The organism is Succinivibrio faecicola (assembly GCF_019448115.1).
GTDB lineage: Bacteria > Pseudomonadota > Gammaproteobacteria > Enterobacterales > Succinivibrionaceae > Succinivibrio > Succinivibrio faecicola.
Genome location: NZ_JAGFNY010000001.1, coordinates 115,344 through 230,686 on the forward strand (window position 1 = coordinate 115,344; position 115,343 = coordinate 230,686).

General features: G+C 35.6%; 101 protein-coding genes, 4 tRNA genes and 1 pseudogene (2 of these 106 cut by a window edge). 28 read left to right on the forward strand and 78 right to left on the reverse strand.

Annotated elements, in window-relative coordinates:
• On the reverse strand, positions 1 to 1,006 hold the 5' portion of the coding sequence (locus J5V48_RS00600) for a 4-phosphoerythronate dehydrogenase (RefSeq protein ID WP_219935884.1). It extends 122 nt beyond the left edge of the window; 1,006 of the gene's 1,128 nt are visible here — the first part of the coding sequence; the start codon lies at positions 1,004 to 1,006; its stop codon lies off the left edge, out of view.
• A 106-nt stretch (positions 1,007 to 1,112) separates the two neighbouring features.
• Here J5V48_RS00600 and purT point away from each other — a divergent pair, with 106 nt between their 5' ends.
• From purT to J5V48_RS00615, 3 genes are read left to right on the forward strand one after another with little or no spacing between them, the layout of a single operon-like run.
• A complete protein-coding gene (purT, locus tag J5V48_RS00605) occupies positions 1,113 to 2,306 on the forward strand; it encodes a formate-dependent phosphoribosylglycinamide formyltransferase (RefSeq protein ID WP_219935886.1) in 1,194 nt (397 codons plus the stop codon).
• A gap of 3 nt (positions 2,307 to 2,309) precedes the next feature.
• Entirely contained in the window at positions 2,310 to 2,498 is a 189-nt protein-coding gene (locus J5V48_RS00610) for a DUF4250 domain-containing protein (RefSeq protein ID WP_219935888.1), read from the forward strand.
• A complete protein-coding gene (locus J5V48_RS00615; protein ID WP_219935890.1) occupies positions 2,498 to 3,730 on the forward strand; it encodes a 3'-5' exonuclease family protein in 1,233 nt (410 codons plus the stop codon). Before J5V48_RS00610 ends, J5V48_RS00615 begins: the two co-directional genes overlap by 1 nt.
• Positions 3,731 to 3,773: 43 nt before the next feature.
• On the opposite strand, the gene topA is transcribed toward J5V48_RS00615, so the two are convergent.
• The 4 genes from topA to rplY form a co-directional block, all read right to left on the reverse strand.
• Positions 3,774 to 6,455, reverse strand: a complete 2,682-nt coding sequence (topA, locus tag J5V48_RS00620) for a type I DNA topoisomerase (RefSeq protein ID WP_219935892.1) — start codon at positions 6,453 to 6,455, stop codon at positions 3,774 to 3,776.
• A gap of 23 nt (positions 6,456 to 6,478) precedes the next feature.
• Positions 6,479 to 7,612 (reverse strand): protease SohB, encoded by a 1,134-nt coding sequence (gene sohB / locus J5V48_RS00625; protein ID WP_219935894.1) that lies wholly within the window; start codon positions 7,610 to 7,612, stop codon positions 6,479 to 6,481.
• Between the two features lie 2 nt (positions 7,613 to 7,614).
• Positions 7,615 to 8,496 carry a CvfB family protein gene (locus J5V48_RS00630; RefSeq protein WP_219935896.1) on the reverse strand — a complete coding sequence of 294 codons (882 nt, stop codon included), beginning with the start codon at positions 8,494 to 8,496 and terminating at the stop codon, positions 7,615 to 7,617.
• Between the two features lie 94 nt (positions 8,497 to 8,590).
• Positions 8,591 to 8,875 (reverse strand): 50S ribosomal protein L25, encoded by a 285-nt coding sequence (gene rplY, locus J5V48_RS00635; RefSeq protein WP_219935898.1) that lies wholly within the window; start codon positions 8,873 to 8,875, stop codon positions 8,591 to 8,593.
• Between the two features lie 242 nt (positions 8,876 to 9,117).
• Here rplY and J5V48_RS00640 point away from each other — a divergent pair, with 242 nt between their 5' ends.
• Complete coding sequence (locus J5V48_RS00640) at positions 9,118 to 9,630, forward strand: deoxycytidylate deaminase (RefSeq protein ID WP_219935899.1); 513 nt, start codon at positions 9,118 to 9,120, stop codon at positions 9,628 to 9,630.
• Positions 9,631 to 9,688: 58 nt separating this feature from the next.
• Here the strand turns inward: J5V48_RS00640 and J5V48_RS00645 are convergent, their stop codons facing one another.
• From J5V48_RS00645 to J5V48_RS00660, 4 genes are read right to left on the reverse strand one after another with little or no spacing between them, the layout of a single operon-like run.
• Entirely contained in the window at positions 9,689 to 10,558 is an 870-nt protein-coding gene (locus tag J5V48_RS00645) for an aldo/keto reductase (protein ID WP_219935900.1), read from the reverse strand.
• On the reverse strand, positions 10,558 to 11,541 hold the full coding sequence (gene dusA, locus J5V48_RS00650; RefSeq protein WP_219935901.1) for a tRNA dihydrouridine(20/20a) synthase DusA: 984 nt from the start codon (positions 11,539 to 11,541) through the stop codon (positions 10,558 to 10,560). The genes J5V48_RS00645 and dusA overlap by 1 nt, the downstream gene beginning before the upstream one ends.
• Positions 11,542 to 11,593: 52 nt before the next feature.
• Entirely contained in the window at positions 11,594 to 12,844 is a 1,251-nt protein-coding gene (locus J5V48_RS00655) for a hypothetical protein (RefSeq protein WP_219935903.1), read from the reverse strand.
• A gap of 40 nt (positions 12,845 to 12,884) precedes the next feature.
• Complete coding sequence (locus tag J5V48_RS00660) at positions 12,885 to 14,150, reverse strand: SLC13 family permease (RefSeq protein WP_219935905.1); 1,266 nt, start codon at positions 14,148 to 14,150, stop codon at positions 12,885 to 12,887.
• A 282-nt stretch (positions 14,151 to 14,432) separates the two neighbouring features.
• On the opposite strand from J5V48_RS00660, the gene J5V48_RS00665 reads away from it, so the two are divergent.
• Together J5V48_RS00665 and J5V48_RS00670 are read left to right on the forward strand one after the other, a co-directional pair.
• On the forward strand, positions 14,433 to 16,313 hold the full coding sequence (locus J5V48_RS00665) for a peptidoglycan DD-metalloendopeptidase family protein (RefSeq protein ID WP_219935907.1): 1,881 nt from the start codon (positions 14,433 to 14,435) through the stop codon (positions 16,311 to 16,313).
• Positions 16,314 to 16,330: 17 nt separating this feature from the next.
• A complete protein-coding gene (locus tag J5V48_RS00670) occupies positions 16,331 to 18,184 on the forward strand; it encodes a hypothetical protein (RefSeq protein WP_219935909.1) in 1,854 nt (617 codons plus the stop codon).
• A 41-nt stretch (positions 18,185 to 18,225) separates the two neighbouring features.
• Here the strand turns inward: J5V48_RS00670 and J5V48_RS10050 are convergent, their stop codons facing one another.
• Both J5V48_RS10050 and J5V48_RS10055 read right to left on the reverse strand, forming a co-directional pair.
• Complete coding sequence (locus tag J5V48_RS10050) at positions 18,226 to 18,795, reverse strand: dehydroquinate synthase/iron-containing alcohol dehydrogenase family protein (protein ID WP_219935910.1); 570 nt, start codon at positions 18,793 to 18,795, stop codon at positions 18,226 to 18,228.
• Positions 18,796 to 18,861: 66 nt separating this feature from the next.
• Positions 18,862 to 19,395: an iron-containing alcohol dehydrogenase gene (locus tag J5V48_RS10055; RefSeq protein WP_219935912.1), complete on the reverse strand. Its 534-nt coding sequence runs from the start codon at positions 19,393 to 19,395 to the stop codon at positions 18,862 to 18,864.
• 417 nt (positions 19,396 to 19,812) lie between these two features.
• Here J5V48_RS10055 and potA point away from each other — a divergent pair, with 417 nt between their 5' ends.
• The 5 genes from potA to J5V48_RS00705 all read left to right on the forward strand — a co-directional run bounded on the left by potA (position 19,813) and on the right by J5V48_RS00705 (position 25,056).
• On the forward strand, positions 19,813 to 20,949 hold the full coding sequence (potA, locus tag J5V48_RS00685) for a polyamine ABC transporter ATP-binding protein (RefSeq protein ID WP_219936098.1): 1,137 nt from the start codon (positions 19,813 to 19,815) through the stop codon (positions 20,947 to 20,949).
• 93 nt (positions 20,950 to 21,042) lie between these two features.
• Positions 21,043 to 21,924: an ABC transporter permease subunit gene (locus J5V48_RS00690; protein WP_219936100.1), complete on the forward strand. Its 882-nt coding sequence runs from the start codon at positions 21,043 to 21,045 to the stop codon at positions 21,922 to 21,924.
• The gene (locus tag J5V48_RS00695) at positions 21,924 to 22,805 is read left to right on the forward strand and encodes an ABC transporter permease subunit (RefSeq protein ID WP_219935914.1); all 882 of its coding nucleotides are present in this window, start codon (positions 21,924 to 21,926) and stop codon (positions 22,803 to 22,805) included. Before J5V48_RS00690 ends, J5V48_RS00695 begins: the two co-directional genes overlap by 1 nt.
• 203 nt (positions 22,806 to 23,008) lie before the next feature.
• Complete coding sequence (locus tag J5V48_RS00700) at positions 23,009 to 23,962, forward strand: ribose-phosphate pyrophosphokinase (RefSeq protein WP_219935916.1); 954 nt, start codon at positions 23,009 to 23,011, stop codon at positions 23,960 to 23,962.
• A gap of 110 nt (positions 23,963 to 24,072) precedes the next feature.
• A complete protein-coding gene (locus J5V48_RS00705) occupies positions 24,073 to 25,056 on the forward strand; it encodes a hypothetical protein (RefSeq protein WP_219935918.1) in 984 nt (327 codons plus the stop codon).
• 52 nt (positions 25,057 to 25,108) lie between these two features.
• Here the strand turns inward: J5V48_RS00705 and J5V48_RS00710 are convergent, their stop codons facing one another.
• The 3 genes from J5V48_RS00710 to J5V48_RS00720 form a co-directional block, all read right to left on the reverse strand.
• Positions 25,109 to 25,690: a hypothetical protein gene (locus tag J5V48_RS00710; RefSeq protein ID WP_219935920.1), complete on the reverse strand. Its 582-nt coding sequence runs from the start codon at positions 25,688 to 25,690 to the stop codon at positions 25,109 to 25,111.
• Between the two features lie 183 nt (positions 25,691 to 25,873).
• Positions 25,874 to 26,785, reverse strand: coding sequence for a hypothetical protein (locus tag J5V48_RS00715; protein ID WP_219935921.1), 912 nt, complete (start codon positions 26,783 to 26,785; stop codon positions 25,874 to 25,876).
• Between the two features lie 244 nt (positions 26,786 to 27,029).
• Positions 27,030 to 27,875, reverse strand: coding sequence for a protein-ADP-ribose hydrolase (locus J5V48_RS00720; RefSeq protein ID WP_219935923.1), 846 nt, complete (start codon positions 27,873 to 27,875; stop codon positions 27,030 to 27,032).
• 231 nt (positions 27,876 to 28,106) lie between these two features.
• Between J5V48_RS00720 and lon the strand changes: the two genes are divergently transcribed.
• Positions 28,107 to 30,635 (forward strand): endopeptidase La, encoded by a 2,529-nt coding sequence (lon, locus tag J5V48_RS00725; protein ID WP_219935925.1) that lies wholly within the window; start codon positions 28,107 to 28,109, stop codon positions 30,633 to 30,635.
• A gap of 59 nt (positions 30,636 to 30,694) precedes the next feature.
• On the opposite strand, the gene J5V48_RS00730 is transcribed toward lon, so the two are convergent.
• The 4 genes from J5V48_RS00730 to J5V48_RS00745 all read right to left on the reverse strand — a co-directional run bounded on the left by J5V48_RS00730 (position 30,695) and on the right by J5V48_RS00745 (position 35,691).
• Complete coding sequence (locus tag J5V48_RS00730) at positions 30,695 to 31,942, reverse strand: extracellular solute-binding protein (protein WP_219935927.1); 1,248 nt, start codon at positions 31,940 to 31,942, stop codon at positions 30,695 to 30,697.
• 127 nt (positions 31,943 to 32,069) lie between these two features.
• On the reverse strand, positions 32,070 to 33,314 hold the full coding sequence (locus J5V48_RS00735) for an extracellular solute-binding protein (protein WP_219935929.1): 1,245 nt from the start codon (positions 33,312 to 33,314) through the stop codon (positions 32,070 to 32,072).
• 164 nt (positions 33,315 to 33,478) lie between these two features.
• Positions 33,479 to 35,011 carry a fumarate hydratase gene (locus J5V48_RS00740; protein WP_219935931.1) on the reverse strand — a complete coding sequence of 511 codons (1,533 nt, stop codon included), beginning with the start codon at positions 35,009 to 35,011 and terminating at the stop codon, positions 33,479 to 33,481.
• 182 nt (positions 35,012 to 35,193) lie between these two features.
• Positions 35,194 to 35,691, reverse strand: coding sequence for a hypothetical protein (locus J5V48_RS00745; protein ID WP_219935933.1), 498 nt, complete (start codon positions 35,689 to 35,691; stop codon positions 35,194 to 35,196).
• A 257-nt stretch (positions 35,692 to 35,948) separates the two neighbouring features.
• Here J5V48_RS00745 and J5V48_RS00750 point away from each other — a divergent pair, with 257 nt between their 5' ends.
• Positions 35,949 to 36,734 (forward strand): hypothetical protein, encoded by a 786-nt coding sequence (locus J5V48_RS00750; protein ID WP_219935935.1) that lies wholly within the window; start codon positions 35,949 to 35,951, stop codon positions 36,732 to 36,734.
• Between the two features lie 78 nt (positions 36,735 to 36,812).
• Here J5V48_RS00750 and J5V48_RS00755 read toward each other — a convergent pair whose 3' ends face one another.
• Entirely contained in the window at positions 36,813 to 37,034 is a 222-nt protein-coding gene (locus tag J5V48_RS00755) for a DUF1107 family protein (protein WP_219935937.1), read from the reverse strand.
• 694 nt (positions 37,035 to 37,728) lie between these two features.
• On the opposite strand from J5V48_RS00755, the gene J5V48_RS00760 reads away from it, so the two are divergent.
• Positions 37,729 to 39,189 (forward strand): AGE family epimerase/isomerase, encoded by a 1,461-nt coding sequence (locus tag J5V48_RS00760; RefSeq protein WP_219935939.1) that lies wholly within the window; start codon positions 37,729 to 37,731, stop codon positions 39,187 to 39,189.
• A gap of 221 nt (positions 39,190 to 39,410) precedes the next feature.
• Here J5V48_RS00760 and sixA read toward each other — a convergent pair whose 3' ends face one another.
• Positions 39,411 to 39,881: a phosphohistidine phosphatase SixA gene (gene sixA / locus J5V48_RS00765; protein ID WP_219935941.1), complete on the reverse strand. Its 471-nt coding sequence runs from the start codon at positions 39,879 to 39,881 to the stop codon at positions 39,411 to 39,413.
• A gap of 201 nt (positions 39,882 to 40,082) precedes the next feature.
• Between sixA and J5V48_RS00770 the strand changes: the two genes are divergently transcribed.
• Positions 40,083 to 40,481 carry an H-NS family histone-like protein gene (locus tag J5V48_RS00770; protein WP_219935943.1) on the forward strand — a complete coding sequence of 133 codons (399 nt, stop codon included), beginning with the start codon at positions 40,083 to 40,085 and terminating at the stop codon, positions 40,479 to 40,481.
• Between the two features lie 22 nt (positions 40,482 to 40,503).
• Here the strand turns inward: J5V48_RS00770 and pyrF are convergent, their stop codons facing one another.
• The 4 genes from pyrF to J5V48_RS00790 form a co-directional block, all read right to left on the reverse strand.
• The gene (gene pyrF, locus J5V48_RS00775) at positions 40,504 to 41,196 is read right to left on the reverse strand and encodes an orotidine-5'-phosphate decarboxylase (protein WP_219935945.1); all 693 of its coding nucleotides are present in this window, start codon (positions 41,194 to 41,196) and stop codon (positions 40,504 to 40,506) included.
• A 1-nt stretch (position 41,197) separates the two neighbouring features.
• Complete coding sequence (locus J5V48_RS00780) at positions 41,198 to 42,307, reverse strand: tetratricopeptide repeat protein (protein WP_219935947.1); 1,110 nt, start codon at positions 42,305 to 42,307, stop codon at positions 41,198 to 41,200.
• Between the two features lie 53 nt (positions 42,308 to 42,360).
• A complete protein-coding gene (locus J5V48_RS00785; RefSeq protein WP_219935949.1) occupies positions 42,361 to 42,648 on the reverse strand; it encodes a lipopolysaccharide assembly protein LapA domain-containing protein in 288 nt (95 codons plus the stop codon).
• Between the two features lie 110 nt (positions 42,649 to 42,758).
• The gene (locus J5V48_RS00790) at positions 42,759 to 43,049 is read right to left on the reverse strand and encodes an HU family DNA-binding protein (RefSeq protein ID WP_219935951.1); all 291 of its coding nucleotides are present in this window, start codon (positions 43,047 to 43,049) and stop codon (positions 42,759 to 42,761) included.
• A 276-nt stretch (positions 43,050 to 43,325) separates the two neighbouring features.
• Between J5V48_RS00790 and J5V48_RS00795 the strand changes: the two genes are divergently transcribed.
• Positions 43,326 to 44,627: a 6-hydroxymethylpterin diphosphokinase MptE-like protein gene (locus J5V48_RS00795; RefSeq protein ID WP_219935954.1), complete on the forward strand. Its 1,302-nt coding sequence runs from the start codon at positions 43,326 to 43,328 to the stop codon at positions 44,625 to 44,627.
• Between the two features lie 77 nt (positions 44,628 to 44,704).
• Here the strand turns inward: J5V48_RS00795 and rpsA are convergent, their stop codons facing one another.
• Together rpsA and cmk are read right to left on the reverse strand one after the other, a co-directional pair.
• Entirely contained in the window at positions 44,705 to 46,372 is a 1,668-nt protein-coding gene (gene rpsA / locus J5V48_RS00800) for a 30S ribosomal protein S1 (protein ID WP_219935956.1), read from the reverse strand.
• Positions 46,373 to 46,460: 88 nt separating this feature from the next.
• On the reverse strand, positions 46,461 to 47,144 hold the full coding sequence (gene cmk / locus J5V48_RS00805; protein WP_219935958.1) for a (d)CMP kinase: 684 nt from the start codon (positions 47,142 to 47,144) through the stop codon (positions 46,461 to 46,463).
• 192 nt (positions 47,145 to 47,336) lie between these two features.
• Here cmk and ribA point away from each other — a divergent pair, with 192 nt between their 5' ends.
• Positions 47,337 to 47,936, forward strand: a complete 600-nt coding sequence (gene ribA, locus J5V48_RS00810) for a GTP cyclohydrolase II (protein WP_219935960.1) — start codon at positions 47,337 to 47,339, stop codon at positions 47,934 to 47,936.
• Positions 47,937 to 48,338: 402 nt separating this feature from the next.
• On the opposite strand, the gene J5V48_RS00815 is transcribed toward ribA, so the two are convergent.
• Positions 48,339 to 48,950, reverse strand: a complete 612-nt coding sequence (locus J5V48_RS00815; protein ID WP_219935962.1) for a hypothetical protein — start codon at positions 48,948 to 48,950, stop codon at positions 48,339 to 48,341.
• A gap of 271 nt (positions 48,951 to 49,221) precedes the next feature.
• Here J5V48_RS00815 and J5V48_RS00820 point away from each other — a divergent pair, with 271 nt between their 5' ends.
• Complete coding sequence (locus J5V48_RS00820) at positions 49,222 to 49,554, forward strand: TusE/DsrC/DsvC family sulfur relay protein (protein ID WP_219935964.1); 333 nt, start codon at positions 49,222 to 49,224, stop codon at positions 49,552 to 49,554.
• A gap of 47 nt (positions 49,555 to 49,601) precedes the next feature.
• Here J5V48_RS00820 and J5V48_RS00825 read toward each other — a convergent pair whose 3' ends face one another.
• Together J5V48_RS00825 and J5V48_RS10060 are read right to left on the reverse strand one after the other, a co-directional pair.
• A complete protein-coding gene (locus J5V48_RS00825) occupies positions 49,602 to 51,452 on the reverse strand; it encodes an alpha-amylase family glycosyl hydrolase (RefSeq protein ID WP_219935966.1) in 1,851 nt (616 codons plus the stop codon).
• 182 nt (positions 51,453 to 51,634) lie between these two features.
• A pseudogene (locus J5V48_RS10060) lies at positions 51,635 to 51,763 on the reverse strand (hypothetical protein); the annotation flags it as partial.
• Between the two features lie 364 nt (positions 51,764 to 52,127).
• Here J5V48_RS10060 and J5V48_RS09885 point away from each other — a divergent pair.
• Entirely contained in the window at positions 52,128 to 52,256 is a 129-nt protein-coding gene (locus J5V48_RS09885) for a hypothetical protein (protein WP_255557526.1), read from the forward strand.
• Between the two features lie 9 nt (positions 52,257 to 52,265).
• Here J5V48_RS09885 and J5V48_RS00835 read toward each other — a convergent pair whose 3' ends face one another.
• Positions 52,266 to 52,817, reverse strand: a complete 552-nt coding sequence (locus J5V48_RS00835; RefSeq protein WP_219935968.1) for a hypothetical protein — start codon at positions 52,815 to 52,817, stop codon at positions 52,266 to 52,268.
• Positions 52,818 to 52,833: 16 nt separating this feature from the next.
• Positions 52,834 to 53,658: a hypothetical protein gene (locus J5V48_RS00840; RefSeq protein WP_219935970.1), complete on the reverse strand. Its 825-nt coding sequence runs from the start codon at positions 53,656 to 53,658 to the stop codon at positions 52,834 to 52,836.
• Positions 53,659 to 53,917: 259 nt separating this feature from the next.
• On the opposite strand from J5V48_RS00840, the gene J5V48_RS00845 reads away from it, so the two are divergent.
• A complete protein-coding gene (locus J5V48_RS00845; RefSeq protein ID WP_219935972.1) occupies positions 53,918 to 54,100 on the forward strand; it encodes a hypothetical protein in 183 nt (60 codons plus the stop codon).
• Between the two features lie 215 nt (positions 54,101 to 54,315).
• Here J5V48_RS00845 and J5V48_RS00850 read toward each other — a convergent pair whose 3' ends face one another.
• Positions 54,316 to 54,630 carry a hypothetical protein gene (locus J5V48_RS00850; protein WP_219935974.1) on the reverse strand — a complete coding sequence of 105 codons (315 nt, stop codon included), beginning with the start codon at positions 54,628 to 54,630 and terminating at the stop codon, positions 54,316 to 54,318.
• A gap of 649 nt (positions 54,631 to 55,279) precedes the next feature.
• Here J5V48_RS00850 and J5V48_RS00855 point away from each other — a divergent pair.
• Positions 55,280 to 56,170, forward strand: coding sequence for a metallophosphoesterase (locus J5V48_RS00855; protein ID WP_219935976.1), 891 nt, complete (start codon positions 55,280 to 55,282; stop codon positions 56,168 to 56,170).
• Positions 56,171 to 56,869: 699 nt separating this feature from the next.
• On the opposite strand, the gene J5V48_RS00860 is transcribed toward J5V48_RS00855, so the two are convergent.
• The 6 genes from J5V48_RS00860 to J5V48_RS00885 form a co-directional block, all read right to left on the reverse strand.
• On the reverse strand, positions 56,870 to 57,091 hold the full coding sequence (locus J5V48_RS00860; protein WP_219935978.1) for a hypothetical protein: 222 nt from the start codon (positions 57,089 to 57,091) through the stop codon (positions 56,870 to 56,872).
• A gap of 121 nt (positions 57,092 to 57,212) precedes the next feature.
• Positions 57,213 to 57,416, reverse strand: a complete 204-nt coding sequence (locus J5V48_RS00865) for a hypothetical protein (protein WP_219935980.1) — start codon at positions 57,414 to 57,416, stop codon at positions 57,213 to 57,215.
• Positions 57,417 to 57,763: 347 nt separating this feature from the next.
• Positions 57,764 to 57,853: transfer RNA gene (locus tag J5V48_RS00870), tRNA-Ser, on the reverse strand.
• A gap of 65 nt (positions 57,854 to 57,918) precedes the next feature.
• Positions 57,919 to 58,008: transfer RNA gene (locus J5V48_RS00875), tRNA-Ser, on the reverse strand.
• Between the two features lie 188 nt (positions 58,009 to 58,196).
• A complete protein-coding gene (locus J5V48_RS00880; RefSeq protein WP_219935982.1) occupies positions 58,197 to 58,595 on the reverse strand; it encodes a DUF1036 domain-containing protein in 399 nt (132 codons plus the stop codon).
• A 9-nt stretch (positions 58,596 to 58,604) separates the two neighbouring features.
• A complete protein-coding gene (locus J5V48_RS00885) occupies positions 58,605 to 59,579 on the reverse strand; it encodes a DUF1189 family protein (RefSeq protein ID WP_219935984.1) in 975 nt (324 codons plus the stop codon).
• Between the two features lie 197 nt (positions 59,580 to 59,776).
• Between J5V48_RS00885 and J5V48_RS00890 the strand changes: the two genes are divergently transcribed.
• A complete protein-coding gene (locus tag J5V48_RS00890) occupies positions 59,777 to 60,763 on the forward strand; it encodes a bile acid:sodium symporter family protein (protein ID WP_219935986.1) in 987 nt (328 codons plus the stop codon).
• Positions 60,764 to 60,776: 13 nt separating this feature from the next.
• Positions 60,777 to 61,925 (forward strand): succinyl-diaminopimelate desuccinylase, encoded by a 1,149-nt coding sequence (gene dapE / locus J5V48_RS00895; RefSeq protein ID WP_219935988.1) that lies wholly within the window; start codon positions 60,777 to 60,779, stop codon positions 61,923 to 61,925.
• A gap of 98 nt (positions 61,926 to 62,023) precedes the next feature.
• On the opposite strand, the gene J5V48_RS00900 is transcribed toward dapE (J5V48_RS00895), so the two are convergent.
• The 4 genes from J5V48_RS00900 to argC form a co-directional block, all read right to left on the reverse strand.
• Positions 62,024 to 63,235 carry an acetylornithine/succinyldiaminopimelate transaminase gene (locus tag J5V48_RS00900; RefSeq protein WP_219935989.1) on the reverse strand — a complete coding sequence of 404 codons (1,212 nt, stop codon included), beginning with the start codon at positions 63,233 to 63,235 and terminating at the stop codon, positions 62,024 to 62,026.
• Positions 63,235 to 63,888: an N-acetyltransferase gene (locus J5V48_RS00905; RefSeq protein ID WP_288136355.1), complete on the reverse strand. Its 654-nt coding sequence runs from the start codon at positions 63,886 to 63,888 to the stop codon at positions 63,235 to 63,237. Before J5V48_RS00905 ends, J5V48_RS00900 begins: the two co-directional genes overlap by 1 nt.
• Before the next feature lie 38 nt (positions 63,889 to 63,926).
• A complete protein-coding gene (gene argB / locus J5V48_RS00910) occupies positions 63,927 to 64,688 on the reverse strand; it encodes an acetylglutamate kinase (RefSeq protein ID WP_219935991.1) in 762 nt (253 codons plus the stop codon).
• Between the two features lie 95 nt (positions 64,689 to 64,783).
• Positions 64,784 to 65,785, reverse strand: coding sequence for an N-acetyl-gamma-glutamyl-phosphate reductase (gene argC, locus J5V48_RS00915; protein WP_219935993.1), 1,002 nt, complete (start codon positions 65,783 to 65,785; stop codon positions 64,784 to 64,786).
• 496 nt (positions 65,786 to 66,281) lie between these two features.
• Here argC and J5V48_RS00920 point away from each other — a divergent pair, with 496 nt between their 5' ends.
• Both J5V48_RS00920 and J5V48_RS00925 read left to right on the forward strand, forming a co-directional pair.
• Positions 66,282 to 66,611, forward strand: a complete 330-nt coding sequence (locus J5V48_RS00920) for a hypothetical protein (RefSeq protein ID WP_219935995.1) — start codon at positions 66,282 to 66,284, stop codon at positions 66,609 to 66,611.
• 8 nt (positions 66,612 to 66,619) lie between these two features.
• The gene (locus tag J5V48_RS00925) at positions 66,620 to 68,062 is read left to right on the forward strand and encodes an SUMF1/EgtB/PvdO family nonheme iron enzyme (protein WP_219935997.1); all 1,443 of its coding nucleotides are present in this window, start codon (positions 66,620 to 66,622) and stop codon (positions 68,060 to 68,062) included.
• Positions 68,063 to 68,248: 186 nt separating this feature from the next.
• Here J5V48_RS00925 and J5V48_RS00930 read toward each other — a convergent pair whose 3' ends face one another.
• The 15 genes from J5V48_RS00930 to J5V48_RS01000 all read right to left on the reverse strand — a co-directional run bounded on the left by J5V48_RS00930 (position 68,249) and on the right by J5V48_RS01000 (position 84,070).
• Positions 68,249 to 69,646, reverse strand: a complete 1,398-nt coding sequence (locus J5V48_RS00930; protein ID WP_219935999.1) for an RNA-guided endonuclease InsQ/TnpB family protein — start codon at positions 69,644 to 69,646, stop codon at positions 68,249 to 68,251.
• Positions 69,647 to 69,654: 8 nt separating this feature from the next.
• A complete protein-coding gene (locus J5V48_RS00935; protein WP_219936001.1) occupies positions 69,655 to 70,290 on the reverse strand; it encodes an IS607 family transposase in 636 nt (211 codons plus the stop codon).
• 31 nt (positions 70,291 to 70,321) lie between these two features.
• A complete protein-coding gene (locus tag J5V48_RS00940) occupies positions 70,322 to 70,777 on the reverse strand; it encodes an NUDIX hydrolase (protein ID WP_219936003.1) in 456 nt (151 codons plus the stop codon).
• The gene (mepA, locus tag J5V48_RS00945; protein WP_219936005.1) at positions 70,755 to 71,549 is read right to left on the reverse strand and encodes a penicillin-insensitive murein endopeptidase; all 795 of its coding nucleotides are present in this window, start codon (positions 71,547 to 71,549) and stop codon (positions 70,755 to 70,757) included. The genes J5V48_RS00940 and mepA overlap by 23 nt, the downstream gene beginning before the upstream one ends.
• A 2-nt stretch (positions 71,550 to 71,551) precedes the next feature.
• Complete coding sequence (locus J5V48_RS00950) at positions 71,552 to 73,210, reverse strand: hypothetical protein (protein ID WP_219936006.1); 1,659 nt, start codon at positions 73,208 to 73,210, stop codon at positions 71,552 to 71,554.
• Positions 73,211 to 73,229: 19 nt separating this feature from the next.
• Positions 73,230 to 74,024, reverse strand: coding sequence for a BON domain-containing protein (locus J5V48_RS00955; protein ID WP_219936008.1), 795 nt, complete (start codon positions 74,022 to 74,024; stop codon positions 73,230 to 73,232).
• A gap of 552 nt (positions 74,025 to 74,576) precedes the next feature.
• Entirely contained in the window at positions 74,577 to 76,382 is a 1,806-nt protein-coding gene (locus J5V48_RS00960; protein WP_219936010.1) for an AAA family ATPase, read from the reverse strand.
• 229 nt (positions 76,383 to 76,611) lie between these two features.
• Positions 76,612 to 76,688 (reverse strand) — tRNA-Pro (locus J5V48_RS00965).
• 23 nt (positions 76,689 to 76,711) lie between these two features.
• Positions 76,712 to 76,788 (reverse strand) — tRNA-Pro (locus J5V48_RS00970).
• Positions 76,789 to 77,014: 226 nt separating this feature from the next.
• A complete protein-coding gene (locus J5V48_RS00975) occupies positions 77,015 to 78,181 on the reverse strand; it encodes a pyridoxal phosphate-dependent aminotransferase (RefSeq protein ID WP_219936012.1) in 1,167 nt (388 codons plus the stop codon).
• A gap of 14 nt (positions 78,182 to 78,195) precedes the next feature.
• A complete protein-coding gene (locus tag J5V48_RS00980; protein WP_219936014.1) occupies positions 78,196 to 79,566 on the reverse strand; it encodes an FAD-binding oxidoreductase in 1,371 nt (456 codons plus the stop codon).
• A gap of 52 nt (positions 79,567 to 79,618) precedes the next feature.
• The gene (locus tag J5V48_RS00985; protein ID WP_219936015.1) at positions 79,619 to 80,293 is read right to left on the reverse strand and encodes a methionine ABC transporter permease; all 675 of its coding nucleotides are present in this window, start codon (positions 80,291 to 80,293) and stop codon (positions 79,619 to 79,621) included.
• A complete protein-coding gene (locus tag J5V48_RS00990) occupies positions 80,286 to 81,308 on the reverse strand; it encodes a methionine ABC transporter ATP-binding protein (RefSeq protein ID WP_219936017.1) in 1,023 nt (340 codons plus the stop codon). The genes J5V48_RS00985 and J5V48_RS00990 overlap by 8 nt, the downstream gene beginning before the upstream one ends.
• 48 nt (positions 81,309 to 81,356) lie before the next feature.
• A complete protein-coding gene (locus J5V48_RS00995; protein WP_219936019.1) occupies positions 81,357 to 82,208 on the reverse strand; it encodes a MetQ/NlpA family ABC transporter substrate-binding protein in 852 nt (283 codons plus the stop codon).
• 1,316 nt (positions 82,209 to 83,524) lie between these two features.
• The gene (locus J5V48_RS01000) at positions 83,525 to 84,070 is read right to left on the reverse strand and encodes a cell division protein ZapC domain-containing protein (RefSeq protein ID WP_219936021.1); all 546 of its coding nucleotides are present in this window, start codon (positions 84,068 to 84,070) and stop codon (positions 83,525 to 83,527) included.
• A 338-nt stretch (positions 84,071 to 84,408) separates the two neighbouring features.
• On the opposite strand from J5V48_RS01000, the gene J5V48_RS01005 reads away from it, so the two are divergent.
• Both J5V48_RS01005 and J5V48_RS01010 read left to right on the forward strand, forming a co-directional pair.
• The gene (locus tag J5V48_RS01005) at positions 84,409 to 84,843 is read left to right on the forward strand and encodes a DUF4878 domain-containing protein (protein ID WP_219936023.1); all 435 of its coding nucleotides are present in this window, start codon (positions 84,409 to 84,411) and stop codon (positions 84,841 to 84,843) included.
• Between the two features lie 241 nt (positions 84,844 to 85,084).
• Positions 85,085 to 85,681: a YiiX/YebB-like N1pC/P60 family cysteine hydrolase gene (locus J5V48_RS01010; protein ID WP_219936025.1), complete on the forward strand. Its 597-nt coding sequence runs from the start codon at positions 85,085 to 85,087 to the stop codon at positions 85,679 to 85,681.
• A 54-nt stretch (positions 85,682 to 85,735) separates the two neighbouring features.
• Here the strand turns inward: J5V48_RS01010 and J5V48_RS01015 are convergent, their stop codons facing one another.
• From J5V48_RS01015 to J5V48_RS01100, 18 genes are all read right to left on the reverse strand, one after another.
• Positions 85,736 to 86,845 (reverse strand): porin, encoded by a 1,110-nt coding sequence (locus tag J5V48_RS01015; RefSeq protein WP_219936027.1) that lies wholly within the window; start codon positions 86,843 to 86,845, stop codon positions 85,736 to 85,738.
• A gap of 173 nt (positions 86,846 to 87,018) precedes the next feature.
• On the reverse strand, positions 87,019 to 88,113 hold the full coding sequence (locus J5V48_RS01020) for a porin (RefSeq protein ID WP_219936029.1): 1,095 nt from the start codon (positions 88,111 to 88,113) through the stop codon (positions 87,019 to 87,021).
• Positions 88,114 to 88,333: 220 nt separating this feature from the next.
• The gene (gene pyrD, locus J5V48_RS01025; protein ID WP_219936031.1) at positions 88,334 to 89,365 is read right to left on the reverse strand and encodes a quinone-dependent dihydroorotate dehydrogenase; all 1,032 of its coding nucleotides are present in this window, start codon (positions 89,363 to 89,365) and stop codon (positions 88,334 to 88,336) included.
• A 6-nt stretch (positions 89,366 to 89,371) separates the two neighbouring features.
• Positions 89,372 to 89,602: a DUF2835 family protein gene (locus J5V48_RS01030; RefSeq protein ID WP_219936032.1), complete on the reverse strand. Its 231-nt coding sequence runs from the start codon at positions 89,600 to 89,602 to the stop codon at positions 89,372 to 89,374.
• Positions 89,602 to 92,232 (reverse strand): aminopeptidase N, encoded by a 2,631-nt coding sequence (gene pepN / locus J5V48_RS01035; protein WP_219936034.1) that lies wholly within the window; start codon positions 92,230 to 92,232, stop codon positions 89,602 to 89,604. Before pepN ends, J5V48_RS01030 begins: the two co-directional genes overlap by 1 nt.
• Before the next feature lie 47 nt (positions 92,233 to 92,279).
• Entirely contained in the window at positions 92,280 to 94,361 is a 2,082-nt protein-coding gene (locus tag J5V48_RS01040; RefSeq protein WP_219936036.1) for a carboxy terminal-processing peptidase, read from the reverse strand.
• An 8-nt stretch (positions 94,362 to 94,369) separates the two neighbouring features.
• The gene (locus tag J5V48_RS01045; protein ID WP_219936038.1) at positions 94,370 to 95,065 is read right to left on the reverse strand and encodes a ProQ/FINO family protein; all 696 of its coding nucleotides are present in this window, start codon (positions 95,063 to 95,065) and stop codon (positions 94,370 to 94,372) included.
• Positions 95,066 to 95,338: 273 nt separating this feature from the next.
• Complete coding sequence (gene dapE, locus J5V48_RS01050; protein WP_219936041.1) at positions 95,339 to 96,484, reverse strand: succinyl-diaminopimelate desuccinylase; 1,146 nt, start codon at positions 96,482 to 96,484, stop codon at positions 95,339 to 95,341.
• The gene (locus J5V48_RS01055; RefSeq protein ID WP_219936043.1) at positions 96,477 to 97,112 is read right to left on the reverse strand and encodes a hypothetical protein; all 636 of its coding nucleotides are present in this window, start codon (positions 97,110 to 97,112) and stop codon (positions 96,477 to 96,479) included. The genes dapE (J5V48_RS01050) and J5V48_RS01055 overlap by 8 nt, the downstream gene beginning before the upstream one ends.
• 82 nt (positions 97,113 to 97,194) lie before the next feature.
• Positions 97,195 to 99,006: an AAA family ATPase gene (locus J5V48_RS01060; protein ID WP_219936045.1), complete on the reverse strand. Its 1,812-nt coding sequence runs from the start codon at positions 99,004 to 99,006 to the stop codon at positions 97,195 to 97,197.
• Between the two features lie 236 nt (positions 99,007 to 99,242).
• A complete protein-coding gene (locus J5V48_RS01065; protein WP_219936047.1) occupies positions 99,243 to 100,775 on the reverse strand; it encodes a Na+/H+ antiporter NhaC family protein in 1,533 nt (510 codons plus the stop codon).
• 90 nt (positions 100,776 to 100,865) lie between these two features.
• A complete protein-coding gene (nudC, locus tag J5V48_RS01070; protein WP_219936050.1) occupies positions 100,866 to 101,696 on the reverse strand; it encodes an NAD(+) diphosphatase in 831 nt (276 codons plus the stop codon).
• Positions 101,697 to 101,710: 14 nt separating this feature from the next.
• On the reverse strand, positions 101,711 to 102,643 hold the full coding sequence (trxB, locus tag J5V48_RS01075) for a thioredoxin-disulfide reductase (RefSeq protein WP_219936052.1): 933 nt from the start codon (positions 102,641 to 102,643) through the stop codon (positions 101,711 to 101,713).
• Positions 102,633 to 103,319: a M15 family metallopeptidase gene (locus tag J5V48_RS01080; RefSeq protein WP_219936054.1), complete on the reverse strand. Its 687-nt coding sequence runs from the start codon at positions 103,317 to 103,319 to the stop codon at positions 102,633 to 102,635. Before J5V48_RS01080 ends, trxB begins: the two co-directional genes overlap by 11 nt.
• Positions 103,309 to 107,319: a hypothetical protein gene (locus J5V48_RS01085; RefSeq protein WP_219936056.1), complete on the reverse strand. Its 4,011-nt coding sequence runs from the start codon at positions 107,317 to 107,319 to the stop codon at positions 103,309 to 103,311. Before J5V48_RS01085 ends, J5V48_RS01080 begins: the two co-directional genes overlap by 11 nt.
• 104 nt (positions 107,320 to 107,423) lie before the next feature.
• The gene (locus tag J5V48_RS01090; protein ID WP_219936059.1) at positions 107,424 to 108,428 is read right to left on the reverse strand and encodes an Asd/ArgC dimerization domain-containing protein; all 1,005 of its coding nucleotides are present in this window, start codon (positions 108,426 to 108,428) and stop codon (positions 107,424 to 107,426) included.
• A 46-nt stretch (positions 108,429 to 108,474) separates the two neighbouring features.
• Positions 108,475 to 110,280: an AAA family ATPase gene (locus J5V48_RS01095; RefSeq protein ID WP_219936061.1), complete on the reverse strand. Its 1,806-nt coding sequence runs from the start codon at positions 110,278 to 110,280 to the stop codon at positions 108,475 to 108,477.
• 70 nt (positions 110,281 to 110,350) lie between these two features.
• On the reverse strand, positions 110,351 to 110,746 hold the full coding sequence (locus J5V48_RS01100) for a LexA family protein (RefSeq protein ID WP_219936063.1): 396 nt from the start codon (positions 110,744 to 110,746) through the stop codon (positions 110,351 to 110,353).
• A 265-nt stretch (positions 110,747 to 111,011) separates the two neighbouring features.
• On the opposite strand from J5V48_RS01100, the gene J5V48_RS01105 reads away from it, so the two are divergent.
• Entirely contained in the window at positions 111,012 to 111,308 is a 297-nt protein-coding gene (locus tag J5V48_RS01105; RefSeq protein ID WP_219936067.1) for an integration host factor subunit alpha, read from the forward strand.
• Between the two features lie 203 nt (positions 111,309 to 111,511).
• On the opposite strand, the gene J5V48_RS01110 is transcribed toward J5V48_RS01105, so the two are convergent.
• The 3 genes in view from J5V48_RS01110 to J5V48_RS01120 are tightly spaced (at most 27 nt apart) and all read right to left on the reverse strand, a layout consistent with a single transcriptional unit that may run on beyond the window.
• A complete protein-coding gene (locus tag J5V48_RS01110) occupies positions 111,512 to 113,059 on the reverse strand; it encodes a DnaJ-like cysteine-rich domain-containing protein (RefSeq protein WP_219936069.1) in 1,548 nt (515 codons plus the stop codon).
• A 23-nt stretch (positions 113,060 to 113,082) separates the two neighbouring features.
• A complete protein-coding gene (locus J5V48_RS01115) occupies positions 113,083 to 114,753 on the reverse strand; it encodes a DnaJ-like cysteine-rich domain-containing protein (protein WP_219936071.1) in 1,671 nt (556 codons plus the stop codon).
• A gap of 27 nt (positions 114,754 to 114,780) precedes the next feature.
• Positions 114,781 to 115,343, reverse strand: the 3' portion of a protein-coding gene (locus tag J5V48_RS01120) for a hypothetical protein (protein ID WP_219936073.1). It continues 517 nt past the right edge of the window; only the last 563 of its 1,080 coding nucleotides appear in the window; its start codon lies off the right edge, out of view; the stop codon is at positions 114,781 to 114,783.

Consider the following 115,343-nt stretch of genomic DNA (forward strand, 5'->3'; position numbering starts at 1 on the left):
CAGCATCAGTAAAACTTGCCTTAAAAAGATCAGCATCATAAGTAACATTGTAAATACTGTTTACAAGTCTGTATAAAAGATTTGTATCATATGACTTTATACTGTCTGAAAGAACTATTCTTGTGATCTCAGCAGATGGCATCTGATAATTTATGTTTATATCTGAGTTAAGAACCTTTTTAAGTTCATTTGCAAGCATCACATTTGCTCTTCTTTTTGATTCATATGAATATCCTGCAATGTGAGCTGTTGCTCCCTGAACATAGTTTAAAAGCTCTTTTTCCTTGATTTCAGGCTCACCTTCAAATACATCTAGAAATACTTTTAAATCACTGCGCTGTTTTAGCACATTAAGCAGATCACTGTTATTGATGACCTCACCTCTAGCAGCATTAATCAATATTGCGTTTGGTTTTAATTTCATCAACTGCTCTTTGCAAAGCATATAATGAGTTTTATACTCACCATCCTTAATTAAAGGCACATGCAGTGTCACAACGTCACAGTTTAAGACCTCATCTAAACTTGCACCACATGACAAGTCGCCCCCCTTAAATCTTGGGGGATCGCAAACAACAGGTTTCATATCAAGACCTAAAGCCTTATTTAAAACCTGTGAGCCAACACAGCCACAGCCAACAATACCAATGCTTTTACCTGCAAGGGGAATTGAAAATCTTACTGACAGATTTAAAAGAACTGACAGAACATAGTCTCCAACTGACTCACAGTTGTTTCCTTTTGCGTTGGTATAAGGGATCTTCATAGAATCTAAAAGTACAGTATCAAAGTGATCCATACCTGCTGTTGCAGTGCCAACAAACTTGAGTTTTTTTGCCTTTGATAAAAGCTCTTCATTAACTTTGGTAATTGATCTTGTAATAAGTACATCTGTATCTTCAAGATCGTCACAGTTAATATTACGACCGTTTTTTAAAACTACCTGACCGAATGGGGAAAACACCTCAACAGAATTTGGCAGAGCCTCGTCGCATAAAATTTTCATATAATTCTCCTTTGCAGACATATTATACAAAATTCTGTGTCGAATAATTATTCATCAAAGCTGTATAAATATTGTATAATTAAGCAAATTTTTTCTGGGGGTTAATATGTCATCTGAAATTACAGTAGATTACAAAAATTCAAGTACAAAAGCATTATTACTAGGTTCAGGCGAGCTTGGTAAAGAGGTTGCACTTGAACTTCTTCGTTATGGTGTTGATGTTACTGCCTGTGACAGATATGACAATGCTCCTGCTATGTCTGTAGCACAGCACAAAGCTGTTATCGATATGCGTGATGGTGCTGCTTTAAGAAATCTTATAGAAACTTTAAAGCCTGACTATATTATTCCAGAAATCGAAGCTATCGCTACAGAAACCTTAATTGAACTTGAAGAAGAAGGCTATAACGTAGTACCTTCAGCTCATGCTGCTAACATCACAATGAACCGTGAATCAATCAGAAATCTTGCAGCAAATGAGCTTGCTTTACCAACATCACCATTCTTCTTTGCGTCAAGTATTGAAGAAATACATGAGCATATAAGATCAATTGGTTTTCCATGTATCATGAAGCCAATTATGAGTTCATCTGGTAAAGGTCAGTCAGTTTTAAAATCAGAAGCTGACATTGAAAAAGCTTTTAAGGATGCATGCGAAAACGGCCGTGGTGGTATCAACCGCGTAATTGTTGAAGGTTTTGTAAAATTCGATAAGGAAATTACTCTACTGACAATCAATGCTGTAGATGGAATCCATTTTTGTAATGCAATCGGTCATCACCAGGTAAACGGTGATTACCATGAGTCATGGCAGCCAGAAGAACTTTCAGAAGAAGTTATAATGGAGTCAAAGCGTATTGCCTCTACTATCGTTAGTGCTTTAGGCGGATACGGTATTTTCGGTGTTGAACTGTTTATCTGTGGCAACAAGGTTATATTCTCTGAGTTATCTCCAAGACCACATGATACAGGCATGGTAACCATGATTTCTCAGGATCAGAGCGAATTTGCACTTCATGTAAGAGCTTTATTAGGTCTTCCTATTGGTAAAATCACCTTCTTTGGTCCTTCAGCATCAGCTGCTGTTCTAGGAAATGGAAAAGGCACTCACTTCAAGTTCTCAAAGCTTGCAGATGCTTTAGGTGTAACACCAAGCTCTCAGCTTAGAATCTTTGCAAAGCCTGATATTGATGGTGAAAGACGTTTGGGTGTATGCCTTGCACGTGGAAAAAATGTAAATGACGCTGTAGACAACGTTAAGAAGATGCGTTCTTTACTTGAGATTGAGATTACACAGTAAGCTATGGATTTATCAAATTACCAGAAGATGGATGTTTTTATCCTATTTTCTTGTGTGAATATGAAATTAAGAGATGAATACTCATCTTTAACTGATTTGTGCAAAAGTCTGGATCTTGATATGGATACTCTAAAAGATAGACTTAAGCAAGCTGGCTTTGAATACGATGAGGCACAAAATCAGTTTAAATAATGCTACCTTTTGTTAATTCTCATTATCTGTTTATTATTTCTCATCCTATCTGTGCCCCTGGCACAGATAAATCAGCTCTTGCAGCTGTAAGCTACTTTATTACTGATGCAGCATACAATACAGTTGCAAAAATGCAGCAGTTAAGATGTAAAAGACCTGATTACATTCTCCCATCACCAAATTATCTGTACTCTCAACAAATTGATCCTTACACAACTGATAAGGGTGATAGCGAGCTTGATTTCTATACAAAACTAGAAAAACTTTTACTAACACCTAATCTTAAGATTTTTACATGGTCCGTTAGAAATCTTTCTATTATAGAAAGCATTGCCTATAGAACACTTCAAGATCAGAATCTGCTAGACAGTATCAGTAATATTACTGATATTAACAAGGTTTTAAAGGTACACGAAATATTTGATACAGGAGAGTGCTCTAAATCAGATAATCTTATTGTATGTGCACAAAAATACGGTTTTGTTTCAAATAAAGATGAAAGTGACTATATAAACCGTCTTAATGCGCTAATGCATCTTGTAAAGCATCTAGAACAGGTTAATCCTCAATTATTAAGATATACCTTATCTGATAGAGCAAACAAAATATCTGAAGTAAAAGATGCAATAAGCAAAGGAAACTGTCTTGTTAATTATTCAACAAAACATCATGAACTTGAGATTTTAAAACCAATCATATGTAATGATGTTTACATAAAGGCAAATTATTTTGATGGTGGCAGCGTTACTGAAAAATACTACTCTTTTAATAATGCCAATCTTTTTGCACCTGTAAAAGTACTAACAGAAAAAAGACAGAAGCTTATTAACATAGATGTAGCATCAATCTTAAGTTTGCTTAACAATGCTACTGCAGATAATAACTTTGCTCCTTTTAGTTTACTAATCAATAGAAATAAAGCTTATACACCATCTGACATTCAGTTTTTCAATCAATGCCAGACAATGAACAAGTTTGTTATTGATGAGGCACCTCTTAATTGTTCACATGATTTTAGACAGTACATTTTAAAATTCAGAGGAAACAATTTTAAGAAGACTCTTATAGATACAGAGCTTAATCAGTACTATAAAATCTGTATTAATGAAATTAGAAAGCAGTCCAGGATCTACAGCAGTGAACTTAACTCTCTTATTTCTATCGATGATGGAAAGAATGAAAAGACTGTAAAGATAATCAATTCTCTTGTCAGCTACATAAATGATCTATAAAAAAAATCTGAGATTTTTAATCTCAGATTTTTTATCCTACTATCTATTTTGCAGCTTTTTTACCTGCAGTTTTCTTTGTTGTACTCTTTTTTGCAGTTGAGCTTTTAGTGGTCTTTTTGGTACTTGTTTTTGAAGCACTCTCCTGTATTTCCCACTTCTTCTCATCCTCATTATAGAATGCTACAAAGCTTGTATTCTTTCCATTTGCATCAAGAGACATGACATACTGCTTTTTACTCTTTCTTGAAAAACGCACTTCAGTCTCATTACCATCAGCATCATAAGCAGGTGCATCACATAAATAATGAAATTTTGGTGATATTCTGTCTTTGAAGCGTAATAGCTCTAATACCTTAGGAGGTCTTGTCTCTCTGACCTTTGGGAAATTATGAGCTGCAAGGAAAAGACCTGAAGCTCCATCTCTTAGAACATAATGTGCACCAGGTGCCTTACATTCAAGCTCAGGCAGATCAACAGGATCTTCTTTTGGTGGAGCTACCTGACCATTTTTTAAGATCTTTCGAGTATTGCCACAGTCCTTGTTTGTGCAGGCCATATATTTTCCAAAACGACCTTCTTTTAAAACCATTGTTGAGCCGCACTTTTCACATGGGATCTCAGGGCCTTTCTCAATTTCAGAGTCAAAAACACCTGTTTCCATAAGATATCCACCACAGTTAGGAGTAGAACACAGATGGAGCTTATGCTTTTCATCAATGATATATGAATCCATTACGCTATGACATTTCTCACAGCGTGGACGACTTCTTAGAATATTTGCCTCTTCTTCATCTGTAAGATTTGACTTGTTAAGAGAACTGATATCCAAAGAACGCAGATTGAGTGTCTTGTGGCATCTGTCCTGAACTTTCTTAACTGATTTATCATAAAAACCAAGACATGACAGGAACATACCAGTTTTACCTGACTGCACAGCCATATTGAATTTCTTACACTCAGGGCACTTGAAATTCTTAATCTCTAAAGGAGAATTCTCAGGCATACCTCCATCATCAAATGGTTTTTGAGCTTCAGTTAATTCCTTTTCAAAGCTTGAATAGAATTTATCAAGACTGTTTATCCAGTCAATTTTTCCATCTGCAATTTCATCTAAAGAATCTTCCATAGAAGCGGTGAAATTCTTATCCATCAGATCTTTAAATGAGAATCTCAGACGGTCAGTTACAATTTCACCCATTCTCATAGCATAGAAGCGACCTGAAACAATATTCACATAGCCTCTTTCCTGAATGGTTGAAATGATTGAAGCATAAGTAGATGGTCTGCCAATACCATCCTTTTCAAGCTCTTTTACCAAAGTTGCTTCAGAGAAACGTGCAGGTGGCTGTGTAAAATGCTGTGATGGAATAATTTCATCAAGGCATAAAACATCACCAACCTTTAACTCTGGCAGTAAAACTTCTTCATTCTTATTGAGATTATAAATACGCTTAAAACCATCAAAGATAATATGTTTACCGCTGATTTTAAGTGTATAGTCAGAAGCTTTAACGCTTACATTGGTTGTCTCATATTCCTGAGCTACCATCTGTGAAGCTAGATATCTTGCCTTGATTAAGGCGAACAGTCTTTGTCCGTCTCTGTCAACATTTGCAGGAAGTGGATCGAGTGGATGAGATGGTCTTATAGCTTCATGAGCTTCCTGAGCAGATTCTTTTGACTTGTAGTAATTTGGCTTTTCAGGAAGATAGTTCTTGCCGCACTCATTCTCAATAATGGTTCTAGCATTTGCAATAGCTTCATCAGATAGATTTACACTATCGGTTCTCATATAGGTTATAAGACCCATTTCGTATAAATGCTGAGCAACCATCATGGTCTTTTTAACAGAAAAACCAAGTCTTATGTTAGCAGCCTGCTGTAGTGTTGATGTTGTAAATGGAGGAAGAGGAGACTGTTTGCCTTTTTTAGTCTCGATATTATCAACAGTGAACTTTGAGCTCTTCAGTGTTTCAACAGCTGAATATGCCTCATCCTTGTTTGAAGCATTAAACTTTTTGCTGCCCTTGTTTGTAACAGAAAGCTTGAACTGCTCGTTTGCAGAATTTGAAACCATTGCATCAATATTCCAGTATTCTTCAGGAATAAATGATTTAATCTCTCTTTCCTTATCAACAATTAGTTCAACTGCAACTGACTGAACACGACCTGCAGATAAACCTCTTGCCACCTTTTTCCAGAGTAAAGGAGAGACCATAAAGCCTACAACTCTGTCTAAAAAGCGTCTTGTCTGCTGAGCATTTACAAGATCCATATTAATCTTGCCAGGATTTGCAAAAGCCTTATCAATTGCAGCTTTGGTAATTTCAGGATATTTTACTCTGAAATACTTTTCATCCTTTCCACCTAAAACTTCCTTTAGGTGCCATGCAATAGCTTCTCCTTCTCTATCCAAATCAGTTGCAAGATAGATTTTGTCAGCATCTTTAGCAAGTTTTTTCAGTTCAGCTACAACCTTGTGCTTGTCAGGCATGATTTCATAGTTTGCCTTCCAGTGATTCTTTGGGTTAACACCCATTGTCAGTGCAAGAGATTCCTCTTTAGACAGCTTCTTTTTTTCAGTCTTGGAATCTTTCTGTGCTGCTGCACTGGCTAAATCTCTAATATGACCAACACTTGCTTTAACTATATAGTTGTCACCCAAGTATCTATTAATAATAGATGCCTTTGATGGCGACTCCACAATAACTAAAGACTTACCCATATATAAACCTACACTCTGTCCTATTAAAATCTTAAATTATTATCTTTATTGAATACTCTGTTTTCAACTTCATTTGCAACAGAGCTTGTCCATGCCTTAACACTCATGAACTTTGACAATCGATTAAGAAGAGATTTCTTTTCTTTTTTCTTCACTACGATCTTTATAGCACATACTTTTGTATATGCTAGTGTTTTTTGTAAATATGCATCAAAAGTGTCTATCTCGTCAACCAACCCAAGCTTTTGTGCATCAGAAGCAAGCCAGAACTCACCAGTTGCAACCTCATCAAGATTTATTGATGGTCTGTACTTTGAAACTACATTCTTAAAGTTATTATGAATAAGCTCAAGCTCATTTTTAAACTTCTCACGAGCTTCATTTGTATTCTCACCAAACATAGTAAGAGTACGCTTGTACTTGCCTGCTGTAACCTGCTCATAGTCAACATCATGCTTTTTAAGCACTTTGTTAAAGTTTGGGATCTGAGCTACAACACCGATTGAACCTACATATGCAAAAGGAGCTGCAACGATAGTATTTGCAACACAGGCCATCAGATAACCGCCTGAAGCTGCAACATTATCAATGCAGACTGTTAATTTTACATTTTTATCACGTAATCTTTGAAGCTGTGATGAGCAAAGACCATAAGTATTTACAACTCCGCCTGGAGAGTTGAGATTCAGGATAACCATATCCTTGTCTGTTGCTACATCTAAAATAGTATTAATCTTCTTGATAAGAGTTGAAACCTCACTTGCATGAGTATCACCGGTAAACTCAATAACAAAGACTCTCTCTGGGCAGAATAAGCCTTCGTCTTCTCTTTTCTTTATCAGTAAGGACTTTTGCTTTTTTAGCTCTTCAATTCTTATCTTTGAATTTTTTTCTTTTAGTTTCTTGTCTTTTTTCTTTTCATTAGCATCTTTAGATGAATCAAATTCTTCAATAGCATCTTCAATTGAAGCTTTTCTGTCATCATAAATCTGTTTTAAATCAGAGAATACAAGCTTTTCATTGTCTTCATCTAAACAGTTATCTTCAGTCTTCACCTGTTTTATGGCAGTAATAACAAAGATAAATGCAAAACTGATTAGTGCAATAAGAATGAAAGATTTTGATGTAAACAGACCTAAAGAGATCAGAAAATCCATATTTATTCCTTATTTAATACAGAAGAAGACTGTGTAAAACCTTTTTGTGTCAGTTTAATACCGTCATCTAAAAGTTCAATTAACTGAAGTTTATAAAGACCACCAATAGCCTTTTTGAATTTACCTTTTGACATATGCAGATAATCTTCAATTTCCTGAGGATCTGACTTGTCATTAAGAGGTATAAAACCATCTGCACGTTTCAAAATGGATAATAAAAGCTTTGAAGCATGCTCAATTCCCTTTACACCAGGCTCCTGCAAAGATACATCAAGCTTGCCATCATCACGAACATTAGTGATGTATCCTTCATAACGTTTTCCGATTCTAACAGGCTCTTTAAGCTCTGATTTGTACATAAGGGCATATACACTGTCGTTTACAACAGTTCTAAAGCCAAGAGGTGTATGAGATACAGGAACGCAAGTTACTCTTTGCCCTCTTTTAAACTCACCTTTTTTAGCTGCATCCTTGATATAGCGGTTATATCTTTGTGTGCCGAAAAGTCTGCCCTGTTCATCTATTGTAACTAAAACAAGCACTGACTTTCCAACCTCAAATTCTGAGCGCTGTTCTGATACAGGAACAATCAGATCTTTAGGAATACCAAGATCCATATAAACAGTGCCACAGTCGATAGACTTTACAGTAAGTCTTCCGACCATTCCGCACTCAAGGTATGGATGTTTTGCTGTTGCAAGTACTCTGTTACCATCCTTGTAAAGGAATACTCTTAACATATCTGATACTTTTAAAGATGCAGGAAGCTGAGATTTAGGTACGAACAGTGAGCCGAAAATATCAGCATCAACAAAAGCCCCCTGATCGGTTATTTCAAGCACTTCAAGCTCAATCATATGGCCAATTTTAATCATATCAGACATAGCAATTTCCTAAATAATTTGTACCCTGCCATAATATATGAAAAAAGCCACTCTTATTTCAAGAATGGCTTCTTATATTTCACACAGCGATCGATTAAATGCGCATAAAGTCGATGTGTAAAATACGCTCTGAAACTGGGTGACGCTGAATGTCAACAGGCTTTACCTTGATTGACTTGCCGTCTAAGTTTAATTCTACACCAGTGTAGAACTCTTCCTTTAATGCAGCTGTGATAACTTTCTTCTCATCTAAAGTTACTGAAACAGCTTCTTTGCCCTGGCCGATAACGATAGCTGGGGTCTTGAACTCACGACGTAGGCGGCGGCTCGCACCTCTTCCCATGTCAGTACGTGAAGTAGCATCTAAAACAATTGCCATTTTCAACATTTCCTAAAATTGGTTAAACAAAATATATACTGTGCAATGCGACCATAAACACAGACTGCAATATTATACAGATAAAATAATAATTTTCAAGCATTTAAAACAATCGCTGCGATCTTATTATATTTAAAGAGATTTTTTATCTGACTGTTTTAATTTTGTGAGTTGCAATAAATGTGAATAACATGATTTACTATATAATCCACGCAGTATCAGTTTAATATAAGAGATAAAACATGACACAGTACATAAGACCATCAAAAGATCAGTCATTCATGGAAATTGCTGTTGCTGTTTCCATGAGATCAACATGCCTTAGAAGAAGATATGGCGCTGTTATCGTATCAAAGGACGGAAGAATCGTATCTACAGGTTACAACGGAGCTCCAAGAAACAGAGCTAACTGCGTTGACTTAAAAGAATGCCTTCGTGAAAAATGCAAGATTAAGCCAGGCACTCACTATGAGCTTTGCAGAGCTGTTCATGCTGAGGCAAACGCTATTGTTAACGGCAATCCTTTAGATGTTGTCGGCGCAACCTTGTATCTTGCTGGTACTGATGCGGCAAGTAACAATGCTACAAAACAGATGAGACCATGCTCAATGTGCCAGAGACTTATTTTAAATGCACAGATTGCACGAGTTGTAATGAGAGATGTTGACGGAAATCTAGTTAGCGAAGATCCGCTGACATGGGATGATGATCTTCCAGAAAAAATTGCAAGAGATATGAATCTTGCAACAGATTAGCATTTATATTTGATATGTATGCATCAGCACTGATGCATACATAAATTTCAAAATCTTTTTAAATTTCTTCTAGGAATTTTGGATAAAGATAATCTGCTCTTTCATCAATTCTTGAAGGGTCATAGTTTCTTCTGTCATTACAGTTCATATCAGATATTGTTTCCATATCAGATGTTGTAATATCAAAAAAATAAAGATCAGAGTTTTGAACAATCTTGTCTTCGCTGACAGCTTTTGGTATTGCAACAATTCCTCTTTGAATGCACCATCTTAAAAGGATCTGACTTGAGGTTGCCTTATAATAATCACGCATGCCAATAAGTCTTGGATCATCAAGAATAAGTCTTCCTTCTGCACCTAAAGGAGAATATGCCTCCATAGTAATTTTATTTCTTCGACAGAAATTTATTAGATCTTTTTCTGTATTTAAAGGATGAATTTCAGTCTGATTAACCTGTGGTGGCAGTTCATAACCAAGATCTAAAATTTTCTGAACCTGCTCTATATTGAAGTTACAAACACCAATTGCTCTGCAAAGACCTTCCTGCTGCAACTTTACAAGCTCTTCATACACCTTTTCAAAACCTTTTTTAGGCCAGTGAATAAGGTATAGATCAGCATATTCAAGTTTAAGTCGCTTTAAGGAATCTAAAAGGCCTGCTCTTGGATTATCAAAGTCTGTAACCCAAAGCTTTGTAGTTACAAAAAGATCATCTCTTGTAATACCTGAATCTCTAAGTGCTCTGCCAATTGTCTTTTCGTTATTATAGATTTTGGCTGTATCAATAAGTCTATAGCCATTATCTAAGGCACATCGAACTGCATTATAGGTTTCATCACCAGATTTCATTCTATAGGCACGAAGACCTAAAAGTGGCATTTTTACATCATTGTTTAAGGTAACAGTAGATTTGATACTAAGTTCCATCAGACCCTCTGCATTTTTTCATAGGCATTTACAAGAACAGATTCATCTGCTCCAAGTTCATGCATATGCAAACTTAAATAGTTTCTAAAATGTCTTGCACCTTTACATCCGTTAAAAAGATTAATGGTATGAATACCAAGATGGTGAAGACGATTTCCATCCTTTACAAAATCATGAGCCATTTTTATTACACTGTCAAATACCTGCTCTCGAGAAAGTATTGCTGATCCATCATTGTAAATCATGGAATCTACAGATGCTAAAAGATATGGATTATCGATTATTGCCCTTCCAAGCATAACGCCGTCAACGTAATTTAGGTGCTCTTTGCAATCATCAATATTTAGTATTCCACCATTAATTGTAATGCTAAGATCAGAAAATTCCTGTTTTAAATCATATACACGCTGATAATCCAAAGGAGGAACTGTTCTGTTCTCCTTTGGAGACAGGCCGTTAAGCCATGCCTTTCTTGCATGAAGAATAATATGACGAGAGCCAGTCTTATAAACAGATTCAACAATTTTTCTTGTATATTCAGTTGAATCAAGATCATCAACACCGATTCTTGTCTTGACTGTGACAGGTATAGATACGGCATCCTGCATTGCCTTTAAACAGTCTGTGATAACATCTGGTGTTTTCATTAAAATAGCACCAAAAGATCCCTGCTGTACCTTATCTGATGGACATCCTGCATTTAGATTTATAGCACTGTAGCCAAATTTTTCACCGATTTTACAGGCTTTAGCAAGAGTTTTGGGATCAGAGCCACCTAACTGAAGTGTGCATGGATTTTCACTCTCATCATGCTCTATTAAATATTCCTTGTTGTGCACTAAAGCTGCAGCTGCAATCATTTCTGTATACAGCATAGCCTTTTTTGTCATAAGTCTTGCAAACTTTCTGAAAGTTCTGTTTGTAACATCAATCATTGGTGCTACAGAGAATCTGTCAGCATCTGTAAACTGGTATTTGTTCATATTTATCCATATAAAAAGGCGGGCAAAAGCCCGCCTTGACTTATAAAAATTACTAGTCTTCGAGCTCACCTGATATAAGTTTTGCCACGCTCTGATCAAAGTATTTCTTTTCAAGTGCAGGCAGTGTTGATGTATAGCCTGATACTTTTGATAAAAGAGCCTTTCCATTCTCATCATCAGGTTTTGATAGGAACTGACCTATCAGCATACCAAGTTTCTCCATCTGAGATGCCTTGATACCACGTGTAGTAGCAGGCAAAGATGAGAATCTTACAGCATCGTACTTGATATTAGGATTATCAGTTAAAACCTGAGCAATTCTAACATGAATACCAAGATCAGCCAAAAGCTCCTGCGCACCTCTGGCTGAAATTGCACAGTTTCTTGTATCAATCATAACAAGATGTGACTGCGTTTTTGAACCGATAATCTTCATGCCACCTGCTTCAAGTCCCTTTGCAAGTGCCTTTGCATTTTCAAGAACATCCATACAGTAGTTTTTAAAACCTTCTGTCTTCATTTCATGTAATCTTGCAGCAAGAGATGATAACTGAGGTGATAATAAACCTGTATGACCTAACAGATTTTCAGTTCTCTGAATAACACCGGATAATTCCTTCTTACAGAGAATTACAGCACTTTGAGGTCCCTGCATAGCACCGTGAGTTGAGAAAGTCACGATATCAGCATATTTCATTGGATTGTCAATTACACCTGCTGCAGTTAATGATGCAGTCTGAGACAGGTCACACCATAAAAGAGCACCAACTTCCTTTGCAATCTTTGAAAAGCGTAAAAAGTCTATTGGTAGTGAATAGTTTACAGGTGAAATAATGATAAGCTTAGGTCTGTTCTCTAATGCAAGCTTCTCAACATGATCCATGTTAAGTTCCTGAGTTTCAGGATCGATACCGAAGTTTACAAATCTGAATGCAAGATTCTCGGTATTGCAATGCTCTTTCTTTCTAAGATCCAATGACATGATAACATCACCTCTGGATGTTAATGCATTGAATACCACTCTTGATGCAGCCTCAATAGTAACAGTCTTAACAGAAGCAAAAGGAGCTTCAAAAACCTCACACAGTCTTTTAACTGTGAGAGCCTCTAATGAATCAACCTTGCCAAGTGTCAGTGTGTTGACAGAATTTACAAGGATACTTCCCATGATGGATGCACAAATTGGTGAAGTTGAGTTCTCATCAGGAATAAATGAGATGCTTCCATGCTGGCGCTCAATTTCTTTTACAAAATATGCATACAGATCCTTGTCAAAATTCTTAATAACGCCAAGTGAATTCATAATAAACTCCTTTTCTCTTTTTTATTTATTGTTATAAAACCTATATCTTAATAAAAGGCCATGCTACAGGTATTATCAGCATACACAGGATAAGACTGATTACAATTAGTGGAAGACCAACTTTTAGATAGTCTTTAAAATGCATACCTGATGGACTTAGAATCAGGGTATTGCAAGGTGTTGCAATTGGAGTTGCAAATGAACATGATGCACCAATTGCACAGGTAATCAAAACGCCATAAGGTGATACGCCAAGCTTGTTTGCAATACTCATTGCAATAGGAATTAATAGTGCTGCTGTAGCGGTATTTGGCATAAACTGTGTTAATGAGCATGAAATCAAGAATAAAGCTGCAATGATGCTTATATCAGATGGGTGCTCACCTACAACTGAAACTACTGTATTTGCAATTAGCTCACCTGCACCTGTCTTCTGCATTGCTGTTGCGACCGGCAGCATACCTGCAAACAAGAAGATGGTAACCCAGTCAATACCCTTGTAGGCCTGCTTTTCAGAAATACAGCCTGTAACTACGCACAATAAAGCTGCAATAAGACTTACCATAGCAGGAGAAAGACCAGGGATTCCAACAATAAGACCTAAAATTACGAAAATCAGGATACAGACAGCTAAAATTCTCTGACGTCTTGAACCTACAACGCCCTTTGACTGCATGATAATGCCGCCGTCAGCAGACTTTTGTGGCAGGATCCTTCTTCCTACAAAGTACATAAAAGCAACAGCACTAAGACAGATAGGAAGACCTATATATGAGAATTCAAAAAAGCCGTATGACTCATAGCCATTGGCAGTGATTTCGGCAACAGCCAACATATTAGGAGGAGTACCTACCATTGTAAGCATACAGCCGACATTTGCAGATACAGCAAGTGCCATAAGAATAGGAGCTGATGGAATCTTTGCACTTACACATACACCTATTACCATAGGCATAAGGCATGCTACAGTACCTGTATTAGATGCAAATGCAGACATAACGATAGTAAGAGTCATCAAGGACAGAATTAAAGGCCCCTGATTGGTACCAACATTTCTTACAACAAAATTACCAATTGACTGGGCAAGACCAGAATCGAGCATAGCGGCACCAACAACGAACATACCGCCAAATAAAATTACGTTTGAATTTGAAAAACCGGAAAAACACTCCTGAGGAGTTAAAATGCCCAAAAGTCCTAAGGAAACAGAAGCCATAAGTGCTGATACCGCAATAGGTATATATTCGGTAACAAAAAGAAAAGCTACTGTAGCTAGTACCAGTAATGTAATAACAGCTGAATCCACTAACTGCTCCTTATCCTTTTAACCATAATTTTTTACTAAGTCTTATCTAATTTTATCCAATCACTGTGCATATTCTGTGAGTTTGAGCAAAGGATTTAATTCTAACTATCTGTTTTTCAACTATTTGTTAAGTATTTCAAACTTTAAATGATTATCTTTACCGATAAGAAAACATATGACAGAGTTTTTTTTGTGACAAACAATGCATTTTGCAACCTTACAGAATTTAGACAATTGAGTTAAAAGGACAAATTTTGTTGTATATGGTAGAATAGAAAAATCATGATAAACATAAAAGTGACCACCAATACAAAAAAAGAAGACTATATTGCAATTGAGAGGGAAACCGGTGCCATTGCTCTACCAAGTAAGCACCTGTTCGGTATATTCTCAGTTGGCATAATTTCCGTTTTTCTTGCACTGCCTTTTGGTCAACTTATTCCTACAGATTCTTCCCCTTTTACCGCCTATTCAACAGGAAAGAAAGAAAAAAATCAGGTCCTAGAGCTGCAGTATCTGAAAAATGATGAAGCACTTGCAGAAAAGAATATTGTTATCTCTGAGGCTGCAGGATCAGAGGAAAACTATGATGATGAAATTGCAACAGAAGTTCTTATTGCAGATAAGAGTGATGACAATGTTGTAATCAAAGATTCATCTGTGGATGGAGAAAAAGTTGCTCAGCCTCTAAGAGACAGATTTACAGCAAAATCTGAACAGGCTATTGCAGATGAAGCAAAGGCACAGTCTAAGGAATTTATCGAAAATGTTTTAACACCTGAGAAGATCAGTGCCCAGAAGAAAAGAGGAAACTGGTATGAACAGACTGTCAGAAGAGGCGACTCTCTTTACAAGATCTTCTCTTATCTTAATCTGTCAAAGGAAGATTATAAGAAAATCACCTTTGCCGGCAGAAAAGAAAATCTTTCATTAACAATCGGTGACAAGCTTCAGTTCCTTATTGACAAGGATAATACTCTGCTTGAGATTTTCATTCCTGTTGAGAACCAAAAACAGCTTCATTTTGTAAGGGATTCTGAGACAAACAAAGATCATTTTACAATGGTGAAAATTGACAGACTCTCAGAACAGCAGGATACTCTGATTGCAAATGATATCAAAGATGCCTCAGATATGCCGTCTGTTGCACTTGCAAAAACCAAGGCACTTGAAGAGCAGGCTGCAAAACTAGAAAAAGAACAGATGGAAAAACAGCGTTTAGCTCTTCTTGAAAAGGAAAAGGCAAGAAAAGAACTTCAGATCCAGAAGCAGAAGGAAGCTTTAGAAAGAAAAGAGTTAGCTTTAGCTAAAAAGCGCGAACAGCAACATCAGAAGCTTCTTTTAACAACAAACAGACCACGTCTGTTAATTGCTACAATCAACAAGAATGAGAACTTTGACAGAGCTGCAAAGAGAGTTGGTCTTACAAATTCTGAGATCCGTTCTATAAAGAACCAGTATCACGGAAAACTTAATGTAAGAAAATTAAGAGCCGGCGATAATTTCAGGGTTCTTTTCAACGGTATCGGTAACAAGTCAACAATGACCGCTATCGTTATTGATTCAAGAGAATATGGTGTTATTCCGCTCTACCGTCATCCTCAAAATCATATTTTCTATCAGGAGAATGAATACAATCCAACCTCAGGTGTATTCAGACGTTTCCCAATTATGGGTCAGGTTAAGGTAAGCTCACCTTTCAATCTGAACAGATTCCATCCTGTAAAGAAGGTAATAAGACCTCACTACGGTGTTGACTTCAAACTGTCTATCGGTACACCAATCTATGCTCCTGCTGATGGTGTTGTAACATATGCAAGCTATATGAGAGGCGGTGGCTATACAGTCAAGATTACACACAAGGGTGGTTACTCTACTGTTTATATGCATTTATCAAAGTTTGACGTCAAGAAAGGCGATGAGGTACATATAGGTCAGATGATTGCAAAATCTGGCAACACAGGTATCTCAACAGGACCACATCTGCATTATGAGGTTCATGTAAACGGGCGTGTGGTTGATCCTCTAAAGGTAGATCTTCCATCAGGTACTCCTGCTATGGCAAGACGTTTAAAGGATTCATTTAACAATACTGTATTTATTCTGAAAACAGAACTGTACAAAAAAGAACTTGCAGAACATACAGAAGAACTTGCAAACTGACAAAATAAGGAATAACTGTGCTTAGCGAAAAGGACTTTACAGAAGAGGCTCTTGCTGTTTTAAAATGGCTTGTTGCTATTCCATCTATCACCAGAACATCAGGTGATGAAATCATCAATCATACTATCTACAATACCGTAGCAGAATTTACCTATTTCAAGAATCATCCTGACTATCTTAATTATATTACTCACGATGATCAGAAAAATCACTCCTTTACCGCTTTTGTCAGAAGAGATATTCTGACAACACAGACTCTTGTTGTAATGTGCAATACTGACACCTCATCAAACGAGGTTTTCGGTACATTAAAATCTTATGCATTTAAATCAGATGAGTTAAAGGAAAAATTAAAGACACTGCAGCTTAGCGCTGAACAGTTGGCAAAAATCAATGATCCAAACAATATCTACGGTCTTGGAAGTTTTGAAAACAAAGCTCCTATCGCAGGTATGCTGATTTTGCTTAAATATTTTACAGAAAGACTATGGGAGCTTCCTGTAAACCTTCTGTTTATCTGCAACAGTGAGTCATTAAACGGTCATGAGGGTATAAGAACATGTCTTCCATATATCCATGAACTTATAAATGAGCAGAAAATTGATCTTAGTTTGGCTCTTACATTCAAACCAGAATCAATGTTCAAAGATTCACAGTCACTGTCTCTTTATACAGCTAACATGGGTAAGGTTGAAGCTGGTTTCTATATCTTTGGTGAAGGTACAGACTCAGAGCAGCCGTTCAAAGGATTCTCACCTACTCTTGTAGCATCAAAAATCATTGAGCAAATCGAGCTTAATCCAGAGATTACAGCATCATTGTCAAGCAGAGCTATTGCACCTACATTTAACTATTTGCATACCTATAACAACCGCTCTCCAAATACACCTGATGCAGTACATTTAAGTTTCAATTTTCCTTTTATTAACTTGAACCTGCTTGACCTTGTTGAGAATTTAAAACAGGTTGCAGCAAATGCAATTGAAAAAACAGCACTCTATACAGAAAACAGAGAAAGACAATTCTGTATCAGCAACGATCTGAAGATTATCGATGATGCAAGAGAAGCTGAGGTTTTATCATTTAACGATCTCTTCTACAGAGCTTCATTGCATTACAAGGGAAATCTAAAATCCGCTATCGAAGGCCTGATTCAAAAGTGTGCTAATGAAGATCTGTCTAATCATGACATCATTAAAACAATTATCGAGCGACTCAATGAGCTTGCAAGACTTCCAAGACCGTCTATTGTAGTTTTCTTTGGTAATGACTTTATTCCTCAGCAGCAGTTAAGACGTTCTAATGCTACTGACAGAGAGCTTTACATTAGAATCAATCATGCAGTTGAAGATTTTAATAAAACTAGAGACATGCAGATCAATATTGAAAACGAATGTCCTGCTAATGACAACTGTTTTATTAGACCTGTAGGTATTGATGTAGCATTAAAGGTATTAAAAGATGAATGCCCTATGCCTATTTCAACATTCTACAATCTATCAGCTCCTGGCATAACCTTCACATATAAAGGTGGTGATCTGTACAGAGCTCTTGAGCATGTTGACAAGCGTTTCTTTGGAGATATGCTCTGCTTTATTCATAATCTTATGATTCAGATTGGACCTGACGATGCACAGACCTATCTTGATAAGACAAAGGATGAGGCATTATCTGCACTCAAGGTTCAGAATACTGATCAAAAATCAAAGACTTCTGATGATCAAAAAGATGAGAATAAGAAAGACTCATCAAAGAATGTAAATACTCAAGCACAACAGGCTGCAGAAGAAAAAGCTGATACTTTAGCAAAAACAAAACAAGAAGATCTTAAAAAGGAGAATCAGAAAAAGGATGATCCTGTAAGAATTTAAAAACATAAGGTCTCAGTATCGAGACCTTTATTTTTCTTGTTTTAGATTGCAAAGGATAAGAGGACCTCGCAGTCAAGCTTTGAAAGCTTTTCAAAGGTACCAATAGAGTTAATCTCAGGGAATCCTACCTTAAAAAGGATCCTATCAATATCAGATGCATCGGCACCTATCTGAGACCACTTTACAGGAAGTGAAAGATCTGAAAAGAACTTTTTCAATCTTTGAATAGTCATCATTGCAACCTCATTATCATTAAGATCTGAAGGTAAATCAAAAACTCCTCTGCCAAACGTTGCAAGTTTACTTGCATTCTTGTTTTTCATGAAGGTAAACCATGAAGGAAATACTAAAGATGCAGCATGCTCTAGTGGAATTGAAAATACGCTCACTACAGCATTAGAAAGAGTTCTTGTAGCAGAATCAATTGTAATATTGAACATCGGATTTATATGAGCATTAATGCTTGCAAAAATCAGATTTGAAAGGCTCTGTGCATCATTGGTCTTCTCTTTTAATTTTTCATATGATGCAAGAACAGTCTTTAGCATGACGACAACTGTTTTTTCTGATAAAAGCTGTGCTTTGTTGTTTGAAAAAAATCTTTCAGCCATAATTGAGAATATTCTGACTAATGAACACTCCAGGCTTACACTGTCATACTGACAAAGTTCAGGAGACTAGACAACAAATTCAGGATAGAAGATATTTGAACGGCACTCATGATAGACGCATGTACTATCATCAAGTTTTCTTTGAATACTTACATAGTTATCAAGAGCAAGACCGCCACAGATAGTTGTTGAAATAATACCTACAGGCAAAGAAATCTCAACATCGGAATCTGATTTGAAAAGTTCAAACAGGTTCTTTGAATGTGCACTTGCAGCCGCAATTATCTTACCTGATGAAAATAACTTTGCTCCTCCGACTATAAGAACATAATCCACATGCTCATTTGTACAGAGCTTAATACCATCTGATATACAGTTTATAAGATCACTGTCATTGAATAAATGCTCTACAACCTCAAGACCAGAATTCTTTAAAGAACGCTTTACCTTATCAATAAGGTTTGAGATCTTAACTGATGTCTTTGAATAATATAGAAGTACTTTTGAACCACCCTGATACTTAATCAGTCTGCCAACGCCATTTTCCTCATTGTCACCGAAAAGAATATTGGTTTTTATAAGATTGTTGTAGTGGTCCATAAACTTGCTCTGAGTATAATATCTTAAAGTACACAAACAGTTACTAGTTTAGAAATATATCAGCAAAAATGAAAATAGCAATAATCATTTTTTCAAAGACAATTCATATTGTTCTTCAATAGATCTGTATGTGACAAACTACATATTTTTTTTTAATCTCCAAACATTCAAGAAACCTTATCTGTCAAGGTATTTGAAACATGTAGAAAACACAGGCAAATATTTTTACAAAATCTTATTGATTTATGTATTGTTTTTTGAAATATTTCCTTTAAGATAGCAAAAAAAATTTTGTTTTGATTTTTGTCAATTGGAGATTGCAGCGTGAACGATTCAATTTCAAATAACGCATCTACCACAGTATCTCAAGGTTACAGAAATGTACCTGGTGAAAATATTTATGCAAAACAGACTCATCTGCCAGGTGAAAGACCAGGTCAGAAGGCATCTCCTGTTGAGCAGAACAAAAAACCAATTCTTGAAATTAAGGGATTAACAAAGAACTTCTCAAATTTCACAGCAGTTAATAATGTTGATTTAACAATATATGAAGGTGAGATTTTCGCTCTTTTAGGCTCTTCAGGTTGCGGAAAGTCAACCTTGCTTAGAATGTTGGCAGGATTTGAGCATCCATCTGACGGTCAGATCATTCTTGATGGCGAGAACATTGTTGATCTGCCTCCTTACAAGAGAACACTCAATATGATGTTCCAGTCCTATGCTCTTTTCCCATATATGACTGTAAGACAGAATATCGCTTTTGGTCTAAAGCAAGAACATCTGTCACGTGATGTTATCAATGAACGAGTTGAGAAAATGTTAAAACTTGTTCATATGGAAGAGTATGAGGACAGAAAGCCATATCAGTTGTCAGGTGGTCAGCGTCAGCGTGTTGCTCTTGCAAGATCGCTGGCAAAAGAGCCAAGACTTCTTTTATTAGACGAGCCTATGGGAGCACTTGATAAGAAGCTTCGTGAACAGATGAGACTTGAGCTTGTAGACATCATCAATTCTGTTGGTGTTACATGCTTAATGGTTACCCATGATCAAGAAGAGGCCATGACAATGGCTGACAGAATTGCAATCATGGACAGAGGTGAATTTGTTCAGATTGGTGGACCACGTGAAATCTATGAGAATCCAAACTGCAGATTCTCAGCAGAATTCATTGGCTCTGTAAATATGTTCGACTGTACCTTGACTTCATCAAACCTAAAGCATTCAGTTATTTCATGTCAGGACTTCCCACTACCAATCGAACTTCAGCACGATATCGATATTGCAGACGGTATGCCTCTGTCTATCGCTATGAGACCTGAAAAGGTTTATATCTCTCACGAAGAGCCAAAACAGGAATCAAACTGGTGTTCAGGTATTGTTGAGAATATTGCTTATCTTGGTGATATTTCAATCTATTATGTACGTCTTCCATCAGGAAGAATCATTACAGCAACTCTACCTAATGTAGACCGTTTCAATGTTGGTTTCCCAACCTGGGATGATCAGGTTTATTTAAGCTGGGATCCAGAGTCCTGTATCGCACTTACATTCTAAGAGATAAAAATGGCTGTTGTTAGTTTAAATGCAATAAAAAGACCTGGTTCAAAGGGACATCGTCCACCACCAAGATTTGTTCCAGACAAAAAGATGAACTTTAGAGAAAGAGCAATCATCTTCGTACCTTATGTATGGATGATTCTGTTTTTCCTAATTCCATTTTTAATTATTTTCAAGATCTCTTTTAGTGTTACTGAGATTGCGATTCCACCATATTCTCCAATTATTACATTTGAAGAAGGTGCAATGCAGATTATTCTGCATCTTGAAAACTATACAAATATCTTTACAGATCCTGATGGAACCTATATGAGATCATATCTCAAATCCATTCAGGTTGCAGCATTCTCAACAATACTGTGTCTTGTAATCGGCTATCCTATTGCATGGGCTCTTGCAAGTGCAAAAAGTGCTACAAGAAACATTCTGTTTATTCTTGTAATCATGCCAAGCTGGACATCATTTGTTGTAAGAATCTATGCATGGATGACCATCTTAAAGCGTGATGGCATCATCAACGATATTCTCATGACAATTGGCGTTATTGACACTCCAATACAGCTTCTTCAAACAGATCTGGCTGTTTATATAGGTATTGTCTACTGCTATCTTCCATATATGGTTCTTCCTTTATTCTCTGCTTTAATGAAGGTTGACTACTCACTTATTGAAGCTGCACAGGACTTAGGCTGCAAACCAGTAAAGACATTTTTCCAGGCTCTTGTACCACAGACTAAGAGCGGTATTATTGCAGGCTCAATGCTTGTATTCATTCCTGCAATCGGTGAGTACGTAATTCCTGAACTTCTAGGCGGTAAAGATTCAATTCTTATCGGTAGAATTCTATGGCAGGAATTCTTCAACAACAGAGACTGGCCACTGGCTTCTGCTGTAGCAATTACTATGCTGACAGTTATGGCAATACCAATCATCTGGTTCTTTAAGAATCAGCGCAAGGGAGATATAAGATAATGTTTCATTTTAAGAAAGATACCAAGTCTCTGCTTGCTAGAGTCATCATTCTGACTTTAACACTGATATTTTTATATCTGCCAATCATGACACTGGTTGTATACTCATTCAATGCATCCAAGATGGTTACAGTTTGGACAGAGTTTTCTTTAAAGTGGTACAACGCTCTGTTCCATAATTCAGCTATCATAACTGCTGTAGGAATATCTCTTCTGCTTGCATTCTTGAGTGCTATTGCATCAGTTATCATTGGTACTCTTGCTGCCTTTGTAATGGTTAGAATTCGCAAATTCTCAGGTGAAAGCGCATTTTTACTATTCATGACAGCACCTATGATTCTGCCTGAGGTTATTTCTGGTCTTGCTCTACTGCTATTGTTTGTAACATTAGGAGATCTGATCCCTGTATTCTCAGACAGAGGTCTTATCACCATCTGGATTGCTCATGTGACATTCTGTTCAGCCTATGCTACCGTTGTGATCCGTTCACGCTTTGTTGAACTTGATATTTCAATTGAAGAGGCGGCAAAGGATCTAGGTGCAGGACCAATGAAGGTATTCTTTGTAATCATTCTGCCTGCAATCATGCCGGCTGAAGTTGCTGCATTCTTACTGTCATTTACAATGTCTATGGATGATCTTGTTATTACAAGTTTCGTAGCAGGTCCAAACTCAACAACACTTCCAATGCTCATCTTTTCAAGCGTAAGACGTGGTCTGTCACCTGAGATTAATGCTTTAGCATCAGTAATTGTTCTTGTAGTTTCATTGTTTGCTTTTGTATCCTGGATTCTTACAGTAAGAAAACAGAAGAGAAAGGCAAGAAACGCAGCTTTGGTTGCTGCAGCAAGAAGAAGAGAAGCTGCAATACATATTTCTTAATAAAAATTTTAAAATCAAGCCTGTAGCAGTATTTGTCTGATACAGGCTTTTTTATATACAAAATTCTTATATTTTGAAAAAATATAGATAGCTTATTTATGCCTTTTTATAGTTTAAAGTGTTTTTTCTGTCACATTTTTTAGATTTTCAAAAATTTTCGTATATAATATGCGCATCCTCTTTGTTAACTAATCGAGATTTTTATGTCTGATTTAAAACTCTTTGCTGGTAATGCAACACCAGAACTTGCAAACGAAATTGCAAAATGTCTTTACACAACCCTATCAGATGCAACCGTAGACACATTCTCAGACGGTGAAGTTCATGTACAGATCAACGACTGCGTTCGTGGCTGTGACACCTTCATTATCCAGTCTACATGTGCACCTACTAACAACAACCTGATGGAATTATTAGTTATGATCGATGCACTTCGCCGTGCATCAGCAGGTCGTATTACTGCTGTAATTCCATATTTTGGCTATGCAAGACAGGACAGACGTGTTCGTTCTGCTCGTGTGCCTATTACTGCAAAGGTTGTAGCTGACTTGTTATCATCTGTTGGCGTAGACAGAGTTTTAACTGTTGATCTTCATGCAGAGCAGATCCAGGGCTTCTTTGATGTTCCTGTAGATAACTGCTACTCTTCAAAGCTTTTTGTTGAAGACATGAAGAATCTTGAATTAAAGAATCCTTGCATCGTTTCACCTGATATGGGTGGTGTTGTAAGAGCACGTGCTATTTCTAAGTTATTGAACGATGCTGATATCGCTATTATCGACAAGCGTCGTCCACGTCCTAACGTATCAGAGGTTATGAACTTAATCGGTGAGGTTAAGGATCGTGAGTGTATCATCGTAGATGATATGATTGATACTGGTGGTACCTTATGTAAGGCTGCAGCAGCTCTTAAAGAGCGTGGTGCCAAGAAGGTTATCGCCTACGGTACTCATCCTGTATTATCAGGCGCTGCTTATGAGAATATCAAGAACAGCGTTATTGATACAATCGTTGTAACAAACTCTATTCCTGCAACCGAGAAATTCAAGGCTACAGGTAAGTTCAGATACGTTTCACTTGCTCCAACCTTAGCTGAAGCAATCCGTCGTATCAACAACGATGAATCAATTTCTGTAATGTTCAACGACGCAGTATAATCTGATAGTTTTATCAAGAGGGCGCACTATTGCGCCCTTTTTAGTTTTACTGGTTATGTTATGCTGTGCAATACGCTATAATATGCATGGTTTATTTCAAAGATATAAAAATGAAACAAGAGCACGGCCTTACAAGAATTCCTTTCTATTCAGAACTTACTGTATTTAACAGAGAGAGTGTTGCAAATGATGCAGTAGCCTTGGTTCTCTCAGTCATGCTGTACTGGCATTCACTTGAAAAGTACATGCGATTTAATGCAAGAAACCATCTGTTTTTACTAGCCAGAAACCTAAGACTTAGTCCTGATACAGTAAAAGAATGTTTAGACTATCTATGCTCTTTAAAAATTCTTGAGAAAACACAGGAAATAATAAAAACAAATTCTGAAAATGAAAATAAAAAAGAGAAATTAAACGAGTTTTATTCTCTCAATTTTCATAATCTCAATGTAGCTTTAAAAGAAAAAGATCTTGATATAAGTGTAAAGGTCCTAAAACTTGCTGCTGACGATTATTTTGATATTTATTCATATATTAGCCCATCAAGGTTGCCAGTATTGCAAGGATTGAACGGCATGATAAAAGACAGCCTGTATGAAGAGGCCTCATATCAGGTTTGTAAAATTATCACAGGTATCTGTGCTCAAAAAGAATATGAGGATTTTTCATATAAAGCACTAGCACCAGGATGGAGAATGCTATGTCAGCCACCTGCAACAGCAGAGGATGTCGTTCAAAGATATCTAAGAGAAGGTGAGCGCTGTACCGATATAGATCTTACTGATGGAACAATCTTTATTCCAGATGGCACCTATTTTGGTACGGAAAAACACCGTATATGGCACAGTGGCAAAGCATCAGAGCCAAGAGTGCTTGCAACTGCCATTTACCTTGCATTTTGCTCTGTTGAAAAGGAAATGAAGTTCTTTTCTGATTTAACAATAAAAGAGCTTGAACCAGGTATAAGACTACTACATCATTTCACAAAAATTAAAGCTAATATTGGCGAATATTATTTTGATTATAACGATCTACAAGGAAATGACCGACTTCAAGCTCAAAGTGAGCTTGAAAAAATAATCGCCACTTTATAAGCGGCGATTAAACCATATGTTTGTTGATTTATTGATTTCTTGCTTTATTCCATTAACAGCTAGTAGCAGAGATTACCTGAGCATCATTCTCATTGAACTGCTTTCTATTCAGATATCTTAAATGCTCTTTTGCCTCTTCAAGACTTGAGCATTTACCTGACTTAATGAAATTTGCATAGCACAGCGCATTTTCACTTTTTGCCTCTCCATCGTCAAAGAAAGAATAAACATGGTTATAAAGTGTATAACAGCGATGTGAATTTAAAATTCTGTTTGAATTATTGGCAATAAAATTGAATTTTTCAATTTGAGAATAGCTTGAATATACGCCAACAACACAGTAAACACCACCTATTACCAGGGACGCATTTGCTATTATAGAGAAAACCTCATCAGGTACCAGGCCTGACAGAAAAACTATTAGATTTGCAGCAAGTACTACAAGTATTGAACCAAGTACACACTTAAAGGCCTCCCAGTTGGCATTGTATTTTTCACAGAACTCTCTTTTTTCTTTTAGCTTTTCATAATAAGCAAGTTGTCTTGAGAGTCTGACCAGACCTTCTGCTAACAGATCTCTTTTCTCTCGTGTAACACATTCATTAGGATTTATTGAATAAATATAAGTATCCATAGATAACTCCTTTGTTACAACAAACGTGATTTATATCAGCTTCATTTAAAGTTTACAAAGTCAGTCTTATGGAAAGATTAGCGAATATTTACATTTAAAGAAGAAACATGACGCAGTTAAAATTATAAAAAAAATCGGATAACAAAAACGCTATCCGATTATAGTATTGAAAATTTATTTTGATTACTGCTGAGCAGCACCTAAAAGATTAAGAATTACGATCTCACGATCAGCAGGATCAGTGATGCTGTCTGCTGACTTGTAAACAAACTTACCAAAGTCACATGCATCCATAGGCATTGCTCTTGTCAGATCGCTTGCAGCATTAGCAATCTTCTTCTGTTTGAATACTGGTAACTGCTGCATCTGCTTTTCGTTAGCACTTTCTAATAATGAACCTGCCTTTTCAGCCTGCTCCTTAGTTAAGGTTGCGCTATTGATGTTGCCCTTAGCTACGCTGTGTGCTGCTGCTCTCTGAGCTGCAAGATAAGCTTCTAACTGCTCTTTGGTCATCTTCTTGAATACGCGTGAGCTTGAAGTCTGCATTTCTCTTTCTGCAAATAATCTTGGATCTCCGATTACATACATCTTGCATGTTCTTGGTGAAAGAGTTGTAATAAGAGTCTTGTTGTAGTTAAAGAATGCTTCACGCTCCTGTGCTGAAGTCTTTAAAATACCTTCAACTGCGATATCATTCATTGTCTTGAATGCGGTCGCAAATGCTCTCTTCTTATCAAGATTCTTTGCTTTGAAAACGCCCTGCTCATCAAGCTTCTTTACATAGAAATCAAGTAGCTCATCATCAAACATCTTCTTGTAGTGATCTCTTACGATCTCAAGCTTATCTTCATCAAGCTTGAAACCATTTAAGATCTTGTTTAAGTTTGAATCGTTGTTAACGGCCTGAGATAAAAGTGCTCTGAACTGCTCTTGTGGTGTCTTTGGCTTTGATGGGCCAGATGCTAAGAATACAACAATTGCTAAAACGAATAAGACTGCACCTGCAATAACACCGATAGCAACTTTCTTATCCTGCTTTACTTTTTCAACTAATGATAAAGCCTGAGACTTTAGCTCGTCTTTCTTGAATTCCATAATATAACCTTTAGATAGTAAAGAAAAAAGTGGAGCTATTATAGATCATTAGATTAGCTTTGAATTAGCTAAAACTTAGAACTTACAAAAAACAGTATTAAACAGCATTGTTTTTTTCGTGCTAAGTTATGTATATCAAACTCAAATTCAGAAAACTAAATAAGCCTCATTGACAGCTCACATGGCAAAAAGCCAGGAGGAGCTGTAAAAAGACTTTATGGACGAATTATCACTTTTTTTTGAATCAGAACAGATTTGGATTAAAAAAAGGCCTTAAATCATTGTTGTTATCGCGCTTTTTACCGGTAAGCTCTTTATAGATGGAATAATCGTTATCTGTAAATACGTTGAAAATAACATCAATGTCTGCATTTTTACTTTCAAGATATTCTTTAACAGTATCAACAGCAATTCTTGCAGCCTGTGCTTTTGGAAAACCGAAACAACCTGTAGAAATACAACAAAAAGCAACAGATTTAATCCCCTTTTCTCTGGCTATATCAAGAGTATTTGTATAACATAAGGCAAGTGCGTCATTATCTTTTTTCTGTACTTTAAAACTTACATTAGGACCAACAACGTGAATCACATATTTACAAGGAAGATTAAAAGCATCAGTTAAGGTTGCAGAGCCTACAGGTGCGTTTCCCTGATAAAGTTCATTTACAATCTTAGAGCACTCATAACGTAACTGAAGCCCAGAACAAGAGTGTATACAGTTGTCTATACAGTTGTGTCCTGCCTGAAAGCACCCTAGCAATGATGAATTGGCAGCATTTACAATAGCATCGACTTTTAGGTTGGTAATATCACCTTTGAAAAGATGAATTCTGTTACTTATATGAACACCTAGAAGATCTGATAATTGTGTGAGCGTTTTTTCTTTTAACTCTGCTTGTAAAAGCTCATCTTGAAGTTTGAAATATTCAGGTGAAAGTGCATTTTTGATATTATGCATATTCATAAGACCGCGTAGAAGATTTCTCTGTACAGAATAATCCTCAGAAAACTCCTCAATCTGCTTTTTTAGGATTGGAGTATGATCTGCTAAGATCTCAATCAGACGCGATACAAGATTTGACTTATCCATATTCTTTCTCCTGACTTTTTAAAAATTATATCATTCATAAAATATCTATAAGCTCCTGTATGTCTATTCTTTGATCTGGATATGTGAAAATTTTATTAAAGGCTAAAAGATCAAGAAGTTAGAAAAATATAGATATCTTTTTTATTTATTTTTTAATAATCGTCTTGAAATATAAAGGCATAGACCTCATATAAGATAAAGACAAACAAGAATATACAGGCTACAGTTATCATGGCAGAAAATAAAGAAGAAAAAAAATCCGAAGTTTTATCAAAAGATCAGGTAGAAAAGATAAACAAGCTTTTATCATTATTATCTGATGAACAGCTTGAAGGTGTAAAAAACCGTCTTTCTGATTTGAAAAAAAGCCTAAAAGAAAATGATGCTGCTGAAGAAAACGGCGATGACGTCATGGAAATTGCTGCACCTTCACCTGCACTAATCAATGTTATTCCGACCTTCTCAAGACCGGTAATGCCATCTCAGATTGCTCCAATTCAGCTAAAGGGTAATTTTGAAAAACTTATAACAGAAATTGCTGACACACAGTCAAAGTGCTTTGCTCTTTTTTCTATTGATGAAAAATATGAAAGCAAAGGCACTATCAGCAAAAATCAATTTCCAAAAACAGGTACTCTTGTAAGATTACTGCACGCAAAGAGCATTCCAGGTGAGGTTCACTTTGTCTGCGAAGGTATTTGCAGAGTTGAAATCGAAAAATGGGTTAAATTTGGCAGTGAGCTAAAAGCAAAGATAAGATATCCTGAAAATATTATGCCAGAACAGGGTTCAGAGGATGAACTCAAGCTAAAAGCATATGCAATGAATCTTGTAGCTCTGCTTCAGGAGATACTGCCATTAAATCCAATGTACTCAGAAGAAATGAGACAGTATCTTTTAAGATTCGATCAAAATGATCCTTCAATGCTTGCCGACTGTGCTGCATCAATTACATCTACAACTCAGAGTATCCTTCAGGATATTCTTGAAACATACGATGTTCTGACAAAGCTTGAAAAATCTCAGTCTATTCTGAAAAAAGAACTTAAGGCAGCAAAACTTCAGGATGCTATCAGAAGTTCTGTAAATGAAAGACTTACAAAACGTCAAAAAGAATTTGTTTTAAAAGAACAGATAAAAGAAATTCAAAAAGAGCTTGGCACAAGAGGTGATGCTTTCTCTGAGGGTGATGAATTTATCTCCCGTATGAAGAAACTCAATCCACCGGCTGAAATCAAAAGGCGTTTTGACAATGAAATCAAGAAATTCAATACCATTGATACAAACTCACCAGAATATGGTATTGCCAGAAACTATCTTGAAACACTGTGTACCATTCCATGGGGACAGTATGCAAAGGAGAATCTTAATCTTGAACATGCAAGAGAAGTTCTAGATGAAGATCATGAAGGCTTAAAGGATGTTAAAGACAGAATTATTGAGTTTCTTGCAATAGGTGCATTAAAGGGCACCACAAACGGCTCAATTCTGCTATTTGTAGGCCCTCCTGGTGTTGGTAAAACTTCTATTGGAAAATCCATTGCAAAAGCTCTTAACAGACCATTCTACCGTCTGTCTTTAGGTGGTGTTGGTGATGACAGTGTTATCAAGGGACACAGAAAAACCTATATTGGAGCAATGCCAGGCAAATTTGTACAGGCTTTAAGAGAAACAAAAGTAATGAATCCTGTGATCATGTTAGATGAGATAGACAAACTGACTCATTCATATCATGGCGATCCTGCTTCATCATTACTTGAAACACTTGATCCCGAGCAGAACAGCACATTCATGGATAACTACCTTGATGAAAGACTGGATCTGTCAAAGTGTCTGTTTATCTGTACAGCAAATACAGAAGATACTATTCCATCTGCACTTTTAGACAGAATGGATAAAATAAGACTGTCAGGCTATATTGGCTCTGAGAAACTTGCAATTGCCAAAAAGCATCTGATGCCTAAGGCTCTTGAAAAAGCACATCTGACAAAGTCTCAGATAAAGATGTCTGATGCTGTTTTAAAGAAGATCATAGAAGAATATGCCCGTGAAAGCGGAATGAGATCAACTCAAAGAGCTATTGAAAAAATCATCAGAAAAGGTGCTGTAAAGATCCTGGAGGGAAGCAAGAGTGTTACAGTCAAAACAAATGATCTGTTTGATTATCTTGGAACTGCTCCGTTCAAGAGAGAAAAGCATCTTGAAGGTGTAGGTGTAATCACTGGTCTTGCATGGACTTCTGTAGGCGGTGCAACACTACCTATTGAGTCATCAAGAGTAAATACTGATCAGAAAGCTTTAGAGCTTACAGGATCTCTTGGCGATGTGATGAAAGAATCAGCTCATATTGCATATAGCTATATTCAATCTCATATTGAAAAATTTGCAAAAGACAAAAAAGATTTCTTCAAGAAATCAACAATACATATTCATGTACCTGAGGGTGCAACACCAAAAGATGGTCCATCAGCCGGTGTAACTATAGCATCATCACTTCTGTCACTTGCTATGAACAAAGCACCTAAAAAAGGGTATGCAATGACAGGAGAACTGTCACTTACAGGACAGGTACTTGCTATTGGAGGTATAAAGGAAAAGACCATTGCAGCAAGACGTATGGGTATTTTCAATATCATCTGTCCAAAAGCAAATGAAGATGATGTAAAAGAACTGCCTGTTGAGGTAACAGAAGGTGTAAATTACTATTTTGCAGATACCTATGAGGATGTGGCAAAGGTAATTTTTGATCTGAAAAAATAAAATTACTACCAAAAACAATGGCAGATCATCTGATCTGCCATTTTCTTTTTTACAAAACTTTATTCAGAATCATTTGGCAGTGCATCTTCCTGATTATTGTCTGTATTAGAGATTGCTTTGTTAATCTTAACTACAGCATCATTCAAAGCTTGTTTTGCATTCTGCTTGTTTGCAATCACACTCTTGATAGCATCAGCCATAGGGCCCCAGATCTGTGATGTTTCAGCAATATATGGCATAGGATCTGCATTTAGCATCTGGCTTGCAAGAGCATTTGAGAAATCGTCATTTGCAATTAAAGGATTTGCAATAACATCATTGATTGGAGGCAACTCTGCAATTGCAGAATAACGGATAAGCGCATATTTTGGCTGGTTTGCAAATTCGATGAATTTAGCTGCAAGATCTTTGTTCTGTGAATTCTTTGCAATAGCATAGCCCTTTACACCATAAAATGGTCTGAAGTATTCACCGTTCTTTAATTTTGGCAAAGGAGCGATACCATAATTGATACCAGATTTTGCATATGAATCAAGAGCCCATGGACCATTGATTACAGCTGCAGCCTGACCTTCAATAAACATCTTGTCAACAAGTCCCCAGCCTTCAGGAGTCTGAAGCTGTTTTGGAATATAGCGTCTTACATAATCAGCAAGATTTGTAAGACCATCATCTGCATTGCCTGATGCAAAACCTACATCATACTTATTGTATTCCTCGCCGTTTTTACCGAAAACATAAGCGCCATAGGCTGACATCATACCGTATGCAATATAAAGTTCATCAAGTTTACCAACAAGACCATATTTGCCCTGAGCTGCTAATCTGTCACCAGCTTTCTCGTATCCATCTATAGTCTCATATGGAACATCAAGCAGATCCTTGTTGTAGTAAACAACAAGTGTCTCAATTGAACGAGGAGCCGCATAATATTTTCCATTTATATAGAATACATCTGTTGCAAGTTTTGCATATTTTGAAGCATCAGCTTTCATAAATGGCAGATCAGATATAACGTTTTTATTTACAGCCTCTTCTGTTCTATCTGAAATCACAATGAAAACATCAGGTACATCACCTCCGTTTTCAACAAGTTTTTCAAGCTCATTTAGATGTGATGCACTATCTTTCTGTTCAATAACAACCTTTACTTTGTTCTCTTTTGCGAAGTCTCTTGCTGCCAGTTCAATACCAACAGCCTTATTGGTGTCTTCCCATATGGTAAGCACATCACCTGCAGCATTAGCTGTCTGACCTAAAGCAACACTAATACCAAGAGCAATAAGTGTTTTGCAGAATGTTCTCATATAATCCTCGATAAATTTGTAAAATTTAAATATGCAACATATAGGTGCATATAGGTGCATTTATCTGAATTATAGACAAAAATTCATTTTATGCAGTTAATTATTGTTAAGAAATTAACAATTTTTGTTATTTATCAGCATTATTTAGTTTGTTTTTGTATGCTTCATCACCTTTCATATGTCTTTCATAGCGTATAAGCTCTATTTCATTGACACATTCATCAAGATTTGAATCAGATGTATCGATGTTTTCAAATGACTTTACAAAAGCTACATTTGCAGGCCCCCAGATATCAGCCATGAAGTTCTGATCCGGCATAAGATAACTATGCTCACACTGTTTTAAGACAGAAAGGGCGAACTCATCGTTCAGGTATGTGAATGTAAGAAACAGCTCATTTAAAGGAACAACCTCACCACTGATAAGATAACGTTTGAAAGCATAGTCAGGCTGATTTATGAATCTTATGAATTTCTCAGCCAAATCCTTTTGTCTTGCATTTTTAGGGATCATGTAACCTTTTACCTTGTAAAAGGCTGACATTCTCTGAAAGTTATCAAGTACAGGTAGCATTTGACAACCAACATCAATGCCTGATTTTTTATATTTAGCATATGCATATGAACCGTTTATGACTGATAAGGCCTTATCACTTATAAAGAGCTTGTCAAGATACTGCTGTCCCTTATCAAGATCGGCAACTGGCATATACTTTTTTGTATATTCAATCAATGCCTTAAAACCTTCCTTAGCATCGTTTTTATTTAGACCTACATAAGATCCTTTTTTCTTGTCATCCACAAGGTAGGCACCATATGCATTAAGGAATCCAAAACCATAATAAAACTTATTTAAAAGGCCTAAGATTGGGTAGATTTTCTTATCCTCTGTGTAAAGCTCTCTATAGTCTTTAATTGTCTTTGGCTTATTAAGTAAAAGTTTTTTATTGTAAAAGACAATTGAAGTTTCGACACTGCGCGGAGAGGCATATATACCAGAGTCTGATTCAAAAGGAGTTAAAGAGCTGCTTGTATAAAACTGTTTGTCTGAACTCATAAAATCAAGCGGCAGTATTACTCCATCTTTGATTGCAGACTGAGCCTCCTCACTTAAACCAACAAATACATCTGGTACAGGATAATTCTTTTCCTGCGCATTGCGAACAAGAGACATCTGCTCTTCAACACTCTTAGGCTCGATGTTAACAGTGCATTCATATAAAGATGAAAAATCTCTTGCTGCCTGCTCTATACTGGATATCTTATTAGCATCCTCATAAACAGTAAGAACTTTTTTTTCAAAGGCAAAAGCCTTACTGAATATTACAAATAAACATAAGCAAACAAATACAAAACGGGAAACGCGAAACATACTTATGCCTTTTAATCAGTTAACAATGATTTAATTATTATGGAATAAAAAAAGGAGAATAAAATTAAAAAGATAAGTAAATTTCAACAAAGATCGCAAAAAAAAAAATCGCCAAGTTACAATAACTTAGCGATTACTTAGATTAAGAAAGTTAAAACTGATTACTAAATATATTTAAAATCAATTTCCTTAATCTTGTCAGACCAGATCTTAGGTCCGATGTGATGAATTGAGTTACCCTCTGAGTCAACAGCAACAGTAACCGGCATATCAACAACCTTATACTCACGGATTGCTTCCATGCCTAAATCCTCAAAAGCAAGTACCTTAGCAGACTTGATTGCCTTTGATACAAGATATGCAGCACCGCCGGTTGCCATCAGATATGCAGCCTTGTGCTTCTTGATTGACTCAATAGCTTCAAGACCACGCTCTGACTTGCCAATCATACCGTAAAGACCGGTCTTTGAAAGCATTGTCTCAACGAACTTATCCATACGTGTTGATGTGGTAGGACCAGCAGGGCCTACAACTTCATCACCTACAGCAGGAACAGGGCCTACGTAGTAGATAAACTTCTTTGAAAAATCAACACCGTCTGGAAGAGGCTTACCCTCAGCAATAAGATCACATACTCTCTTATGAGCAGCATCACGACCAGTCAGAATAGTACCTGACAGTAATAATGTGTCACCCATCTTCCATGTTGCGATTTCTTCTTTGGTGATGGTATCAAGATTTACTCTCTTAACATTTGCAGTTGGATCACCATCTAACTTGATATCTGGATAATCATCAAGTGATGGAGGAACAAACTGAGCTGGGCCTGTACCGTCCAATTCAAAATCGATATGACGAGTTGCAGCGCAGTTTGGAATAATTGTTGTTGCCTTTGATACGGCATGACATGGATATGTCTTTACCTTAACATCAAGAACAGTAGTGATACCACCTAAGCCCTGAGCACCGATACCAAGCTTATTGATCTTGTCATAAAGCTCTAAACGCAACTCTTCTTCAGCATTCTTAGGACCACGAGCAATAAGCTCCTGAATGTCGATAGGATCATTTAATGCTTCTTTTGCAAGAATTGCTGATTTTTCAGGAGTACCGCCAACACCGATACCGATGATGCCTGGAGGACACCAGCCTGCACCCATGTGAGGGATCTGAGATAACACATAATCTACAACGCTGTCAGATGGATTTAACATGCGCATGTGAGTCTTGTTCTCAGAGCCGCCACCCTTGGATGCGATAGCAACCTCAACCTTGTTACCATGAACCATTTCAATGTGAACTACGGTTGGAGTGTTGTCTTTGGTATTGATTCTCTTGCCAAGTGGATCAGTAAGAATAGACTTACGAAGTGGATTTGTCTCAAAGGCATACGCTCTTCTTGTGCCTTCATCAACCATTTCCTGAATGGTCATGTCGCCTTCAAAGCGAACATCCATACCAATCTTGACAAAGCATGTTACAGCACCTGTATCCTGACATAAAGGACGGTGGCCGATAGCACACATTTTTGAGTTAACCAGGATCTGAGCAATAGCATTCTTTGCAGATGGGTTCTGCTCGATATCATATGCATGCTTCATTGCATTTAGAAAATCTTTTGGATGGTAGTAGGAAATATACTGAATCGCATCACAGACTGAATCAATAAAATCCTTTGTTTTAATCAGAGTTGTCATTAGGATATTCCTTAAAAACAATTGAACAAAAAGATATGACAATCATACAACCGCAAACGATTTTGTTCAAATATATTGATAGATTTTTAACTGTTTTTGAGCACATGCTTGCAGTTTATCAAGTACATCTGAAAAAAAATGCCTTTAGAAAAACCAAAGGCTCTGATTAGTTCTAAAAAAGTTTATGAATTCTTTGTATCTGAAGTGGATGATGTACTGCTCATTAAGTCTTTTTTTGTGCTATCACTTTGATTTGTTGTCTCTGTCTGACTTGATGTATCAGTCTTTTTTGCATATTTTAAAGAAACTTCCTGCTCTATTTTTGCAATATTTTCAATGCGCTTCTTTTTTATGCTCTGATAATCATAGCTGTAGCCAGATGAAGAAGATGAATCAGATTTATCTGAATTTTTAACATTAGATGACTGATACTTTTTAAGAGCATCAATTGACTCTTGACTGATTGATACAGTATCAGCCGAGCCGTTGGCAATCTTCATTTTCTCTTCGAAGGCGGCCTTATAGCGACTTTGTGTGCTTATCTGTGATGCAGCCTTGCTAATCACATTCACTTTATCTTGCAGTGAATTTTTCAAAGATAAGCTTAAAGAGTCCTTCTTACTTGAAGAATTAGATATAGCCTGTGACAGGTAGCTTAATGATGTTGAATCAATACTCATAGCTCACCTCCATTATAAAAATCCTAATATGTTAATTATAGTATTCAATACAAGTGAGAGCTGAAAAAACAGGATAAAAATAATCAGTAAGCTCAAAAGGCAGAATTTTCAAGAAATTATGAATTTGTCCGATATCAGATATGTGATACAAAAAATCATCTAGCAAATTGATATTGCTCAATTATTTTACTTAATTCTTAGAAAATACAAAGAATTTGATCATATAATTAGAATAAGTATTTGTAGAGAGTTTTGGTATGTTATTCACTATTGCTGTAATTTTCGTAGTTCTAGCTTCATTTCTTCTTATCATGGTCAATATGTACTCTGACTATGCAGCAAGAAAGGAGCAGGATGCCCGCCTTATTGCAAATAAAGCAAGAAATATTATTTCTGAATGTGAAGAACTGCTTTTAAATCAATCTCAGCTTGTTATGTCAAAAACTCTCGTTTTAGTACTCCATTACAGAATCATCAGAGCATTAAGAAAAAGAGCAATTGACAAGAAAAGCCAGGATGAAGTAAAAGAAAGAATTGCCAACGAAGAAAAAATCATTGCTGATCTGAAAAACAAATACCAGGAAAGCAATGTTTTTAAGGCTCCAGAAAACGATCTTCAGGCTATTACTCAACTTCGCACCATTAGACGTCTTCGTAACATACTAAAATCAGAACTTAGTTTTGGAGTTCCTTTAAACCCGGCTTTAATCAACAAAGAAGACAGAAGACTATACATTCTTGTTCTTAAGGTAAATATTTCAAATCTTGTTCAAAAAGTATTTGAAATGAAAAGACAAAAACAGTTTGGATCATGCCGTCAGTTAATTGAAAAAGGTCTGCAGGTTATAAAGCTGGCTGGTGTAAAAGATGGCTGGTTTACAGAAAAAGAAGACATTCTTACAGGTCTTTTAGCTAATGTTAATAGCGATGCTAATCCTAAGAACAAAGAAAAGAAAGCATCTGAAGAAGCTGATGCCAACGGCCAGAGTACAGCGAATAAAGATGATTACGATGAGATCTTTGGTGATAAGAAGAAGTGGTAGAAACTGCGCTTGTTACTAAAACAAATCCTGCAAAAACGAAAAGGGCCTAAAGGCCCTTTTTATATATCTAAACATATATTATGAGTACTGCTTTACACATACTCTGTTTTGCATATCATTTACGTGGTTGTTGATTTCCTTGCACATTTTTAAAGCTTCTTGATCCATATCAACCGAGAAAACAACTCTACCGCTGTCAAAAACGAAACAACCAATTCCCTCAATAGAGAACTGCCCCTTGAAAAAAGCAACTACATATTTTGCAATCTGCTTTGGCGCATAGTATTTAAAAACTCTCATCTGTGTCTTTCCTTTGTCTGTTTTCTTATTATTTATTATCATTATTAAAATATTATTATGATCCTGTAAATTTAAAGGACACTTAATTTTAGGAAATATACACCCAAAGTAAAGTTCATATATCTCAAATTTGCATGTATATTGATTCTCTTTTCAATATTGTGAACTAGGCTTAGGATATATAATAAATCTCACATTTTTTAACTAATAATCATTATGAATTAGCATAAATCCAGTAAATTTTGTGACATTGTTGAAATTTTGCTCTCGCATCAAACAGTAATTAACAAAAAAAAGAAAAAAATGTTACTTTTTTATCGATATTTTTTACTTTAAAAACAGATAACTAGAAAATTATTGAAAATTTTTAACACTCAAAAACAGCAGATCGAAAAAATTTATTTGAAGAAAGATCACAATTTATTCAATCAAATCGAATTCTCTTAAATATTTAAAGGCACCTTTCTTTAAAACTCGTCACATTTATACATATCAAATCAGATAGTTATCTTCTTTTAAGAAACTTAAAAAACTAAAATGTCAGTATACTTTTGACATACATCAAAATTTAAAATCGCAGTTTTGCCTATTTACATTTTTGTATAATCGTTTTACAAAATTTTCATTTGTTAATAATTCCTTTATTTTATGAAAATTTTGACATATGAACGATTATATTTTTTTGAGAAATTTTATGACTATAAAAAACATTTTCATGAGTGCTATGTGCTCTGCCTGCATTATGATTTCTAATCAGTGTATTGCAAAAACCGATCTTGAGAATCTGCCATCTTATGAAACATGGCTTGAACATGCTTCTTATCTTGAAAAATTCTGGCTTCACAAGGATGCAAGAGGAGTTCCTGAAGGTAATTTCCCAACATGGCGTTGTAATGACGGCACATTAAGAAATCAATCTTTATGCCCTTATGAAAGAGATATCGGTCAGATGCAGCATCTTACAGGTATTGATTTTGTTAGAATGAATACAAGACAGACATTTGCTTATGGTGCTCTATTCAACATCACAGGTAACAAAGAAGCTTTAAGACTGCATATGGCTGGTGTTAAATTCCTTCTTGAGAAAATCAAGGATAAGGAAGGTGGCTATCATGTGCTCCTTGAAAAAGGTGAACCATTAGGATGGCCAAAAGGTGCACCTTTTACTGATTACCGTCTTGCAAGAACATCTCAGGATCTATCTTATGTGCTCATGGCTCTTTCTATGAATGCATATCTTACACACGATAAAAAAATCATTGATGAGTTAAGAGAAGCTCAAAAGTATATCTATGACACTTATTATGACAAGGAAAAAGGAATTATCAGATGGTGCTTCTCTGATACTTATTTTGACAAGAAAGAACAGGTTGAGCTTGTAGCTATGCTCGATCAGTTAAATGCTTATCTTCTGTTGTCATACAGACTGATGCCTGATACCTACAAAGCTGAGTGGGGGAAGATCATAAGACAAACCATCAAAGATATGAACAAGAATTTCTATACTAAAAAGTTAAACCGTTTTTATGGCTGTACTCATGACAAATCATGTTTTGATACAGAAAACGGAAGGCACATGGATAATGGTCACAGAGTAAAGACTTTCTGGATGGAATATCTTGCAGCATTAGCTCTGAATGACAATAACCTTGCTAATTTTGCAAAAAAAGGCATGATCCAAACATTAAACGGAGCTCTTACAAAAAATAAGAATGACTGGTATGGCGACGATCTGCAAAGAGGTGCCGACTGGTGGGTATATGCAGAGCTTGATCAGAGTGCTCTGACTCTTGCTTTAAGCAACGATTATGATATGCCTGATACCTTAAATCAGTGGGTCCACGACTTTACTGATAAAGAGTATGGTGAAATCAAGAATTTTGGTTTAAAGACATGGTTTTGGAGAAACGGTTTCCACTCAACAGAACATGCTCTGATTGGCACAATTCTCAGCAATGCAATAAGAGCTAAACAGTGTACAGATGACAAGTGCAGAAATAACAACACAACTACTCTGCACTTTGCACCTGTTGACAGCAATGATACAAACTTCACACCTTACTACTACAGTGGTGATATTACTGACGTTAAACGTGACGGTCAGACTGTAAGTATCACCTTTACAAATGTTGATCTGCCAAAGGCTGTTAAATAACTTTTGATTGATTTGTGCAGGTAACAATCTCCTACCTGCGCCTTTTTAGAATAAATCTATGTCAGTATTATCACTATATCGTGGTAAGAGATATTAACAACTAGTTTGCACCATGTTTTTAAGCTTTGTTTTAGGATTTCACATGATGAATCGAATACTAAAATAAAAGACAAACAGATGTCTGCACGAAAAAATTTTTGCAGTACTATGTCCTGCATTTTTTATTCAAATGATACTGGCTCCATAAAAGGAGTTATAAATCTTTTAAAATCAGTTTGTCTTCCGTCTATATCTATTACAAGAGCGCAGGCAGTCTTAAAGGATGGAGAGCATCTTTTCATATGGACAAATTCATATGAAAGATATTCAACTAAAGGTAAATGAGATACTAAAAGAACAGTATCATCAGGTTTACACACAGCCTCTACATATGAGATAACACTATCAACATCACCTGACGGAGTTAAATCTGACAGGTAATCAAGATCTGAACTTTCTGCAAGAACTGATTTGACAATGCTAGCTGTCTGAACAGCTCTAGTCTTTGGTGAACATATAATCCTGTTTACTGATCCTAAAAAGCTCTTTAACTGCATTGCAGTATCTAAAGCCTCTTTCTGACCAATTAATGACAATATTCTGTCATTATCTAAGAAAGTAGCCTCGCCGTGTCGCATCACAATAATTCTCATAGCTCCACCTCTAATATAATCTTATCACTATGCAATTATCTTTTTGTACACAAATCAAATATTCTTTATATTTCTTTTAAAGCCTTTGAGCTTATTCAAATTATGACACTATGCTGTTAATTTAAAGCCAGATTAAGTTAAAATAAACTGAGTAAATGAGTTTTTCAATGATTGCAAAGGTTCAGGCATAAAGGTAAGAGAATGGATTATAACTATCTTAAAAATAACCGAAATCTTAAAGCTTTTTTCAAAGATGCAACATCTGAAGAACTTGAAGGCATTATTCACAAACTTAATGAACTTTATACAGAGATTAAAAATAAGGAAATTGAAGAGGAACAGGCTAAAAAGAGAAAGGAAGAATTCTTATCTAATCTTTTAAACAAGCTTGATGAACAAAATCTTACTGTTGACGATCTTGCAGCACTAAAAGAGCTTCAGAAAAAAGATACAAGACAGAAAATGGCTCCTAAATATGAATATACAGCTTTAGATGGAAAAACATATTTATGGTCAGGACAAGGAAAGATCCCAAAGCTTTTAAGAGAGGTTATGCAAAGAGACGGTATTACAGATAAGAATCACTACCTGATTAAGTAAACTTATCAGGTAGCAATATATATTAGATTAAAGACTCATTAATGCTATTTAAGGTAGCAACAGGATCATCTGACTGAGTAATTGGTCTGCCAATCACAAGATAGTCAGATCCCTGAATTACAGCCTCTTTAGGTGTCATAACACGCTTCTGATCACCAAGTGCAGCACCTGCAGGACGAATACCAGGTGTAACACATACAAAAGGTTTTTCAATATTCTCTCTTATAAGAGGAACTTCCTGAGCTGAACAAACCACACCATCAAGCATTGACTGTTTTACAAGTTTTGCAAGTCTGATTACCTGATCTTTTGGCTCCATATCAAGACCAATTGAGCTAAGCTGAGCTCTGTCCATTGATGTTAGAACAGTAACAGCAATAAGCAATGGTCTGTTTTCAAATTTTTCTATTGCCTCACGTGCTTTTTCCATCATTACATTACCACCTGATGAATGGACATTAACCATCCATACACCAAGTCTTGCAGCAGCTTCACAAGCCTTTGCAACAGTATTTGGAATATCGTGATATTTTAAATCAAGAAAAACTTTAAAACCTTTATCAACAAGCTTTGATACAAACTGTGGACCTGCAGTTGTAAATAATTCATTTCCAACTTTTAGTTTACAAAGTTCTGGATTAACTTTTGATACGAAATCTAAAGCTTTACTCTGCTCATCATAATCAAGGGCTACAATTACTTTAGGATCTTTCATTCTAATCTCCATCTAGTCCTGTTTTGGTTTTAAGGCTATCCCATTTTCTGCATGATGGGCATTGATAAAACTGAATTCTGCTTTCAAAACCGCAGTTCTTGCAGACATAACGGTTGTTGCTTGCAATCTGAGCATCAAACAGAGATTTAATCTTTAAAATAGATTCATGTGATGTAACAGGATCTTTTTTAGAATTTAATTCAAGATACTCGGATAAAAGTTTTAAATTAGGTTTTGCACTGATAATATTCTGGATATGTGCAAGCGCATCATCAACACCTGAATTCTGCTCTACACATTTTACATATTCGATAATTACATCAGCTGAATTTGTTCTTTGTACAAGATCTTCAAGTGCAAAACGATAGTTAGGATCGGCACTGTTCTGGAAACACTTTTTTAATGTCACAAGACATAAAGGACCGCTTTCAGGATCAGCTGAACTTGCATATTTAACATATTCAATAGCTTCTTGATATTCATTATTCTTTATCTTCAGTTCAGCCATCTCAATAAGAGCACGGACACATTTTGAATCTGTCACTAAAGCTCTTTTTAGATATTCTTCTGACTGCTTGTAATCTGCATTTAAAGAAAACTTCTTTGCAACTTCACAGTAGTAGTTTGAAAGCTGAACATATGAATTCTTATCAAGATAGTCTGAATAATGGTTGGCAATCTGTATTGCTTTTTCAAAATCCTGCTCTTTTTCATAAAGACTTAATAGAAGCATAACAGCTGTCTTTCTAAGTCTTGGGATATCAATAACATCAGATAGGATCTTTTCAGCTCTGTCTAATAGACCTGCACTTAAAAAATCTCTTATAAGCTCAATTTTTGCAAGTTCTCTTTCAGACTCATCTAAAGATGAATCATTTGACATCTTTTCATGAAGAGAAATAGCTTTATCAACCTCACCTTGCTGTCTGAATAGATTACCAAGAGCCAAAGAAGATTCGTATGTCTGATCGATACTGTTAAGATATGCAATAAACTTATCAACGGCTTTTTCCTGCTTATTGCTTAATAGATAGTCAAAGCCTTTAAGGTAAATTGAATCCTGTCTGTTTTTATCATTCTCTCTTTTCTGCTTAGAGGTTGATCTGCCCATAAAATAACCATAAAGGGCAGCAACAGGTAAGAGTAAAAATAGAAGTTCAAACATTATTTAGAAGAGATATCCTGATCTGCTGTAGTTTTCTTTTTCAGACGGTTAAACTGAGTTTTTGCAACTTTAAGCTGTAACCAGAGCTTAAATGTTAGGAACATTGAGCAGTAAACACCAAGTACAAGGCCAAAAAGAAGACCTATAACCAGAACTGAAGCTAATGAAATTTCTTTTTTTACAAAGAGAAAATCAAACATGACCAGGCTATCATTAGAAGCTCCAATGGCAAGTCCTACAACAATAAAAACAGCAAGAATTAAGAAATAGAACCAAAACTTGATCATGAATTTCCCCGATTTTTTGTTACTGTGTTACATAATAACACAAGGCGCAACAAACCTCATTAAAATATTGAGGAATGCTGAGCCTTTTATGTTTAATAAGAAAAATTTTATTACTTTGAAGCAACAGTATTGACTCTGTCTCTTAATTCAACACCTGGCTTAAAATGCACAACTCGTCTTTTAGAGAGCTGAACCTGTTCACCTGTTTTTGGATTATGTGCAATTCGAGGTTCGTGAACACGCACCTCAAAACTTCCAAAACCTCTAATTTCAATACGATCGCCATCTGATAAGGTTTCAATCATTATTTCAAAAATTTCTCGAACTGCTGAATCAACTTCTGCTGGACTCTGAAATGGAAATTTTTTGGTTAATGCTTCAATTAGCTCTGCTCGTGTCATCTAAAACTCCCTAATTGATTATTATCTGCTCTAATAATAGCAATAATTTTTAATTTCTCTATGATTTACAAGAAAATTTTTGAAAATAACTATAAATTTTCGTAAATTTATGAACTACAGCTTATTTTTTTTAATACTTATTTTCAAAAATCATGATCATGAACTATAAATGATCACATTTTTTAAAGCAATTATCAATTAATACAGACATTTAATTCTTTTTTGTATTTTTTCGTATACACTTAAAGAAGATTATTTTGTATGTGAAAGACTTTTATGAATAACATTCTTGATATCTTAAAAACTAAAAACCCTGAATTTTATAACCAGCTGAAAAAAGCATTTGATGAAGCTTCCTATGAACTTCGTACCGATGAAGGTATGCAAACTACGATAATTGCAGACAATATTCAGCTAACATCGCATCATGACAGAATGCATTGTGCAGAATACAGATGCAGAAAACTAGACTTAAATGAGCCTATTTCAATTTATGGTATGGGACTTGGAGATGAAATCAGATATATCCTTGAAAAAAATCCAAAAGCCAATATCAATCTTTTTATTCTAAATGAAGCTCTATTCTATTTTCTTGTGCAGAATATTGAAGATTTTACTGATCTTCTTGCTACAAATGTTAATCTTATAATTGCAGATGATGATACTCCATATGTAAAAAACAGTATCATTATTCCATCTGAGGTTTATATAGACTTCAAACATAACAATAAAATCAAGATTAAGCTTGCTAATATTCTTGATTACGATTTTGCATCAGTTAATTCAACAAATAGAATTTTAAGATTCAGTGTTAATAATCTTAATATGAATAAGGCAGCAAAAATATTTGATAGGATAAAACCTCTTAACAATGATGATATAAATGCGCTGAAAGCTGATGAATATATTGTTCTTGCATCAGGTCCTTCATTAAAAGATAACATTGAAAAAATCAAAGAGCTTCAGTCAAAAGGTATCAAAACAGTTGCTGTTGATACAGCTCTTGCATGCTTAAACAATTACAATATCATTCCTAATATTATCGTATCGCATGATCCTATCGTTTATGTGCAGTTCAAAAACCTGATCCTCAAAAATAAAGATAATTTCAAAAATACATTTTTAATATGCTCTGCTCATTCTGAACAGGCTTTTATCGAAGACTATCCAGGTCCAATAAAATACATATTTGATGACAATGATGTGAAGATTGTTCCTGAAATAGATTGTGAACTTAAGAACTTTATTAAATTTGCAGGATCTGTTCTTTTAGAAACAACAGCAATCTTAAAAAGAGTTTCACCAAAGAAGATCCATCTGTTCGGCTGTGATTTTGCATACAAGGGCAATACAACTCATGCTGGTAATTTATATAATGAAGTTTCTGAAAAGGATACAAAAAAGAACTATGGATCATTCATAAAAATATTATGCAATGATGGTCAGTATCAGAATACGCTTAAGTCTTTTGCCTTATACAGAGACTATTTAGAAGCAGACATTAAATCATCACCTAATACTGAATATATTAATTATTCAAAGACAGGTGCTATTATTAAAGGTGCAAAACTAGGATAGAACTTACTTTTATCGGAAGTTAATAGATACGAAAAGGCCCTGCAATGCAGGGCCTTCTTTATAGCTTTAAGAGCTTATTACTGCTTCTTAGCAGCAGCGAAAGCTGCTTCCATAGTAGTAGTTGTAGGCTCAGCTGCCTTCTGGTTTACAGACTCTAAAGCTTCCTTCTCCTCAGCCTCATCCTTAGCACGAACTGATAAGGTGATCTGACGGGTCTTACGATCAACGTTTACGAACTTAGCTTCGATCTCGTCGCCAACTGAAACAACTGTAGTTGCATCGTCAACGCGGTCACGTGATAAGTCTGAAGCCTTGATGTAGCCAGTAATGCCTTCTGCTAATTCAACAGTTGCACCACGTGCATCAACTTCGGTAACCTTACCGGTTACAACTGAACCCTTACGGTGTGATGCGCAGTAATCTGCAAATGGATCCTCAGAGATCTGCTTTAAGCCTAATGAGATACGCTCACGCTCTGGATCTACCTGAAGAACGATAGCGGTGATTTCGTCACCCTTCTTGAAGTTGCGAACAGCTTCTTCACCAGCCTGCTGCCATGAGATGTCTGATAAGTGTACTAAACCATCAATACCGCCATCTAAACCGATGAAGATACCGAAGTCAGTGATTGACTTGATCTTACCAGTTACCTTCTCACCCTTTGAGTGAGACTCAGCAAACTCGATCCAAGGATTTGCCTTGCACTGCTTTAAGCCTAAAGAAATACGACGACGCTCCTCGTCTAACTCTAGAACCTTAACCTTTACCTTGTCGCCAACTGAAACGATCTTAGATGGGTGGCAGTTCTTGTTGGTCCAATCCATCTCTGATACGTGTACTAAGCCTTCAACGCCATCAGCGATTTCAACGAAGCAACCATAATCGGTTAAGTTGGTAACCTTACCCTCGATCTCAGAATTCTCTGGGAAGCGAGCTGCAATGTTTGCCCATGGATCTTCACCTAACTGCTTTAAGCCTAAAGATACGCGTGAACGCTCACGGTCGAACTTAAGAACCTTAACAGTAACTTCCTCACCAACTGCAACGATCTCTGAAGGGTGCTTAACTCTCTTCCAAGCCATGTCAGTGATGTGTAATAAGCCATCAACGCCACCAAGGTCAACGAATGCACCGTAATCGGTAAGGTTCTTGATGATACCCTTAACAGTCTGACCTTCAGCTAAGTTAGCTAATACGTTCTCACGATCAGCTGAGCTTTCAGTCTCGATAACAGCACGACGTGAAACAACAACATTGTTGCGCTTCTGGTCTAACTTGATAACCTTGAACTGCTGCTCTTTGCCTTCGATGTGTGCAGTGTCACGTACTGGACGTACATCTACTAATGAACCTGGTAAGAATGCGCGGATACCGCCTAACTGTACGGTGAAGCCACCCTTTACCTTGCCATCGATGATACCAACAACAGTTTCGTTCTTGTTGAAAGCGTCTTCTAACTTGATCCAAGCCTCGTTACGCTTTGCCTTTTCGCGAGAAACCTGAGTTTCACCGTCGCCTGACTCAACAGACTCTAAAGCTACGTCAACTGTATCGCCAACCTTAACTTCTAACTCACCAGCAGCGTTTAAGAACTGCTCCTGTGGGATTGCAGACTCTGACTTTAAGCCAGTGTCAACAATAACAAAGCCGTTGTCAATTTTAACAATAGTACCTTTAACCATTGAACCTGGACGGGTTTCAATATTCTGTAAGGACTCTTCGAAAAGTTGTGCAAATGATTCCATTAAAAGGATTCCTAAAAAAGCTCCAAAGCCTCATGCTTAAGGAGGGTTGATAAATAAAGACAATCATCCATGACTGTCAGAAAAAAACTTAAATTCTGATACCTGTCTTCTTGAAGATATAGTCACAAGCAGTCTTGTAAACTTCTTCAATCGTCATATCTGAAGTATCAATAACCAGTGCATCATCAGCTGGCTTTAATGGTGCTACAGGACGGTTACGGTCTCTGTCATCACGCTCTTTGATTTCAGCTAATACTTTCTGATAATCAGCTTCTTTGCCTTTCTGCTGTAACTGAAGCATTCTTCTGTTTGCTCTTACTTCAGCACTGGCATCTAAAAACAGTTTTACATTTGCCTTTGGAAAAACGACAGTTCCCATATCACGGCCATCTGCAATAAGACCAGGCTCTTTTAAGAACTCTCTTTGTCTTTGCAAAAGTGCCATTCTAACTGATGGATAAGCTGCAACCTTACTTGCATTGTTGCCAGCCTCTTCAGTTCTGATCTCTGATGAAACATCTTCACCATTTAAAAGAACATGAACACCATCATCAAGGCATTCAAAGGATAAATTCAGAAGTTTTGCTTCCTGAACTACTGATTCCTCATCAAACAAAGCAAGGCCGGCTTTTCTTACTGCATAGCCTAAAACTCTGTATATAGCACCAGAATCAAGTAACTCATAATCAAGTGCTGATGCGAGTCTTTTTGTCAGCTCGCCTTTACCTACGCCACTTGGGCCGTCTACTGCGATTACAATTGCTTCTGCCATTTTTTATCCTTATATTTTTAAGATTGCTATTCTAACAGAAAAATATCCCATTTATACAGTCTTTTTTGCATATAAATGCATTTTTTTACTATTTATGCTAAATATTTTCATAAGCTTTGTTTTTTGATTATTAGTATTTTTCTTTGTGATAGAATACTGCAAATTCAATATGGTTATTACTAGGAAATTGTTTTGACTACTAAGTTAATTCAGGGCCCGGTTGCTCTTTTACCTACAAAATACGGGCTGTTCAATATCACTGTTTTTAAAGAAAACGATTCAATCGATCACGCTGTTATCTTTTTAGGTGATCTAACTGATGGTGAGCCTGTATTGTGCAGAATTCATTCAGAATGTCTAACAGGTGATGTATTCGGCTCATTGAAATGTGACTGTGGTTTCCAGCTTGCAGCTGCAATGCAGGAAATCCAGAAAGCAGGTCGAGGTGCAATTCTCTACATGCGCCAGGAAGGTAGAGGTATCGGTCTGTTCAATAAGATAAGAGCCTACAAGCTTCAGGATAATGGTGCTGATACAGTTGATGCCAATGTAAATCTTGGCTTTCCTGCTGATGCCAGAAACTATGAAGCATGCGCTCAGATGATGAAAAATATGGGATTTACAAAAGTTATTCTCATGACAAACAATCCTTTAAAGATTAATGACATTAAAGAGCATGGCATTGAAGTTGTAGACAGAAAGCCAATTGAATATGGAAGAAACAAATTCAATGAGAATTATCTGAATACAAAAGAAGAAAGAATGGGACATATGCTCCATCATCAAGATTAAAAAAAACATTAAAGATTAACCAAAAGGAGCTCAGTAAAAGCTCCTTTTTTTATCAAAAGGAGCCGCTCCCTGTCCTTTGTGCATTGGTATAAGGCGTAAGATAGGTCATGGGTATTTGCTATCTATTTACTCTCTGTTTATAAAAACAGGTGCAACTTAACACAAAGAAGCAAAGTAAACCTCTCAAGAGCTCAGCTGCTCTAACAAACCATGAAACTAAGCTATTATCCTCTAATGCATGATGGATCCTACTTTTAAAAGATGAGGATATCAATAGACAGATTCTTATTATCAAATCTATCTTACACAATCATTTTTATCAAAGGATTAATAAAAAAAATGGATTCAATACTGTGTACTGAATCCAAGAATTTAGGACTTTTTTGAAGAATATAAAATTGATTACTGTTTCTTTATAAGATACTTGTAACTATGGGTCTTGTGTGTAAGATCAACAATCTTCTTACAAGCCTCTGGAGCATCATCTGATATAGATTCACAAACCTTTTTGTAGTATCTTTTAGCTTCCTGAGCATCATATGCTACATTGAAGCCGTATAGAGCCTGAGATGAATCTGGCTTTACACCATATTCATAAATTCTTGCTGCACGCATACATGCTGAATAATTGTTCAGTTTGCAGCCTAAATCAAGATAGTAAAGAACCTCATATAAAGTAGTCTTTACATTCTGTGACTCTGACTTATTGGTTTCCTGCATATTGAAGAAAGTTTCATAAGTCATAAGACATGAATCTGAGTCCTGATAACGGTCACACAAAGTCTTTAAGTAAACGAAGGCTTCAGCATACTTCTTCTCCTGCAATGCCTGATCACGTAGAAGAATACAGTTGTTGATGTTGCCATCAGAACATACTCTTTCTCCAAGTAAAGAAACAGGAGCTTTTGATTTTGGTTCAACATTTGAATCTTCACCCTGGCAGATTACAATAACCAGAGGAATACATAACACTGTTGCTAAAAGAAAATATAAAAAAGCTTTTAAAACCTTCATAGTACTCAATCTGTTCAATTTCTAAAAATTAAAGTGATATACATCACAAATTTTATGAGTGCTATTATAGACTAAAAAAGTTTGATGTAAATCAAATTTTTTTACTTTTTTTTATTTTTCTGACATTTCACTTTAAGTGTTTAACTACTATTAGTAATGATATTCAGTATTTTTTTGATAATTTTATCTAATTTATTGATTTTTAATTTTTTAACCTTTTGAAATATCATATAATTTCAAAAACAACCATATTAAATCAAAGAGTTTACCTATGAGTTTTGAATATAACGGAAGGATTATTGAAACTGATTCAAATGGCTTTTTATTAAATAAAGATGATTGGAATGAAGAAATTATGTACATCCTGGCAGAATCAGAAAATTGTGATCTTACCGACAAACACATTCTTGTCATAAATGCAGTACGCGAATACTATGATACATACGCAACCACTCCAGCTATCAGAATTCTTCTAAAGTATTTAAAAGAGGCAGGATATCAGGATCTTTCCTCCTCTATTGAACTTGCAAGACTGTTCCCAAATGGAGCTGCCAAAAGCGCAGCTAAATATGCAGGTTTACCAAAACCAATAAAATGCATATAAAAAAACCAGGACCTTTGGTCCTGGTTTATGAGATTGACGTTTAGATGTTATCTCTTAATTTCTAAGAGAGCTGCAAAATTAAAGTCACCTTCAACCTTACCATCTTTTACTGTGTAATACTTAAGTGAGTATGCATCCTGAAGCTTTGTTCCATCAGAAAAACACTTGCCAACTTCAACCTGCTTTGCATCACCTACATGAATCACAACAGCATTATCAATTCCCTTTGCCTTGTCTTTAAACATTCTGCAGTAAGAGCCATCTGACAGCTTTTCCTGATAACCTGCACCAACAGCTGGATTGCGTAGTCTGAACTGACCTATCTTCTGCCATACAGCAAGAATTTCATTGTCCTTTGAGAATTCCTTACTTAAGGTTGCTACGTTTGCAGCCCATTCTTTAGCATTATCAACATCTTTAGGGAAGTTCATATCTGAACGTATACCCTGCTCCATGTCAATACCACCGCCCATATCATTGACTCTTGATGTTTCATCACCGTAGAAGATCTGAACTGAGCCTGGCAGTAACAGGAAGTTTAATGCTGCTTTTGCCATGTTCTTCTTTCTACATAAAGATGTATCATGTGATGAAATATAGGTTAGATTGCCAAGAGGTACCTTTCCTTCAAGACGACCATATAATTTACCGTATTTCTCCCAGTCTGACTGATCAGGCATAATACAGGTATTTAGATTTACACCGTCTGGATTGAAGTAGAAATCGATTAGAGAATCAAATCCGCCATCCTTTGCAAAACCTGATTTGTCCTCAGGATCGGTTGTAAATGCCCACAGCTCACCTGTCATATAGAATGGATCAGTCCAGTCTGCTGCAGGATCTTTACCCTTATTCTTCTCACGCCACTTGTTTAATGCTGCAACAGAATATTCTTTTAACAGTTTCCATGACTCTTTTGATACATACTTAACTGTATCTGCTCTGTAACCGTCAATACCGAATTCCTCTACCCAAGAAGCAATCCAGTGAGCCTGGAACTGAGCTACACTCATCTGGCCCTGTCTGTATGGAATTGCTGCAGGAATATCATATTTAGGATTTGGTGTTTTCCATTTATCCAACAGGAACTGAGGTAAACTTACCTTGTTTGCATTAGGATTGGTGTTCTTGAAATCAGGAAGATAAGCCAGACACTTGTCAAGACCATCTTCAGCACCGCAAGGCTCGCCATATGCATCAAAGATGATCCAGTCCTTACCCCACCATCTGTCCCATGATGGATATGATCTTGCATCAACAGGTCTGTTATGGAATGTTTCGCCGGCACTTGCGTTTGGCATCCATTCAGCACATGGATCAACACCGTTTGCGGTCTCACCGAATTTTAGATCACACATATCCTTTAATGTTGCATATGCAGAGTGATTCATAACAACATCAATAAGAACTCTAATACCTCTCTTGTGAGCCTCATTCACAAAAGTTCTGAATTCTTCTACTGTACCCATATTTGCGTCAATAGAAGTAAAATCAAGACCATAATAGCCATGGTATGCATAGTACTGATACATACCCATAGGACCACCGCCTACCCAGCCGTGAGCTTGCTCTACAGGTGAGCTCACCCAGATAGCGTTTACACCTAATGAACGAATATAATCTAACTTCTGAGTTAAACCTTTGAAATCACCGCCATGGAAAGTACCTGCAGTATAACCTGCTGAATCCTTATAAGGTCTTCCATATGAATTGTCATTACTCTTATCACCGTTATAGAAACGATCGGTAATTACAAAGTAGAGATTAGTGTTCTGCCAGGTAAAAGGAAGGCTTGCCCCCTCATCTGACGTCTTAGAACAGCCTGAACAAAGGCCAACAGTACCTGACAGCAATGCTGTAGCAAGTGCAGCTACTCCTAGAAGTTTTGATTTTTTCATTAAATTCACCATAGTCTTGTATAAAAGTTTTTTCAGATTATTAGATAAGTCACAAATTATCTATATAGAAAAAAAGAATTATTGATTCTGATCACAAAAGAAAGCTTAATAGGAATTAATAACAATATGATATTTATGCATTTTTTGGTTTAGTACAAATAAATGTGGGATCTAGGATCCCCTTATTCATTCAAGTAATTCCATCTTTGTCTTGAGGCATCAAACAGTTTTAAAAAGAAATATTCATCATCAGGGAGTCCATAGCTCTTCGTTCTGATGGTCTTTATCCTCTGATTGATACCTTCAACCTTTCCGTTTGATAACGGCTATCTGCATGACTTATGATGCCGTCAATATGATTTTTAAGTAACCTGGCAAACCATATGAAGTGCTTGTTTTCTGCGCCTTTACAGTATTACAGTAGTTAATGCTCTCTCTATAAATAGCTTCATTTCTGCTGCTGTAGGCCTTAAATAAGCTTGATCTAAATTGGTCTTTACAAAATATAAATCCATCAGCAAACGGTTCTGGGGAAGTAATTTTATGTACCTGCGGTACTGTTCTGCCTTCAGTTTAACTTCCTGCTTTTTAAACAGTTCAGAGCCTCAAGAAATCACCTTGCCTTCTTTGGCATCTTGGTCTTTTGATTTTAGAGTTTCTCGCTTGGAGGTAAGTATGTACTTACTTCACTTAAGAGCTTTTGCAGCTGCAGATGCACCATATTTATTTGCAACATCTGCAGAAAATTTTCCTACTGATGATGCTGCTTCAGCTGCTTTTGCAGCTACTTCTTTTCACAACTGAATTAAAAAATTAAATTAATACATCCTGCTTATAATTCATCATTTTAAAATGATTTTTTGAAAAAACTATATCTAATACAACTTCATCAACAAGCCAGGAAAAAGCAAACTCATTAATGTTTTCACTAACATGTTCTATTGTATGAAACTTTAAAAATGGTGGATCTATAAAATGATGATCATCATCTAATTTATATTCATGGTTTAAAAGTTTCTTTTTTGCAAAATCTATAACCTCAGGATGTTTATTTGCAATTTCTGTAAATTCATGTTCACAACTATTGTAAATAAAACTGTATTGATAAAATGTTGATAATATATGACTTAAGTCCTCAATTGTTTCAGGCTCTTTTAATTCAAGTGCACTCATTAGAATATCAAGATTTGGATTATCAATTTTTAGATATTCAAAGCAGTGTTTTGGATTAATATTTCTGATTTCAAAATACCTTACATAACATTGCTCTTCTTTATGATCATTAAGAAAACAAAAAACATTATAATAATCACGATTGCATACAGCAGCTGCATTTAAGAATTCCTGATAATTGTTAAAAAACATTTTTATCTCCTTTTTACTATTTATATTCAAGATCGCCTCTTAATACACCAAACACGCTTTGAGCATTGGTATTGCACTCTATATCTGATATCAGTGAATTATCATGCCTTTTAATAAAGTCAAAATAGGCATCCCAGGAAACAAAGCGATCATGCGTATAAAGGTCATCATCACTATCATCAAAATCATCATCAAAACAATCATCAGAATCCTTGTCTTCATTAGGAACATAAAAGTAACCTTTTATGTATGGAATAGCTATATTTCTAAACATATCCATAAAGATGACAGTTAATTCTGTTTCATCAAATTCATTGACAAGGATCTTTCTTGATTGACCATAGTTTTTGCATAAACCATGAAGGTATGTATACTTCAATGCATTAATCTCATTATATGAATCCCAGCATTCGATAATTTCTTCATATAAATCTGCATCAAAGCATGAGCAATTATCATTAGCTACTTTTTTAGAAAAGTACACAAGAGCATCTAAAGAAAAATACTGAAGATAATCCAAAGCAAAGTCAGAATCCCAGGCATAATTATCAAGATTACAACCGTCTTCTTCAGCATTCGATCTGCAAGCAAGATACAAATCAGTAAAATCATATGCATGAATAAATGAATTTATCAGTCTAATCTGCTCAATGCTGACATTAAAAGGAAGATTATCATCATCAATCATTAAAGGCTGAGCACAAAAGATAGAACGAGCCTTATAAAAGAAATAATCTTCCTGAACACTAATAAGACCTCTGTAAAAACGAAATTCACTAAAAAAGCCAGCAATAATTGCATCAATTTTTTCTAAGGTATTTGTTGAATTATTTGTATCCATAATAATGACCTCAAAATAAAAGGTGTTTTAGAAAATATTGTATCTTTATCAGTACTGTAATATATTCAAATATATTTTGTCTAATATTTTTTTAGAATTTTTATTATGTTAATCACATTTTTGTGTAAATCAGAAACAAGAAAATATATCATATAAATAATAAATTTCTTTTATTTTTAATAAGTTATTTATCAGTACTGTATAAAATAATAAAATTTATCAGGTTAGTGTTATTTTTTATTTTTATTGAAGGAACAACATGATCTTGTTACTAAGTTGCAGCGATCTTCCATTGTGTGTGCTGCACAACAAGAATAAAGAACTGCAACTGCATTTTTTGAAAGGAAGAGCCAATCAATTTGATGTAATGCTGGCTAACGCACGTAACTTCGGTCTAGCAGCTAGATTTCCATCTAAGTTTTTAATTGAAAATGGTGGATGAATAGAAAAGACTTAACATATATGTTTGTTAGTTGGTCAACAAATCTATCGATTTAGTGGTCAACCATTTTTATCGATAAACATCCATTAGGATGTGAATCATGATTTTTAGTCACTCAATTGCCTGATGACATCTATTGATACAAAACTGTCTTTATAAAGAGTGATATAAAAGAATTTCTCACTTTGTTTTTATATTTCTCATGATACTGATTGTTACTTATTCTCTTTTGAATTACTCTTTTTATCATTCATTGCATTAGCACCGATTGTTCTTTTCTTTCTGAGATCAATCTGCTCATCAAGATTTTCATTCTTTTCATCATCAGACAATTCTGGTAAGGATAGGATTTTTTCGAATAATGCCCTATTCTGCTGATTTTCTAAAGAAAAAGCAAAACGCTCAATCAGCTTACTTGACGTAAGATGATACTGTCCTGCAAATCTGCATAGCAGAATATTGGCATGATCTTTAATATAATACTTATGCTGCTTTGCAAGTTCCTTATCATCCTTTTTTGGTCTGGCCATTAAAACAATTCCTTAAATCGAGAAATTCTGATAATCAGAGTCAATAATATTGCTACTCTTGTTGTTTTTTTTTAATCTATTTTCATTTTCCAGATCATTGAAAATAAACCTAATTTAATAACAAAATGAACCTGGGTCAAGTAACACTTGATACCAAATCCCTGATACACACATAACTTAATCTTGAAAATGCAATCACAAAAATAATTATTTCTATGTTTAATCAGCTAATAAGATATCAGATTAAGATCGTTAAAACTTGTTTAAAGATCAAAGGATTAAATATTCTTCAACCAAACAGTCAAACTGTTAGTAAAGTTGTCATTTATCTATCAATTTGTATGCTCTAAACTAATGTCACAATACTCTATTCTTATTATTATCGTATTTTCTAAAATTAAATTGTTGCAATTATCGTAAAATAATATTACAGTACTGTTAATTTCTTTTCAATAAAGAGGAGTCATTTTTCAATAGTAGGATGATTAGTAGGAAGATAAAAACCTGAAACTCAACTATTAGATGCGTGCTTACTTACTATAAGATCATTGCGTCTCTATTGAAAATCGGTGCAACTAAATATCATGATCATATTCATTTAGTATCTATAAAGATTAGTAGCTGTATTTTGGTAATAGGACTATAAAAGATGAATAACAACTCAGATACATTTGTAACTGATTACTTTTTGGTAAAAAGATTCTGTCCTTCTCAAAAGCTGTTTGTAATGACAGATCTTCATGGATGCAGTCTTGCTATGAACAGACTTCTAAAGCACTATGACGGTCAGTCAAAAGTAGTATTTCTTGGCGATGCTATTGATCGTGGTCCTGACAGCTATGCTGTAATTAAAAGACTTATAGAGCTAGATGCGATATGCATTCTTGGAAATCACGAGTTTTTATCGCTTGAGACAATCTTTCCAGAAAAGTTTAATGATAAAAACTTTCCAGCACTGTGGTATGGCCTTAATGGAGGTAACTATACTCTAGATTCTTTTGATAAAGCTATAAAAAATGGTGCACAGCACATAAAAAATACGCTTGGAGTTGAATATCCATTACTTTATTCAGACTACATCAGAAGATGCAAGACTCATTATTTGTCTGGCAACATACTGTTCACTCATGCAGGTATTCCTCCTCATGAAAATGTAGAATTTTGTGATGATCCTTTTGACAGTAATTTTAACGATGCTGTTCTTTGGTGGAGACCTGATTGTGAAACTGAAATGTATAACGAAAAGCCAAGAGTGTTCAATGAAAAAGATGTTTTTTCAGTAAGTGGTCATACACCAACAACCCCATGTCAGGTAAGACAGAATTTTGGTATTAATCTTGATGCAGGATATACCTTAAAACTGGCATTGGAAATTGAGCCTGACTCTTGCAACAATAGCTGCAGATATAGAATATTTGGTACAAACTGCGATGAGGTAAATATTAATAAAGCCATAAAAACTGGACAATGCACCAATGAATTATTGTTAAAGCAAGAAAAAGAGGCTATTGAAAAGAAGATAGAACTATCAGGAATATAACGCTTAACAAACAAGATGGTAGACACTCATGTTATTTATTTTGAGTGTGATAAAAAAACTATTCATCTATTTGAATAAGAAAACGAAGTTTTAGAAACAACCTTAAACCGACAAAAAGAAAGAATACAATGAAACAGTCAAATCGCATAGAATTACTTTTACTTATTTTATTATGTGTAGAAGCATTACAAGGTATTGAAAGATTAGTAGATAGATTTTTTTAGTTCACTCTTTCAGCCACCTGTTTCCACACCTTCTAGATGATCCGGATTTTTTGGTACAAAAGACGGATCAACTTCGCTTGATATTGACGGATCACTTTCGTGATTTTTAACACGTGGATCAATTTTTTTAAATGAAGCGTAGGGGCTGCTCTCGAAGTAGTGAAGTACAGCGTTACATCATCTGACTTGGAGAAGCTCTCAAAAGAGGACTTCCAAGAATTAGACAGACACGCAATATCAGACAGTACAACTACTCAGGTGAATTAAAAGACGTTGAGCCAACGTTTGATGACATCGAAGACGAAAGTCTTTGGGAGCTACTCGAAGAAGAGTACTACCAGTGGAAGAATGGGCAGTACTCTTAGAGAAAATTTAATCGTACGGTTTAATTACTTTGTAGGAGTGACTACATAAAAGATACATCCCAGGATTGCAAAGAAAAAAAACAGAATTATAAAAAAATGCAGAATAGTCATCATAGTCTCCTTAATTTATTTAAATATTTTTTCAGCATAAAAGCACAGCAGATTAACGCTATAACAAGTACTACACCCATAATTGTAGCTAGTATTACTGATATTGACCAATTAAAATTAAAAAACAAATAAACAACTATCGCAGTTAACGATGTAATTATAAATTTAAATGTCTTTTCAAGATATTTAAGTGTTTTTTCAACGTACTGTTCTTCACTCATTTTCAATCTCCTTATCATCAAATAAATTTGTCTGTCCTGGCACTTCATTGCGAAGCTTTTTAGTCTGAAGTGCACCTTTCTCTCTATTGAGTTGTGCTCGTGTCACTTTGTCTGCAACTTCCTATGACACCTCTTGCAACTCAAAAAGCTTAGCGATCTGATTGCAGTGCGAACTTGTTTTTTTGCCGTTCCAAAGATAGTCAGCTAACTTTTGAATGACCTGACTTACGGTCAAACCGTACATAGAAGCAAAAGTCTTTAAATGCTCCATTTGCTCATCAGTACAGCTAAAGCTTCTCTGTGTCACTTTTTTAATTCTTGACATTTTATTCCATCTTTAAAGCGTATGATTATTTCTGATTTATTTGTTAACAGCTTAATTATAAGGGTTTTCGTTTATAGCTCAAAATCAAAAATGCATAAATTTACAATCTTTTGTAAATATTACTCAATGTCAGGTGAAACTATAATCCCTATTACAAATATTCTCAAAAGACATGAAGCCCTTTTTAATATGATGGATATTGATCCTATCGTACTTCAGAATACTAAACTGAAAAAAGCAACTCTAGACGATGATATGGGACTTACGGTGTGTTAATAAGATCGTGTAAGAATAAAACCGAGATCTTAGGGATATAAAAAAAGACAGACAACGCTGTCTCCTATAAGTGGCGGATGGAGTGAGATTCGAACTCACGGAGGGCGTAAACCCTCGACGGTTTTCAAGACCGTTGCATTCAACCGCTCTGCCATCCATCCGCAGGCTTCTTTGATACAATAAGAAGTAAACAAATTTTAAAGTTTTCATGAAACTTCTTTCGAAGTGGCGGATGGAGTGAGATTCGAACTCACGGAGGGCGTAAACCCTCGACGGTTTTCAAGACCGTTGCATTCAACCGCTCTGCCATCCATCCGCTGAAAACGGTATGTATTATAAGGATTTTTCAGAAAAAAGAAAGGACTTTTTTTAATTTTTTTTAATTTTTTTTACAAACGGCTTATATATCGCATTTGATTTTTATAAAAATTTCGCAATATAAAAAATCTGAACACTCATAATGAACAAAGCGTACAGATTTTTTTGAAAAAACTTGTCTTTAAATTATCTGATTTTTATATGAGCCTTGCCATCATTGCCCCTTGCTCTTACAAAACTAACTTTTCTCTGAACTGTTTTTGGGATCTTGTTTTGCTTGTAGAAGAATGATCTGTTATCAACATAAAGATTAACGGAGCCTTTTCCACCTTCTAGCTTTTTGCCATTGGAAAACTCTGAGTACAGATAATAAATGTCATTCTTGCTGTCTAGATTGACCTTCTCTGTCTTTTTTGGATTAACGTTATACCATCCGTCTACAACCCAGTCATTGTGCTTGTTATCAAGGTATGAAAACGCAAGCACGACAGTTGAATCAGTCTGATTCTCAATTGTTAACTCAAGAGAATGAGCACATTGCGCAGCAAGTGCCACTGACATAATGGCTGTAAACAGTTTTTTCATATTTAATCCTTATGGAGCGAAATAACCGCCCTTGTTGTTTTTGTTATTATCATCCTTATCTGATGAATCATCAGATACATTGAGTTTATCAGATTCATTTTCCAAGTGATCTTCTGATGATTCCAAGTTGCCATTGCTATCATATTTTTTGCTGACAACTTTGGCATTTTTAAGATCATGCTGTTTTATAAACCCCTCAATTCCATGATTTACCAGCTCATAGTGGAATGTTTTTACAAAGAGGATCATATAGATCATTGGAAGTAACATCATTACAAGATATGAAAATGTCACATTAAACAGGATCTGAAGTGTCATTACTACTGCACATATGGTATTTGCATAGCAGGACAGTCTTAAAAGGTTGCCAAAACTTGTTTTGATTTTTCCAACAATAGTAAACAAGAAATTAGACAGTGCTGCTGTTAGAACCACATTCAGGCCAAGCATGACAAAAGCAGCCAGAGCGTAGAACAAGAATGCAAAGGCATTTGCCATATCAGCTAAGGATTTTAAAGTATAAGGCTCTAAAAGATCGTTTAATGATCCTTTAGGACCAAGTGCATCAACATATCTTAATACAGTCCCCTTTGCATAGTTGAGTCTGAATGTTTTTGAATTGAATTCAATGATAGGTTCACTCTGAGATTCATACATTCTATCTTCAATATTAAAGACAACAGCAAGTACACCATCTTCTGTATATATCTGCTTGAAAGACTCGTTTTTATCAAATGTTCTTAAAGTACCTGTTCTGTCAAGATAGGTCTTTGGGATCTGATTTGCCACATAGATAACATTATTTTCAAGATGAAATGAAATAGTACTGCAAAGCTTTATTGTTGATGGAATTGAAACTAATATTGCAAGATACAGAAGAAAAAGAATTCCCTGTCCTCTTTTTTTAAACAGGACTTCAAAATAGAATGAAACCGAATACAAAGCACGAATCGGTGATGAAATAAAATTTATAAAATTGTTCATATATTCATAACTTCTGTGTTTTTTCTTTAGATTAACACAAAAAACACAAAAGAAACTGTTTTTTATGTGGTCTCTTGCATATATTCGGTGCAAAAAATCATAAATTTTACTGCAGTTGTATTTTTATACGATTTGCCGTTAAATATGTTAGTCTTCTGGACATAGTTATAAATTAGAAAACTAACAGGTAAATATTCATGTCAGCATTATTACTTGCAAGCAGATATCTTGCAAAATACACAGCATTATTCGTAATCGGAACAGCTGTTTTTGCTTATTTTGTTCCACAGTCATGCACCTTTGTAAAAGGTAATACACAGACATTAATACTTGGTATTATCATGCTTTCAATGGGTATGACACTTGGCCGTCAGGATTACAAGATCCTAGCTCAAAGACCTTTTGATATTCTGGTAGGTGCAATTGCTCAGTATACAATTATGCCTATTATTGCAATTGCTATTGCAAATGCATTTAACCTCTCAGAAGAACTTACCTTAGGTCTTGTTCTTGTTGGATGCTGCCCTGGTGGTGTATCTTCAAATATTATGAGTTTCCTTTGCAGAGGTGATGTTGCCTTCTCAGTTGGTATGACAACAGTTTCAACAATCGTATCACCTCTTGCAACACCTTTATTAGTAAGCTACCTTGTAGGCGAGAAAATTGAATTTGCTCTACTTCCAATGATTCAGTTCATGCTTATTGTTACTATTCTTCCTGTAGGCGTAGGCTCAATCTGTAACATCCTTTTCCACAAGTATGAGTTCTTCAAGAAAGTAAGAGAAGTTATGCCTGGTGTTGCTGTTATTGGCTTTGCACTGATTGTTGGTGGTGTAATTTCTGTACACGGTGAGAAATTCTTACAGTCAGGCCTAATCATCTTTGCATGTATTTTCTTACACAATGCATCAGGTTATATCTTAGGTTACTTAGCTGGTCGCTTCTTCAAGATGAGCAAAGCCAAGAAGAGAACACTTGCAATTGAGGTTGGTGTTCAGAATGCAGGTCTTGCAACAGGTCTTTGCGGCAAGTTCTTCCCAACATCAGCTGAAGCTGCTATCGCATCTGCAGTATCATGCGTATGGCACTCTATTTCTGGTACTATCCTTGCAAATATCTTTGCATGGTTTGACAAGAAAGAAGCTGAAGAAACTGACAGTCAGACTGAGCTTAAAAGCGAATAGTAAAGGATAACAAATGGAGCTTTCCAAAACAGTAAATCTTGCAAAAGAACTTGTCTGTATAAAGTCAGTTACACCTGATGACAACGGTTGTCAGGATCTGATTGCAAAGATTCTTGAGCCTTATGGATTTAGCATAAGATTCATAAGTTCCAACGGAACTAAAAATCTGCTGGCTTTTCATGGTACAGGTGCTCCATTAACCTTGTTTTTAGGTCATACAGATGTAGTTCCTACAGGTGATGAAACAACCTGGGACTACCCTCCTTTTAGTGGAAAAATCATCACTAAAGATGATGGTAAACACTATCTGTATGGCAGAGGCAGCTCTGATATGAAAGGTGGCGATGCAGCTATGATCTGCGCGATGCTTGAATATATAGAGCAAAAACCTGACCATAAAGGTACTATAGGTCTTTTATTAACATCTAATGAAGAAGGAGATGCCGTAGGCGGAACTCCTTATGTAGTTGAGTTTTTAAAAAAGGAAAACATCATCCCTGATTACTGCATTATAGGCGAGTGCTCTTGTGATGAGGTTTTCGGAGACTCAATTAAAAACGGTCGAAGAGGCGATCTGAATGCTACTATTGTTGTAAATGGTATTCAGGGTCATGCAGCTTTGGAACAGCATGCAAAAAATGCTGTTTTTGAAGCATCCCGTTTTATTAGTGCAATGCTTGATAATCCTATAGATAATGGTACACAATTCTTCCCACCAACTTCTTTTCAGGTATCTAACATAAGTGCAGGTACTGGTGCTGATAATGTTATTCCCGGAGTTTGCACATTAAGATGCAACTTTAGATGGAACGATTTACAGACCCCTGAGAAAATTGAAAAGCATGTAAGGGAAGTTGCAAAATCCTGTGGTATTGACTGCACAATGGATTTTAGAGAAGAAGGCAAACCATTCTTAACAAAAGAGGGTTTACTTATCGATGCTCTAAAAGCCTCTATTATTGAAGTTACAGGAATTACACCATCTCTTGGCACTTCAGGTGGTACATCTGATGGTAGATTCATTAGACATCTTGGCACTCAGACAGTTGAATTCGGTCCAGTGTCAAATCTTATACACAAGGTAAATGAAATGGTCTGCACAGAAGATCTTGATTCACTTACTAGAATCTATGTAAAAACTCTTGAAAAACTTATGAAGTAGATTTTAAGAAAAAAAGGGGCTTATAAAAAAATTAAGGTCTGTTCATTTAATGAGCAGACCTTTTTTAAGCCTGATAATTCAGGCTTAACTATCGATGATTAGGCATTCTCGCTTACAAATGCAGCTAAGGCCTTATCTAAAAGCTTCATAGCCTCATCTACAGTTTTCTTCTTGATATTAAGAGCAGGAGCTAAACGAAGAACATCACCGTGAGCAACCAATGTAAGAAGCTTCTGTTCAAAACACTTCTTCTGAAGAACACCTGACTTTCCTGAATACTTGTCATTTAGAACAAGACCTAGAAGTAAGCCTTCACCACGAACAGTCTTGAATACATTGTACTTTTCGTTAAGCTTCATAACATTATCAGTAATGTATGAGCTCATCTTCTTAACGTTCTCAAGGAACTCACTCTTTGAAACAACGTCTATAACATATGAGCCAACTGAGCATGCTAAAGCATTACCACCAAAGGTTGAACCATGAGTACCAGGAACAAAGTGCTTTGCAAACTCATCAGTAGTCATAACAGCACCGATAGGTAAACCTGCAGCAAGCCCCTTTGCTGAAGTTAGAATATCAGGCTTTACCGGGGTCTGCTCGTAAGCATATAAGGTACCGGAACGTGCAACACCAGTCTGAACCTCATCAAAGATTAATGCAGCATTAAACTTGGTGCAAAGCTCTCTTACGGTCTTTAAAAACTCATCATCAGCCTTTAGAATACCACCCTCACCTTGAATAGGCTCAAGAATAACACCACAGGTCTTATCTGAAATTGCCTTCTTGAAAGCATCTACATCATTAAATGGAATGTGGGTGATAGCAGCAGGTTTTGGACCAAAACCATCTGAATATGATTCCTGACCTCCTACAGTCACTGAGAAGAATGTTCTGCCATGGAAGCTGTTTACAAATGAGATGATCTCGTTTTTGTCAGCACCATAATTATCAAAAGCAACACGACGTGCCAGTTTTAAGGCTGTCTCATTTGCCTCAGCGCCTGAATTTACAAAGAAAACCTTCTGATAACCGGTCTTTTCAACAAGCTTTTTAGCAAGTGTAAGAGTGTACTCATTACAGAAGATATTACTTACATGAATAAGATTCTTTACTGTCTTTTTGATAACTTTCTGAACATCTGATGGTGTATGACCAAGACAGTTAACAGCAATACCTGAAGTTAAATCAAGGTACTTATTGCCTTCGTTATCATAAATATATGAGCCATGAGCTTTTTTGATAACCATGTTCATTGGGTTATAGCAAGGGAACATGACCTCGTTGAATGTATTTCTTGTAATCTTCATTATTGGTGATCCTTCATATTGTAGATGTATGCAACTTCGTCACATTCAGCTCTCTTTGGGCAGTTTTCACAATCCTTTAAAATCTTTTCTGGTAAAGCCTCAATAACAGTCTTCTGGAATCCAACCTTTGAGAAGAACTCTGGAGAGCGGGTTAAAACGAATACTCTCTGGATAAACATCTTTGAAGCACGCTTTAAAAGATAATTTACAATTGCTCTGCCCTGACCCTGTCGTTGAATAACAGGTGAAACACCTAAAGAGCGTATTTCAGCAAGACCGGAGTCATATACATAAAGACAGGCACAGCCTACAACCTGCTCATCCTTTACGCATACGGCAAAAGTCTGAATACCTCTGATAATATCATTACGCTTTCTTGGAAGATTCTGTCCCTGCTTTGCCCAGTACTCAATCATTTCCATAAGTGAGTCAACATCAGCCAGGGTTGCCTGACGAACGATGAAATTAGCCTTTTCCTGCTTTAAAAACACCTGATTTAAAGTTACAAGGGCACCTGTAATGGTATCAAGATCATCTTTTGACATCTTGCCACTCTGATTTAAGGTAACAACCTTGTCGTAAATCTCTTCTAAGGTATTCTGCTTTAATTCATCTAAAAGAACGAAATTTGAATCTTTAACTAAGTTTTCCACTATCACAAAACTCCACAACAAATCCTGAAACTAAAAATTTATGCCTTAAAAACAGTTCCAAGAGGTCGCCGTGAAATTAGGTTCATAGCAAGATTCTCATCTTTGTAGGATGCGATGTATACATTCTTCTTGATAAGCTTTGTGGCATCTAAAGCTGATTTAACCTTGACAGTCATACCACCAGAAATGGTACCGTCTGCAATAAGAGCATTCATTTTTTCTTCATCAAGCTCTTCAATCAGATTACCATTCTTATCAAGAACACCTGGTACATCAGAAATGTAATATAAAGGAGCGTTAAGCACACGTGCAATAGCTAATGCAGCATCGTCTGCATTAACATTATAAAGCTCACCGTTGTCATCATGAGCTAAAGAAGCAATGACCGGGGTATAGCCGTTATCAAGCAGCAGATTCAGAAACTTTCCATCACCTGGCTCTACGGCACCTACCATTCCAAGGTCAGAAGACAGCTGTGAAACACTAATAGTCTTGCCATCTGAAGCAAGAATACCAATTGCATTCAGGCCATTGCTGATAGCTAAAGCCTGCAGTGATTTATTGCACTGTCCTGCAAGAGCTGCACTGATATATGGCATCTGCTCTTTTGGACTTACACGTAAACCATCTTTTTTCACAACTTCAAGTTTTAAGGCCTTGAACAGGGCATCAACTTCTACGCCACCACCATGAACAACAACAAGTCTGTGTGAATTCGCAGCTTTGAAAAGCTTTGATAATTCTTCAATTCCACCTAAAGCTTTTCCACTTAATTTTACTACTACTGTATCTTGTGTCATTTTTCTTTAACAAATGTGATTAAACATAGACATAGATGTGACATCGCTGTCACATCTGATTATACAATTATTTTTCTCAATGTGAATAAAATGACTTATAAAAGTCCTTCTAATTCATCAAAGCCATAGTACAGGTTCAGGATCTGAAGTGCCTGTGCTGAAGCTCCCTTTAAAAGATTGTCAATACATGAGCATACTACGATATAGCCATCCTTCATAGCATAGCCGATATCGCAAAATGGAGTGTACTGAACATCCTGAAGTTTAGGCATACCATCCTTTACTCTTACAAGAGGCTTGTTCTTATAGTATGCAAAGGCATCGTCAACCATCTGCTTTGTTACACCATCTTTTAATTTTGCATTAACAGTTGCGTGAATACCCTGCTTAAAATCACCCAGATGAGGTGTAAATATAACTTCAGTTCCTAAGTGCTCAGCAATTTCTGGCTGATGACGGTGAGTAAATACACCATATGCATTTACGCTAACCTCACAGAATGAATTTGTAAGTTTGGCTTTTCTACCTGCACCTGATACACCTGAGATTGCATTAATAGATGGTCTGTAATTTAAATCAAGAAGATTATTGTCAATTAATGGACGAAGTGCCAACTGTGATGCTGTAGGATAGCAGCCTGGCAGAGAAATCATTCTGGTGTTTCTAAGTTCATCAAGATTTACATACTCGCCTAAAGCATAAACAGCCTTCTTTAAAAGATCAGTATGCTCATGAGCAAAACCATAAGCACTTTCAAAAACAGATGTATCTGAAATTCTAAATGCACCTGATAAATCGAATACTGCTATTCCAGCTTCAACTAAAGAAGGAGCAAGATCGTGGCTTACCTTATGATCTGTTGCTAAAAATACAGCATCTGCTCTTCCGATAATATCCTTTGCAGATGACAGTGGCTCTAAAGATAATGAGCAGATACCATCTAATGAACCGTAAAGCTCACTGATCTTCTTGCCCTTATCAGCTGAGTTTTCAGAAACAAAAAGTGCAGTTAATTCAAGATTTGAATGTTTACTAATCATTCTTACAAGCTGACAGCCTGCATAACCAGAAGCACCAACAATGGCAACTTTTTTCATAAGATAACTCCGATCCTTATTTTAAGTAATAATCTGCTAGTCTACTTGAAAACACATACAAATTGTAAATTATATTTATTCATAATTTTATGCACCAAAAAGATGAAAACACACGCCTCATATGTGTATTTTCACCTGTAGAATTAAGAATTTGCACTCAAAAGGAAGAAAACTGACATTCTCAACTAGCAAAGCAAAGATGATCCTGACGTTCTACTTTTAATCTGCATGTTCATCTGCTGTTTTGTACCATTGAAAACTGCAATAGCAAAGCTGTTTATCTGACTGATTAAGGAGCATCAAAGCATATTCTTTCAAGACAATATAAGATTGTTAAAAAATCCTGTTTTGAATGCTTTTATCACACAAAAGTATGGTAGTACTGCACCTTTTAATAAAAACTTTGTTGTGACAGTGACCAGAAAATCAGAAATATAAGTTGAAAAAATATCTAATTTAACTAAATATGAGTTTTGTATAACCAAAGGATATTTATATGAAAAAGATTTTTTTATTGCTTTTGATTTTTTCACTAAATTCTTTTGCTTCTGACTTTATTACGCCAAAACAGGCAGCTTATCATAAAGGCAGAACTCAAACTGTATGTGCAAAAGCTGTTCAGGTGGTTACAAAAAATGGAATCACTTATGTGAACTTTGAAAAGAAATACCCAAATCAGACTTTTTATCTTTTTATAACCCAAAAAGAAAACTACATCGATCTTAAAAAGGTAGCAGGTAAAAAGATCTGCTCTCACGGAAAAATCGAACTTTATAAGAATATTCCAATGCACAAGAATCCAAAATCAATAATGATCATGAAATAGGATTTGAATTGAAAAAGAAAACCAAGAATAATCGTCTTTTTACAGTCCTGAAAATCGCAGGTATTTGTTTATCTGTGTCACTTAATGCATCTTATGCAAAAGAAAAGGATTTTGTTTTTGTAATTGATAAAAGCATAAAAAAGTCTGTTTTTAACCCTCATCCTATGAAAGATGATCTTGTTCTGCCTCTTCCTTGCGGATCAGAAAAATACAACATTGTATTTAGAAAAATTTATACAAATGATCTATCAGACAGTGATATGACCAATGGATATACATTTTTTGACGGCTCAGAAGATCCTCTAAATGCAGCAATACAGTCAAAAAGAAAATGCAATGTTCGAGGAAACTTTTCAGACAGTAAAGGAAACTTTTTCTATCTGTCAAAATATGAGCTTACCAAAGGACAATATGAAGCAATAGTCCTTAATAAGTGCAAGAGTACTCCATCAGTAAAGGATGCTGTAGCAATGAGCAATATCAGCATCGATGAGGCAAGAAACGTAGCAAAGATTTATTCTGATTTTCTTCAAAAATCAGACAAGACACCAAAAGTACAAAATGAAAAGGCTTATGCTTCATTACCATATGAATGCTACTGGTCTTTTGCTCAAAGAGGCGGTCTTAGTGTAAATAAAAACAGTCTTGAGGATGATACAAGATTAGCCGATCCGTCAAAAACAGTTAAGGATTATGCCTGGGGTTATGGTCCTGACAGTTCAAATGGCAAGGTTCAGGTAATTGGAATGAAACTTCCATCTGACCTTGGTCTATTTGACATGCTTGGAAATGTTCAAGAGTATATGGATGAGCCTTTTCAGGCAACAGTACAAGGTGATCTTTTAGCTCAGAAAGGCGGAAGTACTGTACGTGGAGGCAGTATTCTTACACCTTTTTCTCTAATGACAAACTCACTTAGAACAGAAAAAAAACGCTATACAAATGGCAATCCTACAAAAGCTGAAGATACAGGCATGCGACTCATGCTCAACGTATCTGTTACTCTTGATAGAGAAACTCTAAAGAAGCTTGAATCAGACGTTATCAAAAAGAATGCTTCAAGAAAAACAATGATAAAACAAGATGATGAGCAAAAAAACACGTCTAATCTTGCGTTTAGTGTAAAAGAAAATGCATTTGATGCAAACAAAAAACAAAAGGATACGGATAATTACAGATATATATCGCCTTACAAGGCTGCAGTTTATATCGGCCAATTTAAGAAAGTCTGCGGATTCGTTTATCAGGTTAAGGTAAAAAACAATCAGGGATATCTGAACTTTGGAGGAAGATACCCTAATCAGAAATTTGTCGTATATATCAACAAGATGTACAAATACGGCAATATTTATGATTATTCAGGCAAGAAGGTCTGTGTTACAGGCACAATAAAAAGCTATCGTTCTATGCCAGAAATCATTAATCCTTACACTCTTGAGTTACAGAATTAAGGCTTTTTTGAGCAAAACTCTTTATGATTAATGCTCTTACCATCAAGAATGCACTGAACAAGGTTTTCGCCTTCATAAACCAGCTTTAAGGAGAAAAAGTCTTTTCTTGTCTTAAGAAGATGAAAGAAAACTTTGTCGCCTTCCGCTAATTAGGATCTACAAAAAACTATAAAATTATACAAATTGTTAATAATTATAATCTTTTAACCTAATTCCTGCTTCACAACTGCTGGTTGCTATCCCATTTATTACTAAATCAGATAACAGAGCCGTCAGCTCCACAGGCTTAAGTTCGGAGCTAGCTGCTCCTACGTTTTTTATCTGTTGTCTCAGGTTTATTGCTGCATTCAAATCTCGGTCTATAGTTATTCCACATTCAGGACATTCATAGACTCGATCTTTGAGTGTTAATTCTTTTTTTAGTGCACCACACTTACTGCAAAACTTTGAGCTTGCAAAAAACATATCAACTTCTTGTAGAAATCGATGTTTACTTTCCATTTTGTATTTAAGATTTTGTTTAATCTTGTAAAAGCCAATATCACTTATTGCCCTGGCAAGTTTTTTGTTTGCCATCATCCCTTTTACGTTTAGATTTTCCATACAGATGTATTCATAGTGATTAGCCAGAATTGTTGTTATCTTTTGAGTAAAATCATTTCGTATATTGGTGATAGAACAATATAGCTTACTTACTTTTTTAGATTGCTTTATATAATTACAAGACACCTTCGTCTTATCACCTTTGGTTCTTGGGTGATTCTTTCGATTAAGCTGTCTTTGTAATTTTGCAAGTTTTCTAAGCTTTTTCCTTAATGGTTTTGGTGCGTCAATACTGATTCTATCTGATAACATCAGTGCGGATTTTATTCCTAAATCAATACCAACTGCAGTATTATTTTGCACTGCTGCCTTATGTGTTCTTTGATATTCTTCTTCAGATATTTCTACACTGAATGATGCAAAAATTCGGTCCGCTCTCTGGGAGATTGTTACACTGTTGATGTGTCCATTGAATCTGAGTTTTTCTTTCAGCTGTACGTATCCGAAGTTTGGTATATTCAAATACTGTTTATTACTGTGATTTTCTAACTTCTTTGAGCATGTTTTCCCTATAACAATTTTTACTTGGTCTCCTCCAATGTAGAATCTGCCTCGATGATAGCTTTTCTTTTGAAATGCAGGAAAACCGACCTTCCTTTTGCTGTTCTTCTTATTTTTTACATTACTAAAGTATTTTGATACTGCTTGTCCAAAATTAATGAAACTCTGCTGTGAGGCATATTTTGTTACCTCGTATGTAAAAGGATATTTTTCCTTACGGATTGCATTAAACTCTTTCTTGTAGTCCTGCCATGTAGGTAGTTTTGGTTTCTCTGGTTCCTGTGTAAATTGGAGTGGTGATTTTTTATATTCTGATAATTCTTTATTATATTTACTCATCGCTGCACAGTGTGCTGCATAATCCTTATTAAACTTTTCTACGCACCAGTTGTAGGCAAATCTTCTGACTCCAAAAGCCTTTCGACAATAAGTAATAAACTTATTGTTTGCTCTTAGCTCAATAACCTGTCCTACAATCATTCTTCCTTTTACCTGTCAGTTTCTGCTGCTTCTTTTAATCTATCTAATAATTTCTTATTCTTTTTACTTCCGCTTCCGTACAATCTTGCTGAAAATACTGTTATGATTTCAAGAACATCTTTTGCTAAATCCTCTTCAAAACTTGGCTTATCTTCTCCTCGATTTATAATAACCACCTCTACACCTTTAGCTTCACAAATTGAGAATATAAGCTCTGCTCCAAATCTTAGTAATCTATCCTTGTGCGTCAATACCAGTCTTTTTACTTCATTATTTAAGATCTTATTGATTAAAGAAGTCAGTCCTTTCTTATAATAATTCATTCCTGATCCTAGATCAGTTATCATTTCAAACTGATAACCATGCTCAGCACAGTATAATTCAAGAACCTGAGCCTGTCTTTTTAAATCATCTTTCTGATCGTGACTGCTTACTCTAGCATAAGCGACAGTATATCTGTTATCACCTTGAACTGGTATTTCTTTTCCAGATAATTGAAGAATATGTTCAAGGTTGTATCGTCTTGTACCACCTGGAGAAATACTGTCAGGTTTTAATTTACCTGACTTTTCCCAATTTCTTAACGTCTGAACATGAACACCTAATAATTTTGCTGCTTGTCCTATTGAAATAATCTTATTCATAAGTCTAAATCTAAAAATAATTATTTAGATATTATAAACTATTTATATGTTTAATTAAACTGTTATTTACCCATAAAGGCAGATCAAAAATCCTATCTTTTTTAAACCACTCAAGATCACCTTCGCTGCATTGAGTATTCATTACACCAGAAAAATCATCTGAAGTATATAAAAACATATATACAACACAATGGCAGTCTGAAACAAAGGTTATAATGCCACGAAGTGCATATGAATTAAGAGTAAGTCCTGTTTCCTCCATTGTTTCACGAACAATGCACTCATCAGGAGATTCTCCATCCTCAATGTGTCCACCTATACCTATCCATTTATCCTTATTAATGTCTTTTTCTTTCTTCACTCTGTGAAGCATAAGATAGCAATCATCTTTTTCAAGATAACAGACAGTTGTAAGTTCTGATTTTGTTCTAACCATGATGTTTTTAAATGCTTTGCCTAAAATATCAGCTTTTCTTATAAGACTCAAAAAGTTTCTGACATTTTTTAGGTGGGACTTTTTTCTTTTTTACATAAGTCTTATTTTTTGGATCAGGTGCCTTTGGATGAAGCCAGCTGTATAGTTCTGCACCACAGCCATCGCCTGATGGAACAGGATCCTGCTTTTGGCATGATGGCGAATCAACAGGACACTTAAGACGAACATGCATATGAGCTCTGTGACCAAACCATGGTCTTATTTTTGACAGCCAAGCTCTATCTTCGTTCTTGTAAAGATCACATAAAGTCTTTTTTATTCCTGGAGCTACAAAGATCCTTTCAACCTTAGGATCTGATGCTGCAAGATAAATTAGTTTTACATGATTCTGATTAAATTGCTTTGTCTTATTGTTTTTAGTATCAACAATATAGATTTCCTTTGGATGAGACAGCTCATATTCTGTCTTTTTATGATTTGCAAAATCAAAAGATATATCTACATCAAGACCTGACTGATGAGATCCATGATTTGAACGAGGACCAAAAGAACCGCCAACCGGGGATGACAGATCACCTACTAGCAATGCAGGAAGTTTATTCTTCTTAGCCTTTACAGATAAATTTTTAATAAAAGAAAGCAATGATGGATGACCATAGTTTCTGTCTTTGCCCCACTTTTGAATCTGATAGTGCTCTCCAGAATGCAGAGGTTTAGCACCTGCAATACATCCGTTCGCATAAGAGCCAATTACCTCAGAACAAAAAGCGCCAAGAGAACAAATTACAAGAAAACCAAAAAGAATAATCTTTACAAACTTCATAATTACGAGAAAGATAACAGCTTTTTAAGAAAACCAAGTCTTGCAGGTGGATTAATTTTGAAAAGAATAGAAATCTCCTGGAAACAATATGTTTTCTCAACAGGTTCTAATGAACGCTGTCTTACAAGATTTACGCAGTTTTGAAGAAAATTGTACAGATCTGCTAAGTATGGATAAGCCTCTTTCTGAAGAATTTCAGATAAAAGCTTTCTTATATCCTTAAGTTCGTCTGAATCATTGTATTTAGGAACTGCAGCAATATCTGTAAATGAATATCCAGTAATAAACTCAAGCCATACTTTAAGATCAGAGCCTACCCATATATCAGAAAAAACATTCTTAGCCTGCAGATAGAATGACTGAATATTATTAACAGCATAATCAGATGATACTTCTCTATCCTTTCCACGACCTTTAACGTCAAAGCTAATAAACAGAAGCTGCCCTGAGTTCTGTCTTATATACCTTGCATCGCGTGCTTCCTTGAAGAAATAGTATTTCTGAGCTGTTCTGTTCTTCTCATCAATCTTCTTCATTTTCTTAAAATCAAGATATTCATAGCTCTTTTCAGCTCTTGCTCTGAAAGACTGTCTGACAAGAGATGAGATTAGTTTCTTTTTCTGAGAAGGATTTAAGAATATATCGAGATTATCAATGATGAAATATGAAAAATGCTCTTTGTTTGCTGAATTTAGACATGAAAAATCGCCATGAGCTAAAGCAATATTCTTAGCAACTTCAGTCTTATGCTGATAAAGCGCATAAAAACACAGTACCCACAGCTGAATATCAAAATTCATCACTCTGGTGAAGATAAATGATGCCAGATCGTTTACACCGGTCAGGTTAGAGGATGAGAATGCAACATTGCGCTTGAACTCCCAGTCGTTAGCGTACATTCCAAGCTCAAACCAGTTGATTCTGTCAGATAAGGTACCATCAAAAAGCTCGTTAATCATCTCATCGGTGGTACTCTCAAAAGAATCACACTCAACATTAAACCACTGTTTTTTGGTATCAGGAAGAGGCCATATCAGACTCATCTGAAGATTGCCTAATGACAGATTCTTTTTTAGTTTAGGATTTTCAATGCAGTTGTTTAAAAACTCCCACAAAGCTGCCATTTTATAAAGTTTTTTGAGCAAAGGAGTGTAATTGGTATTCTTTGCATTATCATCAAGAATACCAACGAAACGACACATCTGATCGAGTGTTGTGCACTCTAATGCCTTCTGTGAATTAGCTTGTTCAGAGCAGAATGTCTTTTCCCACATTCTTTTAATACTCTGAAATTCACCTGCTGAATTAACAATGGCATTAACGGGCTCTATTCCTTCATCAAAACAGACTATACATCTGTTTTTAAGGTAATCACTTGATAACATATCATCAAGTGAAGGAAGTTTATCATCTTTTTCGATTCGCTCTTTTGTAATACCTATTGCAGAATAAACATCAGGCCATCTGATTTTATTCAGAGTGACATCAGGCTTTAGGTATGTATGAACATAAACCTCAGGTCTGTTCTCTTTGCCTGGAGAGAAGCTTAATGCAGCATACTCAAGAGCGTACTCAGCCTCACCTTCATTTGATGAATATACATCAACAAAATAAACAGTTGACTGAGAAGATGAAGACTGTAAAAGAGCCCTGGTTAACATTTACTCTCCTCTGCCTTGATTAAAGGCTAGAAGCAGGTGAGCTTGGTGCTAACAGATCGTCATCTTCAAGTAAAACTGCACCACCGTTATCAATTCCGCTCTGAGCCTCTGAAGCTAAGGAGGAAGATGATGTTGATGAAACAGAAGATGAAGATGAAGAAGATGTAGTGTTACCAATTACAGGAACGTCGTCTGATGAATTAGGAGTACCTGATGCATCCATATAATCATAAATAGGACGAACAATCTTTACGCCTGAAACCTTACTTGCCTGAATATTTGCCTTTTTACCTTCTTCCTTGGTTACATAACCTAGCAGATATACAACGCTATTCTCTGTATATACCTTGAAGCGGCCTGAGCTTATTTTCTTGGTAAATAACAATGCCCCCTTAACCTTAGATGTCAGGAATGCATCATGAGCAATTGTCTGAGAAGAAATAGGCATTCTGTTTTCAACATAGTTGAAAACTCTTTTTACATTTTTAATCTGCTTGATATAGCCTATAGCCCAGTCTAAATATTCTTTATCAGTAGTCTGACCAACCAACAGAACATTTCCGTTTACAGAAACAACATCAACACGGAAAACTTTAGGATCTGATCTCATTCTATCGTTAGAAAGATAACTTGAAGCCTCATTCTCAATCTTCTGATCGTCAACCTGAACATCAACAGTTCTACTATCAGAACCTACAACAGCACCTACACCGGCAGCTGCACCACCTACAAGCATTGTTACACAGCCATTGAGTGTTAGGGAAGATACAAATAAAGCTAAAATAATAGAAAGCTTCTTATATCCAAAAGACATTTTAAAACTCCAAAATGATTTAATTGTTTTTCTTATATTTAATTCAATTTTTTGATGTACTATTAAAGTTAATTATATTATCAGAACAATTAGCGTATACAAAGAAAAGCAATGAAAAAATGAGAAGTTTGAAAAGAAATAAATGAGGGCTATAAAAGAAAAATCCCCTGAAATTTAATTTCAGGGGAAACAATCAAACAAACATAAGGAGTGTGTGAACTATATCACAAAAATAGATTTGTGATCAACATCAATAAAAATTTTTTTAACCCAAACATCTATCTGTTTGAATTTTCGATAAATTAATATTTAAATAATCTTATAAAAAATTCATTTTATTAGTAATTATTCTTAATAATAGTAGTATTTTTTAATAATTCAAATAAAAAACATGATCGAAACCGTTTTACTTAAGATAAAAATATATAATTTGGGAGAAAATTTTCTACGAATAAAAGCAAAAATAAAAAAGGATCTTTTAGTAAGTAACTTAACAAAAAAGATCCTATCTTTTGAAGATGAGTTTTTATCTGATACTAATAAAAAAACTGTTTATTTTATCTTCTTCAATTCAATATAGCAGTCTTTTTTATAGAAACTGATTCCGTAGCTGTATATTTTGTTTACAAATGGATGAGTGATATAACTTTTTGCATATTCTTTATCATCAATCTGTTTTATTGCATTTTTTGCGTCAATTATTACAGATTCAATATTTTTTGATGCTTTAAGTTCAAGAATAACAACAGTATCTTCACTTTCATTTTTAAAGACGATATCAGCATAACCATCACCTGATTCACTGTTTGACTGATAATCGCTTATGCTATCAGAACAGTTTGTGAATACGCCTGATAAGAATCCATGATAGAAGTTCTCTTTCTTTGCCTTTGTTGCAAAATCTCTTACAGATACATATCCTTTAAGTAGCTTTTTTAAATTGGTTTTTGCTGTTTCACAATCACCTTCAAACAGAGCATTAGCTATAAGCATAGCTTTATTCTCACCTTGTGTTGATGATTCTTTAAAATGCTGCAATATGTTAGTTTCAAAGCATTCTCTTATTTCAAGGTTTGGAATTCTAAGTGAATAGATTGCTTTTGGCTTTTGTGTATCTGCATTTACAACTCTATAACCATCAGATGTCAGATATCCTGTATGCAAAAGAAGGGAGAAGAAATCTATCTCTTCATGTTCTGATAAGGTGTCATAATTCATTGAATCATTGATATAGGTTTCAATACTCAAACCATCCATCAGTGACTGCATCTTGTCTGTTGCCTTATCAGTCAGATATCCTACATATGATAATAATGCATTACTTGAGGTTGAGTTTATCCAGTAGTTTCCAGGTAATATTGTTTTTCCAGAGCTAATCTTATCTAATGACTCTGCTATAAAGTTGACTACATCCCATGGACAGAACATCTCTTTTTCATTGAATCTGTATCCATCATAATTTTCTTTAACCAGCGTTGCATACTCTTCAAGCTCATAGTCTTTTAAAAACTGTATTGTTTCTTCTTTTGTAAAGCCTATGATTGAATCAAAACTGCTATTTTCTGAAAGCACAGTATTAACAGTGATGTTGTTCACACCAGTAAAGATGCTGTTTTTTGCAACCTTAAGACATCCTGTAAGAACTATCTTTTCTATTGGATATTCTGTGTTCTTGTTATTAGGTGTGATTTTCATGAAATCAAAGAACTGGCTTATAAGAGTTACCATCTCATCGTGATAACCTTTCTCTGATGCCTTTGCTAAAGGTACATCATACTCATCGATTAAAAGTATGACTTTCTTGCCATAATGCTTGTACAGAAAATTTGATAAAGTATTTAATGCACCTGTCAGAATAAACTTGTAATCAGGATTTAGCAGATTTACCTGATCTCGCAGTATTGATAAAACTTTTTTGTCCTCAATTGAGAGCTTTGAGCTTTCTTTCAATATACTGAAGTTACCACATAGCTCTGCAACAAGTTCAATAAGCTTTCCATAAGCCTCTTTAAATGTTTCTCCATAAACTTTTTTAAGAGAAATAAAAATAACAGGGAACTGCCCCATGTATTTATTTGTAAATTCTTTATCTTTTAGAATCTCAAGACCATCAAAGAGTTTTTCTTTGTATTCTCTGTTATCACTGCCATCTTTGCCAATAGTTAAATATGTGGCAAACATATCCATTAAAAGAGTTTTACCAAAGCGTCTTGGTCTTGTGAAAAGAAGTACTGATGAAGGATCGGTAAAGACTTTTTTTAGATATGGAGTTTTATCTACATAGTAATGACCTTTGTTTCTTAATGAAACAAAGTCCTCATTGCCAAGTGGCAATGGTTTGAATGTCTTTTCGGTCATTTTTATATCCAGAATATATAGTAACTGTATGTATTTTAGCTGAATTTACTGTTAATTCAACTTGATATATTTGCAATCACCATTTTTTAATCATTATATGAATCTATAGACATTCAATGCAGAATGTTAACTTATTACGATATACAAAGGATTTGAAGAAATTAAGATAGTAATATAGAAGACAAAAAAAATACAAAACTTACGTTTTGTATCTCTTTCAAACTTTAGATGGTCGGTGATGCAGGGTTCGAACCTGCGACCCTCTGGTCCCAAACCAGATGCGCTACCGGGCTGCGCTAATCACCGAACAAATCTAAACAAATTTTAAATGGTCGGTGATGCAGGGTTCGAACCTGCGACCCTCTGGTCCCAAACCAGATGCGCTACCGGGCTGCGCTAATCACCGAACGATGAGCATTATAGGTATCTTGCCCTTTACTGTCAACATTTTTTTTAGAATTTTATAAAAAAATTTCTTTATCAATCATAGACAAACAAAGAATTAGCATAAATAAGCCATCCTTTATTTCTGAATGATTTTTTTTCTAATCGACCTTAATTTTAAACAAAAAAGAACCGGAGCTTTTTAGTAGCTCCGGCCTTAAACTTTAAATAAATTACTCTTTTAAATTTTATTTTTTCTTTATGAGCTCTCTAATCTTTGACAGATTGAATAGAGCTTCTTTTAAGGTCTCATCTGATTTTGCAAAATGCAGTCTCATATATGAGTTTACCTTCTCTTTGAAGAATGATGATCCTGGTACTGCACCAACCTTTACATTCCTTGCAAGGTCAAGACAGAACTCATAGTCATCATCATAACCAAATTCACTTATATCAACCATTACAAAGTATGTACCCTGAGGCTCATAGAACTTAAGGCCAATTTCCTTAAGACCATTACAGAAAAGCTCTTTTCTGTGAGTGAACAGATCACGTACACCTTCATAATAAGAATCTGGCAGGGTAAGACCTGCAATTACAGCCTCCTGAAGAGGAGCTGCTGCACCAACAGTTAAGAAATCATGAACCTTTCTTACTCTATCCATAACATAAGAAGGAGCTGCCACATAACCTAAACGCCAGCCAGTGATTGAATATGTCTTAGAAAGAGAGTTACACATGATGGTACGCTCTTTCATGCCAGGAAGAGTTGCAAAATATGTATGCTTATGAGGGGTAAAGATAATATGCTCATATACTTCATCCGTAATTACAAATGCATCGTATTTTTCAACAATTTTTGCAATTTCTAAAAGCTCATCTCTTGTGAAGACCTTACCTGAAGGATTTGAAGGATTGCAAAGGATTAATGCTTTAGCGCCATCCTTAAATGCATTCTCAAGCTCAACTGGATCAAATGAGAAATCAGGTACATGTAAAGGAACATAAATAGGAGTAGCTCCACATAAAACAGCATCTGCACCATAGTTTTCATAAAATGGTGAGAAAATTGCTATCTTCTGACCAGGATTTATAGTTGCCATTACAGCACACATCATAGCCTCTGTACCACCACAGGTAATACAAAGTTCACTTGCAGGATCAAAGTGAATTCCAGAAAAATGCTCGATTTTTGCAGATAAAGCTTCAAGAGTCTTTGGATTTCCAAATGTGATTGCGTACTGATGAGGACCAGTATGGGCTACATGAGAAAGACTGTTCATAAGCTCTACAGGAGGATCATTATCAGGAAAGCCCTGAGACAGATTTAATGCACCATACTGATTACACACTCTAGTCATTCTTCTGATGACAGAATCAGTAAAATATTTGGTTCTCTCACTTAATTGAATCATATTTTTTCCACTTATTAATTTGCATAACCATTATGCGGATTTAGAAGATTGTATTCATCAAATGACTTTTTAATACCAGTCATCAATGCTCTGTATTCTTCATTTGTATTTTGTAAAAAGAACTCTCTTTTATCCTTTCCTATACCATGTTCACCTGAGGCAACACCGCCTAACTGATAGGCTTTTTTATAAAGCTTTTCCATGGTGTTTTTAAGAATATCAGGCCACAGTTTATCATCAATTGAATCTTTGAGAACACAAAGATGAACATTGCCATCGCCTGCATGACCAAAGGCCACAATTCTAGGATATCCGTTTTCAGTCAGGTAATTTACATATTCAACAAAATCTGTAATTGCCTTTAAAGGAACAACAATATCAATAGGCTCCCAGGGACCTGAGGCATTTACAGCTCTTGCAATAGCACCTCTGATTTCCCATACATCTTTTGCAATAGCTTCATTCTCAAGGCTGATAACCTCGATTGCACCATTTGATAAAACAACGCTCTTAAGTCTTTGATAGCGATCTAAAACAGATGATTTATCACCATCTAAAGTTACGATTAGATAAGATTTTGCACTCTGACATGGGAACTGTTTATTCAGATACTGCTCACCGTATGCTATTACCTTTTTCTCAACAAATTCTATAGCTGTAGGATCTAAATGAGCTTTAAAAATAACATTTACGTTCTTGATACCTGTCTTTAATGAATCAAAAGCAATAACAGTATTGAGTGTATATTCTGGCATTGGCAGAAGCTTTAGAACAATCTTTGTAATTACACCTAAAGTACCTTCAGAGCCAACAATCAGCTGTTGAAGATTTAAGCCTGCTGAAAACTTATATGTTGAAGCACCTAAATGCACCTTTGTTCCATCGATTTTATACAAATCAAGTGCAAGTACATAATTTCTTGTTACACCGTATTTGACTGCTCTCATACCACCGGCATTTGTTGAAACATTGCCACCAATAGAAGCACCTTTTTCAGCTGGATCAGGAGCATAAAGATAACCGCGCTTTTCAACAAATTCGATTAAATCTCTTAAGATAACACCTGGCTCTACAGTTACTGTTAGATTCTCTTCATCCAGCTCTAAAATGCGGTTCATAGAGCTTACATCAAGAACAATGCCACCTTCAGGAATAGTACAGCCAGACAGATTTGTTCCTGCACCTCGTACAACTACGGGAATTTTATTGGTATAGGCTATTTCAAGGACAGTCTTTACATCTTCTTCATCTGATACAAGAACGTAGGCATCAGCAAAGCCTACATGAGAGCCTACAAAATCAGTCAGATACTTTTTATCGATATCTGAGCCGTAAACAACTCTACCTTTAATTCTTCCTTCAAATAACTGCTTTAAATCTGCCATAATTGCCTCAAATGACAAAAGGAGAGTTACCTCTCCTTGTATTTATCAAATCTTAATGAGATAGTTTCTTCGCTACAAGATCGCCTATGTACTGCGCTGTCTGAACAATCAATACCAGAACAATAATTGTGAAGATCATAATACCGGTTTCATACCTGTAGTAACCATACTGAACTGCAAGGTTACCAATACCACCGCCGCCTACCATGCCGGCCATTGCAGAGAAACCGATAAGGCTGATGAATGTAACTGTAATACCTCTTACAATACCAGGAGCAGCCTCCACTAAAAGAACCTTTCTTATGATAAGAGAGTTTCTTGCACCTGTTGATAGGGCTGCTTCAATAACCCCCGGATCAACTTCCTTTAAGGAGATTTCGATTAATCTTGCTAAAAATACGGTTGCTGTAATTGACAGTGGAACTGATGCTGCAACAGGACCGATTTTTGTACCTACTATATAGAATGTTAATGGTAGTGTAAACACAACAAGGATAATAAAAGGAATTGATCTGATAAAGTTGATGACTCCTGCAACAGCCTTGTTTAAAACAGGTTTCTGGAAGAACGCCTTGTTTGATGTCAGATATAAAAGGAACCCCAAAACAGAACCGAAAATAAGTGACAGAACAAAGGAAATACCTAACATAATAGCTGTTTCATAAATAGCTTTCCAAAGCTCATTTTTTAAAATAGTCAGAGTAGAATCTAAGATCTCATTAAACATTTGCAACCACTCCTTTAAACTCATGAACATAAGCCTTTTCCTTTAAGAAGGTAAGTACTGAATCGAATTGTGCTTTATCATTGCCTCTTAAGGAAATCAGAAGACGACCTAAAGGTTTTTGCTGGATATATTCAATATTTCCTGCAATGATGCTCAGATCGATATTTGTAAAACGTCTTGAGACTTCAGAAATAACAGCTTCATAAGCGTTTTCTTCCTTAAAGGTAATTAGGTACAGAGAATGCTCATGATCTAAAACTTCTTGTGGAACAACTCCATCAAAGCTTTTATTAATAAGATTCTTAGCTGCGTTACTAGTAGGACGGGCAAAGATATCATAGCTTGAACCAACCTCAACAAGCTTACCATGATCCATCACGGCAATCTTGTCAAAAAGACTCTTTGCAACTTCCATCTGATGAGTAATAAACAGAATGGTAATAGGATATGAATTCTTAATATTCTTTAAAGTCTGAACAACTTCTTTTGTATTATCAGGATCTAATGCTGAGGTTGCCTCATCGCACAAAAGAATCTCAGGATTGTTAGCTAAAGCTCTTGCGATGGCCACACGCTGTTTCTGACCACCAGATAAAGATGATGGATAAAGTTTTGCCTTATCAGATAAACCAACTATTTTGAGTAATTCTAAAACTCTTAATGGGATCTCATTTTTAGGAGTTGATGAAGCCTTTAAAGCAAAAGCGACATTATCATAAACAGTTGCATTCTTAACAAGATTGAAATGCTGGAAGATCATACCAATCTTCAAACGCAGGTTAGATAAAGCAGCTCCATCAAGAGATGTAATATCCTCACCATTTACAAAAACCTTGCCTGAAGATGGTCTTTGCAGTAAGTTTACTGTTCTTACAAGAGTTGATTTACCAGCACCTGATGAGCCTACAATACCGAAGAACTCACCTTTTTTTACCTCAAGTGTTACCTTGTCTACAGCAGTGAAGGTTTTATCATCACGAGTAAACTTGACACTTACATCTTCAAATCTAATCATTTTATTTTTCCTAGACTGATTTTTATTAGTTATAGTAATTAAAAATTCTTATTTAGCAGCAGGCCACCACTGTGGTCTTGTAAAGGCATCAAAATTCTTATCATTTTCAATACTCTTAACAAACTCATCAGAGGTTACTGCATCCTTGAAAAGCTTACCTATGGTGTTCTCGTTTTTCTTTGCAACAGCAACAACATTCTTGATAGGCTCTGACACATCTTCAACACCTAAAGCCTTTGAGTAATCAAGATTTGATGCATATGCATAGTTACCTGGAATAAAGCCTGCAGCAATACTATCAAGTGATCTTGAAATCTGAGCTGCTTCCATTGGAACGAAAACATAATTCTTCTTGTTTTCATCAATATCAGCAATAGATGCCTTCTGCTCTGACTTCTCATCCTTTAATGTAATAATTCCAAGTTTCTTGGCAATACCTAAAGCACGTGATAAGTTAACAGCATCTGTAGGAATACCAATCTTTGAATTTTCTGGTAATTCATCAAATGACTTGTATTGATCAGAGAAAACGCCAAGACCTAAAGTTGGAACATTAATAACAGATGTTAGCTTTAACCCCTGATTCTGAACAATTGAATCAAGATAACGCTGATGCTGCATGAGATTTACATCAATATCACCAGCATCCAAAGCAGCATCTGGCTGAACATAATCTGTAAATTCAACAAACTCAATCTTGTAGCCTTTAGCTTCAATAATAGGACGAATATGCTTATCAATCATTCCTCTGTAAGGGCCAGGAACAACGCCAACCTTAATAACAGAAGGAATGCCGTTTTCATCAACTGATGCGCTCTTTTTATCGTCACCACAGGAAACAACAGCTAAAGATAAAGAACTAACAAGAAAAACCTTAGATAAATACTTTAATAGCTTCATATAACAATCTCCTGTTTTAAATACATATAGAAGCAAACAATGCGTACATAATACAAAATCTATAAAAATTAACTAATACTATTTATCAATAGGTATATATAAGAATTTCCTATAACTTAAAAATAACGTCTAAAAAGCTTTAAAACGCATATGCACAGCGATGATGAATAATGAGTCATAAAAATAGAGTAGTTGCCAAATCTGATCAATTTAGAAGAAATAAAGAAAACCGAATAAATAATACTTAAAAGAAAGAATAAATAATCAAAATAACAAATTGTTAGATATTAGTTATAAACAAATATAATCATATAATTTTAAAGAATATCTAAATTACATTTGTAATGTTTTATATTACATTACTTTACATTGAATTTTTATTCACCCCACACATAAACCCCAATCCGTTTTCATATCATTTTTAAAACACAATAATTTTGTAATTAAATTTCATTTCAATAATTACATTTTTAAAAGTATACTTTCACAAATTTCATTTTTATAAAATTTAACTAATAATACACATAAATATATTTAGAATATTTCATATTTATATATCATAAAATAATATATTTATATTGCATTTCAGTTAGTTATCTATTGTCTATTGTTTTAATATATATAAATATACGTAAAAATTTATAGTTCTTTCATTTACATATTTATAAATTTTCACTTTCATATTTTCAACAAGAATAGGGCCAATTTGATATAGTGACTTTCATTTTTTTTGTTTTTTTTAAATTAGACTGCTCTTTTTTATACTTTATATTTGAAAAGGTAATAAGTAGAATTTATGGAATGTTAAAAAAATTTTATTACTTTTGTCACAATGTTGTTTAAAGACCATATCCAAAAACAGATCACTTTCTTTAAAATAACATTTAAAGACTGATCGTGTTAAACATTAAAAATGTAATATGTCTTATTTATTACATGCAGTCGTACAACATAAGGACTTTCTACTCTATTGAGTAGTTTATTTAAGAATTAAATTTTATAAAAAAAAGACCAGAAAATGGTCGAGAATGGATCTAAAAGATCTACAGCAAATAAACGATAAAAGGTCACTTTGTGGCCTTTTATTGTATCTGCACTACTCTATAATCAACAACCACTCTAACGTATTGCACGTCTATTAGACTACTCTATATTCATTTATCTGGATTCTTATCATTTAAACACATTTGAATGTTGTATTAATGCTAAAAGATATGATTATAAAGATAAAAAAAATCCCTCTGAGATGGAGCGTCTCAAAGGGAGAGAATGGTCTTAACTAACGTTAAGAACTACAGCAAATTAGGAGAAAACTGTTATGCATATTTGAGCATATGCTCTTCGTACCTGCATACATATTCAGGTGCGACTCTAATCATCATTCCGTTTGAAAATCCTCTATTCTCCATTACTTCAAGCTCTTCACTAAGCAGCATTAATCTTACAAGTCCATCTGCATCCTTTTCATCAAGAACAATGCAGTGACCGTAATTACCGTTTTTTGAATAAATATTCACAAACATTCCTTTGCCAGGAACAATCTGTCTGCTTGACACAGGAGTAAAGAATTTTGAATAAGGGCAACCGACTCTTGCAAAGCGCATACATGCTACTGCTCTTAGTCCGATTGAAAGAACTGTACCTTCATCGCTTATCAGCTTTGAGATACCGTCTTGGTATTCTGTTAACAAATTTGCATCAAATACACAGAAAGGCTCATTATTTTCAGGCCTTACATCTAAATCATCTACTCTGTAGTTAGTATCTAACTGGTAGCTTTCGCCATCATCTGTTGTAAGATTGATTACCAGTTTGCCATTGTTGTACGACCAGGTACAGTTGTGAGATGGATTTATAATCATTTGTATTTGCTGCCTTTTTATAGTGTTTTTGAAATTATTGTAATCTATTTTCATTTTATATTATGTTTTTCAAAAAATAAACTAAAAATAACCAAAATTTATTAAATCATGATCTCTGGATCACATATCAAGGCATTTTCAAATGTAATGAATATTTCTTAACAGCATGTTTTACTATTATTACTTTTCATTACTGCTCTTTTCGTTTTTTATTATATTTTTGATTATTTAGCTTTTTATTAGTTAATATGCATAAATTACTTATTTACTGACATAGAGCAATTTTTTTTTAATGTTTCTAGGAGTAAAATGAATCTATATTCTTTAAGGAGTTAATTATGTTAAAACGTCTATTTAATCTTTTTTCTGTAGTTACTTTAGTACTTTCTGTATTTACTATTGCAGCATGCTCTGATTCAAAACCATATGAAAAGGTTGCTGTTACCTATATGGAAGCTGTTTTTCAAGCTGATACAGATACTGTTCTTGATACTATCTATATCAAGGATAAACGTTCTGAAAAGGAACAGCGCAAGAAAGCTGAAGAAAAACTAAATGCTTTCTTACCAGAAGTAGCTAAAGATATGGAAGCAAAAGCAGGTGGTGTTAAGAGCGTTGAGGTTCTTAAGTCTGAATTAAATGAGGCTCAGGATACTGCAAAGGTAACTGTACAAATCAACTATAAGAAAAAGTTCAACAACGCAACTAATGAAAAGGTTACATTAACCGTTGTTAAGGTTGAAGAAGACTGGAAGGTTATTCCAAATCTATAACTATTTCTTATAAACATTTCATTTAATAGAGGATCTTGATCCTCTATTCTTGTCATAAAATACTAATGCAATCTTATTATTTATTTGCAGACTGACAAACTCGATGCTAGACCGAAGTTACGTGATTCTCGAGACTTGTGACAGGAAGGTCATATATGGCCTTTAACAAGAATTTTTTACTGATTCATATCAGAATATGAAAATCAAAATACTCTACACATATCTGTTTTGCTTTCTGTTCGTGCTTTTTCTTGCAGGAATTATTTTTACTTTCCAAAAATCAGATCCTGAAAATATAAGACCAAGAGAACTTGATACAGCCATAACTGAAAAAATTAAGATTGGTGATCTTGTATTAAGAGAGGGAACTTCCGTTCAAAGTCAGATTATTTCGCAGTTATCTGACAGTAAGTTTAGTCATATTGGCATTATCACATCTGTTGGAGATGTAATTTTAGTAACTCATGCTTCAAATGATGAAGAAACTAATGAAGCTGTAAGTGAGACAACTCTTGATGAATTCATTTCTTTTGATCTTGCACACTCAGTAAGGATCATAAGATTAAAAAACATACCAGTTAATGTAAGAGAAAAGATAGCATTAAACGCAAAACAGAAAATTGGTCAGAAATTCTATCTTGTATCAGACAGTATGAGCAACAGTGATAAAAGAATGTACTGTACTACCCTAATCTACGATGCTATCAGACAGGAGCTCCCTGAATTTACTCTTAAATGGAAGACTATTAATATGCCAGCAATTAATGGAGCCTTTTTGATGCCTTCTGCCTTTCTTGAGACTGATAATGAATTAATCTATTCATCAGAGCAAAAATAAAACCTGAAAGATCACTCCTCCAGGTTTTACGACTTTGTTTAAAAGAATTTCTTATTAGAAGGTATATCTTGCACCAGCTGATAACTGAGTGCCTCGATTTAACTTATCCTTACCGTTTATTGGGTTAATTGAGGTTCTCTTATCATCTGAGCCAGCATCGAACTCAGCTTCGGTCCATACCTTGAAGTTACTGTTGAATGCGTAACGTACCTGTAATGGAACACGCTTGAAGGTATAATCTTCTTCTTTACCGTTATATTTGTTGATTGTTGCCTGCATGTGATTGTAACCTGCGATAAGAGCAACGCCACTATCGAAGCTATAACCTACAACAAGCTCATAGCCTTTTAACACCTGCTCTTTAAGTGCAGTTGCAGAAAGCTTATTAAATTCAGAGTCATATCTGTATGCAGAGCCTGCTAGATATAAACCAGTTGTTGGTAATCCCCAAGCTACAGATGCTACAGTATGCTTTGCATCAGCAAAATCAAATTCATCTCTGCCTTTTACATCATCATCCTGGCCCTTTAAGTAAGAATAGCCAGCCTTAACTGATAATGGACCAAAGCATACATTGTCAAAGGTGTAACCTGCTGCTGCGCCGTAGCCACTTTCAACATCTAACTTCTTACCAAAAACTTTGATATCATCTGATGCGATCTGAGCATGAACAGAGCCAAAGAAACCGCTGTTATTAATGTCATAGCGGATAATACCATTGCGGCGATCACCGTTTAAACCAAAATCATTCTGAATATCGATATCCTCATAAATATCGGTTGCTGTATGAACAGCACGGTTTACATCGAAGGTCTTACCGCCAATAACCTTACCAAACTTGCCAAAATCAGCACCAACATACTGCTCACGAGAAGCAATTTTGTCGCCTATCTTAGCGCTGTGACCATCTGCCATATCCCACTCAGTGAATGCAATTGCTGACAGATAATCTAAAACCTTGGTTTTACCAGACATTGACAAACGTGCAGAATTAACAAGTGAATCATCATGCTCACCTGCATAATTGTAATGACCGTTGAATGCAACAGCCTGTACTCTACCGCCAATGGCAAGTGTAGTACCATCCTTATCGTATACTGTAGCAGCATTAGCAACCATACCAAGTGTTGCTAAGCTAACTGCAAGAGCTAGTGACTTTTTCATAATATTTCCAATATTTATATATAATTACTGATGATAGTATTTTATGCCAATTAACTGAAGATCTAGTAATTTAAGTTTAAAAAGTAAAAGCTGTATCACAACAAATTTATGCCCAAAAAAACAAACCCCGACATTAGCCGGGGTCATTATTATTCTATAAGATAGAAAATATCTTAGAAGGTGTAACGTGCACCAACTGAGAACTTAGTACCTCTATCTTCCTTAGAATAGTGAACATCTTCATTAGCGTATGAATTTGAGTTTGCATCGAACTCAGCTTCAGTCCAGATGTTGAATGAAGGAGCTACCTGATAGTTAACTAATACAGGAACACGGCGTACAACCTTTGATGGAGTTACGCCATTAACATTCTTGATCTTAGAATCTCTAACTTCGTAACCTGCTAAAACATTTAAACCAAAGTCAAAAGTGTAGCCTGCTACTAACTCATAGCCCTTAACGTGCTCGTTGCTACCGTATACATCAGCACGACCATCGTTTGAAGTCTTGTGGTGAGTATTGTATAAAGCAGCTAAGTATAGACCTGAATCTAAAGAACCCCAGGTTACAGAGAATGCTGAACCCTTGAACTCTTTAAAGTTGTTGATGTAAGTATCAGTTTCATCGTCCTGACCTTCAACGTAGGTGAAACCACCCTTGAATGCTAATGGGCCGAATACAACATTATCAAAGGTATAACCTGCTGATGCTGCATACCCCTGCTCAACCTCTAATTCTTTGCCTGCAACAAGAGCGTTATTAGATGCTGTATTGAATGATGCAGATGCAAAGAAACCGTTGTTGTCAAATTCATAACGGAACATACCGGTACGACGATCAGCTGCAGTTGCATTGTCAATACATGCAGTATCTTCAAATACGTCGGTTGCAGCCTGAACAGCATATAAAGCATCAAATGCCTTACCAGCTAAGATTTTACCAAATGAACCAAAATCTGCACCAACATACTGATCACGTGTGTTGATTGAATCGCCAGTTGCAGCTTTGTTGCCATCAGCCATATTCCACTCTGAGAATGCGAATACTGAAACATAATCATTTATCTTGGTGTTACCAGATAAGTTTAAACGAGCTGAATTTACTAAGCCTGCATCATGATCACCTGCGGTTTCATATGCACCATTGTAAGCTACAGACTGAACACGACCGCCAACTGCGAATGAAGTGTTATCCTTATCATATACAGTTACAGCACTTGCGTTAGTTGCTGCAAAAGCTACTGCTAAAGCTAATAAAGACTTTTTCATAATATATTCCTCATTATGTTTAATTATGTAATGTTAACCACATCACAACAATAATTTAATTTAAATTTTACAAACTGTCAATATTATTTGACCATTGTTGCATTTTTAGTTGTTTTTGATGTTTTTGCAATATTAGTGTGCATTCACTAAAAAAAATCTGACATTTCAGATTGATAATGTCAGATGTTAATAAAACTAAAAATTTAATTTACAAATGCACTTATAAAGCAGCTATAATCTTTTTAATTACAACAGGACCTCTGTAAATTAATGATGAATAAAGCTGAACAAGACTTGCACCATTAGCAAATTTCTCTCTTGCTGATATTGCATCTGTTACACCACCGACACCAATTAATGGCATCTTACCATCAGTCAGCTCATGAACTTTCTTCAATACTCTATTGCCAAGCTCTCTTAATGGCTGTCCTGAAAGTCCGCCCCACTCATTTGCATGATCAAGAGCATGTACCATCTGTCTTGATACAGTTGTATTTGTACAAGTCATACCGTCCATCTTAAGCTCCATACATACAGAGCAGATATTCTCTAAAGCCTCATCATCAAGATCAGGAGAAATCTTGACAACCAATGGAACATACTTGTCGTATTTCTCCTGTAGCTTCTTCTGCTCTTGCTTTAATGGCTTTAACAGATTTACTAAAGGCTCTTTTGCCTGAAGCTTAGTAAGATTTGGAGTATTAGGGCATGATACATTAATGGCAATATAGTCAGCATACTGATAGACCTTCTGCATGCACTCTAAATAATCACTAAGAGCATTTTCTACAGGAGTTGTCTCGTTCTTTCCGATACTTACGCCAATAATGCCGTCATAGTTTGCAGTCTTTAGATTCTCAACAAGATTATCAACACCCTTGTTGTTAAAGCCCATTCTATTAATGATGCCTTCAGCGTCCTTGATTCTGAACATTCTAGGCTTTTCATTACCATCCTGAGCTTTTGGTGTTACAGTACCAACCTCGATAAAGCCAAAACCTAAAGAGCCAAAAAAGTCTATTGCCTCAGCATTCTTATCAAGACCTGCTGCAAGACCTACAGGATTTTTAAACTTAAGTCCCATAATCTCAACAGGAGAATTAGCAACCTCCTGTTTGAATATACTTGTCAGATTCTTCTGAGAAATCAGAGCTGCTGAGTTAATCAGAGTATCATGTGCCCTTTCAGGATCCATGCAGAAGATTAATGGTTTTACCAGTAAGGGATATAAGCTGTATGGAATAAACTGCATTGTCGTTTACCTTATCTTTGTTATTTTCAGAAATTTGTTATCTGCTGTTGTTGTAAGCTCAAAAAGCCCATAGATTCCATCTTCAGTTGTAAACTGTCTTAAATGTTTTGCATCAATATCAAGAACAAGACCTTCCACGCTTCTTACACGAAATCGTTTTACTGCTCCTGAATAAACATTTAACAGCTGATCTTTTGTAACAGCCATTGAGAATCTATAGCTTTTGTATCCGAACATTATCTTTCCTTAAGTGCGGCATCAACCTTTTCATAAATAGATTTAGAAAGATTTGGCAGCGCCATAAGATTCTTCAGCTCCTGTCTAATCATAGATTCTCGTTGAGAATCAAAACGTGAAAAACTTAACATAGGAGTCAGAATTCTTGCAGCTACGCTTGCATTAATTGAATTGAGACGCTTTACCTCAGAGCACAAGAGTCTGTATCCATCTCCTGAGATATCATTAAGAGCAACAGGATTAGACAGAGCCAGAGCTCCAACTAGAGCTCTTACACGGTTTGGATTATTGCCATCATATGAAGGATGCTTCATAAGAGCTTTTACATTATCAATTGCCTTGTAGCTTTCAACTGTAGCATTTGCTCTGAAGAAATTATCAAAAGCAAGTGCATTGTTTGAATATCTCTTCTCAAAATCATCATGAATAGCACTCTTGCATGCCAGATCAAAATGAGTTGCATCAGTTAAAGCCTGAAGCTTATCAGTCATATTATTGCTGTTCTTATAATGATTCATTACAAGATCAGATGCCTTTGAGTGCTCATTCTTAAAGCAAAGTGCAGTAACAATCATATGAAGAGCACTGTTGTTTACAGAGCGTCTGCCCATATTGTCAACTGAATAATTTGCACTTGATGCTCTAACCTTGCTGTATAGATTTTTAAATTCCTTCTCTAATGCACAGGCAATCTTGTTGACCAACATTGTTCTTGCAGCTGATAACTGATCTATTTCGATGTGGTCAAAAGTTTCCATTAATGAAGAAACTGACTGTATCTTCATAGTTTCATTGAGCAAAATCAGATCGGTATTTTCATCAACTGTTGATAAAAGCTGTCTGTATGATGATATAAGCTCGATTGGATCTGTAACGGCAGCTCCATTCTTAAGATTCTTAATATTCTCATGAACATACTGCTTTTGCATATTTACAGCACTGTCAACCTTAATGAAAGGATCAGCGCTAAATGACATCATATGCTGCAGATTTTCTGTTGTATATGGTGCATTTAGCTTTACAGGTGCTGAAAAATCACAAAGCAGAACAGGCAGAACATTCTCTCTTAATGTAAAGGTATATTCCTGCTCTGATTCATTAAGAACAATATAATCCTTGAATGAAAGCTCTTTTGGTCTTACCTCATGGCCATCCTTATCAAGGAAGGATATTCTTATCGGCATGAAGAAAGGCTGTTTCTCACTCTGATCAGGAGTTGGATTTGTATGCTGACTGAGCTTTAATACAAGCTTTGAGTTTTCCCTGTCATAATGCCATTTAGCATCAACATTTGGAGTGCCGGCCTGAGTGTACCATCTTCTAAACTGTGTTAAATCAATTTCACCTTTTTCTTCCATACATACAAGAAAATCTTCAATGGTCACAGCCTGGCCGTCATATTTTTCAAGATAGTAGCTCAAAGCCTTCTTGAACTTTTCCTCACCAATTAGAGTATGAATCATACGAATGACTTCAGCACCCTTGTCATAGATGGTTACTGTATAGAAGTTATTCATCTCCATAACCTGTTCTGGACGTACAGGATGAGCCATAGGAGATGCATCTTCTGCAAACTGTGAAGATCTAATTACATTAATTGCATGAAGTCTTGTCAGAGCTCTGTTTGCACAGTCTGAACTGAATTCCTGATCCCTAAATACAGTAAGACTTTCTTTTAATGACAGCTCAAACCAGTCTCTTAAAGTAACTCTGTCACCTGTATAATTGTGGAAATACTCATGACCAATTACGCTTTGTACATTATAGAAAGCTGTATCGGTAGCAGTATCAGGATCAACCATTACATAAACTGAGTTGAAAACATTAAGACTCTTGTTTTCCATTGCACCGAAGTTGAAGAAATCAACAGCCACAACCTTGAAATTATCAAGATCATATTCAAGATTGAATCTGTCCTCGTCCCACTTCATAGACTCCTTGATGCACTGCATTGCAAACTGACCTCTAAGTGCAGCACCTCTGTCTACATAAAGCTTCAAGTCAACATTACGGCCTGATTTTGTCTTGAATGTATCCTCTACTATATCAAAGGTACCTGCAACAAGTGCGAACAGATAGCTTGGCTTTGGGAAAGGATCTTCCCACACAGCAAAAGGACGATTCTTTATCTTACCCTGCTCAATTAAATTACCGTTTGAAAGTAAAACACCACAGCCATATTCAGGACCGACAATCTTTACTCTGTACTTTGCAAGTACATCTGATCTGTCAAGAAAATAAGTTATTCTTCTAAAACCTTCAGGCTCACACTGTGTACAGAATGCACCATCAGATTTGTAAAGGCCCATAAGAGAGGTGTTAGCTGTAGGATTAATCTCATTTTCAATATAAAGATCAAACTCATCAGGAACAGATGAAATTTCAAGTTTGTTGTCATGCTCTTTATATTTAGCACCTACACCATCAACTTTAACAGACTTTAAAACCAGCTCTTCACCATCGAGAACAAGCGAAGCCTTTTTATCCTGAGTAAGACGTACGTAGTGAGCAACTGTAGTTACCTTTGTTTTTGTATCATCAAGTTCAAAGGTAAGATCAATATTGGTAACTGTAAAATCCGGGCTTTTATAGTCTGTACGCTTTTTTGCTTTAAATGTCTTCTTTTCCATTTTATATCCTGTGTCTAAAAAGCCTGGAAAAACCAGGCTTATTAGTATTATTCCTCGTTTCTGTATTTAAGCAGTATCGGTGTAGAATCCTGTGCACTCAAATCAATATTCTGCTCTTTTACAATAGCAGAAAAATCAGATGCAATATTCACACATGCTTTTAAAAGAGGATCGTCAAAAACAAAGTCATCAGGAATATCCTTAACATTCTTTACAGGATCTTTTCCCATTGCCTTTAATCTTGTATTTGTATTGGCAAGATTTACTGCCTCATCTTCTTTAAACAGCTTAAGGCGTTTATCATAATTTATAGATAATACCTTCTTTGCCTTGAGTTTAGCATATCGTTCCTGCTCGCTTTTTATTACATTGAATACAGGATCGGCTGCAATTCTTTGATTATGCTTCTTCTCAAGCTCCTTAACAATATTGGTTATATTGGCAGCACTGATATAACGATCATATTCGCTTGGCTTTATGCTGTCCCATTCAAGAGCATTTGGCTCTGATTTCTCACCAAACTCTGTAACATCAATCAAGGTTGGAAGAGTAATATCAGGAGTTACACCACGAAGCTGAGTGGAACCGCCATTTATTCTATAGAACTTAGCTATTGTGTAGTGAATTGAGCCAAAGTGTGAATCCTTAAGATCATAAATTCTGGTTAATGGTCTGCTCTGCTGAACTGTACCTTTACCATATGAATTATCACCAACAATAAGAGCTCTGCCATAATCCTGAAGTGCTGCAGCCATAATTTCAGATGCTGAAGCTGACAGACGGTTAATCAGTACAACTAAAGGACCTTTATACTGCATTGCGCTGTCAGTATCGTCATAAGTTGTCTGCTCTGCATTTACATCACGGACAAGCACAACAGGACCTGATTTGATGAATAAGCCTGTAGTGAAAATACCTTCAGGAAGAAGTCCACCGCCATTGTTTCTTAAATCAACAACAATTGCATCAACATCCTGATTAGTAAGCTTGTTTATTTCGCGGAGCACATTCTGATGGAGATCGGTATAGAAACTTGAAATAGTGATTACACCGATTTTCTTACCGTCGTAACTGTCATAAACCTTTGACTTAGCTTCCTTGTCCTGTAAACGGATCTTGTCACGGACAAGTTCAACATTAAAGGTTTTAGAAGTTGCACCGTCACCTCTTTCAATCTCAAGAATAACCTTAGTGCCTTTCTTACCTTTAATCTTCTTTACAACTTCTGTAAGTCTCCAGCCGATGATGTCATCACTCTTGCCATTATCCTGCTTTACACCGACAATTCTGTCTTTTGGTTTGAGCTTTTTGGATTTCTCTGCAGGTGATCCTGGAAGAATAGATTCAATGACTGTAAACTCATCTTCCTGTGATAAAACAGCGCCAATACCTTCTAATGACAGATTAATGTCATCATTAAAATTTTCAGACTCAACTGGTCCAAAGTAATTTGTATGAGGATCGATAGCTGTGGCAAAAGAATTTTCAAAGATTGAGAACACGTCCTCAGATGACACCTGAGCTACTCTGTTCATTGCTGCAATATATCTGTTCTTGATACGCTTGAGTGCAGTTTCCTTTGACTTACCGTTTAACAGCTGAACCTCATAATCATTAATGAGCTCTTTTTCCCAGAGACTCTTTAATTCCTGTTCATCCTTTGCAAATTCAGCTTTTGTTCTATCTATCTCAATTGATTTGTCAGTATTAAGATTAATACCCTTGTCAAGTAACGAGAGCATATATTTGTATTTTGTATAACGCTTTTTAATGTTCTCGTTATATACAGCATAAGGATAATCAAGATAGCACTTTTCCAATCCCTGAAGAATTGATGGCGCATTTGCATAGATTTCATCAATTTCTTTTTTGGTATATAAGGAATGATTGTAATCAAGATATGTTACAAAACGATCAATTACCTTTTTGGTAAAGGCATTATCTGTAGTTACAACCTTATAATGAGCTCTTGTAAAATAGTTAAAGATTCTAAGACATGAAACAGAATGTCTCTGTTCTGGCGCAAGAACAGGCATCTGCTCAAAGGTTGGAACTGTAAGTTTTGCGTTTGCATTAAAGCAGCAACCAAGTACAAGACCGGTCACTGCAAATTTTAAAATGTTTTTCAATTGAAAACCTAATTAGAAGTCTTTGGAAGAAGAACTCTATCTAAAGGTAAGGTGAGAGTAAGACCTGAATTTAGAGTTACTCTAACAGTATCTTTTGATGCATCCTGAGCTACAACACCACGAACAAAGCGTTGCTCTGAACTTAATACAAGAACATTTGTACCAAGCTTTAAGTTATCCTGTGTACCCTTGATACCATCTACCTTGAATGGCTTTCTTGCGCCCTTTCCCTGAACTCTGTTCTGCTTGAAATTCTTTTTGTTATCCTTGCGAACAGGTTTCTTGTTTACATTGCGCTTTGCATTAATCTGAGAAATCTTTTCTTTTGCATAAGCTTCATGCTCTGCATTAACAACATCTTCAATCTCATTGCCGTCAATGTCTATTCTGTGAGCACCAGCCTTTAGACTGTACAGATATTTAAGTCTTGTTGTATACATTCTTAAAGCAGAACGCACTTTAGACAGTGATAAACCTTCAATTGAAGAAGCTCTATCCTTAATATCATCAAAGATACCAATCTTTAATGGCTTGATATCACCATCCTTTACAAATGCCTTTGGGAAGGTTTTATATAAAATCTCAAGAGCCTCTTTAATATGCTCTAAGCGTGTGCCATCCTCTGAAACAGTCTCTTTTTTCTCGATATCTAATGACTGCACTTCGTTTTTAATCTGTTCTGGTTCTTGCTTTTGGGTTTCCACAAGAAACTCCTTTAAAAAAATGAATATAAAACTATCTGTTTATTGTAATGAACTTTTGAATTTTTGTGAATTGATATTTGATTTATTTAAGAATTTTTACGGATGATTTTATACAATCAGCACATTTTTACCTGATAGTACCGCCACCCTGGCTTCAGCCACACGTAGCAGTCAAAATTATTAACAAATTGTGTGCAAGTATATTTTTCAAAATCAACGAATTATGATTGCTTTAAAAGTCATACTCCTCAAAAATCAAGGAGTACGGCTTGTTTAGAAAAGCTTTTCTAGAGTTGTAACAAAGATGTCTTTTAACTTTTCAAGACTGTTTAAAGAAACAGCTTCGTTTACCTTGTGAATATGAGTAGACAGTGGTCCAAATTCAACAACCTTTGTTCCTAAAGGTGCTATAAATCTACCATCTGAGGTACCACCTGCAGTTGAAAGTGATGGATTAACCTTAGTGTGCAAACTGATAGCTTCTTTTAAAACATCAAGAAGTTCTCCGCCCTTTGTTACAAAAGGAAGTCCATTAACTACATATCTTATATCACAGTCTAGTTTGAGATCTTTTACAATTGATGTAACTTTTCTCTCAATCAGCTCTTTGTTTAACAGATCTGAATATCTCCAGTTGCACATGATGTAACATGAGCCTGGTACGACATTTTCAGCACCAGTGCCACAACTGATATTTGTTACCTGAAATGAGCTTTTTGGAAAGAATTGAGAACCTTCATCCCACTGTGTTTCAGACAGTGCCTTAATAAGTGCACCTGCATGATGCGCTGCATTATCACAACGATCAGGATATGCAACATGTCCCTGAACGCCCTTTACTGTAATGTGAGCTGTAATAGAGCCTCTGCGACCGTTTTTGATGGTATCTCCAAATTCCTTTGAACAGCTAGGTTCACCTACAATGCAGTAATCAGGAATAAGATTATGCTCTTTTAGATACTCAACAACAAAAGGAGTGCCTCCAACAGCATCTCCTTCCTCATTGGAAGTAAGCAAAAGACCTACAGTTCCTTTGTGATTTGGATTCTGCACAACAAACTGACACAAAGCCATGCACATGGCAGCATCAGATCCTTTCATGTCCTGTGTTCCACGACCGTGAAGGATCACATCATCACCTAGATCTTCTAAAAATCCATCAAAAGGATCATATGTCCATTCTTCTGTATTTCCTGCAGGAACAACATCAGTATGGCCCAAAAACAAAAGGAATGGAGACGCAGCACCATGCAGTGCTAAAAGATTGGTTACACCGTTGCTGTTAAGTCTTACTGTATTAAATGAAGCCTTTTTCAACAGATCTTCAATAATATCCTGGCATCCTTTATCATCAGGTGTAACAGAGGCTCTCTGAATGAGAGCCTGTGCAAGTTTCTGTGTTTTAGTAAGATTAATCATCTTCGGTTGGATACTGTAAGAATAGTTTTCTTTCAAGTCTTAAGAACTGATATGCAGTTTTACTTTCCTCTTCAACCTTTAAGGCATCAAATCTTCCGTAACGAACATCTTCAAGAAGTTTAATGTCACTGTCAGTAAGCTCAGATCTTGCCTTTATATACTGACCTAAGAACTGGTTTGCTAAAAGCTCATCCCAAGGAAATACTGTTGAAATTGAGCGTAATGTAAACATTGACATGGTATCAAGACAGATTAAACACTTTTCTTCAAGATGTTTTAGATAATCCTTTTGAATATCTGCAAAGTCATAATAATCAAAAGTGTTACTTACAGAGCCATCTGCATATGATATTGAAGCTTTGTTATTTTCGTGTACAACAACAAATTCAGGTTCAATTTCAGCCTGTGCAGCACTTGCCTTAATAAGCTCTTTCATTTTTTCAGAGCAGACAATAAGAGGCTTTTTGTTCATAAGTGACAGAATATCGCAGACATTGTCCATACCGTTTGCTTCTTCAGTGTCATTAACCTTTACACATAAAAGTGCATGAACTTCCTTTAATGGTGGTCTAATAACCTTGTGTGCATCTGGTGGACATTCAGGATGGTAACGCTCTGGCATTGACATAAACAAAATTCTCCAAAAATAAATGTTATATAAACTTGTAATGATTTTCAGACAAGAATATCAAAATAATGAATAGTCTGATTTATTTAATTTTTCTGCAGGAAACTTCACACTGCTTGTTATAGAAACTGATGCCATAGCAGTAGATAGCTTTAACTGATGAATCATCAAGATACTCATCTGCATATCTCATTTCTTCTATCTGCTTGAGTGCCTTTTGAGTACCTTCTGGTAATTCTTTTTTTGAATTTACTGCTTTAATCTCAAGGATAACTACTTTCTTCTGTCTTTCATCCATGAATATTAAATCAGCATAACCATCACCTGATTCACTGTTTGATTTAAAGTCAGTTATGAAGTTTGAACAGTTTGTAAATATTCCTGATAAGAATCCATGATAGAAGTTCTCTTTCTTTGCCTTTGTTGCAAAATCTCTTATTGATACATATGATTTTAAAAGGTCAAAGATGTTATCTGATGCACTTTCACTATCACCTTCAAACAGAGCTTTTGCTATAAGCTTTGCCTTATTCTCTCCTTGATTTACTATAGTATCAAAGTGCTCTTTTATGTTCTTTATAAAACACTGACGGATTTCTCTGTTTGGGATCTTAAGTGAGTAGACTGTCTTATCTTCTCCAGAAATATTCTCTGTTCTGTAGCTATCAACAGTAAGATATCCTGTAAAAAGCAATAATGTGTAGAAATCCTCAGCTTTGTGCATTGATAAATCATCATAGTTCATTGAATCATTGATGGTGGTCTCTATACACTCACCATCCATAAGCTTTTGCATATTCTCATTATCTTCATCTGTAAGATATCCAACATATGATAATAATGCGTTGCTTGATGTTGAGTTTATCCAGTAGTTTGGTGCATTAACCTTGATATTCTGTGATTTCTTTTCTATGGCATCTTTAATAAAAGAAACTAAAACCCATGGACAGAACATTTCCTTTTTATTGAATCTGTAACCATCATAATTCTCTTTTACAAAAGGAAAGTAATCATCAAGTTCATAGTCCTTTAATATCTTTACAGTCTCATCTTTTGTAAAGCCTATCATTGAATCAAATGATGGACTTTCAGACAGAATTGTATTCACATAAAGATTGTTTACACCTGTAAAAATACTGTTCTTTGCTACCTTTAAACAGCCAGTGAGTACTATCTTTTCTATAGGCAAATCTGCTTTTTCATTTGCATAAAAATTATTTTTCATTACATTAAAAAATGAAGTCATCAAAGTCACCATCTTATCGTGGTAACCTTTTTCAGAAGCCTTTGCTAAAGGTACATCATATTCATCAATCAGGATAATGACTTTTTTTGAATAGTGTTTATAAAGACAGTTTGATAAGAATTCTAAAAAATTTTTTATATAAAAGCTATTATTTAATGAACGTAACTGATTAACATTCTGTAGTATTCTTAATGATTCTTTTTCTGAATCTAATAGCTTATTACTTTCATGTAAAAAATCAAATTCACTAGATAAATTAGATATCACATAGGCAAAAGCTTCATAAGCTTCTGTGAATGTATCACCATATACGTTTTTAAGTGTAATAGAAATAACAGGAAACTGTCCTAGGTATTTATCTGTAAATTCTTTATCATTTAGAATCTCAAGACCATCAAAGAGTTTTTCTTTATACTCTCTGTTTGCAGAACCATCAGGTGCAACTCTTAAAAATGATTTGAACATATCCATTAAAAGAGTTTTTCCAAAACGTCTTGGTCTTGTAAAAAGGATTACTGGAGAGATATTGGTAAAGACTGTTTTTAAGTATAAGGATTTATCAACATAATATCCTCCTTTAGTAATGATATCTATGAAACTATCATTTCCAATTCCTAAAGGTAGCCTTTTTAAGTTTCTCTCGCTCATCTTTATATTCCAAAATCATCTTACAATCCTATTTTAGACAAAATGATGTATATATAGCAAATGAAAGTATCCAACAAATGATACTGCTCCATAGAAAAAAAAGAATATGATCACTCTCTTTTGTTATATGGCCACATCATAATCTGGCCTTGCAGCCTACATAATAAATGGCACCTTTGCATTGAAGATCAAAACAATCTTCTATCATCGATGCCATTTATGGAAAAGTGCAATGATTACTTAGCTTTTGCTCTTTTAGCAATAAAAATAACAGATACAATCATAAGAGCGAAAGCTGTCAGGAAACTTGCAGCAAAACTGTGAGTAACACCTGCAACAGCATAACCTACAAATGAGCATGCAGCTACAATTGCTGTATATGGTAGCTGCGTGTATACATGTTCAATATGAACACATCCTGCGCCTGCTGATGATAGAACAGTTGTATCAGAAATTGGTGAGCAGTGATCTCCAAAAACAGAGCCTGCCAGTGTTGCTGACAGAGAAATAATCACAAGTTCACTTGAGTTTGGATCAATTGCATTTGCAACCATCACAACGATTGGAATCAAGATACCGAAAGTGCCCCATGCTGTACCGGTTGAAAATGATAAAAATCCTGCTATCACGAAGATAACTGCAGGTAGAATTGCACCCACAAAAGCAAGATCGTTCTGAACGATTGATGAAATAAACTCAGGTGCTTGCAGCAGATCTCTTGTAACACCAGAAATAGTCCAAGCAAAAGTTAAGATCATATTTGCAGGGATCATAGACTGAACACCGCGAATGAATCCATCCATATACTCTTTTAGAGTCAGAACTCTTCTTGAAATGAGCATAACAAAGGAAACCAAAAGTGCGGCTACAGATCCTAAAACTAAAGACAATGAAGAATTTGTATTACCAAAAGCTGCTCCTAATGAATGGTAAGCGGTATCATCACCAAAATATCCGCCTGTATACAGCATTGATAATGTTGCAGCACCAATAAGTACAAAAATAGGAACAACCATATCAAAGATACGACCGTTTCTTTTTACCTTGTCAAATGACTCATCACGAGTATCATTGGTAATTTCAACTCCGTCCAGACATTCTTTTTCTGCTTTTTTCATAGGACCGAAATCAAATGAGAACAGACAGACAATCACAACCATAATAAGTGACAAGATTGCATAGAAATTCCAAGGAATCGCACTTACAAAGGCACCAATGTCAGATTCAAATGCGTTTGTTGATTTTAGATTAGAGCCAACAGCTGCTGCCCATGATGAAATAGGTGCAATAATGCAGATTGGAGCTGCGGTTGAATCAATAATGTAGGCAAGCTTTGCTCTTGAGATTTTATATTTATCAGTAATAGGCTTCATGACTGTACCAACTGTCAGACAGTTGAAATAATCATCAATGAAGATAAATGCACCTAATGCAGATGTTGATAAGAGTGCTGATTTTTTACCTTTAATCTTTTTGGTTGCCCAGTCACCATATGCTCTTGAGGCACCAGCAAGATAAATGATATAAACTAAAGCACCTAAAAGTGAGCAGAAAAGAACGATATTAAGATCGAACTTGTTGCCCATAACTTTAATTGCAGTCTGTACAGTATCTACAACAACATTACCATCGGTTTTAAGTGTATAGATAAGAGTACCTGAAAGGATACCGATGATTAAAGATGAGAATACTTCTCTTGTAACAAGAGCAAGAACAACTGCTATTAGAGGTGGCAGTAATGATAAGACGCCAACTGAAACTGATTCCATGATTTCTCCTTAAAAAATGCACTGCAATTATACATTATTCAAATATGAGTTTTTACAGTGCACCATAAAGGAGAAATAATATTTTGTAGATCAATAACCGTTCTTCTTAAATGAGGCAATCATAAGTTTTGTCAGAGATATCGGATCATCCTGAGCTTCAATTTCTTCTCTGCTAACCCACAAAGCTTCGGATAGCTCATTCTGATCTCTTTTTATTATTGTGGAACCATCAACTTTAGCCATATAGCCTACAAGAATATTTGAATCAACACCCCATGGCTGAGAGCCAAAGTATTTTAAATCCTTAATCTTAAGGCCAACTTCCTCTAAAGCCTCACGAATTGCAGTCTGCTCAAAGCTTTCACCGATTTCACAGAAACCGGCAACTAAAGATAATCCTGTATAGACTCTTCCGTTATACCTTGTAACAACTATTTTGTCGCCATCTGTAATTCCTACAATAACAGCAGGTGCAATTTTAGGATATACAACATTTGAGCATTCAGGACAGATTAAAGCTCTTTCATTTTCTGAATGAACTACTTTGCAACCACAGCGACCACAGAAATGATTCTTTGAATACCACTCATAAAGATGATATGCAGTAAATCCTGCAAAGCATGTATTTTTTGGATTTGCCTGTCTGAAGATCTGAACAGACTTGAAAGTAAAGCCTGCAATATCAACAGTTCGTTCATCGCCTTTAAAAAGATAGTAGGCTACATCGTCTATCAAGAAGAGATAAATAAGCTTTTTTTTATCAAAATCTTTAGCATAAGGAAGAGAAATCTGACAGTCTTTGCCATCACCTTTTGTAAGAACAGATCTGTTATCAAAAACAAAAACCTGATCATTGTCATTTGGCTCTCGTCTAAGTGAAAATTCGTTTTTAAAAACAGAGTCTTCTAAATCCTGTATCATTTTTACCTGATCTTTTAGTGTTTTTCTAAATATGAAACTGCATCAAGAGCAGCCATACAGCCAGTTCCTGCAGATGTAATAGCCTGACGGTATGTGTCATCGGCACAGTCACCTGCTGCAAATACGCCAGAACATGATGTAGATGTTGCATAAGAATACCCGGTCTTTATAATACCGTTTTCAAGTTCAAGATCATTTTTGAAGATCTCTGTAGATGCCTTGTGACCTACAGCCACAAAAACACCATCTAAAGACAGCTTTTGTTTATTTGTGTCTACATCCAGGATGATACCTTTTAATGTACCACCATCACCAGTATATTCATCGACTTTTGCATTTAAAATAAACTGTACATTCTTATCTGTCAAAGCTTTTAACTTATCAACAAGAGCCTTTTCTGCTCTAAATGAGTCTCTTCTATGGATAAGATAGACCTTCTTGCAAAGAGAAGACAGATATAAAGCCTCTGTAAATGCAGCTGAGCCGCCACCTACAACTGCTACTGTTTTGTTTCTAAAAAAGAAACCGTCACATGTAGCGCATGCTGATACTCCATGACCTTTGTACAGATCTTCATTTTTGCACTCAAGATATTTTGCCTTTGCACCGGTACAGATAATTACACTTTTACACTGTAATTGTTCACCTGATGATAATGTAAGTGTCTTGATCTCACCTTTTAATGAGCAGGAGACAACAGTATCATAAACAAACTGTGTACCTAGCTTTTTTGCATGATTGAAGAGTGAATCCATTAAACTTGCACCATCAGGACTGTCAGAACGGCCAGGCCAGTTCTCAATTTCAGGTGTAGTTGCAAGCTGTCCACCAAAGTCTGCACCTGTTATAAGTACAGGATTTAGCATAGCTCTTGAGCAGTATATTGCAGCTGTGTAACCTGCAGGTCCCGATCCAATGATAACAGTATTTAAAATCTTATTTTCCATAAATCTCACCAAAAATTCTGTCTTTATGCTCCTTTACATATTCAACAGCATATTTAACCCATGGTTCATCAAAACTTTCAAGATAAGCTATCGCAGCATTTATATCAAAGCTCTGAATAACCTTCATTGCACTTTTTTCATATGAGATATGCCAAGGTTCATATCCAAACAGATCTCTTTTGCTAAAAGGTCTTGAAAAGCCAAATTTTTCAAGACTTTTTTCAAGATACAGTCCAAACTCATAAAAGTAACTGCCCTTTTCATATTCATTTGCAGTTAGCAGAAGCTTTGCACCATCTTTTAAACAGTTTTTTGCATATATATCAAAGTCGGTTCCAAAATGATGTCTTGAAAAACCTGGTACAGCGCTGAATCTTAATATTGCTAAAACCTTTTTTTCATCTGACAGCACTGATATATCTAGCAGCTGTTCATTTTCATCAAGAACTGCTCTTTTACCTTTGAATTTGTCATCGACAATTGCAAACTGTCTGTCAAAACTTCTGTATGCTGATGCAACGCACAGGTCAAATCCATGCAAAGAAGCATCATCGATAAGAGCTTTTAGAGCCTTTAAGGATGATGCTTCTGCAAGAAATTCCAGGCTTTCGCCTGGATTTTGAAATTTAACAAGATTAGAACTGTCTATACCTAAATATTCTTCTTTAGTTACCATAAGACTCAATTATCTTTATAGCCTCCAGCTTGAGATCGTCGCTTCCATGCTCCTTGACATCATCAATGATCTTGATAGCCTCTTCAGTATCGCCAGTCTCAAAATAAAGTCTAGCCAGATTGAGCTCATCTACATAGTACTGATGCTCCTTTGCAGTCAGCTCTTTTGATGTTGCACTCTGGGCACTTTCAAAAGGCTCTTCATCAATAGCTGTGATAGGACCGATTCTGTCAAATACCTGTTCAAGTACATTATCCTGATTTGTATTTTCATCAATCTTCACATCAGTGTCTACAGATGACTTAATCTCATTTATTCTGCTGGTTATATCAGGTGTGCTCTTTGATGCACTCTGAAGCATATTGGTAATATCATCAGAACTGAATGTATCATCAGAAGGTACATCTTCATTTAAAGAAGCTGGACTTAACATATTCATAATGTCATTGTCTGCATCAGGATCGTACATTGAGCCTGCTGATCCGATACGTGCCTCAAGCTCCTGTAAATCCTCCCTTGAGCTTTGAAGTTCGTTGTCAGAAGCATCTTCGTTTACAGAAGCAGCAGAATCTTCATCTGTTTGTGATGAGTCAGACTCACTGATTGAATGATTCATTTCATTTTCAACGATTTCATCCTCATCTTCAGGAACATTCCATGATACAGTCTTTGTATCATCATTATCTTCACTGATTTTTGCTTCATCTGTATCTGTAACCTGAGTATCCTCACTCTCAATATCAGATAAATTCTCATCTGAAGATTCAATATCAGAATCAGCAGCACCTTCACTTGCAGTCTCAGAAATTACATCATTTTCTGTATCTGAAACTATATCCTGATTTACATCATCAATTACTGCCTGGGTATCATCAACTGCATCATCCTGAATTGATGAATTATCAGTATCAATCTGAGCATTATCAATTGATGTTTTATCTTCACTGTTTTCTTTTGAATCTTCATCAAGCAGTGACTCAAGATCAAGATCGTCATCAAGAACAGTATCAACATTTGATCCAATACCCAAAGATGCATCATGCTGAGCATTTGTCAGAACTTCTGTCTTTGCAATCTGTACAGCTTCATCTTCTGATGGGATAACACTCTTATCGGTAGTATCTGCCTTATTGAGTGAATCCAGTAAAGATTTTTCCTCATCTGATAAATTTTCTGAATTATCTTCTAATAAATCCTCTGAATTATCTTCTGATAAATTCTCTGAATTATCTTCTGATAAATTATCTGAATTATCAGCTGAATTTGCATCAGCTAAAGCTTCATTAAGCTCATCTATCTGTGAATCAGAATTATCAGCTATTGAGTCAGTATTTTCTGTAACAGTATTTTCAATTTGCTCATTCACATCTATATCTGTATTAGACTCATCAGCTATATCTTCAATATCAGCTATATCTGCATTAGACTCATCAGCTACATCTTCGATATCTGCTATATCTGTATTAGACTCATCAGCTACATCTTCAATATCTGTTATATCTGCATTTTCCTGATTTGTAGTATCTGCATCAGTCTCAGTCTGTTCAGTATTTTCTTCATTCTCTTCATGAGCATTTGAAAGATCAGGAGACTTTGTATCATCTAAAGACTGTGCATTCATAGCACTCGCCATAGCGGCTGCAATTGCATCAGCTTCAGTCATATTTTCATTAAGTTTCACATTTTCATGTGGATTTGAAGAACGTGATTTATTATTTTCATCCGGGAACAGACTATCAAGATTCTCTGATTCATCAGGAATTACTCTATCCTCACTGAACTTATCATCAGATGCATCTGATTTTGGTGACTTTACAGCCTCATCCCATGCGGCAAGATCTGCTGATGGCTCAACAGCTTCAACTGATTCATTTTCAATAGCATCATTTGGCTCACCTTCTGCATCAGAAGATACATCATCTGCTGAATCATCAGAACTCTGACCTGTCTGCTCCTTTAAAGCCTCATCCCAGGCTGACATATCAGAAGAGTTATCAGATTCACCTGTATTATCCTTTTCACCTGACTGTTCTTTTAAAGCTTCATCCCATGCAGACAAATCATTGCCATCTGATATTTGAGAATCGTCAGTCTTGTCAGCAGCATGCTCCTTTAAAGCTTCATTCCAATCTGCCATGTCTGATGAGTCATTATCAACATCAACGGTTGACTGTTCAGCATTCTGTTGCTCAGATAAAGCCTGAGACCAGTCGTCCATAACATCTTTACTGTTCTTGTTTTCTTCAGCAGCATCAGTGTTAGCAGCCTCATCCCAGGCTTTTTGTGCATTATCCTCACCGCTTTGAGAATTGTCTGTATTTTCTACCTCTTGAGACTGAATATCAGATTGTTTTACATTATCTGATGGTGCATCTATAGCATTAGCATTTTCAGTTGACTGTTTTTGCTCTTCTATTGGTTCATCATCAGAATCTTCAAGAGGAGCATCAAACTCAAAGACACTGTTCTCATCAGTTAACAGCATGTTCTCTGAGCTTGAATCCTCAACATCAAAATCATCGCCAAGAGAATAGGCTCTATCTCTGTTCTGCTTCTTGAAGATAAAGAAGATAATCAGAAGAACCAGTGATAAAAGACCTGTACCAAACAGAATGAACATGATTGGACGGTTAAGATCAACACCAGAGTCTGAGGCATTAACAGTGTAATTTGAAATCTGAAGCATCATATCTTCAAGTTTCTCATCATTTGCAAGGACCATTTCTCTGATCCTTTCATTATCCTGAGATAACTTGGTAAGATTTCCCTTGATTTCAATCAGATCCTGCTGAATATTTGCAATGATGTGATCATACTGATTTGCTAAAGTTGCAACACTGTCCGCTGCTGTCTTTGCAGTTGCAGCTGAAGTCTTTTTAACTCTGTCCATAACCTCAGCCATCTGTGCTTCAATAGCTTTGGTCTTCTCTTCAAGAGCTGTCTTGTTGCCCTCTAACATGATTTTGATAGCATCAACATCTAAAGACTGCTGATGTCCATCTGGAATCTGAATAATTACAGGAGGATTTTCAACCTGATCTTTTACAGATTTTTGCTTTGTGCCATCAATATCATTTGAACCGCCGGCAAACTGCAGTTTGTCAATTGAATCCTGTTTTACCTGATCCTGTTTTGCACCATCAATAGGAATAACGCGATTGAGCTCTTCTTGTTCCTTCTTTTCCTGAAGCTCTTTTACTTTTGCTTCCATTGCAGTATAGGAAGGAATATCCTCATCTCCTGAAACATCGTTTTTGTTCAGATCCTTGCCAGATAAGAGTGTTGCCTCATTCTGTGAATCATCAGGACGCCTTTCAGCACTGACATACTGATTTTGTAGATTGGTATTCTGAACAGTTGCAGGATTTTTTGCCTTTAAAGGAGGCATCACAAGAGTGCCCTGCTTTAAAAGTCTGCCGCCAACCTTTTCATCCTCACGTGCAATTTCTGCATTATCAGGAACTCTGATGGTGGTTTTTAACAAATTATTGACGTTTGAATTTGCAAATGCATTAGGATTATTTCTGTAAATGGAGGCAATAATCTGGAATTCATTAACAGATTTATCCTCAGGAATGAATGAGGAAGCAATAGACCAGATAGTGTCACCTGATTTGATTGCATATGATCTGTAATTTACAGGAGCATTGGCTGTAGCATTGGTTGACTGGTTGTTTAAAGTGGCTGCATTTGCCTGATTAGGGGTTGAAGCAGGCAAATTTTGCACTCTTTGAACAGTTCTTCTTGCATTTGGAGAAACTGTAGCAGTTGCTCTTTGCTGTGCAGCAGCTGCAGCTTGAGCTGCTGGAGTCTGAGTTGTGACAGTCAGTCTACGCCTTTGTGTAGCAGTACGTCTTGTACGATTTACAGGTGTTGCCTGCTCTGTTTCAGGCCCCTGAATTGTAATAGTGAATGTACCATCCTCATCGGCACTTAAGGCGCACAGAGGAAACAGTAAACATAAAGCCGTTACCAAGCTGTTCTTTTTTAACCAATGCATCGATTATTACCCCTATAATGCATATTTGTATTTTACCAAAATTGCGATCGTCAAAATTAAGCTAGATCGCATTTTGAAAATATTCATGCATAAATCGTGCAAGATTAATTATTTTTAGCGATAAGTTTAATAATTTCAACAAGACTGATAGCTTCACCAAAACGTGAATTGTCCATCATCAGTTCAAAACTGAATGACTTTTTTGACCCTTCAGTCTGTCTTACTCTGCTTACAAGAACTTTTCTCTGGTTGATTGCATCTTCAACAGGAGATAAAAGTCTGTCGTTTTCACAAAGCTCTGTATATTCAGAATCAGCAAAAGCCTTTTGAACCTCACTTAAAGTTGCAGCCTGTTCAAGCTCTACATTTACAACCATTGTATGGCCATAGAATACAGGCACAAGAACTGATGTAACATTTAGACCTCTTGTAAACTTTCCAAGAACTCTTTGTGTCTCAGAAATAATGGTACTTTCATGATCTGTAAAATTTGTATCAAGAACTTCACCTATATGTGAATGAAGATTGAATGCTAGCTGTGCTTTAAATCCCTGGTGATCTGATGCCATACCATTTAAAAGAAGAGTTGACTCATGAGCAAGAGTCTGTGTTCCAAGCTGACCAAACTCGGATACTGATTCAAGAGCTGTTGCGTTGGCCTTGTCAACTCCGAACTCATCATGAAGAACACTAAGTGCAAGAATAAGCTCTACTGATGGAGCAAGAGCTGGAATTACAAGTTTATTCTCTATTGCTTTTTTTACATCATAATCATTGATCTGAGGAACAATGGTACAGGTATTCTTATCCCCTGAAAACAGATGGCTGTTGTCAACAACTACACAACCTTTTTCTTTTGCCTTTAATACAAGACGTTCTGATTCATCTTTTGTTGATAAGAATAAGGCAACATCTGCCTTTGAAAAATCAAATTCATCAACTGCCTGAACAAAGTAGTTCTGACCACGTACGCTCACTGCATCATATTCACCGCTTAAAGGTGTTAGAGGAAAAAGATCATCAAGTTCAAAATTCTGCTCATCAATTGTTTCTAAAACAAGTTTACCAATGTCTGTATCGTAACCGTATATTGCTAGTTTTAATGACACTTTTATCTCCAGTAAATATTATTTATATTCTGCAAAAAATCGATTTTTACTTAACCTTTCTACTTAAAAGATAGCACTGTTTGTTATAGAAACTGATGCCATAACAATAGATTGTTTCTATGTTGACTTTTTTTAATAATGGCTCGTAATACTTTTTCTTTTCTATCTGTAAAAGAGCATCATTTGTGTCCTGTTCAAAATCATCATCACTTTTTGATACTTTTATCTCAAGGATAACTACGTTCTTCCTTCTTTTATCCATGAATATTAAATCTGCATAACCATCACCTGATTCACTGTTTGATTTAAAGTCAGTTATGAAGTTAGAACAGTTTGTAAATACTCCTGATAAGAATCCATGATAGAAGTTCTCAGGTTTTGCCTTGGTTGCAAAGTCTCTTATAGATACATAGGAGCAAAGAAGGTCAGAGATATTTTCTGATGCACTTTCACTATCACCTTCAAACAAAGCTTTTGCTATAAGCTTTGCCTTATTCTCTCCTTGATTTACTAATGCATCAAAGTGAGCATTGATATTTTGTATAAAGCACTTTCTGATTTCTTTATTTGGTATCTTAAGTGAGTAGACTGTCTTATCTTCTCCAGAAATATTCTCTGTTCTGTAGCTATTAACAGTAAGATATCCTGTAAAAAGCAATAATGTGTAGAAATCCTCAGCTTTGTGCATAGCTAAATCATCATAATTCATTGAATCATTGATGGTTGTCTCTATACACTCACCATCCATAAGCTTTTGCATATTCTCATTATCTTCATCTGTAAGATATCCAACATATGACAATAATGCGTTGCTTGATGTTGAGTTTATCCAGTAGTTTGGTGCATTAACCTTGATATTCTGTGATTTCTTTTCTATGGCATCTTTAATAAAAGAGACTAAAACCCAAGGGCAGAACATTTCCTTTTTATTGAATCTGTAACCATCATAATTCTCTTTTACAAAAGGAAAGTAATCATCAAGCTCATAATCCTTTAATATCTTTACAGTCTCTTCTTTTGTAAAGCCTATCATTGAATCATAGTCTGCATTTTCTGAGAGTATAGTATTTACATAAAGGTTGTTTACACCTGTAAAGATACTGTTTTTTGCTACCTTAAGACATCCTGTAAGAACTATCTTTTTAATTGGACTGCCATTACCTTCATCGCCTAGAAGATTACTTTTCATGACATTGAAAAATGAACTTATCAGTGTCACCATTTCTTTGTGGTAACCATTCTCCGATGCTTTTGCTAAAGGTACATCATATTCATCAATCAGAATAATTACCTTTTTTGAAAAGTGTTTGTATAAACAGCTTGATAGGAATTCTAATGAGCTTACTATATATTTTTCAGCTTTAGGGGTACTTAAATAATTGAAGTCTTGCAGTAATCTTAAACTTTCTTTATCTGAGTCTAAAAGTTTTTCGCTGTCATTTAAAAAAAGAAAGTCTTTAAACAAATTTGACAGAGTAAACGCTAATGCTTCGTATGCTGCATTATAATCCTTACCAAAAACTCCTTTTAGTGAAAAACTTATTACAGGAAACTGTCCTAGGTATTTATCAGTGAACTCTTTGTCCTTTAGAATTTCTAAACCTGCAAAGAGTTTTTCTTTATACTCTCTGTTTGCAGAACCATCAGGAGCAACTCTTAAAAAGGATTTGAACATATCCATTAAAAGAGTTTTTCCAAATCGTCTTGGTCTTGTAAAAAGGATCACTGGGGAGAGATTGGTAAAGACTTTTTTTAAATAAGATGTCTTATCAACATAATAACCACCATTCTGGATGATATAAGTAAAATCCTCATTTCCGATAGGCAGTTGTTTTAAGCATTTATCACTCATAGTCTTTATCCGTATTTTTGTTTACTTGCTTTATTCTAGCTTAAAAGAACAATTTTTCCAAAAAACAAAACTATTTGCTTTTGAAACTTTTTTTTAAATTGACAGTTCTGTTTCCTTTTCTTATGATACCTGCTACCACACCAAAAAGTTCAATGTCCTTTCCTGCAAGTTCAATCTTTTTGTCATCAGATAAAAGATATGGCTCACGACCATCAATAAACTTTCTTAATAGAAATTTTCCGTTTACTGCCATGATAATGATATCCCCATCTTCAACTGCAAGATCTCTTCTGCAGACAACTATATCATTAGAAAAAATACCATAATCATTCATTTCATCAGACTTCATTCTGAACAAATATGTATATGGACTTTTAACGCTTAAAAACAGATTAAGATCCTGTTCATTAAGCGGTCCCTGAATAAGTTCAATTTCAGTACTTTCTGACAGTAAAAACAGCGACATGATAAATAAGTGAAATAAAATTTCTTATACACAAGATAAATAAAAAATGTGCACTAAAATGTTAGCAAGTCCAAATTTTTGCTAATTATTTGAAAAAATAGAAAAAATAGTGACATGCTTACTAAATTTTCTAAAAATTTTGTATTATATTACAATAAGAAAAGTTTATATAAAACAGTGCACTAGCTAATTTTAAAGAGTTAGTGATTTTTTTAACTTTTCTTAACTATGAATGTGCAGTAATTTCTAATAAAAGGTGCATAATATGGCTTTAACTCGTGCGGATATTGCAGAAAGACTCATAATTAAACCAGGCATGACAAAGATTGTTGCAGCTGAGTTTGTTGATTCTTTCTTTGAAGAAATCGCAAGAAACTTAGAAGTTGGAGAGATGGTCAAGCTAACCGGTTTTGGTAACTTTGAGCTCAAGCTCAAGAATGCAAGACCAGGAAGAAACCCAAAGACTGGAAAAGAAGTAACTATTTCTGAAAGAAGAGTTACTACATTCAGAGCAGGTCAGAAGTTAAAAAACAGAATTGACGACTCAACAAAAGAAGCTTAATCAGATATATACCCGAAAAGTAAGCTTTAAGATATCGATATTCTGATTTTTGTTTTTCAAAAAGGCAGTTTAACTGCTTTTTCTTTTTCTCAATATCTGCACTAAAAGCAATTTACTTTTATATGCTATAAAATAGAAACACACTACTTTGTGTAGTTTGCTATGACAGTAAATTCTCTTTTATTCGCTAAAAAAGAAGTGCTCTAATTCATCGCCCATACAAGAACTATATCAATTAGAATCACACCCATAAGGGTAATAAAACTTCTAATTACATCATAGTTTAAATCTGTAAACTTGCTAACCTCGTGCAACGTTCGCGACGATGATATAACCTCTGATAACTTAAGATTCTGTGTAACATAATAAGACATAATCACACAGCAAATCACCGTTATAAATATAGATATCACAGCTGAAAAAGCATGCGGTGAGAAGAATAAATAAAGGAATGAAACAACCCAGATTGTTAAGGTTGCAAGATTCCACATTCTAAATGAAAAACGTGATCTGTACTTTAGGTGAATAATAAATTCAACTAAAGACATACAGCTTTCTTTAGCAAAATCATCTGATACAAGATGTCTTGTATGAGATACAAGCTTATTTGCAAGTACATCTGATAGGTCATCCTTTCTTGTTGCGACCATACTCTCAAGCTTTGTTCTCATGGTGAAATTAGCTTTATCCATATATGGCTCGGAAAAAGCCTTATCTGATATAAGTCTTTTTGTAATACCGTTATAGTCTGCCTCATAACCGGTTAAAAGAGAATTGAAAAATGGATTTTTGGCAAGATCTCTGAAAAGCTCAATCTTTTTGCTCATAAGAGTCATTGTCTTACCTACAGCAGCTTCTGTAAGATCATGTTTTAGCAGTGCATACTCATAATCAAAGATTGGAGGAATATTAAGAGGAATTGCATTAGCTCCTACTGTATAGAAGTTGAAGACATTATCAATTCCATGAACAGAGAGTTTTACGTAACTGATTTCAGTTGTTGCCTTGTATGTAAGCAAAAAGCTGTTATCCTGCTTGAACTCAGCATCGGCAAGCTTGAAATCACAATTATTAAGGATACTGTCAAAACAGAAATTATCAATATGAAGACCTGGAATATCTACTTTATCGTTTTTTGAAACGCCTTCATACTCTATTACATTATGTGTATTTGCAAGAAGACTAATCTGCCTTTCAATAATTACAGAGCCTGTAGATTTACACTTTGAGCAGGGAAGTTTTCTCTCGCCTCTGCAGCTTGGACATACAATGTAGCCTGTATGACGGCATCTTGTACAGCCATTATCTCTACCCTGACAGGATGGACAGAGGATCTTGCCATAACCTGAACAGTTAGGACAGTTTGTTTTAGTTGATCCATGACAGTCAGGACAATTGCAGCGACCTCTTGCTGAGCGTGGTGCAATTCTGTTGATTCTGTTACAGATATCAAATACCTCTTTTGCACTCTTTGACTCAAGATCAACACAGAAAGGACGCTTGAGTTTCTTATCTTTTAAGAGTGCATAGGTATTGTCTCTTGCAAAGGCAGATAACTCTTCGCTTGATAAAAGCTCATCGGATTCTATAAGGCGTCTTATGACAACATCTTTACTGTCCACATCAAAAGTCCATGTAGACTTAAAAACGAGAACAATCTCTTTTTTATTAATTGGGCCAAAGGCAACTCTCGATGAATCGAATTTACCTGCAGCGAGCAATGACAGTAAAGCTTCTTTGATATTTCGCATGCGCTATATAAAACCGTACCCTTCTATATAAAACCGTATCTTATAAGAAGAGCACCCATAAAACAGATGATACATGAACCTACTATAAGTTTAGCTGAATTTACGGCCTCTGCTGTGAGATTTGGCACTTTTTGCATTCTATGTTTCAATCTTAACTGACTTACAACCGAATAATATGTCCAGTTTTTTGTAAGAGCAAATGAGGTAAAAACACATATAACAGTAGAAAATATTACGCTTATAAAGCATGTTGAATACTTTGGCAGAAGATATATGAAAAACATCATAAAAAGCCATGTAAACAGCGTAATTCCAGCCCAGATGATCTTTGTTTTTGGATTAATCTTTAAAAGCATTGGTACAAAGGAAATTAGATTTCTTGAAAAGTTTCTTGCAAAGTCCTCTGATATATAGCCCTGCGCATTATCTATAAGCTGGTTTGTAACACTTTCAAGAAGATCACGCTGAAGCTTTGCTCTTAACATCTTTGCCTTTGCATTGTCTGTACTTGAATACAGCAAAGATTCAATAGTAATACCGTGATTTACAGCCTCTTTTTTGGCAAGTTCACATTCATAACCTTCAATAGAACGTATTGTTTTTGCAAGAATTGCTTTTTGAGACAGAGACTTTACACACTTCATCTTCTCTTCAACATCATCTGCTGATGTAATAAGAGTATCTGACAAGATCTGAGATTCATTCATGAATGCAAAATCAATAATATTTGGCTTGCATATTGCCTGAAGGTTATCTCCGCACAAAATGAAATAAAATGGCTTTTTAATGTTCCTGATAAATACATTTACAGCATAACAGGGAGCTTTTCCTACAAAGCTTGTTGTAAAGCCTCTTGCTGTTGAATGACCAGTGCCTCCATCAGTAAAAACCGCATTTTTTAAAATGCATTTTCTGTCCCTGTCTGAAAACTCTGTAATAGGAGTTTGCATTCCTGGAATATTAAGTGAAATGGACAGCTGTCTTTGGCATGATGCATCATAAATGATCTCACGCTCAACAATTGTCTCGCCTTTACCTTTGCACACTGTACAGTGTTTTTTACCAGTTCCCTGACATGTTGAGCATGTAACATAGCCTTTTCCATGACAAACATGACAGTTGCTGCCACTGCCATTGCAGGCAGGACAAATCAGTTTTCCCTTGCCATTGCACTTGTCGCATTTTACGTGGGAGGTACCATGACATGATTTACACTTGGAGCGGCCAACCGCACTTAAACGGTTGAAACAGACAATCTGACCTGAAAGCTCGTTTTCCTCTTCAAATGAAGCACTTTCAAGTTTCTTCATGAAAGCTTCAGTCTTTTTACTCTCTTTTTCAAGCTCCTTTGAATTTGTCTGTGTAAAAGCATCAAGTGCAGGGATAGACAGAATAGTTGCATCCTCAGGAATTGTTTTTAAAACCTTGTCTGTGCAGCGGCACTTGAATGACCATACAAAAGAGCATGTAATACTTGCATTGAAAACTATAGGTTCGGATATTTTGATATCTGCAATTGGTACGCCACAACGTGAACAGATATCAGAAACTGTTTTGTTAAGCTTTATTGCAAAAGGTGAATTCTTTAATTTATCATTACTTGCCTTTTGTTCTGAAGTTGCAGCACCATCTTTCGAATTATTAATATCTGGTGCATTTTCATTTAAAGGCTTGTTTTCTACAGCGTCGCTCATTATCGTGAACCTGATTTATTCTTGTTATTATGATTTTTTGTGAAGAACAGTATCCATAACATAACTGAAGTAATCAGGATCGTCTACACTAAAATATACCTTTTCATCAAAGCTAAAACAGTCGTTCTGCTTTGTCAAAAATACCTGACTTTCAATATCAAGAACAGTCTGGCTCTCGCCACAGCAGATTATCACATGAGTATTAGTAAGGATAATATATGTATCGGCAACTGACAGTAATTTTTTATAGAAAAACTGAAGTTTGTCAATGAATGCATTATCCTGATTTACAATATCAAAACGCCTTGCAGAAAATACACAAACAACATTCTCGTCGTCATCACAGATATAGCTGTCTACATCAATTACGAAGTTTGTGCCGTTCTGTCTGCCTAAAAGGCACATCAGTGACTCATTCTCAGCAATGATTTTTGCAAGTGGATAAGGATAGTCATTAAGCTTAAGACCAATAAGTGAGCCTAATGAAAGTGCATTTTTAATGATTAATGAGAAATTTGAATAAAGCTTTTCTCTGTCAAATCTGTTTAAAAGATACTGCATTAAAAAGATGAACTGAGCTTTGTCACTTA

Bases quoted from the DNA above. Each gene is read 5' to 3' on its own strand.
- purT (WP_219935886.1), top strand. From the start codon at position 1,113: ATGTCATCTGAAATTACAGTAGATTACAAAAATTCAAGTACAAAAGCA.
- J5V48_RS00610 (WP_219935888.1), top strand. From the start codon at position 2,310: ATGGATTTATCAAATTACCAGAAGATGGATGTTTTTATCCTATTTTCT.
- J5V48_RS00615 (WP_219935890.1), top strand. From the start codon at position 2,498: ATGCTACCTTTTGTTAATTCTCATTATCTGTTTATTATTTCTCATCCT.
- topA (WP_219935892.1), bottom strand. From the start codon at position 6,455: ATGGGTAAGTCTTTAGTTATTGTGGAGTCGCCATCAAAGGCATCTATT.
- sohB (WP_219935894.1), bottom strand. From the start codon at position 7,612: ATGGATTTTCTGATCTCTTTAGGTCTGTTTACATCAAAATCTTTCATT.
- J5V48_RS00630 (WP_219935896.1), bottom strand. From the start codon at position 8,496: ATGTCTGATATGATTAAAATTGGCCATATGATTGAGCTTGAAGTGCTT.
- rplY (WP_219935898.1), bottom strand. From the start codon at position 8,875: ATGGCAATTGTTTTAGATGCTACTTCACGTACTGACATGGGAAGAGGT.
- J5V48_RS00640 (WP_219935899.1), top strand. From the start codon at position 9,118: ATGACACAGTACATAAGACCATCAAAAGATCAGTCATTCATGGAAATT.
- J5V48_RS00645 (WP_219935900.1), bottom strand. From the start codon at position 10,558: ATGGAACTTAGTATCAAATCTACTGTTACCTTAAACAATGATGTAAAA.
- dusA (WP_219935901.1), bottom strand. From the start codon at position 11,541: ATGAACAAATACCAGTTTACAGATGCTGACAGATTCTCTGTAGCACCA.
- J5V48_RS00655 (WP_219935903.1), bottom strand. From the start codon at position 12,844: ATGAATTCACTTGGCGTTATTAAGAATTTTGACAAGGATCTGTATGCA.
- J5V48_RS00665 (WP_219935907.1), top strand. From the start codon at position 14,433: ATGATAAACATAAAAGTGACCACCAATACAAAAAAAGAAGACTATATT.
- J5V48_RS10050 (WP_219935910.1), bottom strand. From the start codon at position 18,795: ATGGCTGAAAGATTTTTTTCAAACAACAAAGCACAGCTTTTATCAGAA.
- J5V48_RS10055 (WP_219935912.1), bottom strand. From the start codon at position 19,395: ATGGACCACTACAACAATCTTATAAAAACCAATATTCTTTTCGGTGAC.
- J5V48_RS00690 (WP_219936100.1), top strand. From the start codon at position 21,043: ATGAACTTTAGAGAAAGAGCAATCATCTTCGTACCTTATGTATGGATG.
- J5V48_RS00695 (WP_219935914.1), top strand. From the start codon at position 21,924: ATGTTTCATTTTAAGAAAGATACCAAGTCTCTGCTTGCTAGAGTCATC.
- J5V48_RS00700 (WP_219935916.1), top strand. From the start codon at position 23,009: ATGTCTGATTTAAAACTCTTTGCTGGTAATGCAACACCAGAACTTGCA.
- J5V48_RS00705 (WP_219935918.1), top strand. From the start codon at position 24,073: ATGAAACAAGAGCACGGCCTTACAAGAATTCCTTTCTATTCAGAACTT.
- J5V48_RS00710 (WP_219935920.1), bottom strand. From the start codon at position 25,690: ATGGATACTTATATTTATTCAATAAATCCTAATGAATGTGTTACACGA.
- J5V48_RS00715 (WP_219935921.1), bottom strand. From the start codon at position 26,785: ATGGAATTCAAGAAAGACGAGCTAAAGTCTCAGGCTTTATCATTAGTT.
- J5V48_RS00720 (WP_219935923.1), bottom strand. From the start codon at position 27,875: ATGGATAAGTCAAATCTTGTATCGCGTCTGATTGAGATCTTAGCAGAT.
- lon (WP_219935925.1), top strand. From the start codon at position 28,107: ATGGCAGAAAATAAAGAAGAAAAAAAATCCGAAGTTTTATCAAAAGAT.
- J5V48_RS00730 (WP_219935927.1), bottom strand. From the start codon at position 31,942: ATGAGAACATTCTGCAAAACACTTATTGCTCTTGGTATTAGTGTTGCT.
- J5V48_RS00735 (WP_219935929.1), bottom strand. From the start codon at position 33,314: ATGTTTCGCGTTTCCCGTTTTGTATTTGTTTGCTTATGTTTATTTGTA.
- J5V48_RS00740 (WP_219935931.1), bottom strand. From the start codon at position 35,011: ATGACAACTCTGATTAAAACAAAGGATTTTATTGATTCAGTCTGTGAT.
- J5V48_RS00745 (WP_219935933.1), bottom strand. From the start codon at position 35,691: ATGAGTATTGATTCAACATCATTAAGCTACCTGTCACAGGCTATATCT.
- J5V48_RS00750 (WP_219935935.1), top strand. From the start codon at position 35,949: ATGTTATTCACTATTGCTGTAATTTTCGTAGTTCTAGCTTCATTTCTT.
- J5V48_RS00755 (WP_219935937.1), bottom strand. From the start codon at position 37,034: ATGAGAGTTTTTAAATACTATGCGCCAAAGCAGATTGCAAAATATGTA.
- J5V48_RS00760 (WP_219935939.1), top strand. From the start codon at position 37,729: ATGACTATAAAAAACATTTTCATGAGTGCTATGTGCTCTGCCTGCATT.
- sixA (WP_219935941.1), bottom strand. From the start codon at position 39,881: ATGAGAATTATTGTGATGCGACACGGCGAGGCTACTTTCTTAGATAAT.
- J5V48_RS00770 (WP_219935943.1), top strand. From the start codon at position 40,083: ATGGATTATAACTATCTTAAAAATAACCGAAATCTTAAAGCTTTTTTC.
- pyrF (WP_219935945.1), bottom strand. From the start codon at position 41,196: ATGAAAGATCCTAAAGTAATTGTAGCCCTTGATTATGATGAGCAGAGT.
- J5V48_RS00780 (WP_219935947.1), bottom strand. From the start codon at position 42,307: ATGGGCAGATCAACCTCTAAGCAGAAAAGAGAGAATGATAAAAACAGA.
- J5V48_RS00785 (WP_219935949.1), bottom strand. From the start codon at position 42,648: ATGATCAAGTTTTGGTTCTATTTCTTAATTCTTGCTGTTTTTATTGTT.
- J5V48_RS00790 (WP_219935951.1), bottom strand. From the start codon at position 43,049: ATGACACGAGCAGAGCTAATTGAAGCATTAACCAAAAAATTTCCATTT.
- J5V48_RS00795 (WP_219935954.1), top strand. From the start codon at position 43,326: ATGAATAACATTCTTGATATCTTAAAAACTAAAAACCCTGAATTTTAT.
- rpsA (WP_219935956.1), bottom strand. From the start codon at position 46,372: ATGGAATCATTTGCACAACTTTTCGAAGAGTCCTTACAGAATATTGAA.
- cmk (WP_219935958.1), bottom strand. From the start codon at position 47,144: ATGGCAGAAGCAATTGTAATCGCAGTAGACGGCCCAAGTGGCGTAGGT.
- J5V48_RS00815 (WP_219935962.1), bottom strand. From the start codon at position 48,950: ATGAAGGTTTTAAAAGCTTTTTTATATTTTCTTTTAGCAACAGTGTTA.
- J5V48_RS00820 (WP_219935964.1), top strand. From the start codon at position 49,222: ATGAGTTTTGAATATAACGGAAGGATTATTGAAACTGATTCAAATGGC.
- J5V48_RS00825 (WP_219935966.1), bottom strand. From the start codon at position 51,452: ATGAAAAAATCAAAACTTCTAGGAGTAGCTGCACTTGCTACAGCATTG.
- J5V48_RS09885 (WP_255557526.1), top strand. From the start codon at position 52,128: ATGTACTTACTTCACTTAAGAGCTTTTGCAGCTGCAGATGCACCATAT.
- J5V48_RS00835 (WP_219935968.1), bottom strand. From the start codon at position 52,817: ATGTTTTTTAACAATTATCAGGAATTCTTAAATGCAGCTGCTGTATGC.
- J5V48_RS00840 (WP_219935970.1), bottom strand. From the start codon at position 53,658: ATGGATACAAATAATTCAACAAATACCTTAGAAAAAATTGATGCAATT.
- J5V48_RS00845 (WP_219935972.1), top strand. From the start codon at position 53,918: ATGATCTTGTTACTAAGTTGCAGCGATCTTCCATTGTGTGTGCTGCAC.
- J5V48_RS00850 (WP_219935974.1), bottom strand. From the start codon at position 54,630: ATGGCCAGACCAAAAAAGGATGATAAGGAACTTGCAAAGCAGCATAAG.
- J5V48_RS00855 (WP_219935976.1), top strand. From the start codon at position 55,280: ATGAATAACAACTCAGATACATTTGTAACTGATTACTTTTTGGTAAAA.
- J5V48_RS00860 (WP_219935978.1), bottom strand. From the start codon at position 57,091: ATGAGTGAAGAACAGTACGTTGAAAAAACACTTAAATATCTTGAAAAG.
- J5V48_RS00865 (WP_219935980.1), bottom strand. From the start codon at position 57,416: ATGTCAAGAATTAAAAAAGTGACACAGAGAAGCTTTAGCTGTACTGAT.
- J5V48_RS00880 (WP_219935982.1), bottom strand. From the start codon at position 58,595: ATGAAAAAACTGTTTACAGCCATTATGTCAGTGGCACTTGCTGCGCAA.
- J5V48_RS00885 (WP_219935984.1), bottom strand. From the start codon at position 59,579: ATGAACAATTTTATAAATTTTATTTCATCACCGATTCGTGCTTTGTAT.
- J5V48_RS00890 (WP_219935986.1), top strand. From the start codon at position 59,777: ATGTCAGCATTATTACTTGCAAGCAGATATCTTGCAAAATACACAGCA.
- dapE (WP_219935988.1), top strand. From the start codon at position 60,777: ATGGAGCTTTCCAAAACAGTAAATCTTGCAAAAGAACTTGTCTGTATA.
- J5V48_RS00900 (WP_219935989.1), bottom strand. From the start codon at position 63,235: ATGAAGATTACAAGAAATACATTCAACGAGGTCATGTTCCCTTGCTAT.
- argB (WP_219935991.1), bottom strand. From the start codon at position 64,688: ATGACACAAGATACAGTAGTAGTAAAATTAAGTGGAAAAGCTTTAGGT.
- argC (WP_219935993.1), bottom strand. From the start codon at position 65,785: ATGAAAAAAGTTGCCATTGTTGGTGCTTCTGGTTATGCAGGCTGTCAG.
- J5V48_RS00920 (WP_219935995.1), top strand. From the start codon at position 66,282: ATGAAAAAGATTTTTTTATTGCTTTTGATTTTTTCACTAAATTCTTTT.
- J5V48_RS00930 (WP_219935999.1), bottom strand. From the start codon at position 69,646: ATGATTGTAGGACAGGTTATTGAGCTAAGAGCAAACAATAAGTTTATT.
- J5V48_RS00935 (WP_219936001.1), bottom strand. From the start codon at position 70,290: ATGAATAAGATTATTTCAATAGGACAAGCAGCAAAATTATTAGGTGTT.
- mepA (WP_219936005.1), bottom strand. From the start codon at position 71,549: ATGAAGTTTGTAAAGATTATTCTTTTTGGTTTTCTTGTAATTTGTTCT.
- J5V48_RS00950 (WP_219936006.1), bottom strand. From the start codon at position 73,210: ATGTTAACCAGGGCTCTTTTACAGTCTTCATCTTCTCAGTCAACTGTT.
- J5V48_RS00955 (WP_219936008.1), bottom strand. From the start codon at position 74,024: ATGTCTTTTGGATATAAGAAGCTTTCTATTATTTTAGCTTTATTTGTA.
- J5V48_RS00960 (WP_219936010.1), bottom strand. From the start codon at position 76,382: ATGACCGAAAAGACATTCAAACCATTGCCACTTGGCAATGAGGACTTT.
- J5V48_RS00975 (WP_219936012.1), bottom strand. From the start codon at position 78,181: ATGATTCAATTAAGTGAGAGAACCAAATATTTTACTGATTCTGTCATC.
- J5V48_RS00980 (WP_219936014.1), bottom strand. From the start codon at position 79,566: ATGGCAGATTTAAAGCAGTTATTTGAAGGAAGAATTAAAGGTAGAGTT.
- J5V48_RS00985 (WP_219936015.1), bottom strand. From the start codon at position 80,293: ATGTTTAATGAGATCTTAGATTCTACTCTGACTATTTTAAAAAATGAG.
- J5V48_RS00990 (WP_219936017.1), bottom strand. From the start codon at position 81,308: ATGATTAGATTTGAAGATGTAAGTGTCAAGTTTACTCGTGATGATAAA.
- J5V48_RS00995 (WP_219936019.1), bottom strand. From the start codon at position 82,208: ATGAAGCTATTAAAGTATTTATCTAAGGTTTTTCTTGTTAGTTCTTTA.
- J5V48_RS01000 (WP_219936021.1), bottom strand. From the start codon at position 84,070: ATGATTATAAATCCATCTCACAACTGTACCTGGTCGTACAACAATGGC.
- J5V48_RS01005 (WP_219936023.1), top strand. From the start codon at position 84,409: ATGTTAAAACGTCTATTTAATCTTTTTTCTGTAGTTACTTTAGTACTT.
- J5V48_RS01015 (WP_219936027.1), bottom strand. From the start codon at position 86,845: ATGAAAAAGTCACTAGCTCTTGCAGTTAGCTTAGCAACACTTGGTATG.
- J5V48_RS01020 (WP_219936029.1), bottom strand. From the start codon at position 88,113: ATGAAAAAGTCTTTATTAGCTTTAGCAGTAGCTTTTGCAGCAACTAAC.
- pyrD (WP_219936031.1), bottom strand. From the start codon at position 89,365: ATGCAGTTTATTCCATACAGCTTATATCCCTTACTGGTAAAACCATTA.
- J5V48_RS01030 (WP_219936032.1), bottom strand. From the start codon at position 89,602: ATGTTCGGATACAAAAGCTATAGATTCTCAATGGCTGTTACAAAAGAT.
- pepN (WP_219936034.1), bottom strand. From the start codon at position 92,232: ATGGAAAAGAAGACATTTAAAGCAAAAAAGCGTACAGACTATAAAAGC.
- dapE (WP_219936041.1), bottom strand. From the start codon at position 96,484: ATGATTAATCTTACTAAAACACAGAAACTTGCACAGGCTCTCATTCAG.
- J5V48_RS01055 (WP_219936043.1), bottom strand. From the start codon at position 97,112: ATGTCAATGCCAGAGCGTTACCATCCTGAATGTCCACCAGATGCACAC.
- J5V48_RS01060 (WP_219936045.1), bottom strand. From the start codon at position 99,006: ATGAGCGAGAGAAACTTAAAAAGGCTACCTTTAGGAATTGGAAATGAT.
- J5V48_RS01065 (WP_219936047.1), bottom strand. From the start codon at position 100,775: ATGGAATCAGTTTCAGTTGGCGTCTTATCATTACTGCCACCTCTAATA.
- nudC (WP_219936050.1), bottom strand. From the start codon at position 101,696: ATGATACAGGATTTAGAAGACTCTGTTTTTAAAAACGAATTTTCACTT.
- trxB (WP_219936052.1), bottom strand. From the start codon at position 102,643: ATGGAAAATAAGATTTTAAATACTGTTATCATTGGATCGGGACCTGCA.
- J5V48_RS01080 (WP_219936054.1), bottom strand. From the start codon at position 103,319: ATGGTAACTAAAGAAGAATATTTAGGTATAGACAGTTCTAATCTTGTT.
- J5V48_RS01085 (WP_219936056.1), bottom strand. From the start codon at position 107,319: ATGCATTGGTTAAAAAAGAACAGCTTGGTAACGGCTTTATGTTTACTG.
- J5V48_RS01095 (WP_219936061.1), bottom strand. From the start codon at position 110,280: ATGAGTGATAAATGCTTAAAACAACTGCCTATCGGAAATGAGGATTTT.
- J5V48_RS01100 (WP_219936063.1), bottom strand. From the start codon at position 110,746: ATGTCGCTGTTTTTACTGTCAGAAAGTACTGAAATTGAACTTATTCAG.
- J5V48_RS01105 (WP_219936067.1), top strand. From the start codon at position 111,012: ATGGCTTTAACTCGTGCGGATATTGCAGAAAGACTCATAATTAAACCA.
- J5V48_RS01110 (WP_219936069.1), bottom strand. From the start codon at position 113,059: ATGCGAAATATCAAAGAAGCTTTACTGTCATTGCTCGCTGCAGGTAAA.
- J5V48_RS01115 (WP_219936071.1), bottom strand. From the start codon at position 114,753: ATGAGCGACGCTGTAGAAAACAAGCCTTTAAATGAAAATGCACCAGAT.